This window comes from Romboutsia maritimum, assembly GCF_002251085.2.
GTDB classification, from domain to species: Bacteria; Bacillota; Clostridia; order Peptostreptococcales; family Peptostreptococcaceae; genus Romboutsia_B; species Romboutsia_B maritimum.
Genome location: NZ_NOJZ02000002.1, coordinates 1 through 115,343, shown reverse-complemented (window position 1 = coordinate 115,343; position 115,343 = coordinate 1). Strand labels below are relative to the sequence as shown.

The window sequence follows — 115,343 nt, the reverse complement described above, 5'->3', positions numbered from 1 at the left end:
AGAAAATTATTTTAAATGCTTGTCTAAATATTCCTAAATATATATTTTTTTCTATGTGTTCTTTTCTCAATCCTATAAAATACGTACTCAAAAATCCTATTATAAATCCATTTATAAATAAACTTAAGAATTTATAACTAAAACCTAAGCTATATCCATATTGAAATAAATCATGTGGATTTGCTCTAACGTTAGTAAATATGCATAAAATCCCTAAAAATCCTCCATATACAATTCCTACCCCTATTGAATCAATTAGGTTAGACTTAGAGTCTTTTTTAGGTTTTTTCATAAATATAAAATTAGATATAATCATTGCTACTATAGGTAAAATTACCGATAATAATAAACCAAATTTAGCACTAACTGAAGATGAACCCATCATAGTAGATGTACTTACATTTACAGTTCCTAAATTTAATCCTAATAATATGTGTACCAGATTTATTGAATTACTAATTTGTTTAAATTGATTTGATATCATAAATTTAAATCCAATAGCTACTAAAAGTAACATTATTACAGCTAATCCAGATGTTAATATTATGTTTTTTAAATTTAAATAAGCTAAATCATTTTTTATTACTTCTTTAAATTTTAATTTCCCCTTAGCTTCATTTAAAGTAACTATTTCATTCAAATCATTCCCACAAAATTTGCAATATGTACTACTGAAGCTGTTGTCTTTTTCACATATTTTACAATGTAAATTATCATTTTTTTTCATTGTGAATTTATCATTTTCTATATCCTTAGATGATTTTCCATCTATTTTAGAATAGTTACTATATACATTATTGTTATTTTCTGTACTATCCATATTCTTCCTCCAAAATATTTTTTAAAATTACAATGTATTATTGCCATGTTTTCCTATATTATATCAGAAAATGCTTAACTCTAGCTTAACTACGAATATAATTATGAGTTAAAATAAATATGGAGTATATAAAAATACATATACATTGTATTTTTATATACTCCACTCACAAATTAATTATTCATATTTATTCATATAATCTGAGGTCTCACTAGGTAGTCCCTTTTTATCTAATTTAGCTTCTATAATATCTTTAATTATAGAGTAAATTACTGCAAACAAAGGTACTCCTATTATCATTCCTACTAATCCTAAAACTTTTCCTGCTACTAATAATGAGAACAGTATCCAAAATGCAGATATTCCAATAGAATCTCCTAAAATTTTAGGTCCTATAAAGTTCCCATCTAATTGTTGGATTACTACTATTATTAATAAAAACCATAATGCCTTTATAGGAGATACAAATAATATTATTATAGCCGATGGAATTGCTCCAAAGAATGGTCCAAAGAACGGTATAATATTAGTTATTCCTATTATCACTGATATTAATAATATATATGGCATTTTAAATATAGTAAGTACTACAAATGTTAACACTCCTATTATTGATGAATCTATTATTTTACCACTTAGAAACTTACCAAATGTATTATTAGTTCTATGAGTTAATTCTAAAATTTTACTAGAATGTTTTTCATTAAATAAAGCAAATGTCATTTTTTTACCTAATGCATAAAAATTTTCTTTGTCTATTAGCATATAAATAGAAATTATTAATCCTAAAATTATATTCCAAATACTAGATGCTGTAGTTTTAAGAATATCTCCTATTATAGGAAATAAATTTGTAATTATATCCATAAATACTTCTGCAAGTTCATTTAGTTTTTGTACTGCTATATTTAGATATTGTTCATCAATATGAAATTTATTACTTTTTATTACATCATCTACAAGAATACTTAAATTCTTTGCATACCTAGGTATATCATTTACTAGTCCAGAAACACTATCTACTAATTGAGGAACTACAAACTGCATAAATAAGCCTACTATTAATAGCGCAGTACTATATGTAAGTAATAATCCTAGTCCCCTTTTATGACCTTTTTTAAAACTTTTAAATTGTTCTTTAATTAATAACTTTTCTTCATAAAATTTCAATATAAAGTTTAATAGATATGCCATTACAAATCCAATAATAAATGGCTGGAATATACCCATTATTTCCCCTATCTTACCTGAAAATTTATCAAATTGAGATATTATATTATAAAATATAATACTGCAGCAAACTACTATAAATGTATATACCGACATTGTGGTATATTTTCCATTCCAATTAATCTTCATTTTCCCTCCTAATAATCGTGCTTAATACTTGTTTTAACTTTAATTATACCCATATATTAACATTAATTAAACATATTTAACTAATATTTAACACTTACTAGCTTTTATTCTTAATTGATATTATATAATAAATCAAAATACATTGTTGTATAAAGTGAAAAATCTCCTAATAAAAGGAGATTTTTCACTTTAAATTCGTATTAGAATTCAGCATTCTTAGGTGTTCTTGGGAATGGTATTACGTCTCTTATATTAGACATTCCTGTCATATACATTATTATTCTTTCAAATCCTAAACCAAATCCTGAGTGAGTAGCTGTTCCGAACTTTCTAAGTTCTAAATACCACCAGTAATCTTCCTCGTTTAAGTTCATTTCTTTTATTCTATCTAATAATACATCATGTCTTTCTTCCCTTTGAGATCCACCAACTATTTCTCCAACACCTGGAACTAATAAATCCATCGCTCTAACAGTTTTTCCATCTTCATTCATTCTCATATAGAATGCTTTTATATCCTTTGGATAATCTGTTACAAATACTGGAGCATTGTATATTTGTTCTGTTATATATCTTTCATGTTCAGTTTGAAGGTCACATCCCCACTCAACTGGATACTCAAACTCATGTCCTGATTCTATTAATAATTCAACTGCTTTAGTATAAGTTATTCTTACAAAGTCAGAATTTACTACATTATTTAATCTTTCAAATAAGCCTTTATCTATAAAGCTATTGAAGAATTCCATTTCTTCTGGTGCATTTTCAAGAACGTAGTTTATAACATATTTTATCATATCTTCTGCAAGTTCCATATTATCTTCAAGATCTGCAAAAGTTATTTCAGGCTCTATCATCCAGAACTCAGAAGCATGTCTTCCTGTATTTGAATTTTCAGCTCTAAATGTAGGACCAAATGTATAAACATTTCTAAATGCAAGAGCCATTATTTCTGCATTTAATTGTCCACTAACTGTTAAATTAGCTTCTTTTCCAAAGAAATCATTAGAATAATCTATTTTTCCATCTTCAGTTTTTGGTATATCATTTAAGTCCATAGTAGTAAGTCTGAACATTTCTCCTGCGCCTTCACAGTCACTTCCTGTTATAATAGGAGAATGTGCATATACGAAGTTTCTATCTTGGAAGAACTTATGTATAGCATATGCAGCTAAAGATCTTACTCTAAATACTGCTGAGAATGTATTACTTCTTGGTCTTAAGTGTGCTATTGTTCTTAAATACTCAAGAGTATGTCTTTTCTTTTGTAGTGGGTATGAACTATCTGATTCCCCTTCTACAACTATTTTAGTTGCATGTATTTCTACTGGTTGCTTAGCACCTTCTGTAGCTACTAACTCTCCTTCTACCAATACAGATGAACTTATTGGTAATTTAGATATATCTTTAAAGTTCTCTAATTTTTCATCATAAACTATTTGCATATTTTTAAAGAAACTTCCATCATTTAATTCTATAAATCCAAAATTCTTAGATCCTCTAGCTGTTCTTATCCATCCAGCTACTTTTACTTCTTTACCTATATATTGCTCTTTACTTTTATATAACTCTTTTACTGTTATAAATTCATTTTGCATTTAATTTGCCTCCTTAGGATATATTACAATATATCATTTTTAAAATTTATTTTATACTTAAATAAAGAATTAAAAAAAGCCCCTCATCCCACATAAAGGGACGAAAGGCTATTACTCTCTCGCGGTACCACCCTAATTGTCAAAATTTGACCTCTTAGTTAAGCTATGCTTATGGTTTGTAACGGAACCCACCGTCTAAGCCTACTTGTTAAAAATTTTCGGTTAGAAACTCCAAGCTGTTATTCAATATAAAATCCGTATTGAGCTTACACCATCCTCAACTCGCTATAACTACCATTTATATTTACTGGTCTCTTCACAGTATTTATTGTTAATATTATTTCAATTTGTAAGAAGATTATACCAACATATAAAAATTAAGTCAACCTACTTTATAATTTTACTTAATCTAATTTATATAGTAGGATTTAATTCTGCTATTTTAGTAGTAGCTACATACACTCTAGATATTTCATACCATGTTTTAAAATCCACACTTCCATTTTGAGGTAATCCAAATATTGATTGAAATTTTTTAACTGCATCTGCTGTACTTTCTCCAAAAATTCCATCTTCTTTAACTTTTTGTATAGCTGGATATGAGTTTGATATTGCATTAAGTTGATTTTGTATAGTTTGAACATATTTACTTTGAGAACCAACACTTAATACTTCTCCAGGAAAAGATACAGGAACTCCACTTACTATTTGTGCTTTATCAAAAACAATACTGTCTCCATAAAAATATCTTAATATAGTTTCATAGTCATTTCCTTTATCCCCTAAATCTTTACTTCCCCACTGAGTCATATGATTTGGACATTGACTGTTATGACCATCACAGTATTGAGCTAATAATGGCTGTCTAGCTGTAGGTGGTCTTTTTATAAATGTATTAAAAATATCATCTACAACTACACTTATAGTATCATATACATTCCTATTGTGCATATATTTATGGTCATATGCTGTTGATGAAGTTATAGTAAAACTAAGTCCTTTATTTCTATACCATTCTGTAAAAACTCTATTTAATGTAAATGATATTATTGCTATTATATTTGCATATATTGTTTGCTCTGGCCAAGTTGAATAAATCTCTGAAGAAGCGACATTTTTAATATAATCCTTATATCTAATCCAATAATTAGGAGCTGATGTATCTTCTGGCAAACCATCATGAACAACTATAAACTCTGGAACAACTGGATAATCTAAAACAACAAATCCAGTAGGTGGTGGTATTGGCTTTAAATCACTTTCAGGTATTTTAGGTGGAAATTTTCCAAAAAGAGTATGTTCTGGTATTACATATATTTCTTCATTTTGTCTAGAGTAACTCATTTTACTTCTTTCTTTATTCGGTAGCGGAATAGTCTGTCTAGCTTGAACAGTAGGTAATATTTGGCAACCATCTATTATAATGGTTTCATATCCGTTCATAATCGCTTCAACTGTATATTGACTATATGGTCTTACTTCTGATGGTTGTTGAGAATACTTTAAATCAGGCGCTGGAAGTTGTAATCCAGTCACTTGACCTGATTCATTAGTAGTTAAGTTTTGATATAAAGTAGATCTTCTTTCTTCATTATTGTATATATTTATACTTGCACCTTCAATAGGTCGATTAGTACGAGAATCTATTACACTAACCGTTAAAAATCCATCCTGCATATAATCACCTTCTTTTTATTTTTTTAACTATACTATTAAACTATGATTTTTATTTTTTTTTGATATATTAATTTACAACTTATTATAAAATTTATAAATTCTGGATATAATTCAAACATAAATTACCAAGAAATATAAACTAAATTTTAGGAGGTATTAACTTGAAATATATACTAGTATTTCTTATAGCCCTTTTATTTATTGCTCCATCTTGTGATAAAAATAAATCTACTTCTACTGTACTCAAAGGAGGATTTTACAATTATATAACTTGTTTAGATACTTCATATAAATATTTAGTAGATAATGTACCTTTTTTTAATAAAATTACTGAAATATCATATAAAAAAGCATATAAAAAAGTTATGAAGGATAGAACATTTACAAAACATCTAGTTTTAGCTGGAGAAACAATAGATAATATAATACAGAAATATAATCATGATGTAGATGATTTAGAAAGTTTTAGAAAAGTTGTTTATAAAGAAAATATAGGTCTTGTATCTGATACATATGAAATTAAATCAGGTCAATATTTAACAATCCCAACTGATTAATAATTTTTTAGATAAAAAAATCTAAATAATAAGCTAAAAATATTAGTTTACTAATATTTTTAGCCATTATTTAGAATCTATCTTATAATTTACTTCCATTATCTACCCAATCTTTAGCTTCTACTACATTTTCTAAAGATGGAACTGATACTTTACTTTCTGGTTGCAACTTATCAATATCTGCCCATGCAGCTGTTTTTTCATTATTAGTAGGTACTCCTTTTTTTAATCTTTTATTATTTTTCCCACTTAAAGGTTGTGCTTTTTTATTTCGCAAATTTATCACCTCTCAAATATCTTTTATATTAGTCTTAACCAATTTTTTCATTACAATTCATATTATTTAAATCAGTGGTTAAATTTAATTTATAGTATATTTGAAATTTGTTGTATCGTATTTTTTAAATTAACTATTCCATAACCTTGCGAAATATTTGGATAAGTATAAATTTCTTTTTTTGTTGACCCTAACATTAAATATGTTTTTAAAGTTTCTGTATATAAAGATAATCTAGATAATTCTGTTTGTTGTATCATATATTCCATTATTAATGCAAGTATTCCGCACACAATAGAACTACTAATCCCTGTACCTGATCCTGTATTATATGTTCTTCCTAAATATGTTGATATTATATCTATTCCTGGAGCTACTATATCCGGTTTAATTCCTCTTCCTTCTATTGGACCTTTGGATGATCCTAGCCACATACTATCAGTTTTATCATTATAAGTTCCAACAGTTATAACTCCATCATTTGCTCCATAAACAGTTACAGTTGCTACAGAATCTGGATCTAAAAATCTAGTATCATCAGATAATAAATCTTTATTAGGAAGGTATACATCATAATTTCCATTTATAATAAATTCTGGCATTAATCTCAGTGTCCATATACCAGGTTTTAAATTATTTAATTTTATTTCTAGATGTTCTTTTCCTGAACCTATCCACGGATATATATATCTCATCTCATAAAGAGTATCTTCCAAATTAAATTTCCCGCTATATACATAATAATCTGGTGAATATCTTGCAACCTTACTCATCTCTCCTGATGGAGCTACTAGCATAGCATCTATTTTATCTGGCCCTCTAGTATTTAAAATTATATCAAGAGCATAATCTTCACTAACTTGAATAATAATATCTTCTGATTGATTTACATTACTAAAACTTCCTGAAAAATGGACATCTGTATTTCCTTGATTTCCAGCTCCACTTACTACAACTACTCCCGCTTTACTAAAAGAATCATAAGTATCTATCATCGATGCATCTAAAACTGTACCTGATCTACCTCCAATTGTAAAATTTATTATTATTGGTTTATTTTCCACTTTTGCTATTGATAGTACATATGTTATTGCAGCATAAAAATCAGTTGAAGTATAATTAATTTTATCTTTATAAAATGTTCCAACATATTGTCTTAATTTAACTACTACTAATTCTGCTCCTACTGCTACACCTTTATACAAAGGATTGATTCTTCCTCCCCCAACTAAAATTCCTGCTGCTATTGTACCCGTACCTATATTATCTACACTTAGGCTTCCATTATTTTCTTTTATTGCTTCATTTATTTGAGAATTACTAAATTCACTTCCAAATATAAATCCTTCTGGAATATTGCCTTTGTCACTTTCTTGATCCCATATACTAATTATTTTACTAGTTCCATCATCTTTTATAAAATCAGGATGTAAATAATCTATTCCCGAATCTATGACTGCAATTATAATTCCCTTTCCTGAAATATTAATATACGGATTATTATATACATATTCTGTTCCTGCTGCTCTAGTTACTGTCTCACCTGTCTCTAGATTATTTGTTATATCTATTAAAGAACTCATTGGAATTGATTCATTCCACCACGCAACTTCTACTATATCATTTAATTTAGCTTCATTAAAATCAAGTGGAACATATATTACTGCTAATTTAGAATTTAAAACCATAAACTCATTAATTCCATTTTCTTTTAAAGCTTTTTCTATATCCCCTTGATAAATTATAAAATAAGACTTTTCACTTATCCTATTCTTATTCACTTAAATCCACCTGCCTAAACTGGTCATACATACCCCTTACATTTAAATTTTTATATTCAAAACTATAATTTATATATTATATTAGTACTTCTAATATAAATTAATACTTAAATCTAATTTATAATATATTTGCAATTTGTTGTATTGTATTTTTTAAATTAACTATTCCATAACCTTGTGAAATATTTGGATAGGTATAAATTTCTTTTTTTGTTGCCCCTAACATTAAGTATGTTTTTAAAGTTTCTGTATATAAAGATAATCTAGATAATTCTGTTTGTTGTATCATATATTCCATTATTAATGCAAGTATTCCACATACAATAGAACTACTAATACCTGTTCCTGAACCTGTGTTGTATGTTTTTCCTAAATATGTTGATATTATATCTATTCCTGGAGCTACCACACCAGGTTTAATTCTTGTTCCTTCAGCTGAACCTTTGGATGATCCTAGCCACATACTATCCGTTTTATCATTATAAGCTCCAACAGTTATAACGTTATCATTTGCTCCATAAATGGTTACAGTTGCTATAGAATCTGGATCTAAAAACCTAGTATCATCAGATAATAAATTTTTATTAGGAAGGTATACATCATAATTTCCATTTATTATAAATTCTGGCATTAATCTAAATGTCCATATACCTGGCTTTAAGTTTTTTAATTTTATTTCTAAGTGCTCTTTTCCTGAACCTATCCACGGATATATATATCTCATATCATAAGTAGTATCTTCTAAATTGAATTTTCCACTATATATAAAATAATCCGGTGAATATATTGCAACCTTACTCATCTCTCCTGATGGAGCTATTACCATACCTTTTATTTTATCTGGTCCTCTATTATTTAAAATAATATCAAGCGCATAATCTTCACCAACTTGGATAATAATATCTTCTGCTTGATTTAAATTATTAAAACTTCCTGAAAAATGAACATCTGTATTTCCTTGATTTCCAGCTCCACTTACTACAACTACCCCTGCTTTGCCCAAATCATCATAAGTATCTATAATAGATGCATCTAAAACTGTTCCTGATCTACCTCCAATTGTAAAATTTATTATTATTGGTTTATTTTCCACTTTTGCTATTGATAGTACATATGTTATTGCAGCATAAAAATCTGTTGATGTATAATTAATTTTATCTTTATAAAATGTTCCAATATATTCTCTTAATTTAACTACTACTAATTCTGCTCCTATTGCCACACCTTTATACAAAGGATTAATATTTCCTGCACCAACTAAAATTCCTGCAGCTATCGTACCCGTACCTATATTATCTACACTTAGATTCCCATTATTTTCTTTTATTGCTTCATTTATTTGAGAATTACTAAATTCACTTCCAAATATAAATCCTTCTGGAATATTGCCTTTGTCACTTTCTTGATCCCATATACTAATTATTTTACTAGTTCCATCATCTTTTATAAAATCAGGATGTAAATAATCTATTCCCGAATCTATGACTGCAATTATAATTCCCTTTCCTGAAATATTAATATACGGATTATTATATACATATTCTGTTCCTGCTGCTCTAGTTACTGTCTCACCTGTCTCTAGATTATTTGTTATATCTATTAAAGAACTCATTGGAATTGATTCATTCCACCAAGCAACTTCTACTATATCATTTAATTTAGCTTCATTAAAATCCAGTGGAACATATATTACTGCTAATTTAGAATTTAAAACCATAAATTCACTTATTCCATTTTCTTTTAAAGCTTTTTCTATATCCCCTTGATAAATTAAAAAATAAGATTTTTCACTTATCCTATTTTTATTCATTTAAATCCACCTACCTAAATTGGTCATACATACCTCTTACATTTAAAATTCCATATCCAAAACTATAATTTGGATAGTCTATATTAGTACTTCTAGTTGCTCCTGCCTGAATAAACGTAGATAAATTTTTTGTAAATGCTTGATATGGATATTTTCTGTCAACAAGTGTATATTGAAAATATAGCGCAGCCGCTCCTGATACATGCGCTGCTGCTGCTGAAGTTCCCGTTACTGTTGCATATTTATTTCCTGGATATGGCGCTATTATATTCACTCCAGGAGCTACTATTTGTGGATTCAAAGTCCCTGCTATAGTAGGACCTCTTGAAGATGATTGCCACAAACTATTGTTTATAGTATCATAAGCACCAACAGCCATAATATCATCTTGAATAGATGGATAATTTGTAGTATAAAATGGATCTGGTTCTCTAAATTTAGTACCTTTTTTCAAAAAAGCTCTATTTGGTAAATACATATGATATATTCCATTAATTATATAATTCCCTGTTAACCTTATTTTCCATATACCAGCTTTTACATTTATTAAATTTATTCTTGTAAATTGTTGCCCTGAATAACTAGTTGGATATATATATTTTATAATAAATTTTGTATCTTCTAAATTAAATAAACCTGACGCTTGATCATAATTTGCAACACTTATATCTTTACTTGGTTCCCCTGTTGGTGATATAATTATCACATCTATTTTATCTGGTCTGTTTACCCAAATATCTATTTCTATTTCTTCTTCATCTTCTAAAAGTTCTAATTCTTCTTCTACAGATGCTCCTTTAAACTCAACTTTGCCTGATGCATGCGTTTCAGTATTACCTTCATTTCCTGCCCCTGCACTAAAAAAAAGCCCTCTTACAAAATATGACTTTAATGCATTTTCCCTACTAATAAATCCTGCTAAGTTATTACTTCCTAAAGATATATTTATAACTAAAGGCATTTTTAACTCTACAGATTTTCCTATCGCATATTGACTAGCTGCTAACGACATTGCATTATTATAATATCCTCCTATTTTGCCTAACTTTATTACTATTAGTTCTGCATCCTCTGCCATCCCAGCATATTCTTTATTTACATTTCCAAGACCAGCACATATACCACTAATCATAGTTCCATGACCTACTTCATCTTGTGATAAGCTAGGGTCATTTCTTGCAATCGCCTCATTTATATCCTCTCTTGTATACTCTGTTCCTATATAATATCCTTTTGGCGGATTTCCTTCTTTAGTCTGATCCCATAAATATGCTATTTTAGATGTTCCATCTGGATATATAAAATCAGGATGTAAATAATCTATTCCTGTATCTGCAACTGCTATAAGAACACCTCTTCCTGTTATTGATATATTAGGATTATTTTTAAAAAAATTAATGCCTATTTCTTCTGTTGCTACTACGCCATTTGAAATTCCTTGACTTACAGAGCCTAAAATTGCCATTCTTACAGTATTTTCTATCCTTATTACAGATGGTGAATTTAGAACTCTACCGAATTGCGATTCACTAATACTACTTATATCTAGTATTCCTATGTTATCGCTAAGTTTAAAAAAATTATTGGCTAATCCCTCTTCTTTTAAAAAATCTTCAAATTCATCATTGTAAAATACAATTATAGACAATGGAAAGTTTTTAAGTCTTTTTTTATTTCTTAAAAGTACATCTAAATCTTGATTTACATTAGTAAGACTATACAAGTTTATATCTCTTAAATTTAAAAATCCAAATCCAGATGAGTTATTTGGATATGTATTATCTGGAGTTCTCCTAGCATTTTTTAATAAAAGTGACTTAAGTTTTTGCGAATATAAGTATAAATCATTTCTCCTTACAATCCCCCATTCCATTAAAAGTGAACAGGTTCCTGTAACATGAGGTGTTGCCATACTAGTTCCTGTCAGCGCTCCTGTGCTACCTCCTGGTAAATATGATATTATATTTTCTCCTGGAGCTAATAAGTCTGGTTTATATATTCCATTTTCTATATCCCCTTGACCTGAAAACACTGACACTGTGTCCGTTCTAGAATTATAACTTCCAACTGTTATCACTTTACTAGCAGTCCCTGGAACTGTTACTGTTAATAATTTAGTTGGGGATAAAAATCTAGTTTCTTTACTTAATCCTTCTGATGTAGGTAAATATAAATCTACATTTCCCATAATTATTTCTATAGGATTAAATACAATACTCCATATTCCAGGGCTTATTTGTGTGTTTGATTTTAATTGAATTGTAATTCTTCTTGATAGTGAATATGGAGCTATTGTATAAAAATATCCTGTTACTCTTGTTTCTCCTAAAGTATTATTTATCTGACCTGAGTCTAAAGAAATATTTTGTGTTTGCTGATTTGATGGATTAACTAAATGTACACTAAAATTATCTATAAATTCTGGCCATATATTAATATTTAATATTTTTTCATTTTCTCCTACTATAAATTCAACTTCTGTAGCTTTATCATTTTCTAGCTGTATTCTTTTATGTCCGCCTTTATCTCCATTGTTTCCTGCTGCCACTACTATGTTATTTTTCCAGTATAAACACATATCATCCATAAATTGTTCAAACAAAGATTCTCCTCGATGAGAGCCTTCATTGCTACCATAACTTACATTAATAGATACGGGCATTTTTAATTCTAGTGATTTATCTAGTACAAATTTTATAGCTCTCATAAATTCAGTACTTTTAGAGAATGTATCCGTTTGTCTTCTTCCTACTCTTACAACTATCATACTAGCTTCTGTTGCTATTCCTGCACATATCCCACTAACATGAGTTCCATGAGTACTTGTTGTAGATATTGGTATATTATATTTACCATCTATCGCATCATTTATTTGTTCATTAGTATATAAGCTACCTTCTCTAAATCCATCTGGAGGAGTGCCTTCTATTGATTGATCCCAATAATAAAGTATTTTTGATTTTCCATTATTATCTCTAAATATAGGCAATGTGTAATCTATTCCTGAATCAATAATTCCAAGTATTGTACCTTTTCCAGTTAATCCTGTTATATTTTTAAACATACTTATTCCAGTACTAGAAAAACTTTGAACGTCCTGAGTTTCAAGAATAAATGGTTTTTCTATATATTCTATTTCTGGATACGATAGCAATTTATCTATATCTTCTTTTGTTTTAGATGTTATTATTGCATATGAAGAACTTAAAATTTCTACAGTTACATTTAATTCTTTTTCCAACTTTAAAATATCTCCATTATATTTTACTACTACTTCATAATCTATAATAATCACCTCCCCATAAATTTATATGAATATAAACATATATTTAGGTATATTTAGACTTATTTTTATTGTATAATGGTACTTAATAATTAATTATTGAAATTTGCAAAAAAGGATGTGTTAGTATTTGAGAGATAGAAAATTTTATCTAAACATTATAATTACAGTAGTTATATCTTATATCCTGATTAAGTTTATTGATAATTATAAATATTTCTTTGGAGTAGTTAGTGTTCTTTTATCACTGTTAACTCCTTTTGTAATTGCTTTTATCTTAGCCTATGCATTTAATCCAATTGTTACTTTTTTAGAAAGTAAATTAAAAACCAAAAGATTAATATCTTTACTTATTACTTATGGATTTTTAATAATTCTATTAGTATCTTTTGTATTGTTTACTGCTCCTGCTATTATAAGTAGTTTAGCTGATATAGTAAGTCAATTCCCATTATATGCACAAAAAACTCAAGATTTTATCATGAATTTTAGCGAAAATTTAAAATCCATAGACCCTAAAACACTTCAAGAAATTGGAGAAAAAATTATGGGATTAATGCCAGAGGTTAGTAACTTATTGATAGGATACTTAGGTAATATATTTTCAACTACATTTTCTGTAGGTAAATTTTTAGTTCAATTTGGACTAGCATTTATAATTTGTTTTTACATCCTTTTGGAAAAAGAAAACTTTATATCTTTTGCTAAAAAGTTAGTTTATCTTTTCTTTGGTAGAAAAGCTGGTGAATTTACTTTAAATGTATGTAATACATTAAATCTAAATATAGGAAAGTATTTTTCAGGTAAAATATTAGATTCATTTATAGTTGGAGTTTTATCTGCAATAGGATTATATTTCATTAAATCAAAATATGCATTATTGTTCGGAACTTTAATGTTCTTTATGAATTTAATACCATATTTTGGTCCAATTATAGGTATGACACCTGTAGTTATAATAAATTTATTTTATAGTCCTAATATAGCACTATTTTCACTAATATATTTACTATTAGTTCAACAAGTAGAAGTTGCAATAATAGAACCTAAGATAGTAGGTGGGCAATTAGGATTAAGTCCTTTCTTAACTATACTTGCTGTTACTATTGGTGGAGGATTCTTTGGTATTCCTGGTATGATATTATCAGTTCCTATAATGGGTGTTATAAAAATATATTTTACAGAATTTATTGAATCTAAACATAGAAATATTAGTTCCCTATAAAGTTTGTTATATTATAAATATACATTTCAAAATAAAAATTAATATTTAAATCTAAATAAGAGCTGAAATATAATTTAACTTATATCTCAACTCTTATTTCTTATATAATAATGTCCCGCAAATACCATTCCTATAAATGTTCCATTAATAGCTGTTACTACAAATGTTCCTATTCCAAAAGATTTATCAATTTTAAAATATATAAAACTAACTAGCAGTACTACAACTACAGTTATAAAAACAATAAAATAATATATAATTTTTTTAATTTTACTTTTTATTAGTTTTCCATTTATATTTCTTATTTTATATAAATAAATTATTATAATTATAGTTCCAATAATAGTACTAAAATGTTGACAAAATTTATATACAGGAATATTCAAACTCATAATATGTATTTTATAATTTAAAAAACTAATTTTATTAACAAAGAATCCACTTTTATGCGTAAATGAATCCCAAAAAATATGAGTAAACATACCTATAAAAGCAGAATATATAAAAACGATTATTGATTTTATATCTTTCATGTTATTATTATATTTAATTAGGTAATTATATTGTTTTGATATATTATTAGGTAAATTTAAAATTAAAGACTCTTTAATATATACATCAAATAAAAAATTAATTACAAAACACAATGGTAAATTTAATAAAATCATACCTAACAAAGTATGTCCAATATTACTACTTGGTCTAAATAATATAAAATATATATAATCAGGTGACATAGATCCTAATATAAGCCCCATAAAATTCAGATATTTATTTCTCAAGAATATTACTGCTGCAGGATGAGATAATGTAAAAGGAATATTAACTCCCTCCTTTCAAAAATATATAAATATATTTGATTATACCATGTAAATTTAACAGTTTCTACATTTTTAATAAATCAAACAAAAAATTTGTACATATTATATATGTTCTTGCATAAATTAGTTGTAAGTTTCTTATGACTAACAAACATAATGTAAAGGAAGGCTTTTTATGAAATTATTTAAAAAAATATCTATAATTTTATTTATTTTTTGCCAAGTTATTTTTATATATGATTCTATAAATAAAATAACTTTTGCTAATATTATTGATAGTACATTAACCATAGAACAAGCTAGACAACTTCTTTTACAATATAATAATAAAGTTGATTATATATACCAAGGTTCTTCTAGTGAATTTCCTGTACTTAAATCTAAAAAACTAGAGGGATATGTATTTTTACCAAATGTAGATACAGATATTGGGTATTTTGTTGATAAATATACATCTAAAATTTATTACTTTCATCCAAGTGGATATCTTGAATTAATCAAATTTCCATATGTATATAAAAGCCTAAATATAAGTCACCTTTTAAATTTATAGGTTTCTAATATTTAGGCTTTTATTTTTAATATTTATTTTTAGATATACTCTTTTTATTAGCTTCGTTCTTCAATTTTTTTGCTAAGTCTTCCCAACATATTTTTCGAAAAATCTGATATATCTTTTGGAACACACCTAGATTCTGCTAATAAGCAATAAATTTCTATAGCTTTTTTATAATCTCTTTTTCCTGCATACGCTTTAAATGCTTCTTCTGATAAATCTTTTGATACAGTCTTTATTTGTTCATATCTTCTTTTCAAAATAGCATCTCCCCTAAAGTGATTTTATAAAATATATTTAAATTCAATGTAAAATATTCATACTCTACATTAAACTTATAAAATCACTTAAGGAATTGCTTTATTTTATATTTATAACTTCACTTTTTATTGAACTTCGTCCATTATAATTTGCAATTACATATATATCTAAATTTATGTCTGGACCTTTAGTATCTATAGTAACATTATTAGTATTTAAGTTATCTTTGTATAATCTAAATTCTTCTTTAATATCAGTATTATCTTTTATATATACACTATATGTGTAATTTGGATTATTCATCAATCCCCAAGTAGCTTCAACAGTATTATTTTCCTTATTTATAGTTCCTGATAAATTTTCTACTTTTTCATTCTCTATAGGACTTGGATCATATTTTATACTTTGAGTATTACTTTGTTTAGTATTTCCTACAGTAGTTTTTCCCACTACATATATATCTAAATCTTGATTTTGATTATTTGTTAAATCAATTTCTAAAGTGGTTGTAACTTTTTTATCACTTCCTACTTCACTTTCTTTTATATTAATAGATTTAACCATCTTAAACTCAGATTCATTTAATGTGTTATTTCGTAAATATATATCATAATTAAACACGTCTTTAAAATAATCCCATGTCAATTTAACTATCATCTTATTATCTACTACTTCATAAGTAAGATTTAAGTTTTCTATACTTTTATTAGTTATAGATTCTTTGACTACATTTATAGTTATTATCTTAGATTTATTTCCACAGATAATTTTAACCTTTTCTTCTCCTTCTCTAAGTCCTACAACAGTGCCATCACTATCTAGTCTTATAGCTCTTGATACAGGTATTTTAGAACCTAATAGTTCATATGTTATATTTGGATGTTTTAAATTTCTAGGACTTGTTATAATTGAAGGATTTAACTTTTGATTTTGTCCTATTTCAATTTGTAAATTATCACTAATTTCAATCTTAGCAACCTTAGCCCTTATAGTATAACTTATAGATTCTTCTTTATCGCCAGATTTTGCATAAACAGTTGCAGTACCTACACCAACTGCTTTTATTTCATTATTTTCTATTCTTAAAATATTTTCATTAGAACTCTCATAAACAGCTTTATAACTGTCTTCAAATTTTTTATAATCAACTTGTACTGTACTATTAATCTTAGCAGTATCTCCAACATAATTTAAATCATCACTTATATTAAGATTTAAATTTTCTACTTTAGGATCTACAACTTTTATAGTAGCTTTCTTTAATACCCTTGAATTTTTCATTATTCCAATTGATGAAAATCCTTCTTTTAATGCCGTCATTTTATTTCCTTCTATTTTTAAAGTTTCTGTATTATCTAAAACCTTAAATCTTATATTTGGTTCTTTTGCATAAGATGGAATAGTAATATAGTCACCAATAGATAATTCTAAAGTATCATTTAATTTAACTACATACTTATCTATATCCTTTATATATTCCCCGTCTACTATCTGTATTTCTACACCTTTTACCATTGGTCTTAGGACTCCAAATTTAAAAAGATAATATTGAGCTATAATTAATAGAGGAATAGATATGACTATAGCTAAATTTCTATAGTTTTTATCTTTAATAAGTCTCATTTATCCACTTCCTTTTAATCTTTTTCATATAACTGTTATTTGTTATCCTAAAATTATTTCTTAAGTTTATTATATTTAAATATTTTTTATTATAAAATTTATACGACTAAAAAGACAGATTATATTAATTTAACTTTTTCTTAATTATAAACCATAAAATTGAAATTTAAAACCTATATCAATGTTAAATTAATTTTAAACATGTATCTTTATATATATTATATACATTTTAGTTCATATTTTTATTTACAAATATAGCTTAATAAATATTAACACGTTAATACACTTTTTCAATAAAAATACACTTTATATCTTAAATTTGATATTTATATAAAATCTGGTCAATAATATATCAGTAAATACGATCTTATTTTAGAGGTGAACATATGGATAATGTAAAAAAAATTTTCTTAGATGAAATACCAAATTTTAAAGAATACTCTTTAAAATTTATAAACAACGAAGTTTCTAAGATGGAGTATAAGGGCTTTTCTGGTGGATATGGTGTCTATGCCCAAAGAGACAAAAATTTATTTGTGATACGTTTAAGATTCTCTTGTGGTGTATTGTCTAGAGCTCAACTACATATCATACATCAAATGGCAAGTAAACATAAGCTAAATAAAATCCATTTAACAACTAGACAAGCCATTCAACTACATAATCTTAATGTAGATGATTTATGTAATATAATGGAAGAAGGTATACATAAAGATATATTCACTCGTGGTAGTGGTGGAAATTTTCCTAGAAACGTAGGTTTATCTCCATTATCAGGCGTCGACCCATATGAAGCTTTTGATGTTGCTCCATATGCAATTGCTACTGACAAATATTTCATAAGTAAAATTCCAACTTATCACTTGCCTAGAAAATTAAAAGTTTCTTATTCTAGTTCCAATAAAGATACTGCTCATTGTACTATTCAGGATTTAGGATTTGTTGCAACTATAAGAAATAATGAACCTTATTTTAGAGTATTTCTAGGTGGAGGTTTAGGTAAAAATCCAGCTGTATCTTTAGAACTTGATGAGCTTATAAAACCTTGTGATGTATTATATTATGTTGAGGGTATGACTAAGTTATTTATAACTGAAGGTAATTATGAAAATAAAAATAAGGCAAGAATAAGATATATAGTTGAAAAACTAGGAAAAGATATGTTCCTAAAAAAATTCAAAGAATTTGTTCAAATTGAAAAAGAAAAAGGAGGACTTGATTTACATCCTGAAGCAATAGATTATTCTAAGCCAGGAATAAAAATAAATATATCTGATCCTAGATTAATTAAGCAAAAACAAGAAGGTCTATATAGCGTTTATATACATCCAATAGGTGGTCAATTATTAATTAAAGATTTAAAAATTTTATTGTATGAATTAGATAAGGTGAAAAATCCTATGATTAGATTAGCTATGACAGAAGGATTATATATACTAAACTTAGATGGAAATGAAGCTAAAAAAATATTAGAAGTTAGTAATTCAATAAGTGGAAATACTAGTCTAGAAAAAAGTATATCTTGTATAGGTATTCCTATATGCCAAATTGGTATCCAAAATAGCCAAGAAATGCTTCATGAAATAATAGATTATTTTAGAGAAAATTGTAATGGTGACTATACGATTTTAAATGCAATGCCTAGAATTTATATATCTGGATGTTCAAATTCATGTGGAGTTCATCAAATTGGTGCAATTGGTCTTTCAGGAAAAATCAAAAATATTGATGGTAAATCTACAGACGCATTTGAACTACATGTAGGTGGTAGTTTTAATCTTAATGATACTAAATTAGGTTACTCTTTAGGAGATTTTAAATCTAGTGATTTACCTAAAATGCTATTTGAAATTGCAGAGCATGTTGCTAATTCTAATAAACCTTTTTATAATTGGTTAAATGAACATGCTAATGAACTTTCTCAGATAACTTCAAAGTATAAAATATAAAACTATATCCATAATAAATTTTAGTTATTTTGGTTAAAATATTATTACTAGAATTTATCTAATGTAGCCCTAATATAATATCTAGTTATTTTTTCTATATACATGGTAACCCTTTAAAAGTATACATCACCCACTTTATATAGATTCTGAAACTCTTAGCCTCTATATAACTAGTAAATCTCATAGATACTTAGATAAATCTAGATTATAATAAAAAGGAGCTAACTCAAATATTTTATACTTGTGCTTTGCTCCTTTTAAACTTTAATCTAAAATCATATTTGGATTAAATAAAGACATTATTGTCTCATGCTTATTTTACTTTAACATTATATTTTTTTAATAAATTAGTTACTGTTTTACTTTGTTTATCATAAGATAATTTATATTTTAAATCTTCTTTTACTTCATCAAATCCATTATATTTTTCATCAGTCTTTTTAATTATATGATATCCATAATTACTTTCTATTACTTTATCTGCTATTTTTCCGTTTTCTAATTTAAATACAGCATTTTCAAAACTTTCTACCATTTGTCCTTTTCCAAAGAAATTCAAATCGCCTCCATTAGATGCACTAGTATCTTGAGAGTATTCTTTAGCTAAAGTAGCAAAGTCTTCACCACTTTGAGCTCTTTTTAATATTTTTTCAGCTTGCTCTTTATTTTTTTTCTTTTGATTATCACTTACTGCTTTCCCTTGATCATCAATATTTTTTATTAATATATGAGATGCTCTTACTTGTAAGAATTCGTCTTTATTTTTATCATAATAATTTTTAGCTTCTTTATCGCTTACCTCAGAAGCTGTTCCTATATACTTAGAAGCTATTAGCTCTTTCTTTAGTTCTTCCTTTATAGATTCTTTTGTAAAATTAAACTTCTTTAAATATTCATCTTCCGTCATTTTAAATTCTTTAGTAATGCTACTCATTGTAGTCTGATAATCTGAGTTTAATTCATCATCAGTTACCGTTACTTTTTCCTTTTGAGCTTCTAAATACAGAGCTTGTGTAGTCGTCATATAATCAATCATTTTAGATTCATATGCACTTACTTCTTCATCAGTCATTGCTTTCTTTCCATTTAAATAAAATAATGGTTCCATTTTTTTCTTAAGTTGTTCACCTGTTATTTTTTCTTCACCTACTGTTGCTATGACTTTACTAGAGTTATAGTGTTTTGAAGTTGCTGGTAATTTTCTTCCAACCTCTTTACCCGATACAAATCCTATTCCTACACATAATACCCCAACTAAAGTAGTTATAAATACTGCTTTCTTATTTTTAATTTTAAATTTATTTCTTTTAGATTTTTCTCTTAATTCTTCTAATTCTTCATCTTTTATTTCACTAGATTCTAAATTTTCTTGTTTAACTACATTATCTTTGAATTGTTCTTGATTATCATTATTTTGATTTTTATCTTCCGACATTATTACCCTCCTAAATTTTCACTTTTGTACTCTCTAATTTATTCTACATCATCACAACTTAATAGCGTGTGAATAAAAAACGAAACTCTTATGAATTTACTATGAATTAAATATTTCTTAAGCTATATCTTATTTCATTTCTTCCATACTTTACCTCACCCAACTTTAACATCTCAACCACTTCATTTTTCTCTTTATGTAAATACTGTGCACAATCATCTAATGACTTAAATACATCTATTACTTCGCCTTTTTTATTTACAAGCTCTATTTTCTTCTTTCCACCTCTTCTAATTATAGACTTATACTTTTCAAAATAAACATCATATTCTTCATCTATACATTCAAATTTATAATGCATTTTTATAGGTTCTATTTTATTATTAGATAATATTTCATCTCTTTTATCTTCTGAAATATTTGCTGTGAAAATTTTATTATTTAACATATTAAACAGTTCTGATGGAGTTTTATTTCCATCTAAATATGAAAATTCATTTTTTTCTATATCATTTAAATTTAATTCTTTACTTAAAAAATTAATTGCTTCACCAAAATAATCCGTATATCTATATTTTAAATTTTCTTTTATGTATCCTAATGGAACTTTTAATTTTTTGCTACATTCTTTATGGGTTTTAAATAACTGTTCTTCTTCTGTATATACATCTATTGCCTTTATACTTTTTTCTCTTATTATTTTAACATGATTTATATACTCTTTATCATCTATTACTTGGTCTAATTCTAGTTCGTCACTTATTATAATTTCTTCTTTGTCTAATTCTTCTTTTTCAACTACCTCTATTACTTCTTTTTTTATTACTTCTTCTTCATTTTCTATATTATACTCTTCTATAACATCATTTTCTTCACCTAAATCTAAAGTGTCAGTTAAAGCTATTTCTTCCTGAGCTTTTGTTTTTTCTAATGATGGATTTCTTTTTATCCGCTTAAATAACTTTTTTAACAATTACTCTTCCTCCTAAAACCTAATTACTAATTTACTTTAACAAGTATTATGTCATATATAATATTACTAAAATATCTAATATTAGTAAATAAAGGTGTATAATAAAATTTAATATTTATTGTATTATTAAAATCTGTATATTAATAAATATAACTTATTAAACCTAAAAACCTTTTTAAAACAAAATAAACTTTATATATATTAGATTTAGTATTTTAGGAAATATTAAAAAGTATAGCAATATATAATTATTTTGTAACAAATTTTTTATTTTTTATATTTTTATAACTTAAAAGTGTCATAAATTGCGTTTTTTTGATATAATATAAAAAATTTCATAAATTCATAATTATAAACTACAGAGGTGAAATCATGACTAAACTTTTAGATGAAGCTAATAAATGCATTATTTGTAAAAATCCTAGATGTCAAAAAAATTGTCCTATAAACACTCCAATTCCAGATATTATCAACTTATATAAAGAAGGTAAGCTAGATGAGGCAGGTAAGATATTATTTGAAAATAATCCCTTATCCGCTGTATGTGCTATAGTTTGCCCTCATGAAAATCAATGCATGGGAAATTGTATAAAAGGTATAAAAGGTGAACCTGTTCATTTTTATCAAATTGAAAAGGAAATTTCTACTAAATATTTAGATAATATTAATATCTCTAAACCTAAAAGTAACGGTGTCAAAGTTGCTATAATAGGTTCTGGGCCAGCTGGTATTACCGTAGCTTTTGAATTAGCTGAAAGAGGATATGATGTTACTATATTTGAAAAAAATGAAAAAATAGGAGGAGTATTAACTTATGGTATTCCTGATTTTAGGTTACCAAGAACTAATATAGATCTTTTACGCAAACGTCTAATAGCTCTTGGTGTAAAGATAAAAATAAATTCCTTAATAGGTCCTGTTGTAACTTTAGATAAGTTATTTGAAGATGGTTATAAATCTATTTTCATAGGTACAGGAGTATGGAATCCTAGAAAATTAAATATAAACGGAGAAACACTTGGTCATGTTCACTATGCCATAAATTATTTAAGAACTCCTAATAGCTATGACTTAGGAGACAAAGTTATAGTTATAGGCGCTGGTAACGTTGCTATGGACGCTGCTAGAAGTGCTAAATATTATGGTTCAAAAGAAGTTCATGTGGCTTATAGACGTGATTTTGAAGATATGACTGCTACTAAACATGAAATTCAAGAAGCTAAATCCGAAGGAGTTTTATTTGATACATTTAAGTCTCCTGTAGAAATAGTTGATGGAGGAATAATTTTAGAAGACACAAAAAAAGTTATAGCTGAGGATGGTTCTACTTCTCTAATAGCTGTAGAAGGTAGTCAAAAACTATATAAATGTGATTCTGTTTTAATAGCAGTAAGCCAAGTTGCTAGAAATACTATAGTTATTAATAACAAAGGATTAGATACAAAAAATAGTGGATTACTTTTAACTGATGAAAAAGGTCAAACTACTCGTGAAGGAGTATTTGCTTGTGGAGATGTTGCCCACGGTGCTCGTACTGTTATTGAAGCTGTTGTAGCTGCTAAAAGTATCGCTGTATCTATAGATAATTATCTTCAGAAATTTATATAATATATAATTTTCACAATACTATCTGTATTGTATTATAAAAAGGATGTATTAAAAGTATACAAATTATATTTTTAATACATCCTCTTAATTTTTATATTAAGATATTAATTTAATTTTCATCTATGAAAAATCTCTTATACCAAACTAAGAATACATAAATTGTATATATCTTTCTTGCATTATTAGTTTTTCCATTATAATGGTCGTCTAATAAATCTACTATTTTTGTAGTATCAAAGAATTCTTTAGCATAATCACTAGTAAATGATTCTTTTACTATATTATAATATCTTTCTTCTTTAAACCAGAATCTTATAGGTACTGGGAATCCCTTTTTTTGTCTTTTAGCCCAAGCCTCTGGTAACTTTCTTTTTGCTGCTTCTCTTAAAGCAAACTTAGTATTTTCATCATTTACTTTATATTTTGTAGGAACAGATTCTCCTACTTTCATAACTTTTTTATCCAAGAAAGGAACCCTTAATTCTATAGAATGAGCCATACTCATTCTGTCTGCTTTTAATAATATATCTCCTGGTAACCATAATTTTAAGTCTATATATTGTTTTTTAGTTACATCATCTTGATTCTTAACTTTATCATAAATTGGTTTAGTTATTTCTTTTATAGAAGGTGCTTTTATATATGGAGCTTTTAATACATCTTTTGCTTCATCTTCTTCAAATACTAAAGCTTCACCTATAAAATAATCTTCAACTGGACTTCCACCTCTTATTATAGTTGTTCTTCCTTTAAAATGAGGTAGTTTTTTAGCTACACTTGCTGCACTTTTTCTTATAAAATAAGGTAGTTTTTTATATTTTTTAAGTCTTGCATCATCATCATACCATTCATATCCTCCAAATATTTCATCAGCACCTTCTCCTGATAAAACAACTGTTACATGTTCTCTTGCAAGTTCTGCTAAGAAGTATAATGGTACTGAAGATGGATTTGATTGTGGCTCATCCATAAAATATTGTATAGTAGATAATTTATCAAAACATTCTTCAGATGTTATTATCTTTTGTATATTTTGTATACCAAGCATATCTGATAAATCTTTAGCTAAATCTGATTCATTAAACTTTTCCTGTTTAAATCCTACTGAGAATGTCTTTTCTGGCATTAAACAAGATACTATATAGCTAGAGTCAACTCCACCTGATAAAAACGCTCCTAGAGGCACCTCACTATCTCTATGAGCTTCTACAGATTCTTCAACTACTTCTGTTATTTCTTTTATACTTTGTTCTAAAGATATATCTTTTTGATTAAATTCTATATCCCAGTATTTTTTAATTTCTAAATTTCCATTTTTATAAGTTAAATAATGACCTGGATTTAACTTAAATACACCTTTGAAAAAAGTTTCTTCTAATACAGAATATTGGAATGTTAAATATGGTTTTAAAGCATCTTTATTAACTTCTTTTTTAAAGCTAGGATGTTTTAAGAAACTCTTTATCTCAGATCCAAACAATAGCCCTTTTTGTCCATTCTCTTCAACTTGGTAATAATAAAATGGTTTTATTCCAAAATGATCTCTTGCTGCAAATATATTATGAGTTTTTCTATCATAAATTACAAATGCAAACATACCTCTTAGTCTTTTTACCATATCTTCTCCGAATTCTTCAAAGCTATGAACTAAAACTTCACTATCCGTATGAGTTTTAAATATATGACCTTTTTCTATTAACTCTTCTCTTATTTCTTTATAATTGTATATTTCTCCATTGAATACTAAAACTAAACTTTCATCTTCATTATATAAAGGTTGTAATCCATTATTTACATCTATTATACTTAATCGTCTAAATCCTAACGCTACATCTTCATCTATAAATGTACCCTTTTGATTTGGACCTCTATGTATGATAGAGTTCATCATATCATCTAGTACTTTATCTTTATTTGAAATATGATCGGAAAATCCTACAAATCCACACATATTAATTTCCTCCTAATTTGTAATTTTCTACTTTTATCTATAATTGCTTACACTATTATAAAATAATTCGCACACTAACCCATAATACTTATTATAGTACTCATTAAACTGATGTCAATATCTTAATTTTTTTGTATATTTTTTGTAATATATAGTTAGATTATATAATTATTTCAATTCTTGTTCCTTCACCTAATTTACTATCTATGTTTATATCTCCATTATGAGCTATTATTACATCTCTAGCTATTGCCATTCCTAGTCCTGAACCTTTATGAGCCTCACCTGTATTAGTACCTCTGTAATATCTATCAAATATATACTTTAAATCCTCTTTTGCTATACCTTTTCCAAAATCTTCTATTATGATTTTACAACTAATATTTACTTTTATTTTTACATCGATTTTTACTTTATTGTTATTATGTATTATTGCATTATATAAAAGATTATTTATTACTCTTTTTATAAGCATTTCATCCACATTTCTAAAAACTTCATCGTTTTCACATTCAAAATCTATTTCTATATTTTCATACTTAGGTTCATTTAATATATCTATTACACAGTTTTTAACTATATTAACTATATTTTTACTTTTCTTTTCTATATTTGTATATCCATTTTTTAATTTCATAGTTAAATTTAAATCATCAACTAACTCTTTTATATATACAGATTTATTATTAATTATTTGCGAATATTTCTTTATTTCTTCATTGGACAAGTCATAATCTTCACTTATAAGCTCTGAATATCCTTTTATAGATGCTAATGGTGTTTTTATATCATGAGAAACGTTAGCTATCCACTCATTTCTCATAGAATCTAATTTTTTTCGTTCTACTTCATTATCTTTTAACGTTTCTGATAATCCATTTAACTTTCCAAATACTGGTTTATATACTCCATTTTCTTTATAATAATTTTCATATCGACCTTCTGATAGATCATCTACTCCATCTATTATTCTTTTAATTGGTTTAGTTAATGTCTTGCTAAATAAATAACCTATTAGGATTGCTATAATGCTATCTATTATAATAAATGCACCTATAATATTGATAATAAATTCTGATATAAAGCTTGTAGTATATGTAAATATTGTTTTTGATACAGCATACATTGGAAATCCTATGATATAACTATATTGATAGTTGTTCATTTTTTTGTTGGCAAAAAATATAGTAGAACCTTTATCTATACCACCGGAATACTTATAACCATGAATTAATTCAAACGGAGTATGCTTAGTTTTAACCTCATTTGGTTTTTTATAATTGTATATTTCTTTTCCTTCTTCATCTAATATTTGAATCCATAATTTTTCTTCATCTAAAATATTTTTACCTTCATCATTTATATATATTTTATTTATATCATTACTTTTATTTATTAAATATTTTTCAAAATTCCTTGTCATATTTTCTGGATCATTTACATATTCATTTATAGTTTGATTTGAATCATGTTTAATAGAATTAAATATGATTAAACCTAATATTATATTTAAAATTAAAATTATAACTGTAACTGCTGCTACTGATAACACATATCTAAATGTTATTTTCCACTTCATATTTTATTCACCCTTTATAGAAAGTTTATAACCTAATCCTTTTACATTCACTATATACTTAGGTGATGATGGATTATCTTCTATTTTTTCTCTTAACCTTCTAATATGAACCATTATCGTATTATCAAATCCTATAAAATCTTCTCCCCATACTTCATCACAAAACTTTTCTTTACTTATTATTTGATTTTTACGTTTCATCATATAAATAAACATTTTTAATTCTTTAGGCTTTAATTCAAGAACTTCTCCGCTCTTTTTTACTTCCATTCTTTCTTCATCAGCCTCAAAAGGTCCTACTTTAATTATATTAGATTTATCTTCTTTTATTTGCGTATTTATTTGTCTTTGACTTCTTTTTAACTGAATCATTACTCTAAGTGATAATTCCTTTAAGCTAAAAGGCTTTGTAATATAATCATCTGCCCCTAATGCTAAACCTAATACCCTATCTAATTCCTCTCCCTTAGCTGATAAGAAAAGCACTGGTGCATCTGATGTTATTCTTATTTTTTTACATATATCATATCCATTCATATCGGGTAGCATTATATCTAATATAATCAAATCCGGATTTTCTCTTTCAAATATATCTATTCCTTCTTTACCAGTTGAAGCTATAAATATATTTTCAAATCCTTCTTTTGTAAGAACTGTTTTTATTAAATTTAATATTTCTACTTCATCATCTACAACTAAGATTTTACTTTTTTTTATAACATTATTCACCGTATGTCCTCCCATTAAGCAATTCTTATTTAAATTTATTAAATTTCCTTTATTTAGTATATCACAAAAAATACAATTCTATATCATAACAAATATTACAGTTTTATAATTAAACCACAAAAAATTACTGCCTTAATATTAATGCTTTTATACATTAAAACTAAGACAGTATTTATTGTAAATATTTTATTTTTCTTTTAAAAATGATTTTTTCGCTAACATATATAAAGCTATTATTCCTACTATACTTATTATTAAAAATGCTATCCATGCACTTATAGGTGCATTATATCTCACTAATGTTGAACTATACATTCCAAACAAAGGTATATTTACAACTAATCCATTCATAGCTCCTCTCATTTCCATCATATAAGGTACTCCCATCAATACTCCACCTGCTAAAAATGGTACTATTGCATTTTTACTTATTGATGATAAAAATAATCCTACTGACGCTATTAAAAATGATCCTAGTATAACTGTTAAAGTCATTATAATTACCATTTGTAAAACAGTAATATTTGAGTTACTATTTCCAAAATACCAAAGATTTTTTAATAACATGTCTAATTTTTCAAATTTAAATGTTGAAAAAACTTTATATGCCATAACATAAAACATAGATAAATTTATTATACTTGCAGAAATACCTGCTGCTATAAATTTACTTATTACTAATTGTTTTTTACCGTTTTTAGTAGCTTTTATTAAACCATCCATATTTGATGTATATTCAAGAATAAAACTTCCTGAAAACATCATAAACATTGCCAATCCCATTATAGGAGCCATTCCAAAATATTTAAAGAATAAATCTGCATAAGCATCATTTATATTAAATGTGTATATTGAAGCAGATGATAAAAACATTCCTAACAACCAAACTATTATTACTCCAACTTTAAAATTTTTCTTAATTTCTGCTTTTATAACTGATAACATGATTATACCTCCCTCGCATCTTCTAATTCAAAGTAGAACATATATACATCTTCAAATTTAGGTTCTGTATAAGTTGTATTTGTGTACTTAGGCAATGTATCACTTATAACTCTTATTTGTGTGTATTCCATACCACGATTTATATTAACTACTTTATATTTTCTTTGTATTTCATTTATTTCAATTTCATCATTTGTTGTAATTGTATAAACCTTACCCTCCATAGATTCTAATATTTCTTTATGAGTTCCCTTTAATAATAATTTTCCATCTTTTATCATTATTGTCTCTTTTGCTGCTGACTCTATATCCGAAATTATGTGAGTTGAAAGTATTACTATTGTTTCTGTTCCTATATTTGATAAAAGATTTCTAAATCTTGCTCTTTCTTGTGGATCAAGTCCTGCTGTTGGTTCATCTAATATAAGAATTTTAGGGTTATTAATTAATGCTTGAGCAATACCTACTCTTCTTTTCATACCTCCAGAAAACTTAGATACTAATTTATTTCTAACTTCATAAAGTCCTACTAATTTTAAAAGTTCCTCTACTCTTTTTTTAGCTTCATCTTTCTTTAGACCTTTTAAAGCTGCCATATACATTAAGAATTCTTTTGCTTTAAAGTTTTTATAAGCATCAAAATCTTGTGGTAAATAACCAATTAAATCTCTATATTCATCATCCAAAGATTTTATATCTTTTCCATTATATAAAATTTTTCCACTACTAGGAGTTGTTATTGTTGCTAACTGCTTCATAAAAGTTGATTTACCTGCCCCATTTGGTCCTAAAAGTCCATATACACCACTATCTAAATTTAAATTTATATCTTCATTAGCATTTTTATGCTTATATGTTTTTGTTAAATTTTTTATTTCTAAATTATTCATTTTATACCTCCATCATCTTTCTTATAAGTTTTATAGTTTACTTTGTAATTATTTTTTTAAATGTAAAAATATTAAGTGCTATTCCTAATATAAATACTATACCTATCAATAAAATACATACCATCGATATGCTTATACTATTTGAAAATAAAGTTATATCTCCTAAATAGTTTCCTGCTATTTGACTTTGTCTCATAATTATATCTATAAAATTTCCTTGTGCTAATATTCCTAATAACTTACTTGGTAAGAATTTTAAAAGTGTTAATAATTTACCTAATGCTATAAATATTAATATTGCTGATATAGATTGTACTGAGTTTTCAGTTATAAATGAAAACAGTCCTGAGAATACTGATATAGTTATAAGTACTATCATTAATAATCCTATCTCACAAGCTATATATTCATTTATATTTATAGGGTTCACTAACATTGGGATATTAGCTATTCTATATGCTTGTAAATATCCAGTTGTAGGTAACCCATATTGAACTGAGGTTACTAAAAATACTACCATTATATATACTCCATATATAACTATTGGTAATAATATTGATATTAAAAGCTTTGAATTTAATACTTTTTTCTTATTTTTTGATGCTAAAATTATAGGCGATACATTAGATAATTTTTCATCTGTATATAAATTTGAAGAAATAGTAACTATTATAGCTATAATGAGTAATATCGCTATTGCGAAAGTAGCTCTTGATTCAAATACTTGATAAAATATTATATCTTGATAATTTTCCCCATTATCCTTCTTTAGTTTTTCTTTTGCATTATTTATAATTTTATTTGTTGATTTGTCAGTTGCCAAATCACTGTTTTGTTTAGATGTTTCTTTTATTTCAGATACCTTTTTACTTAGTTTATCACTTGCTATTTCTACTCCATCTCTATTGTCTACTACATATTTATTATTTTTTTCATCATAATACTCATTTTGAGTTTCTAGCATTGGTTTTACAAATACAGATTGTAAAAATAAAATACTCATTAGTAATAATGCTATTATTGATGATTTGTTTTTTATAATCTTTTTAATTTCCCATCCTATCATCTTGTTTTCTCCTCTCTCTTGCTTACAAACTTATTATATATTCCTAAATTTACATCATCATAAACTTAACCTTAAATAAACCTTACAATTATAATTGTTTTAAATTTAATAAATTGTAATACAAAAAGCTATCTTAAATTATAACCTTTGTTTAATCTCTAATACTTTGGATTAAATTTAGTTATGATTTTTAAGATAGCTTATTTAAACTCATTACTTTATGTTTTTATATCAATTACTTCTTATTAAGTTTTGCTAATGCTTCAGCAAAAGGATTATTAAATACTTCTTGATTCTTATTTTGATTTTTTAAAAATTTATTTACATCTTTTTTAGATGCCTTTTTCTTCTCTTCTTGTTTTCTTTTATTAAATGAAGATAATTTTTCTCTATATCCACAAGGACAAGTAAATATTTTTCCCTCGCCTTCACCACGAAGTTCTAATTTTTTATGACAATTAGGACATCTAGAATTTGTAACCTGAGATATAGTTTTTCTAGTGTTACATTCCCTATCTTCACAAACTAACATTTTTCCTTTTTTTCCGTTAACTTCTAACATAAACTTTCCACATTCTGGACATCTATTTTTTGTTAAGTTTTCATGTTTAAATTTACTATCACTATTTTTAACTTCATTAACTACAGATTTAGAATAATCTTTCATATCATTTATAAATGCACTTTTATTTAACTTTCCTTTTGATATATCTAAAAGCTTCTTCTCCCATGTAGCTGTAAGCTCAGGAGTTTTTAAATCTACTGGTACTAAATCTAACAATTGTCTTCCTTTAGAAGTTATATATATATCTTTGCCCTTCTTTTCTATTAAGAATGAATTAAATAATTTTTCTATTATATCAGCTCTCGTAGCAACAGTTCCTAATCCATTTTTCTCCATAGCTGTAAGAAGTGTACCTTCATTTAAGTACGATGGCGGATTAGTTTTTCCAGCATTAACTTTTACTTTAGTTACTTTAAGAACATCTTTTTCTTTAACCATAGGCATACTTTCATATGTCTCTTCATCCTCTAAGTCTTTATATGTTTCTTTCCATCCTAAGCTTACTATCTTATTACCTTTAGCAGTAAAGTCTTCATCTTCTATTTTTGCTTTTACCATAGTTTGTGTATATTCAAACGGAGGACATAATACACTTAAAAATCTTTTTACAACTAAATCATATATTCTTCTTTCTTTTTCACTTAAGTCTCCTAAGAATACTTTTTCTTCTGTCGGTATAATAGCATGGTGATCACTTACCTTAGAATTATCTACAAATGATTTATTAGCATTTATCTTTGTCTTTAATAGTTTATTACAAACTTTTGAATAGTCACTAACATTTACAGCTTTTATTCTGTCTTTTAAAGTTTCTACTATATCACTAGTTAAATATCTTGAATCTGTTCTAGGATATGTAAGTACTTTATGATGTTCGTATAGTTTTTGCATTATAGATAAAGTCTCTTTTGCTGAATATCCAAATATTTTATTAGCATCTCTTTGCAATTCCGTTAAATCATAAAGTGCTGGAGAATATTTTTTCTTATCAGACTTAATTACTTCAACTACTTCTATATCTTTATTTTGAATTTTATTTGATATTTCTTCTATTTTTTCTTTGTTAAAGCTAGATGTTGAATTATTTTTTTTATCGTGCCATGTGAATTTCAAATCACTATTTCCTTTTATAGCATCTATTTGTATCCCATAATAATCTTTTGGCTTAAAGTTTCTAATTTCTTCTTCTCTTTTTAAAATCATTCCTACTGTTGGAGTTTGAACCCTTCCGCAAGAAAGTTGTGCATTATGCTTAGTTGTTAATGCACGAGTTGCATTTATTCCTACTATCCAGTCAGCTTCTGCTCTTGCTATCGCTGAATAATATAAATTATCATATTCTTTTCCTTCTTTTAATTTACTAAATCCTTCTTTTATTGCTTTGTCTGTACTTGAAGAAATCCAAAGACGTTTTAATGGTTTCTTTATATGTGATTTTTCTATTATCCATCTTGCAACAAGTTCGCCTTCACGACCAGCATCAGTAGCTATTACAACTTCAGTTACATCTTCTCTATTTAATAATGTTTTAACTGTATTAAATTGTTTTGAACTCTTTTTTATAACTACCGTTTTTAAATATTTAGGAAGTATTGGTAAATCATCCATATTCCAAGCTTTATATTTTTGGTCATAACTCTCTGGATCAGCTAGCGTCACTAAATGTCCCAAAGCCCATGTAACTATATATTTGCTTCCTTCTATATATCCATTTTTATCATTTTTACATTCTAATACTCTAGCTATATCTCTACCTACAGAAGGTTTCTCAGCTAGTACTAATATTTTACTCATATAAATACCTTTCTTTTTACTTAATTTTTTTTATTAATTTAATTTTATTTAAATATCTAAATTCTATTAATTTAAGTAATTTTTTTAATTATAATGCAATAATATATCATAATAATACCTCTTTTATATTTTATTATCAACAAAAATTCAATTGTATTATAACTCATTTTACTATTTTATTATTTGTTAAATTGTTAAATAAATCCACTTATATTTTTATTATTTATTATAATGTAATGATAGTTTTTTTAATTATTTCAATTTTTTGTTGACAATAAAAAAAACTTTGTATATGATTAATTATAAATAATGCTATAACAAATCAATATCCGTTGAAGCTTTATAGAAGAGTTGCCTATTTAGGCACGCCGAAGGAGTAACACTCTCAGGAACTTTTATAAAAAAGTAAGACTGTAAAGCTGAGGAAACTCTGGAGAGACCCATTAATGGGCGCCGAAGGGGCAAGGCAGTAACAACACGCTCAATCTCTCAGGCAAAAGGACAGGGATACAGACTATAATTTTAGGTACTTTTTGTACTTTTCTTTGTAGTGTATTAGTGTATAATCCAGGGTGTATCATTAAATAACTTTTGTAAATTTAGTTATTTAAAGGTATACCTTTTTTATTTCACTAAGCCATAATTAATATATTTTATTAAAATTCCTGTCAATTGATTCATTTAAAACTCTATTGATTTAGTAATGCATAAAAAATAATAAGGAGTGTTTTTTTATGAATTTAATTGATATCTTAGACAAAATTGACAAATTTATTTGGGGACCACCCCTATTAGTATTACTAGTTGGTACTGGTATACTATTTTCGCTAAAGCTTGGTTTTTTACAACTTTCTAAATTGCCTCGTGCACTTAAATTAATTTTCAAAGCTGAAAACTCAGGAAATGGTGATATATCTAGCTTTGGAGCATTATGTACTGCTCTTGCTGCTACTGTTGGTACTGGTAATATAGTAGGTGTTGCTACTGCTTTAAAAGCGGGTGGACCTGGTGCTTTATTTTGGATGTGGGTTGCTGCATTCTTTGGTATGGCAACAAAATACGCAGAAGGTGTTCTAGCTATAAAATACAGAGTTAAAGATAAAAATGGTCAAATATCTGGAGGGCCAATGTATTATATCTTAAATGGTATGGGTGAAAAATTTAGACCTCTTGCAATATTTTTTGCTGTAAGTGGTATATTAGTAGCTCTTTTAGGAATAGGAACTTTTACTCAAGTTAACTCTATAACAGATTCTATAAATGCAAGTTTTGGTATAAATCCCAAAATAACAGGTGTTGTTTTAGCATTACTTGTTGCTTTAGTTGTATTTGGAGGTCTTAAAAGTATATCTAATGTTGCAACTAAAGTAGTTCCAGCTATGTCAATAATTTATATAGGAGTTTGCTTATTAATTGTAGTTGCTTACTTTAAAGAAATTCCTACAACTTTTGTATTAATAGTAAAAAGTGCATTTACTCCTACAGCTGCTATGGGTGGTTTCTTAGGTTCTACAGTTTCTATGGCAATTAGAAATGGTATAGCTCGTGGTGTATTCTCAAATGAATCTGGTCTAGGTAGTGCACCAATTGCAGCTGCTGCTGCCAAAACACAGTGGCCAGCTGAGCAAGGTCTTATATCTATGACAGGTACATTTATAGATAGTTTAATTATATGTACTCTTACTGGTTTTTCACTTGTACTTTCTGGAGTATGGCAATCTGATTTAAACGGTGCTTTAATGACTCAAGCTGCATTTAAATCTGTTCTTCCAGGAGTTGGTCCTTTATTTTTAACTCTTAGCTTAAGTTTATTTGCTTTTACAACTATACTTGGTTGGAGTTATTATGGAGAAAGATGTTTTGAATTCTTATTTGGTGTTAAGGGCCTTAATGGTTATAGAGCTCTATTTGTAGCTATGGTTTTACTTGGAGCTTTCTTAAAATTGGAAATGGTTTGGATTATTGCAGATATAGTAAATGGTCTTATGGCTATCCCAAATTTAATAGCTTTAATTGCTTTATCTTCTGTAGTAGCTTCTGAAACTAAACTATATATGGATTATTTAGACTCAAAAGAATCTAAAAAAGATTTAACTTCAAATATTATATAAAAAAAACTTTGTGATTAACCTATACTTTTCTAGGTTATTTCACAAAGTTTTTTTATTTTATTTTTTATATAGAACCAAATTCTAGTTGAACTTTGAATAAATCTCCATCTATTTGGATATCGAATTTCCCACCTTGTATTTTTACTAAGTCTCTTGAAATAGCTAGCCCTAATCCACTACCTTCTGTATTTCTTGATTCATCTGCTCTTTTGAATCTTTCCACTATTTCTTCTGGATTAAAGTTTAATTCATATGAAGAAATATTTTTCATAGTTAAATTAACATTATTATCCTCTTTATAAAGGTCAATATAAACTCTTGTGTTACTTAATGAGTATTTTGCTATATTTGATAATAAATTTTCAAGTACTCTATATAGTCTTTTTCCATCAGCATTTATATATACTTTATCTTCTGGCATATTTAATTTTATGTCTAATTTAGCGTTTGATAATTTTTCTTCCATTTCTCCAATACTTTGTATTAGTAATTGATTTAAATCTATATTTTCCATATTAAGTTCTAAATTTCCACTACTTGCTTTGCTTGCTTCAAATAAATCTTCTATTAATGTTTTTAGTCTTTTTGATTTTGAGTCTAATACATTTACATAATCTCTTATATGCTCTGGCTCTATATTATCTTCTTTTTTTATTAAATCAACATAGTTAATTATAGATGTTAAAGGAGTTTTTAAATCATGTGAAACATTAGTTATAAGTTCTGATTTCATTCGCTCACTTTTTACTTGTTCTTCTATTGCCTTATCTAATCCATCACCTATATTGTTTATATTTTCTGCTAGAACCGTAAAATTATCATTGTCTATTACAGGTATTTTATAATTTAATTGACCATTCTTTATTTTTTCAGTTCCTTCTATTATATAACTTAGATATGTAAGCTTCTTTATAATATAATACGTAAATACTGATAGTGTTGTAAATGGTATTAAAATAACACTAAAAGGTCCAAATAGACCAAATATAATTGATGCTATATTTAAAATTATACAAACTGCTCCTATAACAAATATTCTCTTTATAAGAGGAACTCTCTTAGTAGCTTTAATTGCATTTTTTGTTTGTTTACTCAATAAGATACCTAATTTCACCGTATAACTAGTTTTTAATATATCTATTTTTTTATCAAATGCTTTAAATTGATTTATTGTTACAAACAAATAACTAAATAATACAAGTGAAATACTTAATAATAAAAATTTATCATCATAAAAATTATCTGCCATAAAAATAATAACAATATATATTGCTATAAAATTCAATTCCATAGGAATTTTATTATATATTTTTAAAAATAACCCATCTTTTTCAATTATATCAACTTTTATTTTTTTATATAAAATCATAGATACAATAAATAAAACTACTGATGTTATAATAACTGCTAAGCCAATTTCAACATATTTAATTTCTCTTTGATAATAATCATATTGCTTTAATATTTTATCGTTCTTTTCTATTTTTTTAGGAAATGATGCATATATTTCTATATCTTTATCTTGGAAAAGTTCTTCTGTATAATACTGCTTTTCATTGTATACTTTATTATCTAATTTCTTTGTAAAAGTAGTATTTTTACTATTTATATCTATATCTAAATAGCCTTTTATATTAGATTTAAACTCTTCTATATTTTTAAATTCTGTATTTGTAAAAATTTCTTTTGTTTTTTCATTTAAAGCTAAAAATTTCATATTTTTAAGAGAATTTAAAGAATCTCTATTGCTTTCTTTAATTTCTTTCATATCATTTTGTTCTTGTCCTTCTTGACCGTCAGCTACATTTAATACTGAATCACTTAATTGATAAATTGTATCTGGCAATAATTCTCCATTAAACATATAACTTTTATAAAAGTCCTTTTCTATTATATGTTTCTCTTTATATGAATCATCAGTTACTATTCTATATATTCCTCTATCTATTAATATAACTGAACAAATCGCTCCAACTATTACTGATATTATTGATAAAATCAAAAAAATAATTTTTAATTTTTTATTTTTCTTCATATATTTCCCCCTCTAAATTTTTTGAATCTTATAACCAATACCCCACACCACCTTTAAGTATCTTGGCTCCTTTGGATTTATTTCTATTTTTTCACGTATCCTTCTTATATGTACTGCTACTGTGTTTTCAACATTAAAGCTTTCCTCTTTCCATACTCTTTCATATATCTCATCTATTGAAAATACTCTACCCTTGTTAGATAATAACAATTTAAGTATTTTATATTCTATCGGAGTTACTCTTATTTTTTCTCCATCTACAATAACTTCTTTTGTAGATGTATTAAGTTCTAATCCCCCACTTTTTAATACATCTTTATCAATATCTTCTTTTTTATAATTACCTAAGTCTACATATCTTCTTAGATTTGATTTTACTCTCGCTATAAGTTCTAATAAATTAAAAGGCTTAGTTATATAGTCATCAGCACCAATGTTTAACCCTATTATTTTATCTGTATCTTCACTTTTCGCTGAAACAAGTATTATAGGTATATTTTTTTCTTCTCTTATCTTTATAGTTGCTTTTATCCCGTCTAACTTTGGCATCATTATATCCATAAGTATTAAATGTATTTCTTTTTCTACTAGGATTTCTAATGCCTTCATTCCATCATAAGCTTTACATATATTAAATCCTTCATTTTTAAGATATATTTCTATTGAATCAACTATTTCCTTATCATCATCAACAACCAATATATTATACATACTCACTTTCCTTCCCAATTAATAAATTTTTCCTTTTACCCACTATCTGATATTTTATTTTTTTCTATAAATATATTATACAATAATTTCACATCCTTTTCTTTTAAGTGAATATATTATACATATATATTAATTGCTAAATCTTACAAACTATTAGATGTAAATCTTACGAATTTCTTACAAGTAAAAATATTTAATTAGACATTCCCATGAACATTCCTATTACATATGGTATTAACCATATAAACCATACTGTTATACTAAATTTATGGAATGTTGCTTTTTTATCTTTGTCATTTTTGTATAATACCCATGTTGCCCATGCTGCATGAAATAACATTAATACTATTGCTAAAAATCCTGTTACACCATGTATCATTTGACTTGTATAATTCATCATGTCTATTCCTGATTTTGCTATTTGACCCATCGTTAATGTTCCTACTGTGTCACACAATAATCCTAACCAGAAAATTATAACGTGCTTTTTACTAAGGCTTTTTGCTCTTCTTTCTCCAAACACACCTATTGTATAAAATACTAAAGCTAATGTTATTGCTATTATCGCTAAAATTAATTTTAAGTCCATTTTTATTTATTCTCCTTTATTTTATTTCTGATTTTCAATAAATTTTTTCTTACTTCGGTTATTTCTTCATCTGTAAAATTTTCAAATATTTTATCAAAACTTTCATTTATTTTATTTCTAAATTCTTTTGCAAAATCTAAACCTTTATCTGAAAAGGCTACATATGTATTTCTTTTATCTTTTTCATATTTTACTTTTTTTACATATCCAGCACTTTCTAATCTTTGAACTATTCCTGATATTGTTCCTTTTGCTAAAGACATTTCCTCACATAACTCAGATATATTTACTTCTCCTTTATGTGCTATTAACTTAATAATCATTATCTGCTGATGAGTTAGTCCACTATCTTTTAAACTTGTACTAACTATTTCCATTGTACTTGAATATATTTCTTTTATAAGCATTGCTATTTCAAACGAATCATATTTCATGTATTTTACCTCCATTAAAGTAATGTATCATATAAGTTCGCATGCGAACTTTTCAGATTATGAACATTATTTTAAATGCTTTATTAGTATTTGTCAATAATCAATTTTAGGTAAATGAGCATAAAAAAAGATTGTTCAGGTAAAAAGCTAAATTTAGTTTTTTACTTTAAACAATCTTTTTTTAATGATATTTACTATGCATTGTTAACATTATATTCACTTGATAATTTTTCTTGGTATGTTCCTACTAATTTATCTAAGGCTCCTTTAATTTCAAATTCTCCTGGAAGTATAACCATTCTTCTTGCATCTAGTATAAATCTACTTTCTTTCATTACTATACTATTTGTAGATATTTTTTTGTTTACACTACCTTTTAAATCAAGAAGTAACTTTGAAATTTCACCTTTTGTTATATTTCTTAATATTATTTCTATTTCTTTTACTGTTAATAAGCTGTCTATACATGCTCTTTCAATTTCTTCATTAAACATATCTATAAGTGTTTTTGTATTGCTTTTTACATATTTATTAATTAAAAATTTAGCTATATGTATAAATGTTAAAGATCCAGCTAACATAGCAATTAAGCTAATTCCAATTATTGCTATCTTATTTTGTATATTAAACACCAAATAATTTAATATTTGTACTACTATCCATCCAAAAGCAGCTCCTGTAATCCCTAAAGGTAACTCTATATTTTCAATAAACTTTGGTCTATCTTCTAATTCTTCTATCTGTATATTATGAAAAGCTCCAAAATTACGTGTATCATAAAGCTTTATATCTGACATAGTTCCTACACTAGATACATTTTTAGCAAATCTATAATAAGCATCAGTATCTACTGTATTATCTAAACTTAGCTCTTTTATAAAATCATCTCCATAAACTTGCATCGATCTTAATACACCTTTAGCTGCTGCATCTTCCGGTGAATCTCCATTCCATATAGATAATGCATACTCCATGCTTCCTGATATCCCTAAAACATGCTCACATTCTATACTTCCGTCAATTTCAAAAAAATCTAATCCTTTAATTTTTCCTTCATTGGCTATATTTTTTGCTTGAGAATAAGTAAATGCGCCTCTATTCAAAACAGTTTTGGGATCTATTGTGGTTTGAGTAATCCCATCTTTAACTCTTTCATCAAAATCACTTATCGCTTCTTCATATTTGTCGCATGGAATCTCTACTCTTGTAGGACTTCCATCTTCTTTTGTGTATCTTAACTCCCCATAATTTAAGCAAGCATCTACACATCGCTCACCAGTGCTATTATATTTACTTCTTAGTCCTCTAGCCATATATAACTGATATCCTCCTCTCTAGATGTAATTATTTACATGATATTTAAACTAAAGTTTTTGCTAGTTCGTCCTCGCCTAATATTTTTGTAATTTTAACACCAAAATTTTGTTCTACTACAACCACTTGACCATAACCTATTTTCTTACCATTTACTAATATTTCAACTTCTTGATTTGAAAATGTATCAAGTTCTATCAAAGATCCTTTTGTTAATTCAAATATTTCCTTTAATGTCATTTTACTTCTACCTAAAATCGCTGTTACTCTTAAATCTATATCTAAAATCCTTGAGTAGTTATTATTCATATAAGTTACCCCTCTTTCTTTATGCTATATAATTATCTTGATTGTAAGTTATTTACCATGCTCCACATATCATCTACAGCTTGGATACCCTTACTATTAAATTGAAGAGCTCTTTGAGCTAAAATTAAATCAGTCATTTCTTGTTGCATTTCAACATTAGACATTTCTATATGACCTTGTATTATATTACTCTTATTAACTGTTATCACATTATTTTCATTACTAGGAACAAATAAGCTATCTCCTGCTGGTAAAAAATCATTATCTCCTATTGCAGAATATAGTTCTATATTACCAACTTTTTTTCTATTTACAAATACTTCTCCTAATTTATTTATAGATAAATCTCCATTTTGTAAATCTATATTATTATATCCTGTTTTATTTTCAAACTTAATATCAAGTACATTACCACTATCATCTACTAATTTTCCTAAAGCATCTACATTAAACTCTCCATTCCTAGTGTATGCATAGCTTCCATCAGATTTTGTAACTCTAAAAAATCCTTCTCCATCTATAGCCATATTTGTTTTTATACCAGTATTTTTTAACGAACCTTGAGAAAAATTTCTTAAAGCATCTGATGTTTTTACTCCTGTACCTGTATTAGCAGTTTTTGAATTTACAGGATAAGACTTTCTATCTAAAGTTTCTGTATATAAATCTAGAAATCCTATTTCTAATTTTTTATATCCAGTTGTGTTTGCATTAACTACATTACTAGATATTATATCTACCTTATTTTGACTTGCAATCATTCCTGACTTACTATTACTTAATATATTGTACATTTTAAACTACCCCTTATTATACTCGTCCTATTTCACTTGCAATTTTTTGAAGTGTAGAATCTATAGTTTGTATTATTTTTTGACTAGCTTCAAACTCTCTAATTGTCTCCATAAGTGATGCTGTTTCATTTACAGAGTTAACATTAGATGATTCTAAATATCCTTGTTTTACAGAAAAATTTGTAGCTTGTACTGGATTTTCTCCATGATATAGATTTTCTCCAACTTTAGTTAAGCTATTATAATCTTTAAAATCAACTACTTCAAAACTATATTTTTCTACTCCATTAATACTAATATTATTATTTGACAATACAGAAATTTTTTCATTACCCACATGTATTGGTTCTAATGCTCCCGTCATTTTATTATTACCCATAACGTTATGACCTGCATCTGTTACAAGATATCCTTGGCTATTTATGTTAAAAGACCCATTTCTTGTATAATACGTATTTCCTGAAAAATCCTTTATCTGAAACATTCCATTTCCACCAATTGCAAAATCAGTATTGTTTCCAGTTGAAATATGATTTCCTTGATTAAAATTTGTAGTAGTATCATCTATACTAACTCCAAAACTCATATCTCCTAAAACTTGCTTTTTAGATGCTCCATTTTCGTATTTATCATTATTAGATAAAGTTGCTTCTTTAAAAGCTTTAGATACAAGATTTTCTGATTTAAATCCAACTGTATTTATATTAGCTAAATTATTGGTTATAATACTTTGTCTTTCTTGCAAATTTATCATCGATGATACAGATGTATAAAGTCCTCTTAACATAATATTTCACTCCTTTTATTTATATATATTTAAGTTTCACCATAATGGTCCTTAAATTAGCTATTGCCCTACTATGTATTTGTGATACTCTAGACTCTGACACTCCTAATACTACCCCAATTTCTTTTAGCGTTAATTCTTCGTAATAATATAAAGATAATACTAATTTATCTTTTTCTTTAAGCATATCTAATGCTTTAGCTAATATTTCAACTTTTTCTTCTGATTCTACTATATCACTTGGTGATAAAGTGTTTTTTTCCTTTATAGTATCTATTAATCTAACTTCATGATCATCATCAGATATGACTTTATCAAGAGAAGTAGTGTTTAAGTGACATAGTCTAACTTTTATATCACTTATCTCTTTTTTTGATAAATTCATGTATTCTGATAGTTCATCTATTGTAGGTTCTCTAAAAAGTTGATTTTGTAAAACTTCAACAGATTTATTATATTCATTTATTTTACTTATATAAAGTCTTGATACTGGTGAATGTTTTCTTATCTCATCTATTATAAAACATCCTATTCTAATAGATGCATAGGTTGAAAATTTTACACCTCTATTGGCATCAAATTTTTTACTTGCATCTATAAGTCCTAGTACACCTAAACTTACTAGGTCTTCATACTCCATACCTATTTTGCTTGTATAATATTTAGATGCAATATGTTTAACAAGAGGCATATTATTTACTATAAGTTCTTCTTGATTTAATAGAGTCATGTCATCAACCCCCCCATTACTATATATTAATTACACCCTGTGCTTTTATTTTTATATCATTTGGTATTTCATTTAATGATAAAATTGTTACATGTGGGAACACCATTTCAACTAACTTTCTAAATGGAGCTCTTATTTTGGGAGACACTACTATTATCGGTCTATTATTGTAGAAGTTGATCTCCTCCACTAAATTTTGTATACTTGAAAAAATTCTATTAGTACTTTCTGGATCTACTGCTGGATAAGTTCCATTAACAGATCTTTGTAAATTATTTCCTATCATATTTTCAACGTCCATAGATAATGTAGCTACTGTTATAGAATTATTTTCGTCTATCAAATCTGAACAAATATTTCTATTCATAGCCATCCTTACATACTCAGTAAGTAGTTCAATATCTTTAGTATTTCTAGCATGATCTGCTAATGTTTCTAATATAGTTACTCTATCTTTTATTGCTATTTTTTCTCTTAATAAATTTTGGAATACTTTTTGAACTTCTCCTAAAGTCATAAGATCTGGAATAAGTTCATCTACAACTGCACCATATCTTTCCCTAGTAGCATCAATTATAGTTTTCACTTCTTGTCTTCCTATAAGCTCATGTGACTTAGATTTTATTACTTCAAGTAAATGAGTAACTAAAATTGTTGTTGGATCTACAACTGTAAATCCATTTAATTCTGCTTCTTCTACTTGATCTGTTTTTATCCATAAAGCATCTAATCCAAATGTAGGTTCTTTTGCTTTTATACCTTCCATATCAAACTCAAGTCCCATAGGATTCATACATAAAAGCATGTTTGGCATAAGGTCGTAAGTTGCCACTACATTTCCTTTTATTTTTAAACTATATTGATTTGGATTTAGTTGAAGATTATCTCTTATTCTTATTGGCTGAACAACTATACCCATATCTATAGCACATTGTCTTCTAACCGAAACTATTCTTTGAAGTAAATCTCCACCATTACTTTCATCAGCTAAAGGTATAAGAGCATATCCTATTTCAACTTCTATTGGTTCTACATCTATAAGAGTAGATACATCTTCAGCTTCTTCTCTTGTTCCTGTAGTTGACTCTATATTTTCTTCTATTATATTTAATTTTTCTATTGATTCTTTATCCTCTTTATTCAACATATAAGCTATAAGTATAGCTGCTAGTCCTAATGTGAAAAATGATAACTTTGGAAGCCCTGGCATAAGACCTAATATAATTAAAACTATTCCTGTGATTGCCAATGCTTTCGGTGCTGAAGATAACTGCTGTCCAACTAAAGTACCAAAGTTTTCATCACTATCAGCTCTAGTAACTAATATACCTGATGAAACTGATATTAAAAGTGCTGGTATCTGACTTACAAGTCCATCTCCTATTGTAAGACTTATATATGTTTTAATTGATTCATCAAAACTCATACCAAGCATAACTACACCTATTATAATTCCCCCAATGATATTTATAGTAGTTACAATTATACCTGCTACAGCATCACCTTTTACGAATTTTGATGCCCCATCCATAGAACCATAAAAATCTGCTTCTTGTTGAAGCTCTCTTCTTCTTTTTCTAGCTGTTTTTTCATCTATCATACCTGCATTTAAATCTGCATCTATACTCATTTGTTTACCTGGCATTGCATCTAGTGTAAATCTAGCTGATACCTCAGATACCCTACCTGAACCATTTGTTATAACAACAAACTGAATTATTACTATTATTAAGAATATAATTATACCTACAACATAATTTCCTCCAACAACGAAATTACCAAAGGATTCAATTACATTCCCTGCATATCCTTGTCCTAATATAAGTCTAGTTGAGGATATGTTAAGTCCTAATCTAAATAATGTTGTTACAAGCAAAATCGTAGGAAATATTGATAATTGCAATACACTTGTTGAAAAAAGAGTTAATAGTAAAATTAATACAGATAATGCTACATTAATAGATAATAATATATCTAATAAAAACGGCGGTAAAGGAATTATTATCATTAACACTATTCCTATAATTCCAAAACTGACCAATACATCAAATCTTTTTTTTATATCAAACTTTTCCATCTAAAACCTCTCTTTTTACATCCTCTTATATCTATTTTTTATTTTGTAAACAGCTACTAATACTTCAGCTACTGCTTGATACATATCCTCTGGAATTTCTTGATCAATTTCGACCTTCTTATATATAAGCCTCGCTAATGGCTTATTCTCAATAATAGGTATATCATGTTCCTTTGCTATTTCTCTTATTTTAAAAGCTACTACATCTGCACCCTTTGCTACTACAACCGGTGTAGTATCTTTTCCTTTTTCATATCTTATTGCTATAGATATGTGGGTTGGGTTTGTTACAATAACTGTTGCCGAAGGTACTGCTTGCATCATCCTTTGTGATGCCATTTCCCTTTGCTTTTGTTTTATCTTTCCTTTTAATTGAGGATCTCCCTCCATTTGTCTATACTCTTCTTTAATTTCTTGTTTAGTCATTCTAAGACCTTTTTTGTGAGTAAATTTCTGATAAACAAAATCAACCACTGCTATTATAACTACTGCTATAGATATACGTCCTAAAAGCTCTTTTATAAGATCAATTACTGTGTATATCATATAAGGGAAATATATATCTCCCATTTTTATAATACCTTCAAAATTATTCTTAACAAATGAATATCCTATTACTAAAAGTATCGTCATAATCACTATACTTTTCACCATATTTCCTAATGCTTTTAAAGAAAACATGTTTTTAAGTCCGCTTATTGGATTAATCTTTGATAACTGTGGTTTTAAACCTTCTCCCGTTAATAAAAATCCAGTTTGAGCTATGTTAGCTATTATAGAAACTACCATAATCACTCCACCCATAGGTAAAAATAATTTCATAAAACTAATTCCAACATCAATAGACAAGTTTTGTAAAAAATTATAATCTATAGTTTTAGTTAAATCTTGACTAAAAAATGTTATAAAAAAAGTTTTAAATTCAGATATCATAAAATTTCCCATTATATAAATCAAAAGTAAAATTGCTACTAATGAAACAGCATTTACTATCTCTTTACTTTTTGCTAAATTACCTTTTTTTCTAGCATCGCTTTTCTTTTTAGCCGTTGGTTCTTCTGTCTTATCTCCAGCTGATAATATAATTCCAATCGGGCCTAAATAACTACCATTCATAGCTAAAGTTCCATCAAGTATATGTGGCAACTTATTAAATAAATTATGAATTTCTGTTAATATAAATGGTAAAGATATCATTAAAATCATAATACCAACCAATAATTTTAGCGGCATTCCAACAATCATTACATTCAACTGCGGTATACTTCTAGATATAAGTGACATTATTAAATCGGCAATTATTAATGATATTATTATTGGTATAGCTATTTTAATTCCTATTATTACATATTGAACAAACACATTTATTATATATTGTAAATTATTGCTTATTATAGATTCTCCTACTGGAACTAATAAAAAGCTTTGTTGGATTCCTCTTATAAGCATGTGATGTCCGTTTATTCCAAAGAATATAACAATCCCCATCCAATACATTAAGTTTGATATAAGTGTAGATTGATCTTTAGTATTTGGGTCATATATATTTGCCATAGATAATCCTAACTGTTGATCTATTAAACTCCCCCCTATTTTCAAACTATTAAAACATATACTAGTTATATATCCTAGAACTAAACCAGTCATAGTTTCTGTCACAGAAAAATTAATTAAACTAATCGTACTTTCAATCTGAACATCTACATCTACTGTAAATGATACTACCACGGACATAAATAAGGAAAAAATCACTTTAAACACTTTAGGTGTACCTGATGGAAATATAACATTTATAGAAGCAAAAAATGTTATTAATCTAATAAATATAAGTATCATATTTTACTCCTACTTAGTTATTACAGATATTAAATTCATAATTTTTGTAGTAAATTTCATCAATTCATGTAGCATCCAACTTCCACCTATAACTAAAGCTACAAGTATTACAACTAGCTTTGGCACAAACGTTAACGTTTGTTCTTGTATTTGTGTTGTCGCTTGAAAAATACTTATTAACAACCCTACTACTAGTGATAATATAAGTATCGGTCCTGCAACTAACATCCCTGTGTATAAAGCTTCTTTTGCTATGCCCATAACCATATTTTCAGTCATAACATATCTCCTTATTATGAAAAGCTTAAAAGTAAAGATTTAATTAATAAATTCCATCCATCTACCATTACAAATAACAACAATTTAAAAGGTAAAGCAATTGTTGCTGGAGGAAGCATAAACATCCCCATCGACATTAATGTACTTGATACAACTAAGTCTATAAGTAAAAATGGTATATAAATTAAAAAGCCTATTTGAAATGCTGTTTTAAGTTCACTTATTGCAAACGATGGAACCAAAACATATAGTGGTATATTTTCCCTACTCACTTGTTTTTTATTTAAATTTGCACTATCTACAAATAGCTTTATATCTTCTTCTCTAGTTTGCTTAAGTAAAAACTTCTTTATAGGTTTTTCAGTTTCCTTAAGCGCTTCTTCGAATTTAATTTCTTCCTTTATATATGGTTGAATTGCATTATCATTTATCTGTGTAGCCACAGGAGCCATAATAAAAATTGTAAGAGCAAGTGCTATTCCCATTAAAATTTGATTTGGAATTGATTGCTGAGCTCCTAATGCTGATTTTATAAATGAAAATGTAATAATTATTCTTACAAAACTCGTCATCATAAATACAAGAGTTGGTAAAAACATCAATAAAGTTAAGAATAAAAATAATTGTATTAGGGGAGTAAGATTATTTAAATTTGGTGTTAAATTATTTAAATTTGGTGCTAAATTATTTAGTATCTCCATTGTTCTCCCCCTTTACATTAGATTTCTTAAGCTTTATTTTATTTAATTTAAAATTGTTTACTTTTAAGTTTTTTCTATTATTTCTTTCTTCTATTACTTTCACTTCTTCGCTACTTAAATCTTTAATTTTTTCTATCGATGATGATGAAGAAACTATTACACATCCTTCATCACCTATTTTTAAAACAAATACATTTGTATCTTTATTTAAACTTGTTCTATCTATTACTTTAGTATATTTATAAATACTTAGATTTTCTAAATTGGCCCTACTGACCTTTATAGATACCACTATCATAATAATAATAATTGGTATAAATATACTTAAATTTATTAAGTATTGTAAAAGATTATCCATGACAATTCTTCTTTAGTCTCCTTTTACTTTAGTCTCCTTTTGTTCAACTATAAGTATATCAACTCTTCTATTTATTGCTTTATTTTCTGGTGTTGTATTTTCGACTAAAGGCTTATACTCTCCATATCCCTTTGCTGTAAATTTAGCTGGATCAAGACCTTTACCTTCAATGAAATATCTTATAACACTTACAGCTCTTGCTGTTGATAATTCCCAGTTTGACCCATATTTTTCTGTATGCATAGGAACATTATCTGTATGACCTTCAACTAATATATCATTTTTCATATCAGTAAGTAATACATTTATACTATTTAAAACTGCTTTACTATTTTCTTTTAAATCTGCCATACCTGGGTCAAATAATATTGACTCATCTAACTGAAGAACTACTCCCTTTTCTTCTTGTCTAACCTTAACTACATCTGTAAGATTATTTGATTTTACTGATTTATTTACTTTATCTACTAAAGCATCATAGTCCGAAATTGGTTCTTTAATAGGCTTGTCTCCCTTAACATTAACTTCTCCTACCATTTGAGTTTGCATTGCATCTGATACTTGCTGCATTTTTTCTTTATCCACTTCTGCCATAGAATAAAGTAAAATAAAAAAGGTAAGAAGCAACGTTATCGTATCGGAATAGGTCGTAATCCAAGCTTCAGTATTTACCTCTTCCTCGTTACCTCTTTTCCTACGCGACATCTTCTCCAACTCCTTTAGAACTACTATCACTTCTACTTAAATAAACTTTTTTTTCTTCTTCACTTAAAAATGCTAATAATTTTTCTTCTATAATTCTAGCATTGTCACCATCTTGCATGCTCATTATTCCAGCTAACATCATATCTCTAGTAGCAACTTCTTTTTGTCCCTTATTTTGTACATTAAATCCTAATGGGTTTAATATAGCACTTGCAGCAAATGCTCCATAAAGTGTTGTTATAAGAGCTTTACCCATACCTGTTGCTATTTGGTCTGTATCACCTAGCCCACCTGCAAGCATCTGTATAAGACCTATCAAAGTTCCTAACATACCAAATGCTGGTGCATAAGATCCCCAAATTTTAAAAATTTGAGAACCTTGGTTGTAACTATTTTCAGTTTCCATCATTTCAAGTTCTAATATTTCCTTTATTTTTTCTTGTTCTATTCCATCTATTACTAATTCTAAGCCTTTTCTTAAGTAGTCATCTTCTATTTCAGAAATTTCTCCTTCAATAGCCAAGAAACCATCTTTTCTAACTTTCTTTGATAATTCTTTGAATTGATCTATTAAATCTGGCTTAAAAACACTGTTCATTGAAAAACTCATCTTTATTATCTTTAACATTCTTTTCATATCAGTCATAGAGAATGTTATAAGTACAGCTGCAAAAGATCCTACTATTGTTATTACTATTGATGGAATATCAAAGAATATACCAAAACCTAATTCACCATTAGCACCATAAAGCATTGTCCCTATTACTAATATTAACCCTATTGGTGTAAGTATATCTTGCTTTTTCATTTATTCTCTCCTAACTATCTCTTAAGATTTATTATCTCTTGTAAGATTTCATCACTTGTTGTAATTACCTTACTTGATGCCTGAAAGGCTCTTGTTGTTACTATCATTTCTGTAAACTCTTCTGATAAATCTACGTTTGACATTTCTATTGCACCTTGATTTACATTACCATATTTAGCATTTGCAATTGGAGCACCTGAGTTTCCAGTTACTCCATATAAGTTACCACTTAAAGCCTCTAGCCCTGCTGGATTTTTAAATACAGCTATTCCTAACTTTACATTAAATCCACTAGTATTATCTGCTTTAGTTCCGTCTGCAAGTGCTAAAGAAACACTACCATCTTTTGAAACTGTAAATGAAGTTACTTTTTTCTTAGGATCTGTAGATCCTTTTGGATGCTCATTAGGTATATTTATTTGAGCTCCTGTTGAATCTACAACATGGTATCCATTTGCAGTTACTAAATCACCGTTTGTATCTATAGAAAATGAACCATCTCTTGTATAAACTATTTCTGGTGCGCCAGTTTTTCCTTTATCTATTGTAAAGTATCCATCACCATCTATAGCAAAGTCTGTATTATTTCCTGTTGTTTGCATAGAACCTTGTATCATATTCTTATTAATTCCAGCTACCTTTACTCCTAATCCAACTTGTCCTGGGTTAACCCCTCCTATTCCTCCACTTGGAGCACTTGCATATATACTATTTTGGTATAAAGTATCAGTAAAACGAGCACTAGATTTCTTATATGCTGTTGTTGATGCATTTGCAACGTTATTCCCTACAACGTCCATTCTCGTTTGATTAGATTTCATTCCACTTATTCCTGAGTACATTGATCTTAACATTATTTTTACTCTCCCTTATTTTAAATATTATTATCTGTATTAGTAACTTCTTCTGTTTTATCACTAGTTATTGGTTGGTCACTAACCTTTAGTAAAGAATCATATGTAAATGATTTTACTTCACCAGTTTCATCAAGTTTTATATTCATATTGATTACTCCATCTTCTATATAAACATTTTCAACTTTTCCAGTATGCTTTGTTATCTGTGTTGAATCATCTTGTTGTGAAAATACTTCTACATTTTTTCCTATTAGTGAAGCTGCTGTACTCATAGCTGAGTTTACTAACAGTCCATTACCCATATTTGCTACATAATTCATTCCATCTTTTATAGCCATCAAGTTTTCCAAACTATTAAACTGAGCTAACTGAGTTATATACTGAGTTGGATCTTGTGGTTTAAATGGATCTTGATTTTTCATTTGAGCCACTAGTAATTTTAAAAATAAATCTTTATCAGCTCCTTCTCCTGAAGCAACTACTTTAGTACCATTTTCAGTTTTTGTAGTATTTTTTGTACTACGAGTACTTATGTTTGTATCTGTACTTTTAGATGATAAAGTATTCATAATGACCCCCTTTAAATTAAAATATTTAGATTATTTGGTTCTTGCTTAATATCTGTTATTTCTTCTATATCTTCAATTCCTAAATTTTCATTCTTAGTTCTTTTTTTGCTATTCTCTTGATTTCTTCTATTAAACTCCTGATTCAAGTTGTCTGAGAAAAAATGTTCATTGTTGCTTTTTAAATCAACAGATACTTGTTTAACATTTATATTTAAATCACTTAAATGCTTAGTTATATCTTGAATATTTTTATTTACCATATCAAATACTTCTGGTTTAGATACAGTTATTAATATTTTAGTATGTTCAAGATCTTTGACTAGATTTATAGTCATTTCACCAAGTTCTCTAGGAGTTATTTTTATTTTCATTTCCTCAAGATTATTAGTTTTTAAATATTTTACAGTTTTTAATATATCTTCTTCCATAAACTCTTGTCTTATATAACTTACAGGAGTATCGTTATTTCCTTCTTTTACTACATTTTCTACATTTTTAGTGTCTAAGTTTGAATTTACAAATAATAAATTTTTATTTTCTCCCGTGTCTATAATACTTTCTAATACATCAGTATCTTTATCTTCTGAACTCCTATTTTGTAAGTTTTTAACTTCTAAACTTCTAAACGTAATTATATCATCATTTATATTTGAGTTAGAATTAGATTCAGTTGATTTTTCAGTACTTATAACTTGATTATTTTTCAAACTCTTTTCATTTAAATTACTATCATTTTCAAATTTATTATTCTTTATTTTATCTAATATTAAATCATAAATTTCATTGTTTTCATCTAATACTGTCTGATTATTTGTTGTTTTATCACTAAAATCTTCTTTATTAATTAAGCTATCTAATTTTTGTAAAAATTGAAGATCATCATTAGACATATTATCCGTATTTAACTTTTCATTTATAGAATTAAGTATGTCTTGTAAATTTCCCGACTTTATATTATCTAACTTACTTAAATCAAATCCTTCAACTTGCACGTCCTTTAAGTTACTTAAATCAATATTTTCGTTTGGTTGTATATTTTGTATATTACTTAATATCATTTGAAGCAATTCTAAATTAATTAAATCATCTTTATTATCTTTTGAAGAATTATTAGCAAACTCATTACTTTCTCCTAATGACTCGAAAAGATTTGAAAAGTCATTTTTACTTTTACTAGATTCCTTAGAATCACTTACACCTTGAAGGCTATTTGAAAATTGTGCTGAAATATTTAAATTCATTTTACTCACCCTTTACACAAACTCTGGTCTATTTCTCATATATGCATATAAAGCAAACTCATCATTTGTAATTTGTTCTTTTCTTTCTTCTTCTTTAAGAAGTTTCTTTAATTTATCTTCTTTTATTTTTTCTAAAGATTTTCTTTCAATTTGTTTATCAATAAACTCAATTTTAGCACTTTCAACTTTCACAGCTTCTTTTTCAACTTCTATAGTAGTTGATTTTATAGAATGTGATAATGAAGATAAATAAGCAAGAGTTATCTTTTGTGTAACTATGTCGTCAACTTCGCTTATGTCAAAGTATTTATTATAGTCAGATTTTAAATTTTCTAATTTGCCTTCTACTATCTTTTTTCTATTTTGAGCTTGACTGTACTTTAGTTTGCTTTCTTCTTCATTTTTTATTTTTATGTCTAATACTTTATCAAGTCTAAATTTAAATTTTTTCAATTTAAGCAGTCCCCTTTTAATCAAATAATGTAATTAATTTATTTTTGCTTTCTTCAAATATTGTAGTTTCATCTACGCTCTGCTTTAAAAAACTATTTACTTTATCTATATATTTAATTGATAAATCAATTTTTGGATTACTTCCATTTTCATATGCACCTATATTAATCAAGTCTTCAGCTTCTTTAAATATTGCCAATATATCTCTTGCAGATGATGCTGATTTTTTATGATCAGGTTCGCAAATTTCACTCATAAGTCTACTTACACTATTTAATATGTCTATTGCCGGATAATGATTTTTATGTGCTAAGTCTCTAGATAACACTATATGTCCATCTAAAATTCCTCTAACAGTATCAGCTATTGGTTCGTTGAAATCATCTCCATCAACTAAAACTGTATAAAAAGCTGTTATAGAGCCCTTATCTGATAGTCCACTTCTTTCCATAAGTTTTGGAAGCATTGCAAATACAGATGGAGTATAACCTTTTTGAGCTGGAGGCTCTCCTATTGCAAGTCCAACTTCTCTTTGAGCCATTGCAAATCTTGTAACAGAGTCCATCATAAGTATTACTTTTTTACCTTGATCTCTGAAATATTCAGCAATAGATGTAGCACTTAGCGCTCCTTTTAATCTTACAAGAGGAGATTTGTCAGAAGTTGCACAAACAACTACTGACTTTTTCATTCCTTCTTCTCCTAAATCTCTTTCTATAAAATCTAGAACTTCTCTTCCTCTTTCTCCTATTAAAGCTATAACATTTACATCTGCCTCTGCTGTCCTTGCAATCATTCCTAAAGTGGTACTTTTTCCAACTCCACTACCTGCAAATATGCCTATTCTTTGTCCTTCTCCACAAGTTATAAGACCATCTATTGCTCTTATTCCTGTTGGCATTATTTCTGTTATTCTTCTTCTTTTCATCGGATCTGGAGGTTGATTGAAAAGACTGTATCTTTCTCCTCCTAAAATACTACTTCCATCTATTGGATTTCCTATACCATCTAGAACTTTACCTAAAAGTTCATCACTGCATTTAACATTAAGTGGAACTCCCTTTGCAACTACTCTGCATCCAGGTCCTATACCTGTCAGTTCTCCAAGAGGCATAAGTATTATTTCTTCATCTTTAAATCCTACGACCTCACAATCAATAGGGCTATTTAGCTGATTATATACAACACATAACTCTCCAACAAATGCTTTTATGCCTTCTACTTCTATAGTTAGTCCTATAACTTTTTTTACTTTTCCTTCTGATGTTACTGATGGTATATCTTTAACTATATGAATTAATTTTTCAAAATCTATATTTATCATAGTAGTTCCTCTTTTACTTTATCTAATACAGAATCAATTCCAACGAGTAATCTTCCTCTTTGAGTATCTATTATTGCATTACCAGCTTCTATAGATTCATCACCTATCACAAAGATATCACCATTAATTCTTTGACTTTCCTTTAATTCAGTAACTTGATTATATAGACTTTCTTTATATATAGGATTCGCTTTTATAACAAAATTTTCTTTTAATTCATATTCTGATATAACGCTGTTAACTATAGTTTCCATAGATTCTACATCTTCAAATTTTTCTCTTAATACTTGTTCAGCTATACTTATACTTAATTTTAATATTTCTTCTTTTTTGCTTGATATATAAGTTGCTACTTCTTTATTAGCATTTAATAATACATTATTTGCACTATCTAAAATTTTTTTTGACTCTTGTTTAGCTTTTTCTATATTTTCTTCGTAAGCTTCCTTGTATCCATCTTCATATCCATTTTTAACACCTTGGCTATGACCCTCTTCGTAAGCTTTCTTTTCTATATCTGTTGCTTCTTGTTTTGAATTTTCTATCATTTCAAGAGATTCTTGACTTGCTTTTTCAAGAATCTCCTCATATTGTTTTTGTGCTTCTATAATTTTTTGTTCCATCTCTTCTTGTTGCCTCAATAATTCTTCATTTAACTGATAAGTTTCTTCTGCTATAGCTCCTACTGCATTCTCTACTATAGGTTTTTCGAATCTACCTATAGTTATTTTCCCCTTAAATTTTACATTTTCTCTCTTAATTACATTGCTACTGTTATATGATAAAGTCATCGTCTGAACCTCTATTTAATGTTATAACACCTTGATCTTCAAGTCTTCTTACAACGTTAACAATATTTTGTCTTGCTTCTTCAACTTGAGATATCTTAATTTTACCTAATAACTCAATTTCTTCTTTAAGGGCTTGCGCTGCTCTTTGAGATTGATTTCTATAAATAACATTAGAAATTTCTTCTGTAGCTGCTTTAAGGGCAAATGCAATATCTTTAACATTAACTTCTTTAAGTATTGCTTGAATAGTCATATTATCAAGTCTAATGATATCTTCAAATACGAACATATTAGCTTTGATTTCTTCTGCTAATTCTTCGTCTCTTTCTTCTATGTAACTTATGATACCTTTTTCTGTTTGACCATCTACATTAGTTAATATGTCAACTAAGCTATCAACCCCACCAGAAGTTCCTTTTTCCATTTTACCAAGAACTGATAATTTCTTTTCAACAGCTTTATCTATAGCCTTTATAACATTTGGCGATATAGATGAGATAGTTCCTATCTTTAAAGAAACTTCATTTTTTATATTTTCAGGAAGTTCACTTAAAATCATAGCTGCTTTATCTGATTGAATATGAGCTAAAATTATAGCTATAGTTTGAGTACTTTCTCCTTGAATACAACCTAATATATGCTCAGGTTCTGCTTTTCTTGCAGATATAAACAACTTAGTATATGCATCATATTTAATTCCTTCTAAAAGTTTGTTTGCTCTTTGATTGCCTAAAGCTCCATTAAGTAATGTCTGAGCATAGTCAATACCACCTTCTAAAACAAACTCTCTTCCTTTATTCATTTCTATAAACTCTTGTAAGATTTCTCTTCTTTCTCTTGAGTTTACTGTTTGTATACCCGCTATTTCCACACCTATTTTTTGTATTTTTTTATCTGATAATTCTTTGATTATACCAGATGCAACTTCCGGCCCTAGAGTCATTAAAAGAACAGCTGCTTTTCTAGTTCCAGTTACTTTTCTTACCCTAGGAATATCTCCCAGGTCAAATGCATTTCCTTGTTTTGTAACTTCTTTTTCCAAAATAACCAACCACCCTTTACTTTACTCGTTTAACCAATTCTTGATTAAGTCTCTTACTTGTTCTGGATTTTCAGAAGCATATATCTTAACTTCTTCTTCTAGTGTAAGAGTTTCTTCACTATCTTCTATATATTGAAGTCTATTCTTTTCTATTTCTTCTAATTTTTGATTTAATACATCAAGTTCTGAATCTTCATCAAACATATTTTCCTTATTTTTAGCTTTTTTCTTCATAGCAAACATAATTCCTAAAGCTATAGCTATTAAAATTAAAAGAGCTCCTACTACATATCCTATTGTTTTTAAAATATTATTAGCCTCCTCTTTTTCTTTCTTAGCAGCCATTTCTTCTTCTGTCATTCCATTTGCATTAAATTCCATAGCTACTACAGAAACACTATCTCCTCTTCCTTCTTGGAATCCAATAGCATCTGATACCATTTTTTCAACATTATTCGTAACAACTCTAGATAATTGTCCGTTAATAGCAACAGAAGCAGTTACTCTATTTAGCTCCCCTTGAGCTTTTATAGTTTTTGTTTCTACTTTTCCGGTATTATAATCTGTTTTTTCTTCTTTAGATGTTGTTTTTGAATTCGTATTATCTTTAGTATTATTCATATTATTATCAACCGCTCCACCAGTTTTACCTGAGTCAGTTGTTGTATTTTCACTTTTTGTTTCGCTTTTTATAACTTTATTTGGATCTACAACTAATTCTGTTTTCTCCTTTGAATCAAAGTTTAAATCAGCATTTACACTAACCTTTACTTTTCCTTTTCCAAATATAGGTTCAAGAAGTGTTTTTACAGAAGTTTCTAGTTCTTTATTTAAATCCTTCTCTGCTTTTCTAGCTACATCAAGTGCACTTCCTTCTTTTGAATTAATCTTTCCATCTTTATCAAATAACCCTTCTGATAAAAGATTCATATATTGGTCTACTACCTCAACATTTTGCTTTGGTATATTTGAAGTACTTGCACTAACTAAAGACATTATTGATCTTACTTGATTAGGGTCTATTTCTTCTCCTGCTTTTAAGTTTATATAAACCGCAGCACTTCCAGGTTCACTTTCTTTTGCAAATACAGACTCTTTCCCTGGAGTCATATTAACTCTAGCACTTTCAACCTGTGGGAATGTCTTTATACTTTTTTCAACTTCCCCTTGTAGCATTCTTAGTTTTTTTATTTCAAATTCTTCATCTGTCATTCCAAAAGAAGAACCTTGATCCATAAGTTCAAATCCTACTGAACCATTAGAGATATTGCTTGATAATTCAATTCTTAATTTATCAACTTGCTCCTTTGGAACATATATACTATCTCCTTCGATTTTTGTTTCTACACCTTTACTTTCAAGTTCTTTAGTAATTTTAGCTGCATCTTTATTATCTAAACTTGAATAAAGAAGCTTAAATTTGTTTTGTTTTGTATATCCTATAGCAAAAACTCCCGCTAAAATTATTGCTATAATTCCTACTATAATAATGATTTTCTTTTCTTTTTTTAATGCTTTGAATTTTTCTTTCTTGGCGCTTATAAATCCCTTTATTTTTTCTAAAATTTCCTTTGGTTTCATATATCTACTCCTTGTTAACAGGCTACAATTGTACCGAGCTTAGCTCTTTGTAAGCATCATATAGTTTATTTCTAACCTCTAACATTAGCTGCATAGACATTTGTGATTCTTGAACAGATAACATAACTTCATGCATAGATACATCTTCACCTTTTACAAGACCCTCTATTTTGTTATTTGCATTCACTTGACTATCATTTACTTTTTCTATAGCGCCCTTAATTACATCTGAAAAATTCGTTACCTTATTTTCATTACTTACTACTTCAGTTCTTATTCCTGTCGCAAAAGGATTAGAAGTTGCAGCAATACTTGCTATTTGTGACATATACTTCCCCTACTTTCTATTTATTTAACACTTCTGACTTATCTGCCTATTTCTAATGCTTTTGATACCATACTCTTTTGAGCATTTAATGTATCTACATTAGACTCATATGCTCTAGAAGCCGAAATCAAGTCTGACATTTCTACAAGTACATCTACATTTGGATATTCTACATATCCTTGTTTATCCGCATCTGGATGTTCTGGATCGTATATTCTTCTAAGTGGTGATTCGTCTTCCTCTATAGAAGCTGTTTTAACTCCTAACATCCCTAACTTTTCATCATAGTTTTGTGAAAACACTGCAATCTTACGTCTATATGCTCCACCTTCATCCGTTCTAGTAGTCTTCATATTTGCTACATTAGAAGAGATTACATCCATTCTCATTCTTTCTGCTGAAAGCCCACTTGCACTAATCCTCATTCCACTAAAAACACTCATTTAATATTTACCTCCCAGATATTACACTTTTTGTCATGGCTATTTTTGTATTAGTAAGACTCACTAATGCATTATACTCAAGAGTAGTAGCAGCCTGATTTACCTTTTCATTTTCTAAATCAATATTATTTCCGTCTTCTCTCATACTTGAGAAATCATCTGTTTTAAGTTCAATTTTAGCGTCTTTATCAAGTTTTCCAGTTAATGTTTCTTCGAACGTTACATATTTACGTTTATAATTTGGTGTATTTATATTTGCAATATTATTTGCAATAGCCTTGCCTCTTAACTCTGTAGCATCAAGACCCATTTTCATCAAATTGTATATTTGCATAACCCCTCCTAAATCTAATTATTTTACTTACAATATAAAAAAAGCGACCTCCCAAGAGGTAGCTTTTTGTCACTTGTTTCTACATATAATTTATACGCTAGATATTAGAATAAAAAATCCTAATATTCGTCAGTATTTTTCAAATGCATACAAAGTGAAAATTACTTTACCCTTTGGCAACTGGCAGGCATAGTCTCAAACCTTAGCCCCTATAGCTTTGCGTCTTTAGATTTCTCTAAATTTGCCCTTTAAACCTTATAAATGTTCTTATTTTATTATACACTTATTTAGCTTATTTTTCTATGTTTTTTTACAAAATGCATCACATTTAACGAACATTTTTAGTTTTTCCATATGATGGAAAATACTACATTTTTCTTATATTTTCTACCATTTTATTAAATAACATACCATTATTTTCATAACTTTACAATAGTTTTGCATAAGTGGTCGTTATATGGTTATAAGTGGTCATTTTTGACATTTGATATGATACATTAAAATAACCATTAATAGTGCTTAAGTCGTGAATATTATAATTATATTTCTAATTTTCAATATTAAGTAATAAAAAATGACTCAATCTTTAGAGAGAGTCATTCTTTATAAACCAACATATAAAATTTTATTTTTTTGCTATAATGTGTATAACCACTGATTTTTTATCTTTAAAAACAACTCAGTTAGCAGTTACATTAATTTACTATTTATCTAATATATTTAATTCTGTTCCATCTGAAAATTTAATATAAGATGCATAACATCTCCCATGTCTTTGTTCCTTTGGTGGAAACTTTAGATAATCTCCATACGTTAAAGACAATATTTGTTTGTACCCTATAGGAGCAGAAAACTTATATCCTTCAAATTCTATATCAATACTATCTGCATACCATTCTCTTTTAAGTATATATCTTTTATTTTTTAAATATTCCAGATTATTTGACACTAACAGCTTTGTAATTTTCCCATTAAAATACGTAGAAAAAAATTCAAACACACTAATAGTTATAATTCTAGGTATTAATTTTAAAATTTCATACCATAGTCTAGCAAATAAATGTTCTTTAAATTTACATCCTACTGGAGCCCACAATATCTTTCTACTCATTTTACATACAAATTCTTGCACTTGTTGTATAAACTTATTTTCTATAATATTATCTAAACAATGAACATCAATATCATCATCCCAAGGTATAAACCCTTTATGCCTAATTGCTCCTAATAATGTTCCATCTGATAAAAAATATTTTATTTTATGTTTTCTGCAAATCCTATCTAACTCTAGGATTATAGTCAAAAGATCTTTATGTAATTTATTCAATTGATTTTTATCTAATTTTAAATATTTATGTTTTGTATACATATCTTGCCTTTCTTAAATTTATTTTTAAGCATAATTTTATTTTTTAATTTAAAAGCAATTTATTTAGATTATACGGTTTTTAGATAAAAATTTTATCTTTATTATTCAATATATTATTTCCAATTTATTACATAATTTAAGAACGCAAAATAGTCTTAAATATATTAATAATTAATACATTTAAGACTATTTTTTATAATTACTAAACCTAACGTTCTAAAATAAACATCCACTATTTAGTTATTTATAACCATTCCTATACCAAAGTAATGCATTTTTATATTCTTCAATAGTATCTATTTCCTTTAAATTTATTTCAATAATATTTAGTGGCAAGTTAGGTGTAATCATTTTATATACGTGATCTTCTCCATCCTCAAGTTTTTTTGAAAATATTTTAAACAATCCTGTCCACTGATATTTTCCACTTTCTCTTGAAAAATTTATTGCACGTTCATGACCATCAATAAATTCTGTACTTACATATACAGGATCCTTTGTATAAGGTTTACATACGCCTATTGCTTCTTCATCATCTCTTAAAATAAATTTTTTTAATTCATCTGGTTCAAATAATAAATCTCCATCTAAAGAGATTATCATATCATTTGGATATTTTTTCCCTAACGATAGACTTGCTGCTGTCTTAGTATCTTTATATTTATGATTAAATACAAATGTTATATCCTTACGATAAGAGCATACCAAATCAATTACTTCTTGAGCTTGATACCCAACAACAATACGTATATCATCAAATTTATCCATGCATTCTAATTGCCTAATTATTAAAGGCTTACCATCTATATCAATTAATGCCTTATTTTTATTTAGACCTAGTCTTGTGCCTCTCCCTGCACAACTTATAACAATCGTTTTAGAAACTGACATAGTTTTTCCTCCTCATAAAATGCATAGTCACAAACTTGCAACAAACTTGGGGCTATCGGTCTTACTCCTCCAAAACCTATACCTATGTCAGAACATTCCACTAATTTAGCATCATTATTTCCATCTCCAATTGCAACTATTGGACTATTTATTTCTTTAATAATGTCTTCTTTTTTTATTATCTTAGATATATACTCAATTTTTTCACCCTCTATATATGTTTTAGATGAATAGTATTTATCCGACATTTGCAACTTTTCCATAAGTTCACAAATCCAGACATCTAAATTTCCAGTTACTATAATACATCTTTCTCTATTATCTGAAATAAACTTAATAAGACTTTCATTAAGTTCTATATTGTCAATTACTTCACGAACCTTATTGATTGGTATTTGTTTCAAGACATCCACTCTCTTTATAAAACTTTTTTCAAAAGATATATTACCTAACATAGTCTCTTCAGTTATTTGCTTAATACTTTCATATGCATCAATATATTTTGCTATTTCTGGTAAAATTTCTTTTTTAGTTAAAGTTGAATCCAAATCAAATACAAATTTATATTTACTCACTCTTTTCCCCCCTGCCGTCTAATTTTATACTTAATTATTTCAATTTCAGTTCTAATCCATCCATAAACCTAACATATGAAGCATAGCAATGACCTTGTCTTTGCTCTTTTTGAGGCATTACCATATAATCTCCATATGTTACATTTAATATTTCTTCATATCCTTCAAACTCCATATTTATAACCTTATCATACCATTCTTTTCTGAAAACAAGTGGCTTCTTAGATTCAAGTTCTGTATTATTATATACCAGAAAATCAGTTTGCTTATTATTATAAAATTTAGCAAAAAACTTAAAAATATAAATAGGAAATTTTCTAGGAATCAGACTTATAATAGTATATTTCCATCTACTAAATATTCTAGTACCTTTTCCTGCTGCTAATAAAATAGCCTTCATACTATCACTGCATTAAGTATAATTTTATAGTAAATCTAACTTTTCGAATTCATTCCAAAATAACTTCATACTTTCAATACCACCAGTAGTAATTCTAATCCAATCAACTAAAATAGGATTATTATAAGTTTTTATCAATATTTTTCTTTCTTTTAGCATATCAAATAATTCTTTGGGCATTTTATTACTTCTAATTAAAATATAATTGCCTCCATTACAATAATAATCATAGTTATTTGTTTTTAATTTTGAAATTAAAAACTCTCTTCCTTCTTTTTCTATCTTAATTAAATTTTCTATTATACTAGGATTTTCTAATAATTTTTCTGCAAATTTTATTGCAAAACAATTCACTGGATAAGTTCCGCTAGCACGTTTTAACATATCTATCATCTTATAATTAGACACTATATACCCAATCCTTCCCCCTGCTATAGATAAAAGTTTAGTAAAAGTTCTAAAAATCATTAACTTATCATATTCATAAATCAAATCCAAAAACGATATTGGATTAAAATAATAATACACCTCATCAATAATAATAACAGCTTGATTTTCTTTAGCTTTTTCTATAATCCTTATTATCTGATTTTCGTTCCACGATTTACCAATAGGGCTATTGGGATTTAATAGTGAAACTATCCCTGTATTTTTATCTATACTATCAATTATTTCCTCTATATCTACTTCAAATTTTTCATTAAAATGTATCGGAACGTGATGCATACCATACATTTTACTATAAACTGAATACATCTCAAAACTTGGATTTACAGAAATTATTTTTTTATCTAGTTGTCCAAAAACCTCAAAAGCAAGGCGTATCGCATCATCCAAACCATTTGTATAAACTCTGAAACAGTTACTCCTTTATCTAAAAAATAATTTTCTAAATAATCAACAGCATAAAAGCTACTATTATCTAAAATTTCAGTTTTTATCATTGATAATATTGACTTTTCAGTTATCATATATTGAAATATTACAGAACTGTAATCACTAATCAACGCTTTAGAAATAGCTATAGATGGATATACATCACTATTTTGATCTACAATTATATTTTTAGATTCATTAACCCTTTTTATAATACTTTCGTACCAATCTAGCATTTTAGGTCTCATTGTTTTTATTGTTATCTCCATAAGTGGATGAGGTCTCCAAATTAATATACAATCTTGGTTATCTATAAAACTATTCAATACTTTTTCTACATTATTTATCTAATCTAAATTTGACAATAAGTCACTAATTCCTGTGTTAAATAAAAATACTTTTTTATCTTTTATAATATTTTTCCACTCTGGTCGTATTGTTTTATTATTTCTACACGCCAATAGTGTTGCATCAAATTTTGGAGAACCTAAATTTAATATATTATCACAGCTATGACCACTAGCAATAAATAACTCTTTTTGGACTTTAGACTGAACTACAACTTTTGTTGAATTAACTGCTCCTGGCAATAAGTTAAATTGACTAACTTGATTTTCATAACTTCCTGCAACAAAATATGGTACATAAACTAACATATTTGTATAATTCAATAAATTCTTAGAAAAATATTTAGGATATACCATAGTTAATTTATTTATTCCATCATATGGATTATGTATATATACAATATCTGGCTGTCTATTTTCTAAATCATATGGCATAACCTCTATTTATTTAGGAAAACTATTACCTCCATAACACATTTTAGAAGGCATTCCTTCTTGATTCAATTCATAATATGGTATAGGGATTACATAAGCAGAACAATATTTATCAGACTTAGCTTCTCTCCAGACACTCTCTAATGAATCCCACATATATGTTTTATATGGCATTAATGCTATTTCTAGTTCCGTATTAACATCATTAACTATTTTATTTTTCAACATTCTTATATTAACTTCAATTTGAATTAATTGAAAATTTCACCATCTTATTATCACATTCAGATGTTAATATATTGTTAATTTCAAGAATTATACTTTTTATAAATTCACTTATACCTTCTTCATTTTTAACGATATTTGAAATATATGACAATGCATCAATACAGTCCTTAAACATATTTTCATAATCTTGTGTAAATTTATTTTTTATATAATCCAACCCATCTTCTATCATTTTTATTAATTCTAAAATTCTACATTTTTTATTAAATCTCATTATTTATTCTCCTATAACACCATATTTAAAGCCTTATATATAATACCAGTTTCAAAGTATTAAATGCATTATTTTTTACAATATCTTAATTTATACGTATTATACGACTTTTAATTCATATTCTTTACATCAATAAATATATTTTCAAACTTAATCTCATTTACATAGAAAAACTAGCTATTCGCCAATATTAGGAGGGGGGCAAAATCTCGTGCAACTATTTACAGTATAATCGAAACAACTAAAAATCATGGACTGTCGGTTGAAAGATACTTAGTTTACTTGATGGATGTGCTATCAAATGAAACCGCTTTAACAGAAGATATTTTACTAGAGGCGATGCCTTGGTCTAAATCTCTACCAGGATATTTTAAGGTACAGTCAAAATAGATTCAAAATTTAATATAAAATTTTAACCAATAGCAGTAGGTGTCTAATTTCTAAGCTATTGGCTTTATTATATCAAATTTGAATTATTTATTTTAGTCGTCAATTATTCGACGTTTACAATTAATTCGTATTTTCTTTCAACAATAAAAAAATGACTCTATTTTTATCTAGAATCATTTTTAACAAACTTATATATTAAATTGTAATATTAATACTTTTTTGTATAATTTTATTTCTATATAAATTCACCAAAGAATTTATCAAACTTAAATATTATATATTCTATACATTGATCCGTTATACCTGGCCATACACCTATCCAAAACGTTCTCTTCATTATAATATCTGTATTTTCTAAATTTCCTATAACTTTATAAGTATAATTATTTTCAGTAAATACTGGTTGTTTTGTAATATTTCCTGCAAACAAAAGTCTTGTCCCTATTTTATTTTCTTCTAAAAATCTAATCAATTCATTTCTAGAATATTTTTCACTATTCTTCAATGTTATAGGGAAACCGAACCAACTTGGTTCACTATTTTTTGTAGCTTTTGGTAATATAATGTATTTTTCTAAATGTTTTAGACCATCATATAATTTATTAAAGTTTTCATTTCTCTTTTTTATAAATTCTGGTAACTTTTTTATTTGCGAAACACCTAAAGCTGCTTGCATATCAGTTACTTTTAAATTATATCCCAAATGAGAATATACATACTTATGATCATAACCTAAAGGTAATTCTCCATGTTTTTGATTAAATCTATTGTTACATATATTATCTTTTCCTGGAGGGCATATGCAATCTCTTCCCCAATCCCTTACAGATTTTATTAATTTATGAAGGATAGGGTCATCAGTTACTACAGCTCCTCCTTCACCCATAGTTATATGGTGAGCAGGATAAAAACTAAATGTACCTATGTGGCCTATAGTTCCTACATATTTATTATTATATTTAGCACCTAACGCATCACAACTATCTTCTATTACCCATAAATTATACTTTTTAGCTAATTCCATAACTTTATCTAAATCAAATGGATTACCTAAAGTATGAGCCATAAAAATAGCTCTAGTTTTATCTGTTATTGCTTCTTCAATATCACTAACCTTATAATCATATGTTTCTAAGTCAACATCTATAAAAACAGGAATCATTCCATTTTGTATTATAGGTGAAATAGTCGTTGGGAATCCAGCTGCCACAGTTATAACTTCATCGCCAAGTTTTAATCTTTTATCTCCTAATTTATATGATGTTAATGCTGTAAATGCAACTAAATTAGCAGAAGATCCCGAGTTAACTAGAGTACAATATCTAGAATCAATAAATTTTGGAAATTCTTTTTCAAAATCATCTCCATATCTTCCTGACGTAAGCCACATGTCCAGAGATGCATCAATCAAATTAAACATATCATCTTCATCTAAAACTTTTCCTGATGGAGATATATAATCTAATCCGGGTATAATTTCTTTAGATTTAATTTGTTCATTAAAATATTCTTTAGATAAATTTAAAATTTCTTTTCTTTTTACATCATGCATTTTGTTCACTCCATATAGCTTTGTTTTTTTTCGCATCATTTACATATTGCTTAATTTGATTTATAGTAAATTCTTTAATATCAATATTTTTATTATCATAAAATTCTTTATACCATTCCATAGTTTTTATAATAGCTTCTTCAACATTATATAAAGGCTTCCAACCTAATTTCATTTTAGATTTGCTTATATCTAACCTTAAAAGTTTAGCCTCATGACATTCGTCTAAGCTTCCAGTTGTATAATCTATATTTCTCCAACTTTTTATAACTATATCCAATATCGATTCTACACTTAATATATCTGTATCGTTAGGTCCAAAATTCCATGCTTCATTATATTTTTTTAAATCTTCTATCATTAATGATCCTAACAATAAATATCCTGATAGAGGTTCTAATACATGTTGCCATGGTCTTATAGACTTTGGATTTCTAATATTTATACTTGTATCAGATGATATACTCCTTACTATATCTGGAATCAAGCGATCTTCAGCCCAATCTCCTCCACCTATAACATTTCCAGCCCTCACAGATACTATATCTATATTTTTCCTATTAAAGAAACTATTTCTATAAGAATTAGTCAAGAGTTCTACACAAGCTTTACTTGAACTATAAGGATCATATCCTCCTAAAGAATCATTTTCTCTATATCCATAATCCCACTCTTTGTTCTCATAACATTTGTCTGTAGTTATATTAACTATAGCCTTTACACTATCAGATTTCTTTATAGCTTCAAAAAGATTAAGCGTCCCCATAACATTAGTTTCATATGTAGTTTTAGGATCCTTATATGATAGTCTCACTAATGGTTGTGCTGCCATATGAAATACAATTTCCGGTTTATAATTTGCAATAACTTCACTTATATTCTCTTCATCTCTTATATCGCCTATTATACTAACAATATCTTCATCTAAATTACAAATATCAAACAAACTAGGATTAGTATTTGGTTCTAATGAATATCCTATAACTTTAGCTCCTAATTCTTTTAACCATAATGTCAACCAAGAACCCTTAAATCCTGTATGTCCAGTAACTAATACAACTTTATCTTTATATATACCATTAAAACAATTCATCATTTCCATACCCTCCAAAAGGCTTTATCTTCCTTCCAAAGTTTATTTAAATTATGCATATCTCTTTCATTGTCCATACATGCCCACAAACCTTCATGCTTATAAACAGATATTTCACCTTTACTAGCTAATTCTTCAAATAATCCATATTCTAAATCACAATCATCATTTTCTGTAAGATTATTTAACAGCTTCTTATTAAATACCATATACCCACCGTTAATTAATCCCTGAGATGTTTGAGATTTTTCTTCAAAAGATTCAAGTGTATCTCCATAAGCAATCAATTCACCAAATCTTGCTGGAGGATGGACACCTGATATAGTTATTGTTTTATTTGTCTTCTTATGAAAATTTATTAAATTAGTTATATTTATATCCGCTAATCCATCTCCATAAGTTAGAAGATTTATATCTTCATCTAAATATTTTTCAATTTTTTTTAATCTTGCACCTTTTAGTGCTTCTTGTCCTGTATCAACTAATGTAACTTTCCAATCATTTTCATCATGATTATTATGAAATTCTAAATTTCCACTTCCTATCTCAACAGTAAAGTCATTATTTTTACTATTATAATTCAAGAAATAGTCCTTTATAACATTTGATTTATATCCTAGGCATATTATAAACTCTTTTATTCCATAGTGAGAATATGTTTTCATTATGTGCCATAGTATTGGCTTTCCACCTATTTCTACCATAGGTTTAGGAATTATGTTAGTAACCTCTCCTAACCTGCTACCATATCCACCTGCTAAAATTACTAATTTCATATCACACCTCTTGTCTTAATCTAAATTAGCCATATATTCCGAAAATTTTCTAAATGCCTTGTCTCTATCAGAAATAATAGGATTCTCTACATTCCAAGGTATATCCATAGAATCCCATCTTATTCCATCTTCGTATTCTGGCATATATTCCGATGACATCTTATATAATATAATAGTATCCTCTTCTAATGCAACATATCCATGTGCAAAACCACTAGGTATATATACCATATTATTTACCTCTGTGTCTATATTGACACATATGTATTTCCCATACGTTTTTGAATCTTTCCTAAGATCTAATATTACATCTAAAATACTTCCTTTTATACAACAAACTATTTTACTTTGTTCAAATGGTTTGTTTTGAAAATGCAATCCTCTTATAACTCCTTTTTTAGATGTAACTATCAAATCCTCTTTAAATTCTTCCTTTATTCCTATTTTTTTAAATGATGTATTATGATATATTTTTGAAGATACACCTCGTTTATCTTTAAATATATTAGGAATTATTTCTATACATCCATCTAACTCAGTTGTTTTAATTTGGTACATAATAATCTCACCTTTTTAAATATCTTGTTGTTTTATAAAATTACTTATTCCTTCATATAAAGAAATTATTTCTGATTCTTTCAAAATGTTTTCTTCTTTAGTATAAATTTTCATCATTTCTCTTTTTCTATATTCTCTTTTTCCCCAGTTTATTTTCAGTTTTTTATTTATTATATCTTCAAATACATTTACAACTTCTTTTAACGAATATATTTTATCAGGTAAAACTAAAAACTCCTTACATTCATGTGGGTTCATTTTTTGTATTTTTTCAATTGCAATTAAAAATGCATTTATAACATCATCAATGTATAACAATCCTATTTCTTGCTCTCCTTTAGACATATCTAAAACTTCTTCACTTTGAGCAATTTCAAATAATTTATTTATTATTTTTAATCTAGTATCCATAGGTCCATATGTATCTGAAAGTTTCAACGTTATCATTCTCATATCAAAACTTTCAACATAGTACTTAGCTATTGATTCAAATGCTTCTTTTGTTGCTGCATATAAATTAACAGGGCTATACTCTTTATCTTGATAATGTTGCCATTGTGTTCCCGTATTTACAAAGTACTTAACACCTGCATTTACCGAAGCTTCCATTAATTGTGTTGAAAAAAGTACATTCGAATCAACTAATTGTTTCACTTGTTGTATTTTATGTTCCCCTATAAACATGGATGCTAAATGTATTACTATATCTGGATTTATATTTAAAACAATCTCACATAAATCATCAGTACTTCCACTAAATATATGTTTTTTTATATTTTCTTCTATATCCTTAATTTTATCAAGATTCGAAGCTTTTCTAATAATAATATGTACTTCATATCCTAATGAATTTAATTTTCTTGCTAAATTAGAACCTACATAACCAGTAGCTCCACTAATAAGTATACGTTTCATAATTACCTCTACTCTATATCAGATTAATTTACTTTATAATTTCACTCCAATATTTTAAGTTTGTATCATCTGGATAATATTTTAAAAATTGATATATCGAACTCTTATTTTTTTCTTTTAAAATAATTAAACTTGTATTTATGCTTATTTTATTATAATCAAGTTCTTTTTCTTTAACTTTCAAACTGTTTTCAAATTCTTCTTTTTCTCTTCCTAAACAAGCTAAAAACCATTCGTATGGATATTTTCCAAATACTGATTTAAAATCATACATCTTTTTCTCTTCTTTTATAATTTCATCATAAACTTCATCTAATTTTTCTACTGTTTTTTTTACCGAATATTCACTTATCACAAATTGTTTAGCATTTTGCCCAATTCTTTTTCTTTCTTCAGGGTGATTATATAGATAATTTATAGCCTGCTTATATTCTTCTATTGAATTTACAAGTATGCCTGTTTCCATATGCTTTATTATATGTTTTTCAGCACATTGATTTATCGCTACAACAGGCAACCCTATTGCCATAGCTTCTAACAAAACATTTTCAGTAGTTCCAAAATGATCTTTATTTAATAGATATGAAAACACATCAAATTCTTTCATTTCTTCACTAACATCATCTACATATCCTTTAATATGAGTTTTATTGTAAACTCCAGATTTTTTCAAATCATCTATTATAAATTTTGTATTTACAGAATCTCCTACAATTATAAATTTAGAATCTTTAATATTTATACTTCCATAATATTCATGGAATTTATTATTTAACTTACTATAACTTAAAGTTCCTATATAGCCAATATTAAATCCTTTATGTTGTACAAGTTCTTTATTTTCAAATCTATCAAATCCTCCTGAACTATTAATTACTTTAGTATTTCTTTTTATATATTCTTTATCTTTTTCGCTCCATTGAGGATTTTCATATGAACATTCAGAAGTAAATAAAAATTTATCAGGTACCTTTACAAATTCGTATGGAATATTCGGATATACACATCCAGATATATGAGACCATATGATTAGTCTAGTCGATATATTTGAAATTTCATAAAGAAATTCTGCAAATTTAGGATGATGCCACCACTCTAGTTGAACTATATCTGCCTTTTTAATCTCTCTATAAATATCATCCATATTTTCACATATCATAATTTCAACATCCAAATCTATACATTCTTGTATAAAATTTATCTTCTCTGGTTTTTCTAATAAAATTATTTTATGATTATACTTTGTTTTGGATTTTTTTGCATAATTTGCAATTCCAGATAATACTTTTCCAACTCCACCACCCATATGAGCAGTTATATGTAAAATACTAAACATAATCCCTCCTTATATCATTCTATTTATATAGAGGATATTTATCTTCTAACTTCGATAATAAATTTTCAGCATAGTCATCTATATTATCAGACATACCAAATTTAAGTTGTCCACACCCATTACACATTTCATACTTTGATATATCCCCTGTCAAATGTGCTTTCCTTATATCAAACACTTCCTTACTGTTCCATATATCATAAAATGATTTTTCGTTTACATCTCCTAAAATATTAGAATGTTTCCAATCCATAAAACATGAACTTACACTTCCATCTGAATTTATAGTTAATGAATAAAAAATGTATGGGCATACATTAACTTGCTTTATATCATTATTATATATTCCTTTATCAAAATCATCTTTTATATCTTTTATATCAATATCTGTCCATATCGGTGTTATTTTATCTATTGATATCTCATCGCATATATCCCCAAATATAGAATAAAATTCGTCTTCATTATCTTTATTAATATTCATATCTGTTGTCTTTATATGAATTCTGCAATTCCCTTTATTTTTATATAAATCTTTTATATTTTCTACATATTCTTTAAAATTTATATTAACTCCAGATGTGTCGTAATATTGCTTTTCTGTTATCCCCTCTACAGATATAATCATCGCATCTAGTCCTGCATCAATCAACATTTTATTTCTACTTGGATTTAACATCGAACCATTAGTTGTAAAATCAATTTGTTCACATATACCACTAACTTTTGCATATTTAATCATTTTTTCTAAATTTTTATTAAGCAATGGTTCTCCCTCTTTATACATTCTAAGTACTTTTAGAGGATCTGGAAATTGTTTCATATCATTTACTATTTTTTCAAAAAGTTCATACTCCATTATTTTATGAAACGTTTTACTTTTATCTCTATTAAAGCAAAATTTACACTTAAAATTACATGCTGCAGATGGATCTACAAATACATGAAATGGTGTTTCTAATGGTATTACATTTTGTAATTTAGTTCTTTCATTTTGTCTTATTCTAGATGTTTTTTTAGCCTTCATTATTTTTTATCTCCTTTATATTGTCTCTCTTTAGGTATTACATATAAAACACTTTGCGTTCCACAATATCCATGTAATCTATAGTAAAATTCATAGTTTGAAGTATTGTCCATTAAAAATTTCGGTATCTTACATATTCCGTCTTCATTGTGATATGTAGTAATAACTATAACCGGTCTATACTTTAGTATAGTATTTATACCACCTTTTATAGCCTCATATTCCATACCTTCTGCATGTATTTTTATAAAAGTAGGATCTTGTCTAAATTCAAATTCATCTAAACTCATAATACTAATTTTACTACTATAAAATTCATTTTTTGAATTTTTAATGTTATTTGCCATACCTAGTGTTTCAGATATATATCCTTCTTTATTACATTCACCAATAGCATACCTAAATGTTTCTATATTCCCTGTATACTCATTCTCTATATTTTTGATTGAGTTATATAAACTTTCATATGATTTAGCATCAGGTTCAAATCCTATTATGCCTTTAAACTTTCCATCTACACTATTTATAAATTCAACTATAGTTTGCCCTTCATAACTGCCAATATCTATATATACTTCATCATTACTTAATATTGATTTTATTTCATCTATAAAGAACTTATTTTCTGTGTTTATATCGTTACATTTAACTTCTTTTCTACATATTCTCCAATATAACCATTGTAAATAATGTAATTTAGATTCCTTATCTTTAAATCCATTATAAACATCTATTATGTTATGTTTTGTATTTTCAGATAAATCCTCTAGTAACCATCCATTATTAATATTCGTTTCTGTTAAAATATTTGTTATGTCATAGAATGGATAAATATACTTACAACCCAATTTTAATAAATCATCTTTTATATTATTAAAAGGAATTTTAACTATAGATATAACAAATACCGAATTTTCTTTATCATTCAGACTTAGTTTTTCTGGGTGTATTACATCTATTCCATTAATTTTTTTTCCTTCTAAATTTTTATTTTTATCTACTATGTATTTAGGATAAATATCTATGTTCCCCAAAATTTCAACTGCTAAGCTTCCTAAATTTCCAGCTCCATAAATTATGAAATCTTTATCTTTTATAACATTTTTTAACTCTTGAAAATCATATGAATTATTAAACATTTCATTAATCAATTTTTTCATTTCTATATTTTCTGTATTCACAAGAATCTCCTTTTTATATCCAACAATATAAAACTGTATCAACTAGTGTTGGAGCATGATGTCTTAAAGCCATTTTATACTCTGGTACTATAGTTTTTAAATACTTTGTTATTTCTATTAAATCATCAGGTTTATGATAAACACTTATTGCTAACTTAGGTTTATATGATTTTAATGTTTTTTCACTTCCCTTTAATAACTCCATTTCAAATCCTTCTATATCTGATTTTATAAAAGTTACTCTATCTCCATTCAGATATTCATCCAAACTATAAATCATAGATTTTTTTGCTTTTCCTTCTGCACTTATCCCCGAAAAATTATTACATAATAAAGCATCATTATTTTCAAAATATAATTTTTCTTCAGTCTTAATACCAAGACCTGCTTTTATACACTGTATTTTATTTTCTGGAATTGCCCATTCTTTCAACAATCTAGATAGTCTATATTGCATTGCCATGAATTGTTTTTCTCCTGGCTCAAAAGCATATATTTTTTTAAACTGACCTATATTATTCCATATAAATTGTTCTACTGTATCTCCTACATAAGCTCCTGCATCTACAAATATATCATTTCCTGTATTTGTAAAATTAGGTAAAGCATAAAATGAACTTCCTTCCATTATTTTTTCACAATACTTACTATCTCCTGTAAGCATTGATTTTAATATCGATATATATACTTCTTTTGATTTCTCATCACCTAATATATCATTATATACATATTCAAATTCTTCATATCTAGAATTAACAATGAAGTTATCAAAAGATATAGCCTGTATATTCATTGACTTTAACTGATTTAAAATTTCTTTAACGCAGTGTCTTGCTGTAACAAATACAACATAATTATCTACTTTTAATATTTCATTAGGAGAAATAACTTTAATATTATTGATATATGTTCCTTGCTTATCTTTATTATTATCACAATAAAAAGCTATCTCTATATCTTGTTCTTTTAAATATTGTTCAACCATCTGCCCATATACGCCTACTCCAAACAATACCACATTCTTATTCTTAAGATCATCTACATTAATCTTATCATCTGCATCAAGCATTTCAGTTTTAATCATTTTAGCCTCCTTATTTTTTAGTACATCTAACTAATTACTTTATTTAGTTAATTTTTTTATCTTTAATACATATGTATCTACATATAGATTAGATATACTATTTCCAGATTGATCAATATCACCTAGCATTTCATTTATTTTATACCTAATATCATTACTAATGTTAACTTCTTCTCCTTTGATATCTTCTATCTGATACCCTATTTCATTTAAAACTTTATTTAAAGTTTTTATACATATATTATTAATGCCCTGCTTATCAAAATCTTCATATAAATTTAACATATGTAAAAAAGTTTTTATATCATAATTATTTTTTAATTTTAATAAAATACTTCCATCATCATTTAACATATTAAATAAATTTCTTAACAGTTGATACGGTTCTTTATATAAATTCAAGTAGCTACCTATAACAATATAATCAAATTTTTGATTAAAATGTTCCGTTATGTATTCAACTCTATCAACTACAACCTTTTTACATATAGTATTTAAATCTAACCAGTACTTTGCATCTACAGAAAATGCATAAAGAGAAGTATTTAATATACCGTTCTCTCTCAATTTATTTTTCACTTCTAATATAGGTGTTCCACATAATGTATCTATTCCTAAGATTTTATAATTTTTGTCTTCTAATAAATCCTCATCTAGCAATGATACCATATTACATTCATAATTCATGGCATCAGTAGATTTAATTCCATAGTATTTATCTATAAAAAATTCGTCTCCTTTTGTCATCCCGACATTCTCAACTTCATTTCCTTTATCACTAAGTTTTCCAATATGACTAATGAATGTATCCTTACAAAGGATAGCCTTATATCCTGCCCTTCTTACTCTAAATGTAATATCATCATCTGCATAATGATGAATAAATCCATAATCAGTTATACCTATAACATCTATACATTCCTTCTTAAACAAAGTACCTAATGTAATAAGTTTTAATCTTTCATGCCACTTTCTAAAATCTGATACATTATATTTTGCTGCTTTTTTCTGCATATCATCTAAATCTGTATATCCCAAATCAACAGATTGGTAATTACTAACAAAATCTAAAACAGGATTAACCATACCTATTTTTTCATCTGATTGTGCACATTTAACCATATTAGATAACCAATTTGTTGTTACTACTATATCATTAGCTAGAGCTACTACATATTTTCCCCTTACTTCATTAAAAATCTCACAAACAGGATATCCTACTCCCATATTTTTAGTTATCTTTATTATTTTCTTTTTCTCATAGTTAATAGATTTAAAGTATTCATATGTTCCATCTGTTGATCCATTATCTACTAAAACAAGTTCGTAATCGATTTCTTTTGTGTATTTCAAAACACTCTCTACACATTTTTTTGTATATTCTTCTAATTTATTATACGATAGTATAAATATGCTTACTAATGGCCTTTCATCAATTTTTTTTAAATTACTTCTTGATTCAAAAATATTCTTTGGCATTTCGGGATGTTTTTTTAAAATAGTGTCTATTATTTTAACCTCACCATAATTAAATCCAGGTGTAATTTTATCTTCATCATATATGCTTAGAATCTCTTTATTCAAATCATTAAAATCCATATTTTCTAAAATGATAATGTTATTATCTATAAACATTAACAATTTTTTTAAATCATTAACTTCTAATAATTTAGCCATAAAATCTTTTATTTTTTCAGTATAATAGTCACTATTAATAATATTTAATACCGCTTGCTTTTCTGCATCATCTTCAGCAATCATAAATATTTTTTTATAAATATCTATAGATTTTTCTATATCCCCCAGCTGTTCATATGCATATGCCAAATTATAATTTGTATCTAAATTGAAATAATCTATATTTAATGCAGCCTCTAAATTACTGATTGCAGCTTTATATTCGCCTACTTTTATGCATAAAATCGCCTTCATATTTATAAATTCAACATCATTTATATATAGTTCTTCATTTTCTAACATCAAATTAAGCGCTTTTTCCAATTCATTTTGATTCAACATATTTGCAATTTCATTTAACAAGTTGTAGTTTCCTCCATTTTAAGTTTTATATATATTTCCTCTTTCATTTTTTCATCTTTGCTTACTTTTAAAACTTCTTTATAAAACATATTAGACTCTAAAAATTCTCCTATTTGTTCTTTTACAAATCCTATATTAAATAGCGTATTTTCATCATATCTATAATTTAAATATGCATATTTAAACATTCTATCAGCTTCTTCCAAATTATTATTATAGATACTTATAATTCCTTTTATATTGAAAATATCATCATCTTTAAAAATTTCTTCATACTCTTTTATCATGTTTAAGCAATTGTTTAAATTTCCTAAATTTATATTTTCCTCTATCATTGCTTTATATTTTGATTTAAGTAATTTTAATTCTTCATTTTCATTAAATTCTTTTTCAAATCTATTTATTAAAATTTTAATTCCTTTTTTATACTCAGGATAATCTAATAATAATTTTTTCATTTGCTTTATATATTCTAACTTATCAATATCCTTATTTTTTTGAATTAAATTTATTTTCACAATAAATTTATCTTCATCATCTTTAATAAAATCTAATAGAATTTCATCTGATAAATTCGAATTATATATTTCTCTTATATAATCATATTGATAAGTAATATACATTAAAAATATATTTTTATATTTTTCTTCTATTAAGTTACCACCAAATAGTAATGTTCTAGACAAACAACTATACACAATAAGTTTGTTTTTATCTAAAGTATTTTTTGAATTCAGTAAATAATCATATAAATCTAATATGCAATCTCTTCTATTGCTCACTATATAATTCAAATAATCTCTTACACAAGAATAATTTACTCCTTCTAATACATCTAATAAGTCTATCCCTTTATTCAAAGCAATATATAATAAATCTCCATAATATAAAGCATTTTCTTTAATTAAAACCTCATTATATTTATTAGTAGAAATTTCATTTCCCAATCTAATGCTATTTAACATTCCATAATTTCCATCTATTTTAGACAATATTTCATATAATTTTTCTTTGTCTGATTCCTTAACTGATAATAATAATTTTTCTAAATTTATTTTAAATTCATTTTTTTCTACTTCAGAATTAGATAAATTATTATATAAATTTAATATTTCATCAAGCTTATTAAGCTTATATAAACTCATGAATATAATCAAATAAATTCTCTTTATTTCTTTTAAATCCATTGTTTTTATTGTATCAAATACTTTTTTATACATTTCTAAATCATAATAAATACTAATAATTGCTATTTCAACTTCATTTATAAATGAAACTGTTTCACCTTCACAGGTTACATCATTTGCCTGAGTTGATATATCATAGTTATTTAATAAATATTTGTATTTTTCATAATTCTTTAAGCTTTCCTTATTTTTCCCCAATTTACTTTGGCTTAATGCTAAATAGTAATAAATATCTATATTTTTATCATCTTTCTTTATATACTTCAAACAAATTTTCTCGCATTTTTCAAACTTAAATAATCTAATACATAACTTAGCTAAATTAACTCTTATAGTTATAGGCAAATATCCTAAATTTTTATATAGTTCATAAGACTTTTCCATATATTGCATAGCTTCTTCATATTTTCCATATGCTATATAATTTTTACCTAACTGATAATGTACATATGGATCCATCGGATTTAATTTCAATTCAGAAAATAAAATTTCTTCATTTCTCTTAAGTTTCTTCTGTTTTAATTCTTCATTTAAAAACATGTACCCATAATGGTCAAATATTGCTATATTTTTATAAACAGGATTTTTATAATCAGGCTGCTCATGTATAGCTCCTTTATATTTAAAATCATTATCATTTTTGAATAATCTTATAAGAGACACTTTATCATATATAGTTTTATCTTCTAAATATATATTTTTTAAAGTTATATATGCTGAATTATATTTTTTGCATAAATCAGTTTTGAAAAATTCAACCATTTTTTTACAGTCAACTAGCTCTTCATCTGCATCAAGTATAAATATCCAATCTCCTTTAGCATAACTTATAGATACATTTCTCATATCTGAAAAATTTTTATTCCATTGTTTAAAATAAATTTTGTCTGTATATTTAGCAGCTATCTCCACAGTATTATCTGTAGATCCTGTATCAAGTATTATTAATTCGCTATCTACTTGTTCTCTTAATTTTTTTAATGATTTCAATGTATTATCTAAATGTTTTTCTTCATTCCTAACCATCATAACTATACTTAGTAACATAATTTATACTTCCTTTCGAGATTATTAAAGTTAAAAATAAAGAGTAGCATATTACTTTACTCTTTATTTTTAACCTTAATAATCATATTAACATTAATTTAATATGTGAATAAAATTAACCTTTATATATAATAATCGACATAAATCCTTAAAACTTTATAACTTTCAATTATTTTAAATGAATAATACATATACATATTAATTCTATTTTATGATTTTCATTAAGCTTATTTTTATAATAATTCAACATAATTAAAAAGAGTAAAGCCTAAACTTTACTCTTTATTATTAATTATTTATAATTATCTTAATAATTGTAACACACCTTCTGGTTGTTGCTTAGCTTGTCCTAACATAGATTGAGCTGCTTGTGATAATATGTTTAACTTAGATAAGTTTAACATTTCTTTAGCCACATCTACGTCTCTTATTCTAGATTCTGCTGCTGTTAAGTTTTCATTAGAAGTTGTTAAGTTACTTTGTGCATATTCTAATCTATTTTGTTTAGCTCCTAATTCTGATCTTGAAGTATTTATTGATGTAAGAGCTGCATCTATTTTAGTTAATAAAGAAGTTGCTGCAGCTGTTTGTGCTGTTATAGTACCAGCAGATAAAGAGCTTATACTAGTTGATATTACTCCAGTTGTAGCCATTGTACTTTTTATATTATCTAATTTAATTTCTATTGATTGTCCTGTACCAGTGTTAGCACCTACTTGAATTGTCATAGTTGGAGTTGATCCATCTAATAATTTTTTACCATTGAATTCTGTAGAATCTGCTATTCTAGTTATTTCTTCATTTAACTGAGTTAATTCAGTAACTATCTTAGTTCTATCTTCAGTTTGGTTAGTTTCGTTTGCTGCTTGTACTGATAATTCTCTCATTCTTTGAAGTATGTTACCTGTTTCTTCCATAGCACCTTCAGCAGTTTGAACTACAGATATACCATCTTGTACGTTTCTTCCAGCTTGCTCTAAACCTCTTATTTGAGATCTCATTTTTTCAGATATAGCAAGACCTGCTGCATCGTCTCCAGCTTTAGTTATTCTTAATCCTGAAGATAATTTCTCCATAGAATTCCCTGCTAAAGCAGTGTTCTTAGTCATATTATTATGCGCCATTATAGCGTTCATATTAGTGTTTACTCTCATTGTTATACTCTCCTTAGTTTTTAATCGACATCCTTGTCTTATTTTTTATTTATACAACACTTGGCCAAGTATCGCTTACAATATAATTATTCGTCATCCTTTTATAAAACTTTACACTTTTTTATTAAAAATATTTAATTTTTCTTTATTAAAATTAATATATGAGCTATTAGCTTGATTTAGCCTTTTATGTTCTTTAATCTCATCCTTTATTTTAGTCATTTTCTCATCAAATAAAGACTTTATTTGCTTATCTACTTCTAACAATCCATTTTCTATTAACATTTTTTTTAATTCATCTTTTTTTATTTCTTCATTTAAAACATCTTCTCTTTGTTGAAGTAAATAATCTATTTCCTCAAACTGTTCATCATTTAGTGTTTTAATAATTTTTAAAGATATTTCTTTATATAAACAAACTTTTTCTTTCATACATTCCTCCATAGAAATACTAACTAGCAGTTAAATAATTCATTTGAGAATTAAATCTATTCATACTCGATTCTAATGTTGCAAATCGTTTATATAATTGAGTTTCTTTTTTCTTCATTTTATTTTGTAATTCTTTAATCATTTGTTCTTGTTTTCTAATTTGTACAGAGTAAAGGTTATTTGAAGCTGAAGCTGTTTTTTCTAATCCAGCTTTTTTAGCAAATATAGAAGTTGAAGTCCCTACATATTTATACATAGTACTCTTCATATTTTCTAATACACTATCTGTGTTTTTTGATAAAATAGAATACACTTGATCTCCATTATTTTGTAATGCCTTTGTGAATTTCTCTTCATCTATATATAATTGACCTTTATCATTATAGTTAGAAGCTGACTTAATTCCCATTTTATTAAGTTCTTCCATTTTGTCACCAAATATAGCTTTATTCATATTATCCATAAAAGCTCTCATATCTTTATCATTTCTTAGTAAACCTATCTTTGCCTTTTTTTCCCATCTTTCAATTTCCTCTTCACTCATATCTTCTTTTTGAGCATCTGTAAGAGGAGGATAATCTGCATTTTTCTTTTGAGTTATAAAATCATACATTTTATCCATTATTTTATTATAATCTTCTACGAAAGTTTTCATCTTATCAACTACAGATTTTGTATCTGGTTTTGATGTCAAATCAGACGTTCCAGTTGAATTAACTGTATATGTAATTCCATCTCTTGTAAATGTGTTTAATTTTTCTGTCAATATTTTTTCTGTCATTGTTCCATCTTTTGATGTTACCTTAATATAACTATTACTACCTTGAGCTTCACCATCAAAACCAGGTGGTGGTGTTTCAATAGTAACGTTTCCGCTTGCATCTACAATCTCATTTATTTCTTGCAAATTTAAAAAAACCAAACTAGAAGATGTACCTAATGAAACTCCACTCGAATCCACATCTACTATTTTAAGTTTAGATTCAGTTCCTGTTTCCTTAGAAACTATAGAAAACTGACCCGTCATTTCACTATAAGTAGCTTTAATTTCGCCAGACATACTATCATTAATATTTTTAATCATAGTTTCAACAGTATCTGTTTCTTTTAATTCTATTATTTTACTTTCTTTACCATTACCTAAATCTATTTTAAAACTTTTAGTTCCTGATAAACTTAATTCATTTAATTTTGTATCATTTTTATACCCTTTACCCTCCCAATCAACACTAACTTTTGGTGGTTTTGCCAATTTTTTGACATCAAAACTGTAATCAACATTATTTGCTCCTGCACTTCCCGTTGCTGTAATCACATTTTCATTTGAACTTGATACTGACATAGTAGACCAACTTTTACTATTCATTATACAGTCAGGAGAAGATGTAGTAAGATATTTATCATAAAATCCTTTCATTTCTTTTATAGTATCTCTATATGTCTCTTGTTGCCATTTAATACTTTGTTCTTTCTGTTTAGCTTTATCCACCTTATTTTGCTCTAGTTTAAGCATATCTTTTATCATAGTATCTGTGTCCATACCAGTTGCAAGCCCTGGTATTCTTACACTATTTATAGTACTCATACACTCACCCCTTACTTACTTATTTTTATTTTTTTATCTACATCATGCCACATGTTTCTTACTTCTTCTATCAAAGGAAGTACATTATCTATTATACTTATATCTTTTTTTATATTAGCTCTTATAAGCTCACTTTTTATATAATCGTAGATATTATATAAATCATTCATATGTTTACCTAAATTTCTATCAATAGTTACCATAAGTTCTATAAATATATCTTGAACTCTAACTAATTCCTTATGAGCTCTAGACATATCTTTTTCCATTATTGCAAGCCTTGCTATTTTTGTATATTTAACAGCTCCATCTACTAGCATTAATAATAATTGTTCTTTAGATGCTGTATTTACTGAATTTTGTTTATATGCATTATATGGATTAGTTGCGTACATACAATCCCCCTCAACTATTTAAAAAATTTCATTATACTTTTTTTATTTGTTATTGCTTTTTCATTTTCTGTTTTTACATTATCATATACTTCTTTTCTAAGTATAATCTTTTCTCTAGGAGCTTCAATAGCTAATTTAACACTTCCATCTTCTATTTTAGCTATCTTTATTTCTATGTCATCTCCTATTAGAATTGATTCACCTTTTTTCCTAGTAATTACTAGCATTTTCTTCACTCCCTGTTAAAGGATATTTTATATCATAGTTATCATCTTGTAATATTATTTGTTTCCCTTTATTATTTTTTATATTTATAATTATAGGAGCTTTTAAATTTACAGTACTTTTATTTAATGTTTTTCCTAACGTTATTAAACTTAAAACTAATGTATCTTTCGGACTTTTTATATCTAACTCTTTTATAGTTTCCTCATTTAAATCTATTTCGTAATCATTTTTTATATCAAACGGAGTAATTGCTACGAATCCTATATTTTCATCTTCTATTGAGTTAATAAGTTTAAACTTAGGATTTTCCTCTAGAGTGCATATACTAAATTTTTTTAAATTTTCAAATCCAGGTATTCCTTTTTCAAATATTACTTCCATTTTTTCCTCCTAATTATCTTAGATAATCAAGTATTGTAGGTACTGATAATTTTGCACCTACTTGAACTGATGCAGTATATATAAGTTCTGCTGATTTCCATTCTATATATGTTTTAGAATAATCTACATCTTGATCTAAAGATAATATTGATTTCATATTTAATATATTTTCTTCGTTACTATTTTTAACACATTCCGCAGTATTTACTCTAGCTCCCATTTCCGTTCTGTTATTTAAAGCATGATTAAAGAAAGTATCAACACCTTTCATTAAATCCCCCATTAATTTATTTTTATCTTCGTCTGTCTCAGTTCCTTTTCCCATCTTATTAAATATCTCTGATATACTATTTAAATTTTTCAAAGATTTTTCATCACTTCCTACTAATTCCACAGCAGATACATTATAATCTAATACTATTCCATCAGATATTGAGGCATTTAAATTTCCACTACTTGAATTATTCAACGTTAGACTTACTGTTCCATCTGGATTTTGTACAACTTTGGCTGGTTTTTCATCTGTTACATCGCCACCAAATATAAATTTTCCTCCATGAGTAGTATTTAAAACTTCACCTAATTCTTTCATTTTTTCATTCATTTCTGTACTTAAAGCTTTCAACTCATCTGGTCCATACGCACCATTTCCAGCTTTAGTTATTAATGCCTTTATATCACTAACTGTAGTTCCTAATTCATTTAATGCTGCATCTGTATTATTCATCCAGCCTACAGTTTCATCTATATTATAATTGTATTTTTCAACATTTTTTATTTCACTATTTAGACTTAATATTTTAACAGCTTTGTGAGGGTCATCTGATACTCTATTTACCATCTTGCCTGTATTAAGTTTCGTATTTATATTATCCATTTTTTGTAGATTATTTTGCAAATCAAATAAATAATTTTTTGTCATTGCTGAATTCGTTATTCTCATAATATCCTCCTATATTATTTCACTAGTCCATTTATTACTACATCTAATAATGAATCTATTGTAGATACAACTTTAGCACTTGCATTATATGCATGTTGAAATTGTATTAAACTAACCATTTCTTCATCTAAAGATACTCCTGAAACACCTAATCTAGAATTATCTATATTAGACATTACTGCACTTTGATTTTTTTGATTTCTTATAGCTTCTTGTGTAGCATTTCCTAGTTTTTGAATTGTATTGTTATAGTACTTATCTATGGTTATATTTTCTCCATCTATAGTTATTTTCTTATTTTTTAAATCATACATTTCAAGAGCTTGATCTGATGTCAATTTTAATTTAGTTACATCTTTTAATATATCTTCATTTACTGATAGTATTGGCTCTTTTGAATCATCAAATGTAAATAATGGGCCTTTAGAATCTCCTCCTAATATTTTATTAACTTCAGTAGCTACACTTTTACCCAATTCTTTTAAATCATGTGTATACCCATCTAATATTCCATTCTCTTTTACCAAATCTATTAAACCTGATATTTCTCCAGATACGCTTGGTATACTCTTCATTTCATCTTCAGTTATTTTATCATCAGTTAATGTATCACTTACTTTTGTTATATCTTCACGTATTTTTTTTATATCTTCTTCTTTTAGATTTTTCTTGTCTCCTGGTATATTTAGTTTAAAACTAAGATCATCTATTATTCTATCTCTTTCATCATATAAATCATTTGGTACTTTACCATTATTTTCAATATTTTTTATATCTTTATTAAGATTTTCAAGATTTGTCAATATATCATCTATTTCCTTAATATTATCTTTTAATTGTTCTGTAGCACCTTGTTTTGAGTTTTCCAATTGCTTACTAGCTTGACTTATATTATGTGCTAGATATTTACTATTTTGAACTACTATACTTTTAGCTCCTTTATCATTAGGATCTTTTGACAGTTCATGCCAACTTGTAAAGAAATTATTTATTGATGCTGATATAGCAGTATCGGAAGGTTCATTAAATATAGCTTCCATATTGCTATAGTAATTATATTTAACATTAGTTTCTCCATGCTTATGAGCTTCACTTCTAAATTGGAAATCGTAAAAAATATCTTTTGTTCTAGTTATACTATCTACTTTAACTCCAGTACCTAACTGACCTGGTCCCATACTACTATTGTATCCTGGATAACTATAAGCACTGCTTGCACTTTGATTAACTTTTTGTCTAGAATATCCCGGAGTATTAACATTACTTATATTATGTGATGTTGTTTGTATTGCTGTTTGACTTACACTCATACCTGAAGCGGCTGTATTAAGTGTTCCAAATAATCCTGGCATGATTTACCTCCATTATGTATTTTATTTACCTACTTTTCCATAAGCATTATAAGTTTTCACTCCATTATTAGGCTTTATGAAGTTTATCATTTTTTTAGTGAAAATTAATTGTTGTTTTAAAAGCATATCATTTGCTTCTTTTTGTATTTCTAACATTCTTAACGTACTTTTTATTTCTTCATAAGCTTGTTTAATATTTTCATCATTGCAACTAGCTACAACTTCTTTTATATCTAATCCACCATTCATAACTTTTCTTCTTTTAATTTCTAATGTAGCTAGTTCTTTAGATACAGTTTCTAAATTTCCTGCTATTGCATCTAATTTAATAACTTCCTTATTTATAATTGCTTCATATTGTTCATCAAGAAGGTTCAATAAATTCTTCAATAATTTTTTTTCATCATAGACAATTACTTTTAACTCTGGACTCAACTATATTTCTCCTTTCATTTTCTCAATCATTTTTCTTGCTAAAGCTTTTGAATCTATTTTGTAAGTGTTGTTTTCTATTCTACGTTTTAAGTCTTTTATTTTTTCTATGTCCATCTCTCCTCTACTCTCGCTAACTTTATTTAAATATTTTGCCTCATCTGATATTTCTATAGTATCCGATCTATTTTGTTTTTTGTTTAATTGATCAACTTTATTAGTTTTATAAACGTTATTAATTAAATTCGAGGTAACCGATCCTATTTTCATCCCTATTCCTCCTTGTATTTCTAATTTTATTATTCTGCCATTTTAATTTTAGATAATCTAATCGCTAATTTGTTATCTAGTATTATACTTTCTCCACTTGCTATTTCTCTTCCATTTATATTTATATCTAAATCTTCATCTAAGAATTTATCTAAAACTATTACATCATCCACTTTTAAATTATCTATTCTTCCTAATTTTTCTTTTGTAGTTCCTACTGTAACAGTTATAGTTAACTCTGTATCTAGTATAGATTGCATACTATCTATAGGTACTGGTTCTTCTTCTTGCAATTCATCAAATTCTACTTCATATACATCTTCCGTTTTTAATACTACTGAATCCATATTTTTTCTCCTTATTTATATATGTCTATTAAAAGTCCTTGTATATTGTCTATTGTTGATGCAACATCAATATTTTCTTTTTGATCATAAATTAGTGCTTTCGTTAAATCTTCAAGTTTTTCGTTTATTGTATTTACTGTCGTAAAGTGGTCAGTTTCCCAAAAACTAGTATTTTTATTTAAATCATATGTGTAATCAACCACTGATTTTAAATAATCTTTTATTAATTTTTTATATGTAATTACATCTGTGTAATTTTGAGTTACGGTTAACCTTTCACCAACATTTTTTATTTCCTTTATATATAAATCTAATTCTTCTTTAGTTTTTGATCTATTAGCTTGATTAAAACTATCACTAAAATCTAATTTAGGTTTTGTATTTGTACTTTCTACTGTTAATACTGCATTTATACCTATATTTTGTATCTTCATATTTTATCCTCTATAATATTTCATTACTTTTGGTACATAATTTTGAGTTTCCTTAGGCATTTTATATATCTGTGCTATAGAGGTTACCCCCCTCCTAGCCATTCTACCTGGTCCTCCATTAAATGCCATTAAACCCATCTCAACATTTCCATTATATTTATCTAAGTATTCTTTTATATGCCTTGTTCCTGCATCTATATTTTCTTCTATATTAAACGGGTCTTTAACTCCTAAATCTCTACAATTTTCTGGCATCAATTGCATTAAACCTTTAGCTCCAGCTGATGATACCACCTTAGGATTAAAGTTAGATTCTACTTTTATTATTGATTTTATAAGATTTGCATCTACGTTGTATTTTTTAGATGCAATAGAGACAGCATTTTCTATTCTTTGTTTAGTATCTTCACTTTTAGATGTAACTTCTATTTTATTACTTGTTTGTATAGAATTTTGAGTCTCTAGACCAAGCCCAATATTTTGGTTTTGATTTTGACTTAGTTTATTTAAATTAGCAGTTTTATTAACATTACATGTTTCATTATTATTTGCCATCGCTCTTAGTAAACTTATCAATACCATATCAAATACATCACCACTATTGTTGCTACTCGAGTTACATGTACATTGATTAGTGTTCCCTACTGATAAGTTCGACGTTATATTTAAAAATTCCATTCCATTCATAATTATATCACCTCAATACAGTTAGTTAATATAGTTAATTATACGTACTTTGTAAATATTACTTAAGTTTTTGCGTAAATTTTATGAATAATTCTTTATTTTACTAAATATTAATAAATTGTAATAATTTCTTACTATTTCTGCAACTGTTTTGTAATTATTTTCAAATATAATAGTGAATATACTTATTATTTTTTATAAAAGGAGATATAAATATGAATTTAAATAAAAAACTAAAAATCAATAATATATTGAGAAAATCTTTTGCTCTTCCATTAGTAATTAGCATATCTTTTGCTGCAATGGGTTTTAGTAGCTATAATAATTATATAAATAGGCAATTTAATGATTATGTTGTCTTTTATCCTCAGCACCAAGATGACGAAGTTTTATGGGCAGGGAGTGCTATTGTTGAAGCAATAAAAGAAAAAGGACAAGATAATGTATTTGTAGTTCAAGTATCTAACGGTTCTGGTATATCTGTATTCAACAAGTATGATAAATACAAAAATCTAACTAGAAAAGAAAAAACTGAATATAGAAATAGAGAATTTTTAGCTTCTGTTGAAAAATTAGGTGTAAAAAAAGAGAACATAACAATTTTATCAAATATAAACAAATCTGACACTACAGATTTTAATCTTATGGAAAGAACTGCTCTTAATTTTGAAAAAAAATATAAAAATATAACTCATGTTGCACATACTTATAAATTGGACGATCACTTACAACATTTAAAAAATGGTGCTGTTATACAAAGCTTATATAATTCTGGAAAAATTAAAGATGTAAAATATTTTATAAAACCTGGATTTGAATCAGATATTCCTATGGGTGAAAAAATCATATACAAATCTAATTCTAATGAGGATTATGACAAAGTTAAGAATGCTTGTGAACAATATAAAATTATAAATGAATCTGAAAATAGAGAAGGCATAGGTTATAAATCAGACCACAAATCTTTTGATAATTTAGTTCTAGATAAATCAGTTCCTGCAATACTTCACACTCCTAATATATAATTTTTATAAGATATTTAACTTGTAAATATAAAAAAGAAAGATACTGCTAAAACTAATAGTTTTCACAGTATCTTTCTTTTTGTTAGGTTTTTATCTATATTTATATTATACAATTAGGTCTAAATATCCACTTGGATGGAAGTAATATATGTTTGTAGTATTTTTATCTACAAAATATCCTAAATCACCATCAACATTTGGTAAAAATACATATCCACTAAGATTTTTTTCTTTTAATACTTCAAATGTATTTTCATCTCCTTGATAAATATATTCAACATTTGAATTACGCATTTTTAAAAGTTCTTTTGATTGTTCTAAATTTAATTGTTCTATAACTTCAACTGTACTTTTATTTTCATCTTCTTGTTTTATAACTTCTTGTTTTATAACTTCTTGTGGTTGATTATTTTCTTGTTTAATTTGTTGTTCTTTTTCTACATTTTCTATTTGTTCTACTTGTGAAATATTTTGTACAACTTCTGGCTTAACTACATTAATAACTGCTTTTTCTTCATCTATTTTTTGTTCATTAGCTTTTGGTTCTTCTTTTGTATCTAATCTTTCTGTGCTTTGAACTATTTCTTTTTGTGTTTTAGGTCTATCATTTAAATCTTCTGCAAAGCTTGTACTATTTAAAGGACTTATTATTAATAATCCTCCACATAATATTGATAATGCTTTTACTGCTCTTTTCATTTTAATCCCTTCCTTTTTTATCATATGTATTATTTATATAAATTCTATTTTTTGTTTGTCTTGTGTTTCTATATTTAAATATTATCATATTGATTTTACATATAACAGTTACACCCTTGTTACTTTAGATTACAAAGGTGTAACTTTTTATCATCCTTATCTTTGAATGTAATTTCATTTTATCAACTTGCATATTTGTCGTATTTTTGAATTTTTTCCATTGTTTTTTAATTGATTTTTGAATTTTTTATTTTTTTTATTGCATTTTTCTAATATTTCATGCTATTATAATATTAGTTCTAATAATAAATCGTAGTGATAATTAATTTAATATAAATATATAAAAGAGGTGGTTTTTTTGAAAAAAAAATTAGGATTAACAAGTAAGATTTTTATAGGAATTTTTTTAGGTATAATATTTGGATTCTTTATAAAAAACATGCCCGACGGTACTTTGAAAAATGTAATTCTATTAGATGGGATTTTAAAAATACTAGGGACTGGATTTATAAGTGCCATTAAAATGTTAGTAGTTCCTTTAGTATTTATTTCATTAGTTTGTGGTTCTTCTTCTATGGGAGATATAAAAAAACTAGGTAGAATAGGTGTTAAAACTTTTTGTTTCTATTTACTAACTACTGCCTTAGCTATAACATTAGCTCTTGGTGTTGGTAAATTAATTAATCCTGGTGTTGGACTGGATATGTCTGGTTTAGTAACTCAAAAAACAACTATTGGTGAAAGTAAGCCTTTAGTAGATATGATTCTTGCAATGATACCAACTAACCCAATTCAATCACTTGCTAGTGGTGAAATGTTACAAATAATAGTTTTTGCTTTATTATTAGGTACTGCAATGAGTATAGTTGGTGAAAAAGCTGATCCAGTAAGAAATTTATTTGAATCTGCTAATGAGATATGTATGAAAATGGTTAGTATGATAATGCTACTAGCACCTTTTGGTGTATTTGCTTTAATAACAAATACATTTGCTACAGTAGGTTTGGAAGCTGTTGCTTCTCTTTTAAAATACATGCTTGCTGTTTTATTTGCTTTGTTTTTACAAGCATCAATTGTTTATTTAGGTATGATTAAATGTTTTACAGGACTTAAATTAAAACCTTTTTTAAGAAAATTTGCTGGTGTTGCTGCAGTAACTTTTTCAACTGCTTCAAGTAATGCAGCTCTTCCTTTAACTATAGATAGTATGGAAGAAATAGGTGTTAGTAATTCTGTTGCTTCATTTACTTTACCTTTAGGAGCAACTATAAATATGGATGGTACTGCAATAATGCAAGGTGTTGCTTGTATATTTATCTCCCAAATATATGGTATACATTTAGGTGTCGGAAGTCTTTTAACTATAATTTTAACAGCTACTTTAGCTTCAGTTGGTACTGCTGGAGTTCCTGGAGTTGGTATGATAACTTTATCAATGGTTTTAACATCTGTTGGTCTTCCTATCGAGGGTGTAGGATTAATAATGGGAGTTGACAGATTATTAGATATGGCTAGAACTACAATTAATGTAATGGGAGATTGTGCTTGTACGTTAGTTGTTAGTAATATGGAAAAAGAATTAGATATAGATAAATTCTATTCTGAAGAATCTCAAATTGAAGCTGTATTATAATATAACCTAATCATCACTTAAAATAATAAAGAGTTGGATAGTTACATTTTAGTAACTCTCCAACTCTTTTTCACACTTTATTATAATTGTAATGAAGCGCCTTCCCAATCTTTTATAAAGTTTTCTATTCCTTTATCTGTTAAAGGATGTTTCATCATTTGTTTTATAACTTTTAATGGAACAGTAGCTATATCAGCTCCCATTCTAGCTGCTTGTGTTACATGTATTGGATTTCTTACACTTGCAACTATTACTTGTGTTTCTATTGCGTTTACATCAAATATATCAACTATTTCTTCTATTAATTCTAATCCATTTTGTCCTATATCATCTAATCTTCCTACGAATGGGCTTACATAAGTAGCTCCAGCTCTAGCTGCTAAAAGTGCTTGTGCTGCTGAGAATATTAATGTTACGTTAGTTTTTATACCTTTAGATGAAAGTATTTTTGTAGCTTTTAATCCTTCTGCTGTCATAGGTATTTTTATAACTATATTTTTATGTATTTGACTTAATTTTTCAGCTTCTTTAACCATATTTTCATGCTCTAAGCTTATAACTTCTGCACTTATAGGTCCATCTACTATAGACGTTATTTCTTTAACTACTTCTATAAAATCTCTTCCTTCTTTAGCTATTAAAGATGGGTTTGTAGTAACTCCACAAACTACACCTAAATCATTAGCTTCTCTTATTTCTTCTACGTTAGCTGTGTCTATAAAAAATCTCATTTTTTTATAAACCTCCTTTTATTTAAAGTTTTATATATATATTTAAAATATGACTTCCTAATTATAACATACCTTATCATATAAAATAAAAAGTCCGCTTATATTATACAATTTTTTATTATATTTTAACAAGCCTTGTTCATAATTATATATTATTATCTAAATTTAACAGTATTATTTCCAATTGATTCTAATATAGCTAATGATTCTAATCTAATATTGTTTTTTTGCAAAAGTTCTCTACCTTCTTGGAATCCTTTTTCTATAACAATTCCTATACCCATTAAATTAGCACCTGCCTGATCTATTATATCTTTAAGACCTAATGCTGCTCTTCCATTTGCTAGGAAGTCATCTAAAACTAATATATTTTCACCTTCATTTAAATATCGTTTAGAAACCTTCACACTATATTCTTTTCCTTTTGTAAAAGAATATACATTTGTTTCATATACATCTTTATCTAAATTTTTAGATTCTGATTTTTTAGCAAAAACTACTGGTACATTTCCAAAATATTGAGATGCTATTGATGCTATTGCTATTCCTGATGCTTCTATTGTAAGTATTTTATCTATTTTCACATCATTAAATCTTTTTTTAAATTCTTTTCCTACTTCATTTAAAAAACTTACATCTATTTGATGATTTAAGAAACTATCAACTTTTAATATATCATTGCCTACTATGCTTCCTTCTTTTAATATCTTTTCTTTTAATAATTCCATTTAATTTTCCTCCCAATAGTTTCTTATTTTTGTATTATTAAATTGTTATATATATTTTTCAATCATATTTTCTATATTCTGTATAGTTGCATCTTCTTTAGTTACTTCATCTATTTTTTCACCATTTTTATATATTGCTACAGTAGGAAGTCCTAATACCTTTTGCGTTATGGCTAATCTTTTTGCCCTTGTAGTATCTAGCTTACAAAATTTTATTTTTCCTTTATATTTGTCAGCTAACTTTTCAACTTCAGGCAATAAATTTTTGCAAGGCTCGCATGCTTGACTTAAAAAATCAACAGCTACGACACCTTCGCTAGATAATACTTCTCTTTCAAATGTATCTTTATCAACACTAACCATCTTTTAGATTTTCCTCCATTTTATTTATTTCCTATAAATTCATCTGCCATTATAGCTGCTATTGCTCCATCACTTGATGCAGTTATTACTTGTCTCACAGACTTTGATCTACAATCACCTGCTGCAAAAACTCCATCTATACTAGTCTTCATATTTTCGTCTGTTATTATGTATCCTATTGAATCCATATCTAATTTATTCTTAAATAAACCTGTTTTAGGTTTATTACCAATAAATATAAATAATCCCATAGTTCCATCTTCTTCTTTACAAATGTATTCATTAACTTCATTTGTTATAGTATTCTTAAAAAATATAGATTCTAAAATACCATCTCCCTTTATTTCTTCAATAACAGTATTAAATAAAAAGCTTATTTTTTCATTTTTACGTGATTTTTCTTCTAGTACTTTAGTACATTTCAGATTACTATTTCTATAAACGATAGTTACCTTTCTTGCAAACTTAGTTAAGAAAATAGCTTCTTTTACAGCACTATCTCCCCCACCAACTACGAACACTTCTAAATCTGTAAAAAAGTCTCCATCACATATCGCACAATAAGATACACCTTTTGATATAAATTCTTCCTCTCCTTTTATACCTAACTTTTTCGGTGTTGTACCTGTTGCAATTATAAGTGTCTTACATTTATATTCTTTTTTCTGTCCTTTTAATAATTTTATATCTTTTATTATTTCTACTTCTAAAATTTCATCTTTTATTATTTCTGCTCCAAAACTCTTCGCTTGTTCAATCATCCTTTTTATTAATTTTTTTCCTGTCAAAGATTCTTGAGCACCTGGATAATTTTCTATTTCATAAGTATTTAAAATTTGGCCTCCAATTTGAGTTTTTTCAATTACCAATGTTTTCAATCTCGCCCTTGATCCATATATTGCAGCAGATAAACCAGCAGGTCCAGAACCTATTATGATCAAATCGTATAATTCATGCATACAGACTCTTCCCCCCTGTATTAAAATAATTTCTTATAAATTAAAATCGTTTATTTCATCTAACCATTCTTTTATAGTACTTATAACACTCTCTACACATCCTTTTTCAAAAGGAGATTTAAGATTTCCTATATCTACTATTTCTAAAAATGATTTAGTTCCGCCTACCTTACAAATATTAATATAATCATTCCATCCATTTTCTTTATCTTCTCTTATCTTTTTCCAAAATTGTAATGCACATATTTGAGCTAGTGTATAATCTATATAATAAAATGGATTTTTAAATATATGACCTTGTTTAAACCACCATCCACCTTTTTCTAAAAAATCACAGCCTTCATAGTCTTTGTGAGGAAGATAAACTTTCTCAAGTTTTCTCCATATTTGTTTTCTTTCCTCTTTACTCATATTTGGATTTTCATATATATAGTGTTGGAACTCATCTACTACTATTCCATATGGTATAAATTTAATTGCTGAAGACATATGTGTATATTTATATTTTTCAGTATCTTCTTTGAAGAATAAATCCATCCAAGGCCATGTGATAAATTCCATACTCATAGAATGTATCTCACAACTTTCGTATGTTGGGAAATTTATTTCTGGCATTTCAATATAAGTTGACATATATAATTGGAATGCATGCCCAGCTTCATGTGTAAGTACGTCTATATCATCTGATGTTTGATTAAAATTTGAAAATATAAATGGTGATTTATACTTAGGTATATATGTACAATACCCTCCAGCTGATTTTCCTTTTTTAGTTACTAAGTCCATAAGTTCATTGTCTAACATAAAATCAAAGAACTCTTTTGTATCTTTGGATAATTCACTGTACATTCTTTTTCCATTTTCAATAATATACTCTGCATTTCCTTTTGGAGTTGCATTACCTGTTGAAAATTCAAAATTCTCATCTACATAATTAAGATTCTTTAGCTTTAATCTTTTTTCTTGTCTTTTATAAATCTCTTTAGTTAACGGAACTATATAATCTTTTACCTGTTCTCTAAATTTAACAACCATATTTGCATCATAATCAGTTCTCATCATTCTTATATAGCCTAATTCTACAAAATTTTCAAACCCAAGCTTTTTAGCTATTTTATCTCTAACCTTAACTAATTTATCAAATAGTTCATCAAACTTATCTTCGTTTTTTTCAAAAAAACTATAATATGCTTTAGATGATTTTATTCTCATATCTCTATTTTGAGATGACATAAATTTTCCTAATCCAGATAAATTTCTTTCTTTTCCTTCAAATAATATTTTTGCTGAAGCTAAAAGTTTTGTATACTCAGAGCTTAATTTATTTTCTTCTTGCAATTCTTGTATTATACTAGAATCAAATGATTTTAGTGAAAATTGAGCAATACTAAAGAATTGATTTCCAAATTCTTTTTTTATATCATCTTTAAACTTAGAATTAACTATGGCCTTATAAAATAAAGAATTCAATTCTTCATATAAAGGTGAATACTCATCCCAATATTCCCTTTCTTGTTCATAAAATATGTCTAATGTGTTTATACTGTATCTTATAGATGCAATTGTTGACATACTTTCTACATCATTTCTAATTATATTAATATCACTTATTAATTTACTTTGTTCCTTATATGTACATACATTATTAAAATTATTTAATAAATCTAACAGTTGTAATTTAACATCTTTATAAGATGGTCTTTTATATTCAAATTCTGAAAATTTCAAAATATCCACTTCCTTTTTCTAATTTAGTTATATATAAAATTATACAATACTACATATAATTACTAAATACTAATTATATTTAAATTTCTTTGATTTTTAACTTATATTTTTTACATTAATCTTCATAATTTTAATGAAATCATATTTAAGTATTTCTTTATCTTGTTATTTTTCTAGATAATGTAGCTGTCCATACACCTACCATTGTTACACCTAAAAACATTTCTACCCCTGATAAAAATACACTAAATCCTTTTGGGATTATATCTCCATAACCTACTGTAGTAAATGTAACTATGCTAAAATAAAAAGCTCTCATAAAATCTATAATCAAGTTATTTACAGGTAATTCATTTAAAATTATCATCTTATAATTTATAGTATGACCATTAATATCTAATCCTGAAAACATATACATAATTGTAAAAATCAATACTATTTCTATCGATGTTATTAGTGCATATGTTGGTCGTTCTCCATATCCACATAAAATCCAAAATATATATGATTTTACTTTGTTAAATCCTTTAAGTGATTTATGCTCTGTGCATTTAGATAAAAAATAATATTCACCTGCCATATTTAATAATCTATTATTTTCAAATTTATATGCTATATTTCTATATACCTTTGATACTTTTTCATAATTATTATTTTCTATTCTTATTTTATCTATAAAAGTATTTTCATCTAATTTACTTAAGAAATCATCTTCAAATTCTAGTTTTTCTATCTCACTATTCACAATCTTAAACGCTCTTAAATCGCAGTCCATTATATTAATTTCATTTATATATACTTTTTTTAGAATTGAATTTCTTAAATTAGTTAATACAAATTTTGTATTGTCTATTTTACTGTCTAAAAATATAGTGTTTTCCATTAAACATTCTTTAAAATAACAATTTTTAAATATAGTTTTCTCCTTAAAAATAGCTATTGCATATGTTGAATCAAAAAATTTACATTTATTAAATGTTACATTTTCTAATATGCAATTTGAAAATATAGTTCCATAGAATGTACAATTTTCAAAAATAATGTTTTCAAATTTACACATCATAAATTCATTATACTCTATTTTACTATTTTCTATTATTTTTAAATTTTTATTGATTTTGCTTTTATCTCTTATATCCTTATTCTTAATAGACATAAAATTAATAGATATATCATTTTCTATTATATATAAATTTTTATCATATTTTTTTAAATCAGCTTTTTTATATGACTTCATCTTAATATAATAATTTTTATTTCTTTCAGCTATTCTTTTGTCTAGTTCCTCATTTATATTTTTCTTAATTTTATCAAAATTATCAAACTGCATTTTATCACCCTATAATTTAATACTTTGTTCATTAATTTAATCCTTCATTTTAATTTATTTATAAAATTTTAACTAATATTTTTTATAATATTAAACTTTTATATTCTAGCTTCCTTCTAAATTTAATATAAATATATAAATCTTTTATTATAATTTAGACAATAGTACAAATCTCTAGGAGGTTATATTATGAATAATAAACTTAAAGAGTTAGAAGAAAAACTACCAAAAAACTGTTGTTCTTTTTGTTCTCATCTTTCTTTAAAAGGTCCTAATAGTGATTATAAATATGATATAAAATGTGTAATTTTTAATATATGTCCTAAACCTACTAATTCATGTGAATTTTTTGAACCAGAATATACAACATTATCTACTGAGAATTTAGATACTACTTATATAAATTTTCTTGAAACATGTCTTCGAATAAACTATGAAGATTATTTAAATTCAATATATTGGAAATTATTTAAAGAGAAAGTTTTATTTGAATGTAATCATAAATGCTCTATTTGTGGCTCAAGTGAAAATTTAGATGTTTATCATATACAAAAAAATTTAGGTAGAGAAAGTTTAAGTGATGTAATTGTCTTATGTTTAAACTGTAAATTAGATAGTGAATAATTTTTTTTTACCTCCACATAATAAACTTGTATTTAATTTAAAGGAGGTAAAATTCATATGGCAAATACTAATTTAAAATGTTCTGCTCATAATTGTGGTTATAATAATTCTGGTGACTGTTATGCTGGTGGCATAAATGTAGATGGTAAAAACGCTACTACTACATCTAGTACCGTCTGTTCTTCGTTCATAGACAAAGCTAATGGAGAATTTACTAATACTTCTTCAAGTGAAAATTGTGTATGTACCGAAAACATTAAGTGTGAGGCTTATAATTGTAAATATAATGAAAATGAATCTTGTAATGCAGATCAAGTAAAAATAAATGCTAATAATGCAAGTTGTGAAACTTTTTGCTCTAAATAATAAAAAAGGAAGTATCTTTAATTTTAATTTTAGATACTTCCTTTTTTAAATTTAACAATTATTAATTTTTAACTAAATTTTTTTCTTCATAAATTGTAACGTTCTCTTCATTATTTAAAACTCTCAACACTCCAAATGCAAGTGATTCTAATTCATTTTCTCCTGGTATAATTTCAACAGGAGCTATAAACTCAACTCTTTTTTTAATCATAGATGTCATATTCTTAGAATATGCAATTCCTCCTGTTATAACTATAGCATCAACATTTCCATTTACTACTGTAGCTAATTCTCCTATACTCTTAGCTATTTGATAAGCCATTGCTTCGTAAACTAATTTTGCTTTTTCATTTCCCTCGCTTACCATCTTTTCTACTTCTCTTAAATCTACAGTATTTAAATATGAAACTACTCCACCTTTGCCTCTAATCATTTTAAGCATTTCTCTATGAGTAAATTCTCCAGAGAAACACATATCTATTAGTTTTTTACACGGAACCCTTCCTGATCTTTCTGGTGAGAATGACCCTTCATCATCAGAAACTATATCTACCATTCTACCTTTTTCATGTATACTAATACTTATTCCCCCACCTAAATGAGCAACAATTAAATTTAAGTCACTGTACTTTTTGTCATGATTTTTAGAGTATTTTATAGCCATGGCTCTAGAGTTTAGTGAATGACTAAGACAAGTTCTATCCATGTTATATACTCCAGAAGGTCTTGCTATTTCTATAAGCTCATCTACAGCAACTGAATCGTATATATATGCATTTAAACCTAAAGGTTTTGCTATTTCATAAGAAATAAGAGCACCTAAGTTTGAAGCATGTTCTAATATTGGTCTATTTTTTAATCTGTCTATCATCTCATCATTTACTAAGTAAGCCCCTGATTTTACAGGAGGAAGTAATCCCCCTCTTCCTACTATGGCGCTTAATGTTTCTACTGGTATATTATTTTTTTTAAGTACATTTAAAACAGCATCTTTTCTCATTGCAAATTGCTCTTGTACATTATTGTATTTTTCAATTTCATCTGTTGGATGTTCTATACCTTCTACTAATATTTGTTTTTCATTATCATATACTGCAATTTTAGTAGATGTAGATCCTGGATTTATAGCCAATATTCTATAAGTCATATTTATATCCCCTTTTAAACTTATTTTTTATCGTTTGTACAGATTAATTTGATTGTAAGCATTCTTTATTAACTAATTTCATTCCTTCATTAAATGCTTTTATATTTATATCTATAAATTTCTCTTTAACATTATTTCTTATAATACTTTCCCAGTCTATATGTTCTAATTCCATAGATTTTACTAGAGAACCTAATAATATAACATTCATTATTTTTGCATTACCAAGTTCTATAGCTTTATCTGCTGCATTTAGTACTCTTGCATTAAGTCTTTTTAGTTCTTCATCAATTTCTTTTTCTAGATATTCAGCTTTACCTGTTAAAACAGCCATAGAATCCATTTTATAATTATTTACAACTATTTTTCCTTCTGGTTTTAAATATTTTAACCATCTTAATGCTTCCATTTTTTCAAAAGATACTAATATATCTGCTCCACCTAATTCTATAACTGGAGAATATACACACTGACCATATCTAACTTGTGAAGAAACTGATCCTCCCCTTTGGCTCATACCATGTATTTCACTCATCTTAACGTCAAATCCAGCTTCCATTAACCCTGTAGTTAATAACTTACTTGCAAGTATAGTTCCTTGACCTCCTACACCTACTAAAAGAACACTCTTAGTCATCTTACATTACCCCCTTTGATATTGCTTGTTTTGATATTGCTTCTTTTGGACATACCTGTGCACAAACATTACATCCTACACATTGATTTTTGTCTATATTGGCTACTTTATTTTCTTTATCAAAGGATAATGCTGGACATCCAGTTTTTATACATAATTTACATCCCACACAACTTTCATGGTCAATACTACATTTATCTGTGAATGGTTTGTTAAATTCTTCTATATCTTGTTTAGAGAATTTTTTAAGTACACATGGCCATCTAGTTATTATTACTGATGGTTCATCTAAAGCTAATGCCCAATCTAGTGTTTCGTTTACTTGTTTTAAATCATTTGGATTTATAACTCTTATATTTTCTATTCCGCAAGCTCTCACTAAATTTTCTATATCAACTTCTTTAGTTTCTTCTCCTTGTAATGTATATCCTGTTCCTGGGTTTTGTTGATGACCTGTCATTCCAGTTATTCTATTATCTAATATTACTGATATAGAGTTTCCTTTGTTATATGCAACATCTAATAGTGAGTTCACTCCTGTATGGAAGAATGTTGAATCTCCTAAAACACCCACTACTCTCATATTGTTGTCTTTTTTCATATTAAGTACCTTTTGAGCTCCATGTCCCGCACTTAAACTTGCTCCCATACATACTATAAAATCAAGTGCATTATAAGGCTCTGCAAATCCAAGAGAATAACATCCTATATCCCCTGCTATCATTATATTTTTTCTTTTTCCTATTTCATAGAAAAATCCTCTATGTGGACATCCTGCACATAAACTTGGTGGTCTTGGTACTACTAAGTCTTCATTAAATTCTATTGTGTCATTTGTTTTTCCAAATATAGATTTTCTTATATTATCTGGTGTCATTTCTCCAAATGGAGGTAATACATCTTTTCCTATACAATCAATTTTATTCATTTTTAATTGTTCTTCTATAAATGGATCATTTTCTTCTATTACATATATTTTATCTACTTTAGAAGCAAATTCTTTTATTTTTTCTATTGGCATTGGATTTGTAAATCCTAGTTTCATATATGATGCATCTTTTCCAAATACTTCTTTAGCATAATTTACACACATCCCTGAAGCTATTACACCAATTTTAGTATCATTCATTTCATAAGAGTTTAAATCTGTAGTATTTGAAAATTCTTGAAGTTTTTTAGTTCTTTCTTCTACAACAGCTCTTCTCACTCTTGCAAACGCTGGTACTGTTACCATCTTAGATGCATTTTTAACATAATCTTTTATCTTTACTTCTTCTCTATCATAACATTCTACTATTCCCTTTGAATGACATAGTCTAGTAGTTACTCTGTATAAAACTGGAGTATCAAACTCTTCACTTACTTCAAATGCTTTTTTTAACATGTCTTTAGCTTCTTGACTAGTTGATGGTTCAAATAAAGGTATTTTAGCAAATTTAGCATAATTTCTATTATCTTGTTCATTTTGAGAAGAGTGCATTCCTGGCTCATCTGCTGATATTAAAACCATACCACCATTTACACCTGTATAAGCATATGTAAATAATGGGTCTGCTGCTACATTTACTCCGACATGTTTCATAGAAGCCATTGTTCTTGCACCTGCTATAGATCCACCAATTGCTGATTCTAAAGCAACTTTTTCATTAGGTGCCCATTCTGCTGATATATCACCTTTATATTTAGCTACGTTTTCTAATATTTCAGTACTTGGTGTACCTGGGTATGCAGTTGCATACTTAACTCCAGCCTCATAGGCCCCACGAGCTATCGCTTCATTACCTGTCATTAATTGTTTCATACCTATTTATCCCCCTATATTTTTTTTATTAATATGTTAAGTATTACCCCTACTTACTTCTCACCTATTACTTTTTTGCTTTCTATATACTCAAGCGCATTTTTTATAATGCGAGGAGCTATCTTACATTTACTTTCAGAAACTGCACAAACAGCAAATCTTAATCCCATTTTTAATGGAACTAGATATAAATTATCTTTAGTTAATTCTTCACACACTTCCATTGGATTTTCACAAGGTATACTTACAAAGAAACCATCTCTATATGGAAGTATATCAAGACCTATTTTTTCTGATTCTTCTACAAATGTCTTTGCTCTTACACTTAACATCTTTTTATATCTATCTTTATCTTCATTATATTCTTTATATTTTTCACTATCTTTCATTATATTTGATAGAAGTGTCATAGCTCCCCTATTACAATTTGACCAGTTTGCTCTACAAGAATGTACACAAGAATAATGGAATTCTTCAGCTACATTTTCACAAGATGTTATCCCTATAGCTGCTCCCATTCTCATTCCGTATGCTGTAAATCCTTTAGACATACTAAATCCAACTATAACTAAAATATTTTCTGGTAAATTTGAGAATTTTTTAAAGAATGCTCTACTATTTTCTTTTGTTGCAAAATCTATATATGCAACGTCTACAAATAATATTATTTTTTTATCTTTGTTTTTTGCTACATCTTTAGATAAATCTAAAATTTTATCCCACTCATCATCTGATACACTATATCCAGTTGGATTGTGAGCAGGTGTATTTATAATAGTGAATATTCTTTCTTGTTTATCTGATATCTCTAAAAATTTATTTTTAAATGATTCAAAATTAAAATTATTACTACTATCAAATAATTGATATGTATCTATTTTTCTACCAACTTCTTCACTTATAATCACATATGGACTCCAAAACCAATCTGATGTTAAAATTTGGTCTCCTGGATTAGTATAATTGCATACAGCCAATTTTATTGCTCCACTTCCACCCGGTGATGCAACTACCCTAATATGTCCTTCTGGCATATACTCTTTAAAACAAGCTTTTTTTACTGCTTCTATATATTCTGGTTGACCTGCTAATGAAGCATACGCTGCTATATCATTATTTTGGATTGACTTATACTCATTATATACAGTCTCCATAGTTATAAGTCTTCCATAGTCATCCATAAGAGCTCCTATAGTAGCATTAATTACATTTTCTCTACCTATATTTTTTTCTGCTCTTTGAGCTCTTTCAGATAAGTTAAAAATTATATCTTTTTTTCTTGGCCATATTGCATGCTTAGCTGCCATACTTTGACTCATAAAATCTACCTCCTAAATACTTTTGTGTATAATAATATTATAAGCAATTACCATGCCAATGATTTATTTTTTTATAATATCTATAATTTATTAACTCTGTATCCTATTTTGATTTAATAAAAAATATATTAGACTTATTTTGACTTTAAATTTATAGCATATTATTCTTTGCAAATCAAAAAGTGTTAACATTATTTAACCTAAGTTTACTAATGTTAACACTTTTTAATTCTTCATGTTATTTTATTGCACTTCTTCCACAATGCAGTTCTACTTATACCTAGAATTTTAGCAATTTCAGTTTTACTTAACCCTTGATTAATTAGCATCTGTATAACTTTTTCTTCTACATAATCATTTATTTCTTTTAAATTTATATTAATATTAGTATTAATATTAGTATTAGTATTAGTTATATCAATTTTATCATCATAATCTATACACTCGGTTACTTCATTTTCATCTAATTTTATTTTACCTGTAATAACATACTTCTGAGCCACATTTTTTAGTTCCCTTACATTTCCTGGCCAATTATATCTTTGTAATTTACATATTTCATCATTATTTAAGTTAAAATCAGACTCTATTACGCCTATATTATTCATATCTTCATTATTTAGAATATCTTTAACAAATTCATTAAATAATAAAATAATATCCTCTTTTCTTTCTCTAAGAGGAGGTATATTTATTTCTAAACTACTTAACCTATAAAATAAATCAGCCCTAAATGTAGAAGTCTTTATCTTATCTCTCAAAGTTTCATTAGTTGCAGCTATAATTCTAATATCTAAAGGTATTATTCTATCTGAACCTATTCTCATTATTTGCCTCTCTTCTATAACTCTTAAAAGTTTTGTTTGTAAATTTAATGGCAAACTATTTATCTCATCTAAAAATAATGTACCTTCATGAGCTAATTCAAAAAGCCCCGGTTTTCCACCTTTTCTAGCTCCAGTAAAAGCTCCTTCTTCATATCCAAATAATTCACTTTCTAGTAGACTTTCAGATATTGTCGCACAATTTATAGCTACAAAAGGCTTATCTTTTCTTTTGCTTATATTATGTATGCTTTGTGCTAAAACTTCTTTTCCTGAACCACTTTCTCCATATAATAAAATCGTATAATCTGTTATTCCTATTTTTTTAGCTTCATTTATAAATTCTTTACTCTTTTTATCTTTAAATATATAGTCTTTAAATGTATATTTAGCATATAATCCCTTTTTATTTAAGTCAAACCTTATTTTTCTTTCTAGTTTTTGAAGATTTGTTATATCTTGTATTATACCTAGCACACCATAAATATAACCATCCACTTTTACTAGTGTTGCTCTTGTATTTACTACAAAATTATTTATATATCTTATTTTTCTTTTACTATCTTTTTTAGTGTGTAAACACTCTACTAACCAGTCCATATTAGGAAACATATCTAATATATGCTCATTAAAAACTTCATGTTTATGTTTCTTTAATATTTTATTTGCTGATTCATTATATAGTGTAATATGTCCCTTATTATCAATAGCAATTATTCCGTCTTGTATTCCATCTAAAATGTTTCTTAAAATTTCATTGTCTAGCTTTTCTTCATCTAATGTATCTAGTAGCTTTTTACTATAATTTATAGCTTCTTTTATAGAATCATCACTTGCATTTATAAATACGCTGTCCATACCATATTGTCTTGCAAATGAACATGCTATTCCACTTCCAACTATTACAATATCATCTTTTTTATCTATATATTTAATTATTTTATTTCTTATATCAAATTTTGATTTAAACCAATCTTCTGTAATACTTATATTAAGTATACATTTCCATTCATCATAGTTAAAATTAATTTCATCATATCCTAAAATTAGTACAATCTCTTTTGAATAAGTACTTGCTATTTTTATAGCTCTTAAAATATCTATTTGCTTCATATTAAGAGGTATTACTGGTACATTTACAGTTTCTAATATTAATTTATATCCTCCGCTTCTACCAATTATAGCTTGAGCACCCTTTTCTACTAATATTTTACCTTGATCTTCTAATATTTCTACATTTAAAATATCTATTAAGATATTTCCCTTAGACACATCTTCAGGATATAATTCTTCTATTCGTTCTTTAAGTTCAATATCAGATGCTATTACACCTATTACCTTTTTCAAATTATATATCCTCCTAATCTTTCTTGTATTAATATTAATATTCATTTTTCATTATATCAAATAATTAATTATACGAATTCATAAAAGACTACTTATCTGAATATAATTTATAAAGTTAATCTACTTATATAAACGAGGTGATTTTTAACATGCAATATAGAAATATGAAACTTCCTATGAATGCAGATAAAGGAAGTCTTTCTGTCATTGGATCCAGTTCTCTAGAAGTTAAATGTGACTTAGCTTTATTAAATTTATCTGTTATTTCACAAGGTCCTATCTTAGAAGAAGTATCAAATGAAAATTCTAGAATTTCAAATGATTTATTAATAAGTTTAAATAACTATGGTATTTCTAATAATGATATACATAATGAAAACATTTTCGTTACTAGAAACTATGATAATAATAATGAACTATCATCTTATAAAGTAACTAAAACAATAGTTATAAATGTAAAAGATTTTTCAAAATTAAATGATATATATTCTTTAGCTATAAAAAACGGTGCAAATGGAGATATGAATATAAATTTTATATTATCAAATCCATCTTATTATTATAACAAAGCATTAAAACATGCTAGCCAAGATGCTTTAGTAAAAGCTTCCTTACTAGCTAAAAACTTTGGAGTAAAATATAATCCTATTCCTCATAAAATTCAAGAAAATAGTTCATCATTATACTCTATTACATATCCTTCTAGTAATTATAATTATTATCCTAATTTAGCACCTAGCTTTGCAAAAATTACAGCGGAAGTTCAAGCTATTTTTACAACGTATCCTTACTAAAACTCTAGTTTTTTTATCTAAAAAGGTCTGAAAATATAAATTTATATTTTCAGACCTTTTTAACTATTCCTTTTTATACAATACAATTTTCTATTTGAATTATATAATCTTGACAGTTTTTACAAATTATTATGCTCACTATATAACTATCATCTACTTTTCCTTGTCTAGATAATTTATTGAAAGATAATCCTTCGTATTCCTTACTTATATTACTTATTATATATTTTCCATCTTTAGTAAATATATAGAAATGATATTCTAAAAACGGAAAGAATTTTTCTTTTTCTTTAACTCCTGCTAAACATTCTGGACATGCTTCTTGATAATATTCTATATCAAAGTCAATGTCTTCTGACTCATTTAATATTTCCATTATACTTGATACATTTATATCTTTTACTGGCTTTTCTTCATCATTTATTAAAGAACTACAATTTACTTCTTCTAATGTATATTCTTTTTCATCATAACTAAATTTATAATAACTCATATTACACCTCGTTTTTTTTATTCTATTTCTGATTTAAATGGTACATCTTCATCAAGAGCTGAACTATATTCAGAGTCCGTTATATATCCTAACTGATGCATTTTATAAAGTACTGTTTCTTGTCTAGTTTTAGCTGCTGCATTCTCCATATACCTAGCTGGATTATTAGTAATCCCTACAAGCATAGCACATTGAGCTAAACTTAAATCTTTAACACTTTTTCCAAAATACAAATGAGCTCCATTTTCTACTCCATATGCTGATTTGCCCAAATATATATTATTTAAATATGCTTCTAAAATTTCTTCCTTTGTCATTACTTTATTCATTTGCATAGCATTATAAATATCTCTTATTTTACGTTTTATAGTTTTATCATCACTAGTTAACAAGTTTTTTGAAACCTGCATATCAATAGTGCTTCCACCTTGAGTAGTTTTTGAAACTATATTATGAATCAAAGATCTACTTAAAGATATAAAATCTACACCATTATGTTTATAAAAGCGTTCATCTTCAATTGATACTATAGCATTTTTTAAATTATCAGGCATATCTTTTATTCTTATAAAATTATTTGTAACATAACTATTGTTTATTAATTCCTTAGTTACCTCAGGTGCCCCTTTTATAGCAGATAATGTTATTACTGAACCTATACATGATAAAACTATCGTGCATATTAAAAATAGAATCAATAAATTTTTAATTATCATTTGTCTTTTTTTCTTTTTTAAAGCTTTTTTCTTTTTATGTCTAGTGTTTTCTTCTGTTTTTATCTTTTTATCTCTTCTTATATTATTTTCTTTTCTATTTTGGTAGCCCTTATCATTTGGTAAAGGATTTGATATAGAAGTACTAGAGTTTATCTTTTTACGTCTTATTTTATTCTTCTCATCATCATAATAACTCATACAATCCTCCTTGTTTATAAAACTAATTATACCTTTTTACATATAATAAATCAAAGTACAAATTTGTAAGGTTTTATTTAATTTTAATTTTTATTTTTACTATTTTTTTGATATATAGGTTATATTTTTTGCATTTTAGGATATCATATGTATTGAATTAAAAAATTTTAAAATTTAAGGAGGTATTTTAATGGCTTATTTTATAAATGATGCTTGTATAAGTTGTGGTGCTTGTGAACCAGAATGCCCAGTTAACTGCATAACTGCTGGAGATACTAAATATGCAATTGATGCAGCTATATGTATTGAATGTGGGACATGTAATAGTGTCTGTCCTGTAGATGCTCCTCATCCTGAAGAAGAATAGTACATACTCTACAAATCAAAAAGAATCACCTCGAAATATAATCGAGATGATTCTTTTTAATTTTATGATTTTATATAATCTCCCCTACTTACAACTATATCATATCCTATACTGTTCATCTTATTTCTTAAATTTCCGATACATTCTGCAGCTTCTTCTCCCGTGCATATTTTATTATCATATAATGAATATTTTTTTCTAACTTCAACTGGAGATAAATTAGGCATCAATACATTACTTCCAGATAAAATTGCCTTTTCTCTTCCTATTGGGTCTATCGTTCCAACTGCAGTTGTTGCTGGTATTAATGAATCAGGCAACATCAACCTAATAATACCTATAAGAAATAATGTTAATTCTAAACTTCCACCTTTAAAACCTGCAAATTTAGTATCACAATGAGGAACAAATGGTCCTATTCCTACCATTTCAGGAGATAATTCTTTAATAAACATTAAATCTTCTACTATATTATCTGTAGTTTGATAAGGAGATCCTACCATAAATCCTGTCCCAACTTGAAATCCTATTTTCTTTAAGTCATATAAGCAATTTTTTCTATTTGATAAAGAAAGGTTCTCTGGGTGCAACATATTATAATGCTTATCATTTGATGTTTCATGTCTAAGTAAATATCTATTTGCTCCTGCATTATAATATTTTAAATATGTATCATAACTTTTTTCTCCTACTGAAAGAGTAATTGCACAGTCAGAGTATTTATTTCTAATTTTTTTAATAATGTTAATCATAATATCATCTTTAAATGCTAAATCTTCTCCTCCTTGTAATACAAACGTCCTAAATCCTAGATTATACCCCATTTCACAAGAAGATAATATTTCATCTTCACTTAATCTATATCTTTTTGCATTTTTATTACTTTTTCTTATTCCACAGTAGTAACAATCATTTTTACAGTAATTAGTAAATTCTATAAGACCTCTAATATAAATATTTTTGCCAAATTTATTACAACTAACAGATGATGATTTATCAAATAAATACTTACTTATCTCATCATTTCTATTATCAATCAAAGATGTTAACTCTTCTTTACTTAAATTTTTACTATAATAAAGTTTATCAATAAGATTTTTCATACTCTATCTTAAGTCCCCCATTTCTAAATTTTTAATTTTTAACTTTCAAAATTATAAGGGTATTTAACAAGATGTCTTTTTTTAATTATTATAGCATATTTAAGTATACGAATATTTATTTTATGCTTATACTTTCTACTGACTTTTCATTAGATGTATTTTCTATATTAGATAACTCTAATTTAATAGGCTCTTCTTTATTGTACAAAGCTATACCCATTTTTATATTTTTACTTTCTTTACCTTTTAAATTTCCTAAAAATCCAGTTATATTATCTTCTGATGTATTTACAAAATATTTTGTAGGTCTTGAACCTTGAAAAGGATAAACATCTATATTTGACAATTCAATTTCATAAGCTCCAGTATTTTCTACTCTCATTGTTATAATTGCAAAAGCATTATATTTTTCTCCTAACTCAATATTTTCATCAGATACATTTACATCTAATATCTTTATTTTAAGATTATTATCTTCTATATTATTTATCCATATGTCTTTAGATAGATTTTTATCTTTAACTATACAAATAGATGTATTCGCACTAAAAAATATGAGTATTAATGTAAATAAAGTTATAAAAATTTTCTTATTCATAATTTCCTCCTAATTTTTTATTAGTTTATGCATAGGAAAATTTTTCATTCATTTTTGTTAAATTTTATCATTATATTTTTTTAATATTACAATTTCTTATTTTTTTTAAAAATTTGTATTTTTTTGTTGCGTTTTTTGTCGAAATTTGTTATTATTAATTTAAGGTTATTCCCCTAATAACCGATTATTTTACTCCCCAATAAAATATATTCCCTAATAAACCCCTTTTTATAATATATTTTACCCCTTTATAGCCTTACTTGATCGGTTAAAGTAAGGCTATTTTTTCATATTCATTGATTATTTTTCTTATTATTCTATATCCCTTAGCTTTACTTTCTATGTTATCAATGCTTTTATTTTCATTTAATATTCGTGCTTTTATGCTCCATAAATGAGTTTCCTTTGATAGTATTATTTTTTCTTGATTTTTTCCATTTTTTAAACTCAATAAATATTTTTCATTATCTATTTTTTTATATACCCAATCTAAATTTTCATTAATTTTAGATAAATCGTTCATTATATCCAAAACATTATCGTATCTTTCATCTGGGTTTATGCTTAAGCATTTTTCTATTATGTTTATAATAGATTTTGGTATATGTGGTAAATATTTTTTTCTTATAGGAAATTTTCCTTTTACACAAGCGATTTTTAAACTATTTAAATTTTTATATCTTTTAACTTGCTTATTATACTCTTCATTTCCATTACACATTCTATATAATGTAGTTCCTATTTGATATATATCTACTTTTTTATTTATTAATGAATGATTGCATTGTTCTGGTGCTATATGTTTATAATAAACATTTCTAAGCTTAGCATTTCCTAAATCATCTAAATATAAAGCAGATCCAAAATCAGTTAACACAGCTCTATTATCGTCACTTATTAAAATGTTATTTGGTTTTATATCGCAATGTATTAAGCCTTTACTATGGATATAATATATTGCTGATAAAAAATCCATGGAATACTTTATTACTTCCCTTAATGTTAAATTTCTATTTTCTAATAAATGATATAATGATCCCTTTTTAAAATATGGCATAACTATATATATATATTCATCATCATAAGATGCATAATTTATATTTATTATGTTTGGATGCTTAGAATTATAAATTTTCTTTGACTCATCAAAGTATTTTCTTTTTTCTTTAAAACCACTCTTATCAATTTGCTTTAATATGAATTTTGATCCAAGTTGAGTATCTTCTACAATATATAATGCAGAATTAACTCCCTCAGAATCAATTTTCTTTATGATTTTAAGGTTAAATTTTGGACTTATTTGCATATCTCTACCCCACAATTTGAAAGTAATTCTTCTAACATACCTTCCATTTTAATAATATTAATTAAATCTTTTTTTATATTATCTTCTATATTTAATCTTGCCTTGTCTATACTGTATTGTTTAATCAAAATCTCTAACATTTTTCTTAAATAATTTAGTCTATTACCAATATCAAAAGATCTTGGACTAATGATTTTATCTTGTATTATAATTTTTTCTTCTCCATTTTTAAATTTATATATCTTAAACTTAATTTCATCTCTATTTATCCAAATATTTATATAACTCATTATATCAACCCCTGATAAATATTATCTTGTTGTTATATACTATGAAATCAATTTAAATTTAAATACAAAAAAAGAGAGATATAATAACTCTCTTCTTTATCTCTCATCTTTTACTTTTAAAAATAACTTTGCAGTAGCTAACGTATCACTATCTGCTCTATGTGCATTTTTGTTTTCTATATTATAATATGCACATGCTGTTTCTAATTTTTTATTTTTTCCTTTATATGTTGTGCTCGCCTTCAATAGTTCTAATGTACAAATATAATTATTGATTGGTTCTAAATTCATTTCTTTTAAATAATAATTTAAAAACTTTAAATCAAATTTTGCATTATGAGCAATTATAGTTTTATCTCCTATATATTCTCTAAATCTTGGAAGTACAGCTTCTATACTTTCCTCATTTTCAACCATTGAATTGCTTATATTAGTTATACTAGTTATAAAATTAGGAATTATACCCTTAGGCTTTATAAGCCTTGAATAATTTCTAACTATTTTATCATTAACTATTTCAGTTATTCCAATTTCTATTATTTCACAACCTTTGTATGGATCAAGTCCTGTAGTTTCTAAATCTACGACTATATATTCATTCATATCATTATTCTCCTTAAATTTCTTTAATCTAAAAATAAATTTACTTATATTTTATATAAAAATATAAGTAATTATTAATTTTTATAAGTAATTCATAGGATTTGTGTGGCTACCATTTATTCTTATTTCAAAATGTAAATGTGGCCCTGTTGATCTTCCTGTTGTACCTATTCTTGTTACAGTTTGTCCTTTTTTTACTTTAGTACCTACTGATGCTACTAATTTACTATTATGAGCATATAAAGATACTTTTCCGTCATTATGTTTAATCATAAGAGTATTTCCATATGAACCTTTAACCCCTGAGAAAATAACTTCTCCATCATCAACTGCAACTGCAGGTGTACCCTCTGGAGCAGGTATATCTATTCCTGTATGGAAGCTTTGAGTATTTAAAATTGGATCTGGTCTATTTCCATATGGAGAACTTATTCTAGTATGACCTGGCACTGGCCAAGAACCATTAGATATTACAGCTCCTTCTTCAACTACCTGTGAATTTTGTTGCGCTAATTTAGCTACTTCACCTTCTAAGTCATCAGCTTCTTTTTGCAATTGCTTTTTTAACTCTTCAAACTTAGCTTTTTTTTCTTTTACTTTATTATAATCTTGTTCTAAGACATCTTTTAGCTGTTGTTGTTTTTCTTTTTTCTCTTTCTGCTCTAATTCTTTAGCTTCAATACTAACTTTGTTGTTATCCAACTCTTTTAATGTTGTTTTATCTTGATTTACAACTTGTTTAACTATATATATATTATCAAATAGCTCTGATATAGAACTACTACTTAATATAACTTTTATATATCCTAAAGAATAGTTGCTATTAATTGCTTTTAATCTTTTACCTAAATCATTTTCATTTTTTTGTATTTTAGATTGTAATTGAGTTATTTCTTCTTTAGTCTTTGTTATTTCTGTATCTAATTTACTTATTTGATTATTTGTATCTTGTATATTTGTTTCAATTTCTTTTATACTTTCATTTAATGACTGTATATCTTTTTCTAAACTACTTTGAGCTGCTTTATTTTGCTCTAATTTATTATCTAAATTATCTTTATCATCTGCAAATATAAAAGTCGTGCTAAATAATACAGCACAAGCTGTAATTAAACTTATTACCTTTTTCATTCAATCTCCCCCATTATCTAAACTTTCAAATGTCTTCTTACTGACACAATACTTCCTAAAACTCCTACCGAGATACCTGTTATAACTAATATAACTATAAGAGATGTTGAAATTGTAGTTAGTGGAAGTACTACATTTCCCATAACTGAGCTAATAAACATTACAATCTTGTCCAATATATATCCATACATTCCTATACAGATTAATACAGATAAAACTGAACCTATTAGTCCAATCATAAATCCTTCTACTATAAATGGTCCTATAACAAACCAGTTACTTGCACCTACATATTTTATAATTTGAATTTCTTCTTTTTTATTGTAAACTCTACCTTTTATTGTATTAGCTATTATCACTAAACAAATTAATAACAGACATAAAATTAATATAGTTCCAAACTTTTTAACTATATTAGACATGTGTAAAAAGTTTTCCATAACATCTTGATGATAGTCTACATTTTTAATACCTTGTATAGACAATAATTTTGGTTCTATAGATTTTATACCTTCCTTATTATCTATAGTAACAACATAATAATCATCAAGCGGATTATTTACACCTTCTAAAAGATATGCATCTTCTCCCCAATTTTTTCTCATTGATTCAAATGATTCTTCTTTAGACTTATAAACTGCTTTTTTTACACCTTTAATTTTCAAAATATTTTCTTTTACTTCTTCTTTTTTATTTTCATCTAAATCAGTTTTTACAGATACTCTAACTTCATTTATTTCATCTTCTGTAACTTTTATAAACTGATTTATGTTTAATACCATAGTAAGAACTATTCCTAGTATAATTAATGCTGATGTTACAGATATTATAGATATAAAACTCATAGTTTTATTTTTTAAAATACCTTTTATTCCTTGCTTTAAATTGTATAAAAAACTAGACACTAACTTCATATAAATCCCTCTTTGTATCTTTTATTATTTTTCCTTTTTCAAGGACAACGACTCTTTTTGAAAACATTTTTAGCATTTCAATGTCATGAGTTGCCATTATTATAGTAACACCTTCTGCATTTATATCATTTAGTAAATTCAATATAGATTTTGAATTATCTATATCTAAATTCCCAGTACATTCATCTGCAATTATTATAGAAGGCTTATTTACTATAGCTCTTGCAATTCCTACTCTTTGACACTCTCCACCTGATAATTCTGATGGATATTTATTATATTTATCTGCTATTTTAACCTTATGCAAAACTTCCATTACTCTAGGTTTTATTTTATTAGGATTAGTTCCTATTACTCTCATAGCGATTTCTACATTTTCAAATACAGTTTTATCTTTTAAAAGCTTAAAATCTTGGAATACTATTCCAATATTTCTTCTGTATTTATGAATTTTATTTGTCTTTATTTTTGTAATTTCATCTCCAAGTACGGAAATTCTTCCTTCTGATAGCTTTTCTTCTCTAGTTATTAGTTTAAGTAACGTTGATTTTCCAGCTCCTGAGTGTCCTACTAAAAATACGAACTCACCTTGTTTTATACCAAGATTTATTCCATTCAACGATTTATCGCCATCATGATAGGTTTTACTTACATTAGTAAACTTAATCAATCTTACCACTCCATTTTATTTTTAACTTTTCATTTTATGTCAAATTTTCACCTTATTTAATTATAACATCTTTTGTAACTTTTTTGTAACTTATATATATTTTTTTATTTTTATATTTATTTAGCTATAATTTTGTAAATAAACATCTTTTTATGTCTAAAATTACAGAAAAAACGAGCTGTATTAAAATACTAAACTTAGTTTTAATACAGCTCGTTTTTTCTTTATATTTTATTTTTTATTTTTAGTTTTCTTATTTGTATTAACTTCACTTAAATATACTAACCCATTTCCTTGTAATGTTCTCGAATATTCTAATGTTTTTGTATTTTTTATTAACTGTGCATAAATTTCTTCTTGAGTTAAATTTCTTTGAAATTCTTTTTTACCCCAATTTTTTAAAAGTGCTAAAGTTCCAGTTACATGAGGTGCTGCCATACTAGTTCCACTTAAACTTGCAAACTGATTATTAGGGTAAGTTGAAATTATATTCACCCCTGGTGCCACTACATCTATAACAAGATTTGCATTACTAAAATTAGCAGGAACTGCTTTTTTATCAACTGCTCCTACTGATATAACATCTGCATATGTTGCTGGATAAGAATACTTAAAATCATTTGGATTACCATCGCCCTCATTACCTGCTGCACAAACTACTATTATATTCTTATTTATAGCTTCTCTAATTGCTTTTTCTAGTTTGTCATCACTATTTGCCATTCCTAGAGACATAGATATTATATCTACATTTTTTTCTATAGCATAATAAATAGCTCTTATTACCCAGCTTAATTTTCCTGAACCAGTTCTATCTATTGCTTTTAAAACATATATGCTTGCATCTGGTGCTACTCCCACTATCGAATTTTTACCTTTTGCTGCTATTATACCTGTTACATGAGTTCCATGACCTACTCTATCTGTAACAATGTTATAATTTTTACCATCTTCATCTGTAAAATTTCTTACTCCAACTATATTATCTTTTAAACTCTCATGATTTATATCACATCCAGAATCTATTATAGCTATATTAATACCCGCTCCCCTATCTGAAGTATCCCACAGATTTTTTGCTCTTATCATAGTTACTCCATAAGGAATTTTTGTATAATTCCCTCTAAATTCTTCATTTATAATAAAGGGCATTAATGCTACCTCTAAGTCTTGATTTTTATTTTTCACAAAGATCACTCCAAAATTCATTTATATTTAATTATATATATTTGAAGCGCTTATGGTGATTGAACTTCTGCTTTTATTACTTAAATATTTTTCAATATTGCTTATTACAATGTACTCATTTTCGCCGCTTATATCTACATTGTATATATATTTTTCAATATTTTTGTGTTTGTATATTCCATGAATTATCTTATTATCATTTATAGTTACTTCTATTACTTCTCCTTCTTTCAAAAAATATGTTCCAATTTTGCCTTTTTCATTTTCCGTCCATTCTCCTATATACTTATACAAATCACATATATACGTTCCTATTCCATCTTTTTTTCCTTTTTTAAATTCACCTTCATAAATATTATTTTCTTTACTTATATATCTACCTATACCTTCAAATAAATTATCTTTAAATTCACCTTCATATTTTTCGCCTGTTCTTAATTTTAATATTCCTTTTCCTTTTTTTAGACCGTATTTATATTTTCCCTCGTATATATCTCCATTTAAAGCTGTATAGCATCCTTCGCCATGAAATACATTATCTTTAAATTCACCAACATATACATCCCCATTTTTAAATTTATATTTACCTTTACCATTTAATTTTCCATTTTCAAATTCACCTTCATATATATCTTCATTTGATGAAGTAATACATCCCTGCCCACATTGCACATCATCTTTCCACATACCCTTATATTTACTTCCATCTTTATAATACAAAATACCCTTACCATTTTTTTTATTTTCTCTATAATATCCTTTATATATATCTTTATTCGGATATGTATACATTCCTAATCCTTCTATTACTCCATCT

Annotated in this window: 116 protein-coding genes, 2 riboswitches and 1 other annotated feature (1 of these 119 running past the window's edge); of the genes, 12 read left to right on the top strand and 104 right to left on the bottom strand. The window is 26.6% G+C overall.

Features of this window, described 5'->3' with window-relative positions; genetic code table 11:
* The 4 genes from CHF27_RS02750 to sleC form a co-directional block, all read right to left on the bottom strand.
* Nucleotides 1–820: the 5' portion of a hypothetical protein gene (locus tag CHF27_RS02750; protein WP_095405964.1), read on the bottom strand. 515 nt of this gene lie to the left of the window's left edge; only the first 820 of its 1,335 coding nucleotides appear in the window; the start codon lies at nt 818–820; the stop codon falls past the left edge of the window.
* 177 nt (nt 821–997) lie between these two features.
* A complete protein-coding gene (locus tag CHF27_RS02745; RefSeq protein WP_095405963.1) occupies nt 998–2,179 on the bottom strand; it encodes an AI-2E family transporter in 1,182 nt (393 codons plus the stop codon).
* Nucleotides 2,180–2,379: 200 nt separating this feature from the next.
* Nucleotides 2,380–3,777, bottom strand: a complete 1,398-nt coding sequence (asnS, locus tag CHF27_RS02740) for an asparagine--tRNA ligase (protein WP_095405962.1) — start codon at nt 3,775–3,777, stop codon at nt 2,380–2,382.
* Nucleotides 3,778–3,870: 93 nt separating this feature from the next.
* Nucleotides 3,871–4,106: a binding site (T-box leader), on the bottom strand.
* A gap of 85 nt (nt 4,107–4,191) precedes the next feature.
* Nucleotides 4,192–5,454, bottom strand: a complete 1,263-nt coding sequence (sleC, locus tag CHF27_RS02735; protein ID WP_095405961.1) for a spore cortex-lytic germination protein SleC — start codon at nt 5,452–5,454, stop codon at nt 4,192–4,194.
* Nucleotides 5,455–5,615: 161 nt separating this feature from the next.
* On the opposite strand from sleC, the gene CHF27_RS02730 reads away from it, so the two are divergent.
* Complete coding sequence (locus tag CHF27_RS02730; protein ID WP_095405960.1) at nt 5,616–6,011, top strand: hypothetical protein; 396 nt, start codon at nt 5,616–5,618, stop codon at nt 6,009–6,011.
* 82 nt (nt 6,012–6,093) lie between these two features.
* Here the strand turns inward: CHF27_RS02730 and CHF27_RS02725 are convergent, their stop codons facing one another.
* From CHF27_RS02725 to cspBA, 4 genes are all read right to left on the bottom strand, one after another.
* Complete coding sequence (locus tag CHF27_RS02725) at nt 6,094–6,297, bottom strand: DUF3787 domain-containing protein (protein WP_334293869.1); 204 nt, start codon at nt 6,295–6,297, stop codon at nt 6,094–6,096.
* A gap of 80 nt (nt 6,298–6,377) precedes the next feature.
* Complete coding sequence (gene cspC / locus CHF27_RS02720; protein ID WP_243444927.1) at nt 6,378–8,069, bottom strand: bile acid germinant receptor pseudoprotease CspC; 1,692 nt, start codon at nt 8,067–8,069, stop codon at nt 6,378–6,380.
* A 118-nt stretch (nt 8,070–8,187) separates the two neighbouring features.
* Nucleotides 8,188–9,879, bottom strand: coding sequence for a bile acid germinant receptor pseudoprotease CspC (gene cspC, locus CHF27_RS02715; protein ID WP_115975881.1), 1,692 nt, complete (start codon nt 9,877–9,879; stop codon nt 8,188–8,190).
* Between the two features lie 10 nt (nt 9,880–9,889).
* Nucleotides 9,890–13,174, bottom strand: coding sequence for a bifunctional germination protease/germinant receptor pseudoprotease CspBA (cspBA, locus tag CHF27_RS02710; protein ID WP_095405957.1), 3,285 nt, complete (start codon nt 13,172–13,174; stop codon nt 9,890–9,892).
* Nucleotides 13,175–13,292: 118 nt separating this feature from the next.
* Here cspBA and CHF27_RS02705 point away from each other — a divergent pair, with 118 nt between their 5' ends.
* The gene (locus CHF27_RS02705) at nt 13,293–14,387 is read left to right on the top strand and encodes an AI-2E family transporter (protein ID WP_095405956.1); all 1,095 of its coding nucleotides are present in this window, start codon (nt 13,293–13,295) and stop codon (nt 14,385–14,387) included.
* 86 nt (nt 14,388–14,473) lie between these two features.
* Here CHF27_RS02705 and CHF27_RS02700 read toward each other — a convergent pair whose 3' ends face one another.
* A complete protein-coding gene (locus CHF27_RS02700; RefSeq protein ID WP_095405955.1) occupies nt 14,474–15,208 on the bottom strand; it encodes a DUF4184 family protein in 735 nt (244 codons plus the stop codon).
* Between the two features lie 175 nt (nt 15,209–15,383).
* Here CHF27_RS02700 and CHF27_RS02695 point away from each other — a divergent pair, with 175 nt between their 5' ends.
* Entirely contained in the window at nt 15,384–15,761 is a 378-nt protein-coding gene (locus CHF27_RS02695) for a hypothetical protein (RefSeq protein ID WP_095405954.1), read from the top strand.
* Between the two features lie 56 nt (nt 15,762–15,817).
* On the opposite strand, the gene CHF27_RS02690 is transcribed toward CHF27_RS02695, so the two are convergent.
* Both CHF27_RS02690 and CHF27_RS02685 read right to left on the bottom strand, forming a co-directional pair.
* The gene (locus CHF27_RS02690) at nt 15,818–16,024 is read right to left on the bottom strand and encodes a hypothetical protein (RefSeq protein ID WP_095405953.1); all 207 of its coding nucleotides are present in this window, start codon (nt 16,022–16,024) and stop codon (nt 15,818–15,820) included.
* A gap of 100 nt (nt 16,025–16,124) precedes the next feature.
* Nucleotides 16,125–17,648: a hypothetical protein gene (locus CHF27_RS02685; protein WP_095405952.1), complete on the bottom strand. Its 1,524-nt coding sequence runs from the start codon at nt 17,646–17,648 to the stop codon at nt 16,125–16,127.
* Between the two features lie 386 nt (nt 17,649–18,034).
* Here CHF27_RS02685 and CHF27_RS02680 point away from each other — a divergent pair, with 386 nt between their 5' ends.
* A complete protein-coding gene (locus CHF27_RS02680; protein WP_095405951.1) occupies nt 18,035–19,597 on the top strand; it encodes a nitrite/sulfite reductase in 1,563 nt (520 codons plus the stop codon).
* 313 nt (nt 19,598–19,910) lie between these two features.
* Here the strand turns inward: CHF27_RS02680 and CHF27_RS02675 are convergent, their stop codons facing one another.
* Together CHF27_RS02675 and CHF27_RS02670 are read right to left on the bottom strand one after the other, a co-directional pair.
* Complete coding sequence (locus CHF27_RS02675; protein ID WP_095405950.1) at nt 19,911–21,032, bottom strand: peptidylprolyl isomerase; 1,122 nt, start codon at nt 21,030–21,032, stop codon at nt 19,911–19,913.
* A gap of 106 nt (nt 21,033–21,138) precedes the next feature.
* Nucleotides 21,139–22,005, bottom strand: coding sequence for a hypothetical protein (locus CHF27_RS02670; protein ID WP_095405949.1), 867 nt, complete (start codon nt 22,003–22,005; stop codon nt 21,139–21,141).
* 372 nt (nt 22,006–22,377) lie between these two features.
* Between CHF27_RS02670 and CHF27_RS02665 the strand changes: the two genes are divergently transcribed.
* On the top strand, nt 22,378–23,613 hold the full coding sequence (locus CHF27_RS02665; RefSeq protein WP_095405948.1) for an NAD(P)-dependent oxidoreductase: 1,236 nt from the start codon (nt 22,378–22,380) through the stop codon (nt 23,611–23,613).
* A 109-nt stretch (nt 23,614–23,722) separates the two neighbouring features.
* On the opposite strand, the gene asnB is transcribed toward CHF27_RS02665, so the two are convergent.
* From asnB to CHF27_RS02630, 7 genes are all read right to left on the bottom strand, one after another.
* Nucleotides 23,723–25,564: an asparagine synthase (glutamine-hydrolyzing) gene (asnB, locus tag CHF27_RS02660; RefSeq protein WP_095405947.1), complete on the bottom strand. Its 1,842-nt coding sequence runs from the start codon at nt 25,562–25,564 to the stop codon at nt 23,723–23,725.
* Between the two features lie 160 nt (nt 25,565–25,724).
* On the bottom strand, nt 25,725–27,143 hold the full coding sequence (locus CHF27_RS02655; protein WP_095405946.1) for a sensor histidine kinase: 1,419 nt from the start codon (nt 27,141–27,143) through the stop codon (nt 25,725–25,727).
* A gap of 3 nt (nt 27,144–27,146) precedes the next feature.
* Nucleotides 27,147–27,872, bottom strand: coding sequence for a response regulator transcription factor (locus CHF27_RS02650; protein WP_243444926.1), 726 nt, complete (start codon nt 27,870–27,872; stop codon nt 27,147–27,149).
* A 186-nt stretch (nt 27,873–28,058) separates the two neighbouring features.
* Entirely contained in the window at nt 28,059–28,817 is a 759-nt protein-coding gene (locus tag CHF27_RS02645; RefSeq protein ID WP_095405944.1) for a hypothetical protein, read from the bottom strand.
* 2 nt (nt 28,818–28,819) lie between these two features.
* Nucleotides 28,820–29,707, bottom strand: a complete 888-nt coding sequence (locus CHF27_RS02640) for an ABC transporter ATP-binding protein (RefSeq protein WP_095405943.1) — start codon at nt 29,705–29,707, stop codon at nt 28,820–28,822.
* 37 nt (nt 29,708–29,744) lie between these two features.
* A complete protein-coding gene (locus tag CHF27_RS02635) occupies nt 29,745–30,773 on the bottom strand; it encodes a hypothetical protein (protein WP_095405942.1) in 1,029 nt (342 codons plus the stop codon).
* 235 nt (nt 30,774–31,008) lie between these two features.
* Nucleotides 31,009–33,132, bottom strand: coding sequence for a DNA topoisomerase III (locus CHF27_RS02630; RefSeq protein ID WP_095405941.1), 2,124 nt, complete (start codon nt 33,130–33,132; stop codon nt 31,009–31,011).
* Between the two features lie 420 nt (nt 33,133–33,552).
* Nucleotides 33,553–33,647, top strand: a riboswitch (glycine riboswitch).
* Between the two features lie 219 nt (nt 33,648–33,866).
* Between CHF27_RS02630 and CHF27_RS02625 the strand changes: the two genes are divergently transcribed.
* Nucleotides 33,867–35,243 (top strand): alanine/glycine:cation symporter family protein, encoded by a 1,377-nt coding sequence (locus CHF27_RS02625; RefSeq protein WP_095405940.1) that lies wholly within the window; start codon nt 33,867–33,869, stop codon nt 35,241–35,243.
* Between the two features lie 64 nt (nt 35,244–35,307).
* Here CHF27_RS02625 and CHF27_RS02620 read toward each other — a convergent pair whose 3' ends face one another.
* The 60 genes from CHF27_RS02620 to CHF27_RS02325 form a co-directional block, all read right to left on the bottom strand.
* Nucleotides 35,308–37,278, bottom strand: coding sequence for a HAMP domain-containing sensor histidine kinase (locus CHF27_RS02620; RefSeq protein ID WP_095405939.1), 1,971 nt, complete (start codon nt 37,276–37,278; stop codon nt 35,308–35,310).
* 12 nt (nt 37,279–37,290) lie between these two features.
* Nucleotides 37,291–37,989, bottom strand: a complete 699-nt coding sequence (locus CHF27_RS02615; RefSeq protein ID WP_095405938.1) for a response regulator transcription factor — start codon at nt 37,987–37,989, stop codon at nt 37,291–37,293.
* 193 nt (nt 37,990–38,182) lie between these two features.
* The gene (locus CHF27_RS02610) at nt 38,183–38,578 is read right to left on the bottom strand and encodes an HsmA family protein (RefSeq protein ID WP_095405937.1); all 396 of its coding nucleotides are present in this window, start codon (nt 38,576–38,578) and stop codon (nt 38,183–38,185) included.
* A 2-nt stretch (nt 38,579–38,580) separates the two neighbouring features.
* Complete coding sequence (locus CHF27_RS02605) at nt 38,581–39,012, bottom strand: MarR family winged helix-turn-helix transcriptional regulator (protein ID WP_095405936.1); 432 nt, start codon at nt 39,010–39,012, stop codon at nt 38,581–38,583.
* A 194-nt stretch (nt 39,013–39,206) separates the two neighbouring features.
* Entirely contained in the window at nt 39,207–40,325 is a 1,119-nt protein-coding gene (locus CHF27_RS02600; protein ID WP_095405935.1) for a hypothetical protein, read from the bottom strand.
* A 46-nt stretch (nt 40,326–40,371) separates the two neighbouring features.
* Nucleotides 40,372–40,635, bottom strand: a complete 264-nt coding sequence (locus tag CHF27_RS02595; protein WP_095405934.1) for a FliM/FliN family flagellar motor switch protein — start codon at nt 40,633–40,635, stop codon at nt 40,372–40,374.
* Nucleotides 40,636–40,667: 32 nt separating this feature from the next.
* Nucleotides 40,668–41,429, bottom strand: a complete 762-nt coding sequence (locus CHF27_RS02590; protein ID WP_095405933.1) for a flagellar hook-basal body complex protein — start codon at nt 41,427–41,429, stop codon at nt 40,668–40,670.
* A 16-nt stretch (nt 41,430–41,445) separates the two neighbouring features.
* Nucleotides 41,446–42,216 carry a flagellar hook-basal body complex protein gene (locus CHF27_RS02585; RefSeq protein WP_095405932.1) on the bottom strand — a complete coding sequence of 257 codons (771 nt, stop codon included), beginning with the start codon at nt 42,214–42,216 and terminating at the stop codon, nt 41,446–41,448.
* Nucleotides 42,217–42,235: 19 nt separating this feature from the next.
* Nucleotides 42,236–42,946: a sigma-70 family RNA polymerase sigma factor gene (locus tag CHF27_RS02580; RefSeq protein ID WP_095405931.1), complete on the bottom strand. Its 711-nt coding sequence runs from the start codon at nt 42,944–42,946 to the stop codon at nt 42,236–42,238.
* A gap of 19 nt (nt 42,947–42,965) precedes the next feature.
* Complete coding sequence (gene flhA, locus CHF27_RS02575) at nt 42,966–45,023, bottom strand: flagellar biosynthesis protein FlhA (RefSeq protein WP_095405930.1); 2,058 nt, start codon at nt 45,021–45,023, stop codon at nt 42,966–42,968.
* 15 nt (nt 45,024–45,038) lie between these two features.
* Nucleotides 45,039–46,859, bottom strand: a complete 1,821-nt coding sequence (locus tag CHF27_RS02570) for a fused FliR family export protein/FlhB family type III secretion system protein (RefSeq protein ID WP_095405929.1) — start codon at nt 46,857–46,859, stop codon at nt 45,039–45,041.
* A gap of 9 nt (nt 46,860–46,868) precedes the next feature.
* A complete protein-coding gene (gene fliQ / locus CHF27_RS02565; RefSeq protein WP_095405928.1) occupies nt 46,869–47,138 on the bottom strand; it encodes a flagellar biosynthesis protein FliQ in 270 nt (89 codons plus the stop codon).
* A 14-nt stretch (nt 47,139–47,152) separates the two neighbouring features.
* On the bottom strand, nt 47,153–47,839 hold the full coding sequence (fliP, locus tag CHF27_RS02560) for a flagellar type III secretion system pore protein FliP (RefSeq protein ID WP_095405927.1): 687 nt from the start codon (nt 47,837–47,839) through the stop codon (nt 47,153–47,155).
* Nucleotides 47,823–48,197, bottom strand: a complete 375-nt coding sequence (locus tag CHF27_RS02555; protein ID WP_095405926.1) for a flagellar biosynthesis protein FliZ — start codon at nt 48,195–48,197, stop codon at nt 47,823–47,825. The genes fliP and CHF27_RS02555 overlap by 17 nt, the downstream gene beginning before the upstream one ends.
* Before the next feature lie 12 nt (nt 48,198–48,209).
* Nucleotides 48,210–48,902, bottom strand: a complete 693-nt coding sequence (locus CHF27_RS02550; RefSeq protein ID WP_095405925.1) for an OmpA family protein — start codon at nt 48,900–48,902, stop codon at nt 48,210–48,212.
* Complete coding sequence (locus tag CHF27_RS02545; RefSeq protein ID WP_095405924.1) at nt 48,892–49,710, bottom strand: motility protein A; 819 nt, start codon at nt 49,708–49,710, stop codon at nt 48,892–48,894. The genes CHF27_RS02550 and CHF27_RS02545 overlap by 11 nt, the downstream gene beginning before the upstream one ends.
* A gap of 14 nt (nt 49,711–49,724) precedes the next feature.
* Complete coding sequence (locus CHF27_RS02540; protein ID WP_095405923.1) at nt 49,725–50,564, bottom strand: flagellar hook-basal body protein; 840 nt, start codon at nt 50,562–50,564, stop codon at nt 49,725–49,727.
* A 20-nt stretch (nt 50,565–50,584) separates the two neighbouring features.
* Nucleotides 50,585–51,136 (bottom strand): flagellar hook assembly protein FlgD, encoded by a 552-nt coding sequence (locus CHF27_RS02535; RefSeq protein WP_095405922.1) that lies wholly within the window; start codon nt 51,134–51,136, stop codon nt 50,585–50,587.
* A gap of 11 nt (nt 51,137–51,147) precedes the next feature.
* Nucleotides 51,148–52,377: a flagellar hook-length control protein FliK gene (locus CHF27_RS02530; RefSeq protein WP_095405921.1), complete on the bottom strand. Its 1,230-nt coding sequence runs from the start codon at nt 52,375–52,377 to the stop codon at nt 51,148–51,150.
* Between the two features lie 12 nt (nt 52,378–52,389).
* Entirely contained in the window at nt 52,390–52,830 is a 441-nt protein-coding gene (gene fliJ, locus CHF27_RS02525; protein WP_243444925.1) for a flagellar export protein FliJ, read from the bottom strand.
* A 16-nt stretch (nt 52,831–52,846) separates the two neighbouring features.
* Entirely contained in the window at nt 52,847–54,154 is a 1,308-nt protein-coding gene (gene fliI / locus CHF27_RS02520; RefSeq protein ID WP_095405920.1) for a flagellar protein export ATPase FliI, read from the bottom strand.
* Nucleotides 54,151–54,945, bottom strand: a complete 795-nt coding sequence (locus tag CHF27_RS02515) for a FliH/SctL family protein (RefSeq protein ID WP_095405919.1) — start codon at nt 54,943–54,945, stop codon at nt 54,151–54,153. Before CHF27_RS02515 ends, fliI begins: the two co-directional genes overlap by 4 nt.
* Nucleotides 54,929–55,987, bottom strand: coding sequence for a flagellar motor switch protein FliG (gene fliG, locus CHF27_RS02510; protein ID WP_095405918.1), 1,059 nt, complete (start codon nt 55,985–55,987; stop codon nt 54,929–54,931). The genes CHF27_RS02515 and fliG overlap by 17 nt, the downstream gene beginning before the upstream one ends.
* 21 nt (nt 55,988–56,008) lie before the next feature.
* A complete protein-coding gene (gene fliF / locus CHF27_RS02505; RefSeq protein ID WP_095405917.1) occupies nt 56,009–57,568 on the bottom strand; it encodes a flagellar basal-body MS-ring/collar protein FliF in 1,560 nt (519 codons plus the stop codon).
* 22 nt (nt 57,569–57,590) lie between these two features.
* Entirely contained in the window at nt 57,591–57,896 is a 306-nt protein-coding gene (gene fliE, locus CHF27_RS02500; protein ID WP_095405916.1) for a flagellar hook-basal body complex protein FliE, read from the bottom strand.
* Nucleotides 57,897–57,934: 38 nt separating this feature from the next.
* Complete coding sequence (gene flgC / locus CHF27_RS02495; protein ID WP_095405915.1) at nt 57,935–58,339, bottom strand: flagellar basal body rod protein FlgC; 405 nt, start codon at nt 58,337–58,339, stop codon at nt 57,935–57,937.
* 7 nt (nt 58,340–58,346) lie between these two features.
* Nucleotides 58,347–58,673 (bottom strand): flagellar basal body protein, encoded by a 327-nt coding sequence (locus CHF27_RS02490; RefSeq protein WP_095405914.1) that lies wholly within the window; start codon nt 58,671–58,673, stop codon nt 58,347–58,349.
* Between the two features lie 172 nt (nt 58,674–58,845).
* Nucleotides 58,846–58,929, bottom strand: a riboswitch (cyclic di-GMP riboswitch).
* A 447-nt stretch (nt 58,930–59,376) separates the two neighbouring features.
* Nucleotides 59,377–60,042, bottom strand: a complete 666-nt coding sequence (locus tag CHF27_RS14555) for a LicD family protein (RefSeq protein ID WP_095405913.1) — start codon at nt 60,040–60,042, stop codon at nt 59,377–59,379.
* 240 nt (nt 60,043–60,282) lie between these two features.
* Nucleotides 60,283–60,933, bottom strand: coding sequence for an NTP transferase domain-containing protein (locus CHF27_RS02480; protein ID WP_095405912.1), 651 nt, complete (start codon nt 60,931–60,933; stop codon nt 60,283–60,285).
* Nucleotides 60,906–61,508: an HAD-IB family phosphatase gene (locus CHF27_RS02475; RefSeq protein WP_095405911.1), complete on the bottom strand. Its 603-nt coding sequence runs from the start codon at nt 61,506–61,508 to the stop codon at nt 60,906–60,908. Before CHF27_RS02475 ends, CHF27_RS02480 begins: the two co-directional genes overlap by 28 nt.
* 34 nt (nt 61,509–61,542) lie before the next feature.
* Complete coding sequence (locus tag CHF27_RS02470; protein WP_095405910.1) at nt 61,543–61,908, bottom strand: hypothetical protein; 366 nt, start codon at nt 61,906–61,908, stop codon at nt 61,543–61,545.
* 24 nt (nt 61,909–61,932) lie between these two features.
* Nucleotides 61,933–62,745: a pyridoxal phosphate-dependent aminotransferase gene (locus CHF27_RS02465; RefSeq protein WP_095405909.1), complete on the bottom strand. Its 813-nt coding sequence runs from the start codon at nt 62,743–62,745 to the stop codon at nt 61,933–61,935.
* Nucleotides 62,700–63,110 (bottom strand): CDP-glycerol glycerophosphotransferase family protein, encoded by a 411-nt coding sequence (locus CHF27_RS02460; protein WP_158534717.1) that lies wholly within the window; start codon nt 63,108–63,110, stop codon nt 62,700–62,702. The genes CHF27_RS02465 and CHF27_RS02460 overlap by 46 nt, the downstream gene beginning before the upstream one ends.
* Before the next feature lie 21 nt (nt 63,111–63,131).
* Nucleotides 63,132–63,566, bottom strand: a complete 435-nt coding sequence (locus CHF27_RS02455) for a hypothetical protein (RefSeq protein WP_095405907.1) — start codon at nt 63,564–63,566, stop codon at nt 63,132–63,134.
* A gap of 9 nt (nt 63,567–63,575) precedes the next feature.
* Nucleotides 63,576–63,794, bottom strand: a complete 219-nt coding sequence (locus CHF27_RS02450; RefSeq protein WP_095405906.1) for a hypothetical protein — start codon at nt 63,792–63,794, stop codon at nt 63,576–63,578.
* A 13-nt stretch (nt 63,795–63,807) separates the two neighbouring features.
* On the bottom strand, nt 63,808–64,068 hold the full coding sequence (locus CHF27_RS02445; protein WP_095405905.1) for a hypothetical protein: 261 nt from the start codon (nt 64,066–64,068) through the stop codon (nt 63,808–63,810).
* A gap of 625 nt (nt 64,069–64,693) precedes the next feature.
* Nucleotides 64,694–66,010 carry a lipopolysaccharide biosynthesis protein RfbH gene (gene rfbH / locus CHF27_RS02440; protein ID WP_095405904.1) on the bottom strand — a complete coding sequence of 439 codons (1,317 nt, stop codon included), beginning with the start codon at nt 66,008–66,010 and terminating at the stop codon, nt 64,694–64,696.
* A complete protein-coding gene (gene rfbG, locus CHF27_RS02435; protein ID WP_095405903.1) occupies nt 66,003–67,106 on the bottom strand; it encodes a CDP-glucose 4,6-dehydratase in 1,104 nt (367 codons plus the stop codon). The genes rfbH and rfbG overlap by 8 nt, the downstream gene beginning before the upstream one ends.
* Complete coding sequence (gene rfbF, locus CHF27_RS02430; protein ID WP_095405902.1) at nt 67,103–67,879, bottom strand: glucose-1-phosphate cytidylyltransferase; 777 nt, start codon at nt 67,877–67,879, stop codon at nt 67,103–67,105. The genes rfbG and rfbF overlap by 4 nt, the downstream gene beginning before the upstream one ends.
* 15 nt (nt 67,880–67,894) lie before the next feature.
* Nucleotides 67,895–68,437 carry a dTDP-4-dehydrorhamnose 3,5-epimerase gene (gene rfbC, locus CHF27_RS02425; RefSeq protein ID WP_095405901.1) on the bottom strand — a complete coding sequence of 181 codons (543 nt, stop codon included), beginning with the start codon at nt 68,435–68,437 and terminating at the stop codon, nt 67,895–67,897.
* Between the two features lie 15 nt (nt 68,438–68,452).
* Entirely contained in the window at nt 68,453–69,352 is a 900-nt protein-coding gene (locus tag CHF27_RS02420; protein ID WP_095405900.1) for an NAD-dependent epimerase/dehydratase family protein, read from the bottom strand.
* A gap of 28 nt (nt 69,353–69,380) precedes the next feature.
* On the bottom strand, nt 69,381–70,688 hold the full coding sequence (locus CHF27_RS02415) for a glycosyltransferase family 4 protein (protein ID WP_095405899.1): 1,308 nt from the start codon (nt 70,686–70,688) through the stop codon (nt 69,381–69,383).
* A 19-nt stretch (nt 70,689–70,707) separates the two neighbouring features.
* On the bottom strand, nt 70,708–71,715 hold the full coding sequence (locus CHF27_RS02410) for a radical SAM/SPASM domain-containing protein (protein ID WP_095405898.1): 1,008 nt from the start codon (nt 71,713–71,715) through the stop codon (nt 70,708–70,710).
* On the bottom strand, nt 71,715–72,896 hold the full coding sequence (locus tag CHF27_RS02405) for an FkbM family methyltransferase (RefSeq protein WP_095405897.1): 1,182 nt from the start codon (nt 72,894–72,896) through the stop codon (nt 71,715–71,717). The genes CHF27_RS02410 and CHF27_RS02405 overlap by 1 nt, the downstream gene beginning before the upstream one ends.
* Before the next feature lie 13 nt (nt 72,897–72,909).
* Entirely contained in the window at nt 72,910–73,980 is a 1,071-nt protein-coding gene (locus CHF27_RS02400; protein WP_095405896.1) for an FkbM family methyltransferase, read from the bottom strand.
* 39 nt (nt 73,981–74,019) lie between these two features.
* Nucleotides 74,020–76,020, bottom strand: coding sequence for a glycosyltransferase (locus tag CHF27_RS02395; RefSeq protein ID WP_095405895.1), 2,001 nt, complete (start codon nt 76,018–76,020; stop codon nt 74,020–74,022).
* Nucleotides 76,014–78,254, bottom strand: coding sequence for a glycosyltransferase (locus tag CHF27_RS02390; RefSeq protein ID WP_095405894.1), 2,241 nt, complete (start codon nt 78,252–78,254; stop codon nt 76,014–76,016). The genes CHF27_RS02395 and CHF27_RS02390 overlap by 7 nt, the downstream gene beginning before the upstream one ends.
* Before the next feature lie 302 nt (nt 78,255–78,556).
* On the bottom strand, nt 78,557–79,408 hold the full coding sequence (locus CHF27_RS02385) for a flagellin N-terminal helical domain-containing protein (RefSeq protein ID WP_095405893.1): 852 nt from the start codon (nt 79,406–79,408) through the stop codon (nt 78,557–78,559).
* 111 nt (nt 79,409–79,519) lie between these two features.
* Entirely contained in the window at nt 79,520–79,840 is a 321-nt protein-coding gene (locus CHF27_RS02380; protein ID WP_095405892.1) for a hypothetical protein, read from the bottom strand.
* 19 nt (nt 79,841–79,859) lie between these two features.
* The gene (gene fliD / locus CHF27_RS02375) at nt 79,860–81,425 is read right to left on the bottom strand and encodes a flagellar filament capping protein FliD (protein WP_095405891.1); all 1,566 of its coding nucleotides are present in this window, start codon (nt 81,423–81,425) and stop codon (nt 79,860–79,862) included.
* Between the two features lie 11 nt (nt 81,426–81,436).
* On the bottom strand, nt 81,437–81,820 hold the full coding sequence (fliS, locus tag CHF27_RS02370) for a flagellar export chaperone FliS (RefSeq protein WP_095405890.1): 384 nt from the start codon (nt 81,818–81,820) through the stop codon (nt 81,437–81,439).
* A 14-nt stretch (nt 81,821–81,834) separates the two neighbouring features.
* A complete protein-coding gene (csrA, locus tag CHF27_RS02365) occupies nt 81,835–82,047 on the bottom strand; it encodes a carbon storage regulator CsrA (protein ID WP_095405889.1) in 213 nt (70 codons plus the stop codon).
* On the bottom strand, nt 82,031–82,429 hold the full coding sequence (gene fliW, locus CHF27_RS02360) for a flagellar assembly protein FliW (RefSeq protein ID WP_095405888.1): 399 nt from the start codon (nt 82,427–82,429) through the stop codon (nt 82,031–82,033). The genes csrA and fliW overlap by 17 nt, the downstream gene beginning before the upstream one ends.
* Before the next feature lie 13 nt (nt 82,430–82,442).
* Complete coding sequence (gene flgL, locus CHF27_RS02355) at nt 82,443–83,372, bottom strand: flagellar hook-associated protein FlgL (protein ID WP_095405887.1); 930 nt, start codon at nt 83,370–83,372, stop codon at nt 82,443–82,445.
* Nucleotides 83,373–83,386: 14 nt separating this feature from the next.
* On the bottom strand, nt 83,387–84,724 hold the full coding sequence (flgK, locus tag CHF27_RS02350) for a flagellar hook-associated protein FlgK (protein WP_095405886.1): 1,338 nt from the start codon (nt 84,722–84,724) through the stop codon (nt 83,387–83,389).
* A gap of 21 nt (nt 84,725–84,745) precedes the next feature.
* The gene (locus CHF27_RS02345) at nt 84,746–85,159 is read right to left on the bottom strand and encodes a flagellar protein FlgN (protein ID WP_095405885.1); all 414 of its coding nucleotides are present in this window, start codon (nt 85,157–85,159) and stop codon (nt 84,746–84,748) included.
* Entirely contained in the window at nt 85,160–85,426 is a 267-nt protein-coding gene (gene flgM, locus CHF27_RS02340) for a flagellar biosynthesis anti-sigma factor FlgM (protein ID WP_095405884.1), read from the bottom strand.
* Nucleotides 85,427–85,455: 29 nt separating this feature from the next.
* On the bottom strand, nt 85,456–85,773 hold the full coding sequence (locus tag CHF27_RS02335; protein WP_095405883.1) for a FliM/FliN family flagellar motor switch protein: 318 nt from the start codon (nt 85,771–85,773) through the stop codon (nt 85,456–85,458).
* An 11-nt stretch (nt 85,774–85,784) separates the two neighbouring features.
* Nucleotides 85,785–86,207 carry a YaaR family protein gene (locus tag CHF27_RS02330; RefSeq protein ID WP_095405882.1) on the bottom strand — a complete coding sequence of 141 codons (423 nt, stop codon included), beginning with the start codon at nt 86,205–86,207 and terminating at the stop codon, nt 85,785–85,787.
* Between the two features lie 3 nt (nt 86,208–86,210).
* Nucleotides 86,211–86,894 carry a lytic transglycosylase domain-containing protein gene (locus CHF27_RS02325; RefSeq protein ID WP_095405881.1) on the bottom strand — a complete coding sequence of 228 codons (684 nt, stop codon included), beginning with the start codon at nt 86,892–86,894 and terminating at the stop codon, nt 86,211–86,213.
* Between the two features lie 215 nt (nt 86,895–87,109).
* On the opposite strand from CHF27_RS02325, the gene CHF27_RS02320 reads away from it, so the two are divergent.
* On the top strand, nt 87,110–87,919 hold the full coding sequence (locus CHF27_RS02320; RefSeq protein WP_243444924.1) for a PIG-L family deacetylase: 810 nt from the start codon (nt 87,110–87,112) through the stop codon (nt 87,917–87,919).
* Nucleotides 87,920–88,024: 105 nt separating this feature from the next.
* Here the strand turns inward: CHF27_RS02320 and CHF27_RS02315 are convergent, their stop codons facing one another.
* Nucleotides 88,025–88,618: a hypothetical protein gene (locus CHF27_RS02315; RefSeq protein ID WP_095405880.1), complete on the bottom strand. Its 594-nt coding sequence runs from the start codon at nt 88,616–88,618 to the stop codon at nt 88,025–88,027.
* Between the two features lie 349 nt (nt 88,619–88,967).
* On the opposite strand from CHF27_RS02315, the gene CHF27_RS02310 reads away from it, so the two are divergent.
* Nucleotides 88,968–90,251 carry a dicarboxylate/amino acid:cation symporter gene (locus tag CHF27_RS02310; RefSeq protein WP_334293868.1) on the top strand — a complete coding sequence of 428 codons (1,284 nt, stop codon included), beginning with the start codon at nt 88,968–88,970 and terminating at the stop codon, nt 90,249–90,251.
* 80 nt (nt 90,252–90,331) lie between these two features.
* On the opposite strand, the gene fsa is transcribed toward CHF27_RS02310, so the two are convergent.
* The 6 genes from fsa to CHF27_RS02280 form a co-directional block, all read right to left on the bottom strand.
* Complete coding sequence (fsa, locus tag CHF27_RS02305; RefSeq protein WP_095406410.1) at nt 90,332–90,982, bottom strand: fructose-6-phosphate aldolase; 651 nt, start codon at nt 90,980–90,982, stop codon at nt 90,332–90,334.
* Nucleotides 90,983–91,137: 155 nt separating this feature from the next.
* The gene (locus CHF27_RS02300; RefSeq protein ID WP_095406409.1) at nt 91,138–91,710 is read right to left on the bottom strand and encodes a xanthine phosphoribosyltransferase; all 573 of its coding nucleotides are present in this window, start codon (nt 91,708–91,710) and stop codon (nt 91,138–91,140) included.
* Nucleotides 91,711–91,755: 45 nt separating this feature from the next.
* Entirely contained in the window at nt 91,756–92,073 is a 318-nt protein-coding gene (trxA, locus tag CHF27_RS02295) for a thioredoxin TrxA (protein ID WP_095406408.1), read from the bottom strand.
* 20 nt (nt 92,074–92,093) lie between these two features.
* Nucleotides 92,094–93,032 carry a thioredoxin-disulfide reductase gene (trxB, locus tag CHF27_RS02290; RefSeq protein WP_095406407.1) on the bottom strand — a complete coding sequence of 313 codons (939 nt, stop codon included), beginning with the start codon at nt 93,030–93,032 and terminating at the stop codon, nt 92,094–92,096.
* Between the two features lie 33 nt (nt 93,033–93,065).
* Nucleotides 93,066–94,760, bottom strand: a complete 1,695-nt coding sequence (locus tag CHF27_RS02285; RefSeq protein ID WP_095406406.1) for a M3 family oligoendopeptidase — start codon at nt 94,758–94,760, stop codon at nt 93,066–93,068.
* A 157-nt stretch (nt 94,761–94,917) separates the two neighbouring features.
* Nucleotides 94,918–96,090: an ion channel gene (locus CHF27_RS02280; protein ID WP_095406405.1), complete on the bottom strand. Its 1,173-nt coding sequence runs from the start codon at nt 96,088–96,090 to the stop codon at nt 94,918–94,920.
* Nucleotides 96,091–96,279: 189 nt separating this feature from the next.
* Here CHF27_RS02280 and CHF27_RS02275 point away from each other — a divergent pair, with 189 nt between their 5' ends.
* On the top strand, nt 96,280–96,714 hold the full coding sequence (locus CHF27_RS02275) for a hypothetical protein (protein ID WP_095406404.1): 435 nt from the start codon (nt 96,280–96,282) through the stop codon (nt 96,712–96,714).
* A 57-nt stretch (nt 96,715–96,771) separates the two neighbouring features.
* Entirely contained in the window at nt 96,772–97,080 is a 309-nt protein-coding gene (locus CHF27_RS02270; RefSeq protein ID WP_095406403.1) for a DUF1540 domain-containing protein, read from the top strand.
* 61 nt (nt 97,081–97,141) lie between these two features.
* On the opposite strand, the gene buk is transcribed toward CHF27_RS02270, so the two are convergent.
* From buk to CHF27_RS02245, 5 genes are all read right to left on the bottom strand, one after another.
* Complete coding sequence (gene buk / locus CHF27_RS02265) at nt 97,142–98,227, bottom strand: butyrate kinase (RefSeq protein ID WP_095406402.1); 1,086 nt, start codon at nt 98,225–98,227, stop codon at nt 97,142–97,144.
* A 43-nt stretch (nt 98,228–98,270) separates the two neighbouring features.
* The gene (locus CHF27_RS02260) at nt 98,271–98,864 is read right to left on the bottom strand and encodes an indolepyruvate oxidoreductase subunit beta (RefSeq protein ID WP_095406401.1); all 594 of its coding nucleotides are present in this window, start codon (nt 98,862–98,864) and stop codon (nt 98,271–98,273) included.
* 1 nt (nt 98,865) lies between these two features.
* Nucleotides 98,866–100,665: an indolepyruvate ferredoxin oxidoreductase subunit alpha gene (iorA, locus tag CHF27_RS02255; protein ID WP_095406400.1), complete on the bottom strand. Its 1,800-nt coding sequence runs from the start codon at nt 100,663–100,665 to the stop codon at nt 98,866–98,868.
* 53 nt (nt 100,666–100,718) lie between these two features.
* Entirely contained in the window at nt 100,719–101,984 is a 1,266-nt protein-coding gene (locus CHF27_RS02250) for a pyridoxal phosphate-dependent aminotransferase (protein WP_095406399.1), read from the bottom strand.
* 233 nt (nt 101,985–102,217) lie between these two features.
* A complete protein-coding gene (locus CHF27_RS02245) occupies nt 102,218–104,155 on the bottom strand; it encodes a sigma 54-interacting transcriptional regulator (RefSeq protein ID WP_095406398.1) in 1,938 nt (645 codons plus the stop codon).
* A 149-nt stretch (nt 104,156–104,304) separates the two neighbouring features.
* Between CHF27_RS02245 and CHF27_RS02240 the strand changes: the two genes are divergently transcribed.
* A complete protein-coding gene (locus CHF27_RS02240) occupies nt 104,305–104,949 on the top strand; it encodes an SIMPL domain-containing protein (RefSeq protein ID WP_095406397.1) in 645 nt (214 codons plus the stop codon).
* Between the two features lie 73 nt (nt 104,950–105,022).
* Here CHF27_RS02240 and CHF27_RS02235 read toward each other — a convergent pair whose 3' ends face one another.
* Both CHF27_RS02235 and CHF27_RS02230 read right to left on the bottom strand, forming a co-directional pair.
* On the bottom strand, nt 105,023–105,442 hold the full coding sequence (locus tag CHF27_RS02235) for a DUF3785 domain-containing protein (protein WP_095406396.1): 420 nt from the start codon (nt 105,440–105,442) through the stop codon (nt 105,023–105,025).
* Nucleotides 105,443–105,459: 17 nt separating this feature from the next.
* On the bottom strand, nt 105,460–106,356 hold the full coding sequence (locus CHF27_RS02230) for a transglycosylase domain-containing protein (protein ID WP_095406395.1): 897 nt from the start codon (nt 106,354–106,356) through the stop codon (nt 105,460–105,462).
* Nucleotides 106,357–106,546: 190 nt separating this feature from the next.
* Between CHF27_RS02230 and CHF27_RS02225 the strand changes: the two genes are divergently transcribed.
* Nucleotides 106,547–106,723 carry a 4Fe-4S binding protein gene (locus CHF27_RS02225; RefSeq protein ID WP_095406394.1) on the top strand — a complete coding sequence of 59 codons (177 nt, stop codon included), beginning with the start codon at nt 106,547–106,549 and terminating at the stop codon, nt 106,721–106,723.
* A 62-nt stretch (nt 106,724–106,785) separates the two neighbouring features.
* On the opposite strand, the gene hydE is transcribed toward CHF27_RS02225, so the two are convergent.
* From hydE to CHF27_RS02175, 10 genes are all read right to left on the bottom strand, one after another.
* Complete coding sequence (hydE, locus tag CHF27_RS02220; RefSeq protein WP_095406393.1) at nt 106,786–107,826, bottom strand: [FeFe] hydrogenase H-cluster radical SAM maturase HydE; 1,041 nt, start codon at nt 107,824–107,826, stop codon at nt 106,786–106,788.
* A 115-nt stretch (nt 107,827–107,941) separates the two neighbouring features.
* Complete coding sequence (locus CHF27_RS02215; RefSeq protein ID WP_095406392.1) at nt 107,942–108,424, bottom strand: hypothetical protein; 483 nt, start codon at nt 108,422–108,424, stop codon at nt 107,942–107,944.
* A gap of 268 nt (nt 108,425–108,692) precedes the next feature.
* A complete protein-coding gene (locus CHF27_RS02210) occupies nt 108,693–109,730 on the bottom strand; it encodes a serine/threonine-protein kinase (RefSeq protein ID WP_095406391.1) in 1,038 nt (345 codons plus the stop codon).
* Nucleotides 109,721–110,020 carry a hypothetical protein gene (locus tag CHF27_RS02205; RefSeq protein ID WP_095406390.1) on the bottom strand — a complete coding sequence of 100 codons (300 nt, stop codon included), beginning with the start codon at nt 110,018–110,020 and terminating at the stop codon, nt 109,721–109,723. Before CHF27_RS02205 ends, CHF27_RS02210 begins: the two co-directional genes overlap by 10 nt.
* Before the next feature lie 96 nt (nt 110,021–110,116).
* Complete coding sequence (locus tag CHF27_RS02200; RefSeq protein ID WP_095406389.1) at nt 110,117–110,623, bottom strand: 3'-5' exonuclease; 507 nt, start codon at nt 110,621–110,623, stop codon at nt 110,117–110,119.
* An 81-nt stretch (nt 110,624–110,704) separates the two neighbouring features.
* A complete protein-coding gene (locus tag CHF27_RS02195; RefSeq protein ID WP_095406388.1) occupies nt 110,705–111,754 on the bottom strand; it encodes a murein hydrolase activator EnvC family protein in 1,050 nt (349 codons plus the stop codon).
* A gap of 17 nt (nt 111,755–111,771) precedes the next feature.
* Nucleotides 111,772–112,668, bottom strand: a complete 897-nt coding sequence (gene ftsX, locus CHF27_RS02190) for a permease-like cell division protein FtsX (RefSeq protein ID WP_095406387.1) — start codon at nt 112,666–112,668, stop codon at nt 111,772–111,774.
* Nucleotides 112,652–113,338 (bottom strand): cell division ATP-binding protein FtsE, encoded by a 687-nt coding sequence (ftsE, locus tag CHF27_RS02185; RefSeq protein WP_095406386.1) that lies wholly within the window; start codon nt 113,336–113,338, stop codon nt 112,652–112,654. The genes ftsX and ftsE overlap by 17 nt, the downstream gene beginning before the upstream one ends.
* A 231-nt stretch (nt 113,339–113,569) precedes the next feature.
* The gene (locus tag CHF27_RS02180) at nt 113,570–114,526 is read right to left on the bottom strand and encodes a S8 family peptidase (protein WP_095406385.1); all 957 of its coding nucleotides are present in this window, start codon (nt 114,524–114,526) and stop codon (nt 113,570–113,572) included.
* A gap of 27 nt (nt 114,527–114,553) precedes the next feature.
* The coding region (locus tag CHF27_RS02175; RefSeq protein WP_199533596.1) for an MORN repeat-containing protein at nt 114,554–115,343 on the bottom strand (790 nt) is incomplete at its 5' end.

What these genes read in the sequence shown, in the direction of transcription:
- CHF27_RS02335 (WP_095405883.1), bottom strand. Translation starts at nt 85,773, where the DNA reads ATGGATTCAGTAGTATTAAAAACGGAAGATGTATATGAAGTAGAATTT.
- CHF27_RS02530 (WP_095405921.1), bottom strand. Translation starts at nt 52,377, where the DNA reads ATGAATTTAAATATTTCAGCACAATTTTCAAATAGCCTTCAAGGTGTA.
- CHF27_RS02580 (WP_095405931.1), bottom strand. Translation starts at nt 42,946, where the DNA reads ATGACTCTATTAAATCAAGAAGAACTTATAGTAAATAATATGCCTCTT.
- CHF27_RS02535 (WP_095405922.1), bottom strand. Translation starts at nt 51,136, where the DNA reads ATGAATACTTTATCATCTAAAAGTACAGATACAAACATAAGTACTCGT.
- CHF27_RS02640 (WP_095405943.1), bottom strand. Translation starts at nt 29,707, where the DNA reads ATGAATAATTTAGAAATAAAAAATTTAACAAAAACATATAAGCATAAA.
- CHF27_RS02450 (WP_095405906.1), bottom strand. Translation starts at nt 63,794, where the DNA reads ATGTTGAAAAATAAAATAGTTAATGATGTTAATACGGAACTAGAAATA.
- CHF27_RS02210 (WP_095406391.1), bottom strand. Translation starts at nt 109,730, where the DNA reads ATGCAAATAAGTCCAAAATTTAACCTTAAAATCATAAAGAAAATTGAT.
- CHF27_RS02590 (WP_095405933.1), bottom strand. Translation starts at nt 41,429, where the DNA reads ATGTACAATATATTAAGTAATAGTAAGTCAGGAATGATTGCAAGTCAA.
- CHF27_RS02555 (WP_095405926.1), bottom strand. Translation starts at nt 48,197, where the DNA reads ATGGATAATCTTTTACAATACTTAATAAATTTAAGTATATTTATACCA.
- CHF27_RS02610 (WP_095405937.1), bottom strand. Translation starts at nt 38,578, where the DNA reads ATGGACTTAAAATTAATTTTAGCGATAATAGCAATAACATTAGCTTTA.
- CHF27_RS02635 (WP_095405942.1), bottom strand. Translation starts at nt 30,773, where the DNA reads ATGATAGGATGGGAAATTAAAAAGATTATAAAAAACAAATCATCAATA.
- CHF27_RS02415 (WP_095405899.1), bottom strand. Translation starts at nt 70,688, where the DNA reads ATGTTTAGTATTTTACATATAACTGCTCATATGGGTGGTGGAGTTGGA.
- CHF27_RS02540 (WP_095405923.1), bottom strand. Translation starts at nt 50,564, where the DNA reads ATGTTAAGATCAATGTACTCAGGAATAAGTGGAATGAAATCTAATCAA.
- CHF27_RS02325 (WP_095405881.1), bottom strand. Translation starts at nt 86,894, where the DNA reads ATGAATGGAATGGAATTTTTAAATATAACGTCGAACTTATCAGTAGGG.
- rfbF (WP_095405902.1), bottom strand. Translation starts at nt 67,879, where the DNA reads ATGAAATTAGTAATTTTAGCAGGTGGATATGGTAGCAGGTTAGGAGAG.
- CHF27_RS02385 (WP_095405893.1), bottom strand. Translation starts at nt 79,408, where the DNA reads ATGAGAGTAAACACTAATATGAACGCTATAATGGCGCATAATAATATG.
- rfbC (WP_095405901.1), bottom strand. Translation starts at nt 68,437, where the DNA reads ATGTACCAAATTAAAACAACTGAGTTAGATGGATGTATAGAAATAATT.
- trxA (WP_095406408.1), bottom strand. Translation starts at nt 92,073, where the DNA reads ATGGTTAGTGTTGATAAAGATACATTTGAAAGAGAAGTATTATCTAGC.
- CHF27_RS02445 (WP_095405905.1), bottom strand. Translation starts at nt 64,068, where the DNA reads ATGAGATTTAATAAAAAATGTAGAATTTTAGAATTAATAAAAATGATA.
- CHF27_RS02260 (WP_095406401.1), bottom strand. Translation starts at nt 98,864, where the DNA reads ATGACTAAGAGTGTTCTTTTAGTAGGTGTAGGAGGTCAAGGAACTATA.
- CHF27_RS02320 (WP_243444924.1), top strand. Translation starts at nt 87,110, where the DNA reads ATGAATTTAAATAAAAAACTAAAAATCAATAATATATTGAGAAAATCT.
- CHF27_RS02550 (WP_095405925.1), bottom strand. Translation starts at nt 48,902, where the DNA reads ATGTCGCGTAGGAAAAGAGGTAACGAGGAAGAGGTAAATACTGAAGCT.
- fliW (WP_095405888.1), bottom strand. Translation starts at nt 82,429, where the DNA reads ATGGAAGTAATATTTGAAAAAGGAATACCTGGATTTGAAAATTTAAAA.
- CHF27_RS02625 (WP_095405940.1), top strand. Translation starts at nt 33,867, where the DNA reads ATGAATTTAATTGATATCTTAGACAAAATTGACAAATTTATTTGGGGA.
- CHF27_RS02225 (WP_095406394.1), top strand. Translation starts at nt 106,547, where the DNA reads ATGGCTTATTTTATAAATGATGCTTGTATAAGTTGTGGTGCTTGTGAA.
- CHF27_RS02570 (WP_095405929.1), bottom strand. Translation starts at nt 46,859, where the DNA reads ATGATACTTATATTTATTAGATTAATAACATTTTTTGCTTCTATAAAT.
- CHF27_RS02280 (WP_095406405.1), bottom strand. Translation starts at nt 96,090, where the DNA reads ATGCAGTTTGATAATTTTGATAAAATTAAGAAAAATATAAATGAGGAA.
- fliE (WP_095405916.1), bottom strand. Translation starts at nt 57,896, where the DNA reads ATGTCACAAATAGCAAGTATTGCTGCAACTTCTAATCCTTTTGCGACA.
- CHF27_RS02655 (WP_095405946.1), bottom strand. Translation starts at nt 27,143, where the DNA reads ATGAAGTGGAAAATAACATTTAGATATGTGTTATCAGTAGCAGCAGTT.
- rfbH (WP_095405904.1), bottom strand. Translation starts at nt 66,010, where the DNA reads ATGCATGATGTAAAAAGAAAAGAAATTTTAAATTTATCTAAAGAATAT.
- CHF27_RS02480 (WP_095405912.1), bottom strand. Translation starts at nt 60,933, where the DNA reads ATGTCAGTTTCTAAAACGATTGTTATAAGTTGTGCAGGGAGAGGCACA.
- trxB (WP_095406407.1), bottom strand. Translation starts at nt 93,032, where the DNA reads ATGCATGAATTATACGATTTGATCATAATAGGTTCTGGACCTGCTGGT.
- flgK (WP_095405886.1), bottom strand. Translation starts at nt 84,724, where the DNA reads ATGCCAGGATTATTTGGAACACTTAATACAGCCGCTTCAGGTATGAGT.
- CHF27_RS02200 (WP_095406389.1), bottom strand. Translation starts at nt 110,623, where the DNA reads ATGAATGAATATATAGTCGTAGATTTAGAAACTACAGGACTTGATCCA.
- CHF27_RS02390 (WP_095405894.1), bottom strand. Translation starts at nt 78,254, where the DNA reads ATGTTACTAAGTATAGTTATGATGGTTAGGAATGAAGAAAAACATTTA.
- sleC (WP_095405961.1), bottom strand. Translation starts at nt 5,454, where the DNA reads ATGCAGGATGGATTTTTAACGGTTAGTGTAATAGATTCTCGTACTAAT.
- CHF27_RS02215 (WP_095406392.1), bottom strand. Translation starts at nt 108,424, where the DNA reads ATGAATAAGAAAATTTTTATAACTTTATTTACATTAATACTCATATTT.
- CHF27_RS02230 (WP_095406395.1), bottom strand. Translation starts at nt 106,356, where the DNA reads ATGAGTTATTATGATGATGAGAAGAATAAAATAAGACGTAAAAAGATA.
- CHF27_RS02545 (WP_095405924.1), bottom strand. Translation starts at nt 49,710, where the DNA reads ATGAAAAAGCAAGATATACTTACACCAATAGGGTTAATATTAGTAATA.
- ftsX (WP_095406387.1), bottom strand. Translation starts at nt 112,668, where the DNA reads ATGAAGTTAGTGTCTAGTTTTTTATACAATTTAAAGCAAGGAATAAAA.
- CHF27_RS02695 (WP_095405954.1), top strand. Translation starts at nt 15,384, where the DNA reads ATGAAATTATTTAAAAAAATATCTATAATTTTATTTATTTTTTGCCAA.
- CHF27_RS02630 (WP_095405941.1), bottom strand. Translation starts at nt 33,132, where the DNA reads ATGAGTAAAATATTAGTACTAGCTGAGAAACCTTCTGTAGGTAGAGAT.
- CHF27_RS02420 (WP_095405900.1), bottom strand. Translation starts at nt 69,352, where the DNA reads ATGAAACGTATACTTATTAGTGGAGCTACTGGTTATGTAGGTTCTAAT.
- CHF27_RS02455 (WP_095405907.1), bottom strand. Translation starts at nt 63,566, where the DNA reads ATGCCATATGATTTAGAAAATAGACAGCCAGATATTGTATATATACAT.
- fliD (WP_095405891.1), bottom strand. Translation starts at nt 81,425, where the DNA reads ATGAGTACTATAAATAGTGTAAGAATACCAGGGCTTGCAACTGGTATG.
- fliP (WP_095405927.1), bottom strand. Translation starts at nt 47,839, where the DNA reads ATGGAGATACTAAATAATTTAGCACCAAATTTAAATAATTTAACACCA.
- CHF27_RS02515 (WP_095405919.1), bottom strand. Translation starts at nt 54,945, where the DNA reads ATGACTTTATCATATAACAGTAGCAATGTAATTAAGAGAGAAAATGTA.
- fliF (WP_095405917.1), bottom strand. Translation starts at nt 57,568, where the DNA reads ATGAAACCAAAGGAAATTTTAGAAAAAATAAAGGGATTTATAAGCGCC.
- fliS (WP_095405890.1), bottom strand. Translation starts at nt 81,820, where the DNA reads ATGTACGCAACTAATCCATATAATGCATATAAACAAAATTCAGTAAAT.
- CHF27_RS02620 (WP_095405939.1), bottom strand. Translation starts at nt 37,278, where the DNA reads ATGAAGAAAAATAAAAAATTAAAAATTATTTTTTTGATTTTATCAATA.
- CHF27_RS02380 (WP_095405892.1), bottom strand. Translation starts at nt 79,840, where the DNA reads ATGAAAGAAAAAGTTTGTTTATATAAAGAAATATCTTTAAAAATTATT.
- CHF27_RS02685 (WP_095405952.1), bottom strand. Translation starts at nt 17,648, where the DNA reads ATGAGACTTATTAAAGATAAAAACTATAGAAATTTAGCTATAGTCATA.
- CHF27_RS02645 (WP_095405944.1), bottom strand. Translation starts at nt 28,817, where the DNA reads ATGTTATCAGTTATAAAAGCAGAAATTAAGAAAAATTTTAAAGTTGGA.
- CHF27_RS02605 (WP_095405936.1), bottom strand. Translation starts at nt 39,012, where the DNA reads ATGAAATATGATTCGTTTGAAATAGCAATGCTTATAAAAGAAATATAT.
- CHF27_RS02410 (WP_095405898.1), bottom strand. Translation starts at nt 71,715, where the DNA reads ATGAAGGCTAAAAAAACATCTAGAATAAGACAAAATGAAAGAACTAAA.
- hydE (WP_095406393.1), bottom strand. Translation starts at nt 107,826, where the DNA reads ATGAAAAATCTTATTGATAAACTTTATTATAGTAAAAATTTAAGTAAA.
- CHF27_RS02600 (WP_095405935.1), bottom strand. Translation starts at nt 40,325, where the DNA reads ATGGCTAGAGGACTAAGAAGTAAATATAATAGCACTGGTGAGCGATGT.
- CHF27_RS02675 (WP_095405950.1), bottom strand. Translation starts at nt 21,032, where the DNA reads ATGTCGGAAGATAAAAATCAAAATAATGATAATCAAGAACAATTCAAA.
- CHF27_RS02490 (WP_095405914.1), bottom strand. Translation starts at nt 58,673, where the DNA reads ATGCAAATATACAATTTGATGAAAATGGGTCTTGATGCTACAGAGTTA.
- cspC (WP_115975881.1), bottom strand. Translation starts at nt 9,879, where the DNA reads ATGAATAAAAATAGGATAAGTGAAAAATCTTATTTTTTAATTTATCAA.
- iorA (WP_095406400.1), bottom strand. Translation starts at nt 100,665, where the DNA reads ATGAAACAATTAATGACAGGTAATGAAGCGATAGCTCGTGGGGCCTAT.
- CHF27_RS02745 (WP_095405963.1), bottom strand. Translation starts at nt 2,179, where the DNA reads ATGAAGATTAATTGGAATGGAAAATATACCACAATGTCGGTATATACA.
- CHF27_RS02680 (WP_095405951.1), top strand. Translation starts at nt 18,035, where the DNA reads ATGGATAATGTAAAAAAAATTTTCTTAGATGAAATACCAAATTTTAAA.
- asnB (WP_095405947.1), bottom strand. Translation starts at nt 25,564, where the DNA reads ATGTGTGGATTTGTAGGATTTTCCGATCATATTTCAAATAAAGATAAA.
- CHF27_RS14555 (WP_095405913.1), bottom strand. Translation starts at nt 60,042, where the DNA reads ATGTATACAAAACATAAATATTTAAAATTAGATAAAAATCAATTGAAT.
- buk (WP_095406402.1), bottom strand. Translation starts at nt 98,227, where the DNA reads ATGACTTATAGAATATTGGCTATAAATCCAGGATCTACATCTACTAAA.
- CHF27_RS02205 (WP_095406390.1), bottom strand. Translation starts at nt 110,020, where the DNA reads ATGAGTTATATAAATATTTGGATAAATAGAGATGAAATTAAGTTTAAG.
- flgC (WP_095405915.1), bottom strand. Translation starts at nt 58,339, where the DNA reads ATGAGTGTTTTTAGTGGAATGAGGATTAGTGCAAGTGGGCTTTCAGCA.
- asnS (WP_095405962.1), bottom strand. Translation starts at nt 3,777, where the DNA reads ATGCAAAATGAATTTATAACAGTAAAAGAGTTATATAAAAGTAAAGAG.
- flgL (WP_095405887.1), bottom strand. Translation starts at nt 83,372, where the DNA reads ATGAGAATAACGAATTCAGCAATGACAAAAAATTATTTATTTGATTTG.
- fsa (WP_095406410.1), bottom strand. Translation starts at nt 90,982, where the DNA reads ATGAGATTTTTTATAGACACAGCTAACGTAGAAGAAATAAGAGAAGCT.
- CHF27_RS02665 (WP_095405948.1), top strand. Translation starts at nt 22,378, where the DNA reads ATGACTAAACTTTTAGATGAAGCTAATAAATGCATTATTTGTAAAAAT.
- CHF27_RS02195 (WP_095406388.1), bottom strand. Translation starts at nt 111,754, where the DNA reads ATGAAAAAGGTAATAAGTTTAATTACAGCTTGTGCTGTATTATTTAGC.
- CHF27_RS02470 (WP_095405910.1), bottom strand. Translation starts at nt 61,908, where the DNA reads ATGAAGGCTATTTTATTAGCAGCAGGAAAAGGTACTAGAATATTTAGT.
- CHF27_RS02240 (WP_095406397.1), top strand. Translation starts at nt 104,305, where the DNA reads ATGCAATATAGAAATATGAAACTTCCTATGAATGCAGATAAAGGAAGT.
- CHF27_RS02270 (WP_095406403.1), top strand. Translation starts at nt 96,772, where the DNA reads ATGGCAAATACTAATTTAAAATGTTCTGCTCATAATTGTGGTTATAAT.
- CHF27_RS02585 (WP_095405932.1), bottom strand. Translation starts at nt 42,216, where the DNA reads ATGTTAAGAGGACTTTATACATCTGTATCATCGATGATAAATTTGCAA.
- CHF27_RS02400 (WP_095405896.1), bottom strand. Translation starts at nt 73,980, where the DNA reads ATGATTAAAACTGAAATGCTTGATGCAGATGATAAGATTAATGTAGAT.
- CHF27_RS02595 (WP_095405934.1), bottom strand. Translation starts at nt 40,635, where the DNA reads ATGAATAATAACTACTCAAGGATTTTAGATATAGATTTAAGAGTAACA.
- flhA (WP_095405930.1), bottom strand. Translation starts at nt 45,023, where the DNA reads ATGGAAAAGTTTGATATAAAAAAAAGATTTGATGTATTGGTCAGTTTT.
- CHF27_RS02330 (WP_095405882.1), bottom strand. Translation starts at nt 86,207, where the DNA reads ATGAAGATACAAAATATAGGTATAAATGCAGTATTAACAGTAGAAAGT.
- flgM (WP_095405884.1), bottom strand. Translation starts at nt 85,426, where the DNA reads ATGAAAATAGGATCGGTTACCTCGAATTTAATTAATAACGTTTATAAA.
- fliI (WP_095405920.1), bottom strand. Translation starts at nt 54,154, where the DNA reads ATGATAAATATAGATTTTGAAAAATTAATTCATATAGTTAAAGATATA.
- CHF27_RS02250 (WP_095406399.1), bottom strand. Translation starts at nt 101,984, where the DNA reads ATGAGTCAAAGTATGGCAGCTAAGCATGCAATATGGCCAAGAAAAAAA.
- CHF27_RS02615 (WP_095405938.1), bottom strand. Translation starts at nt 37,989, where the DNA reads ATGTATAATATATTGGTTGTTGATGATGATAAGGAAATAGTTGATTCA.
- csrA (WP_095405889.1), bottom strand. Translation starts at nt 82,047, where the DNA reads ATGCTAGTAATTACTAGGAAAAAAGGTGAATCAATTCTAATAGGAGAT.
- rfbG (WP_095405903.1), bottom strand. Translation starts at nt 67,106, where the DNA reads ATGATGAATTGTTTTAATGGTATATATAAAGATAAAGTTGTATTAGTT.
- fliQ (WP_095405928.1), bottom strand. Translation starts at nt 47,138, where the DNA reads ATGACTGAAAATATGGTTATGGGCATAGCAAAAGAAGCTTTATACACA.
- CHF27_RS02315 (WP_095405880.1), bottom strand. Translation starts at nt 88,618, where the DNA reads ATGAAAAGAGCAGTAAAAGCATTATCAATATTATGTGGAGGATTATTA.
- CHF27_RS02235 (WP_095406396.1), bottom strand. Translation starts at nt 105,442, where the DNA reads ATGAGTTATTATAAATTTAGTTATGATGAAAAAGAATATACATTAGAA.
- CHF27_RS02300 (WP_095406409.1), bottom strand. Translation starts at nt 91,710, where the DNA reads ATGGAATTATTAAAAGAAAAGATATTAAAAGAAGGAAGCATAGTAGGC.
- CHF27_RS02275 (WP_095406404.1), top strand. Translation starts at nt 96,280, where the DNA reads ATGAATAATAAACTTAAAGAGTTAGAAGAAAAACTACCAAAAAACTGT.